Below are 115,343 nucleotides of genomic sequence, written 5' to 3'. Positions count from 1 at the left end.
CAGGGAATTTCGCCCCTTCCCAAGAGGCGATGAAAGAGCTGTATGCGGCTTGTTTGAATGATGCCTATACCTATAAAGATGAAGAAGGCGCCATTAATTCCGGCGAACGATTTTTTTTGAAAACACAGTTTGATAAATAGCATTAGAACGCAGAGATATTAATTCTGCGTTCTTTTTTATGATTAGCTGATAAAAATCAGAATTAAGTCTCAAATAATTAATGATTTAAAGTGTGATTTCACCTGAACTTCTCTTAATATATTATCAAAAAGTTTTATGAAAGCAGATATAAGTATGATATATTTTATAGTGATGATTTAAACTCACAAATGATTTTATTTTAAAGGGGTGGGCGGTATTCCTAATTCTAATCCCAATGCAAATAATAATATATTTCCAAATGGAGGGTATTAGTTTTATGAAGGAGATTAACAAACGCAGAAGCAACAGCTATATCAACTCGATATCATTGGAAGAAGCCACTAAAAATATTTATTTTGAAGATGTTAAATTTATCATGGATGGGAAACCTGAGCAAAAATTTTCTACAATTATAAAAAAATGGTATGTTTACTTAGCAAGTGTGTTTCTCCCAGCGTTAATGATAATTAGTCTTATAGCTAGTGGTTCAAAATATCTTCCACAGACTATCATTGCAATTGTTATAGAGCTAGCGATAATAGGCTACATGACTTATAAATTTTTATCCCCATATTGTAATTTTTTGCGTTATTGGGGATATGAAAAAACTAGATATTCACTTGTTAAAATGGCATATATATCTTTGTTCTCTATAGGATATGGGATGGATGAGGGAAGCTATATAATCAATTTTTTAGTAGTTACGATGTGTATTATCACTTTCTTGGTTCTCTATGAAAAAGTAGAAGAAAATATGATTATAGAAGAGCTCAACAAACGTTTTAACAAGCAATATAAAACATCTAAAACTCTGAATATTATGATGAAAACTTCAGGTTTAGTTGTAGTAGTCATCTTTTTAGCTATGCAATTTTATCGAATAAATAAATGGTGGCTAATTGATTCTGTTCTCCCAGATTCTAAAACTCAAGCGAATTTTTTTGATGATTTGATAGGTATTTTCATAGGAATTCCTATTTTATTACTAATAACACTAATTCCTACTTACTTTTTATTTAATTCAAAAAGCTATGTGGAAGCAAAAGTAATTAATCGATACGCAGAAGATTTTAGAGAGCGTTATGATTATACAAAGAAAGAATGGTATGAAGGTTGATTGAATTATGTGTGGCTGAACTCTAACTTTAATCCAAACAATCAATATACACCTAATCAACATGAAAGGCCACTGATACCATTAATTTCCCTCTTGAAAACTGGGAGAGATATTTAATGAAAGAACTGTTCAAATTAATAGATCAAATCTCCTTTTCAACGGCTTTAAAGAAAACTCTCTTCATAAGGTATATATAACTATCAATAAATCAGAAACTGAGATTTTGTAGAAAACGTTAAAGGTACTCAACGTTGTCTGTATTTCTAGGTTGATAAGCTTAGTATCTAGTATAAATTGGGTTTTATTTCCAATTATGTCGACATTGATTGTATTTTTTATATTGATACGCTATTTTAAAAGCCCTAAATTAAAAAAATCAGCTTATACGATGACGGTTTATCTATTTACTCAGAATGCTCTTGTATTTTACCTTTCCTCTTTAAAAGTGACAGGTGATACAACAGTAAATAAAATAGTAGCATTCGTTTATATTTTAGTTAGTTATTTTCTATCTTTTTATGTTATAAGAACTAAAGTGTTTGAAGTGTTGCAAAAGAAATATGTACCTGAAAATAAGGTTGTATTAAAGAAAAAAGCTATAGAAAATATAACGAGATTAACTCTTATTCTGAGTGTCTTCATTTTTGTGTTAATTGGATTTATGGCATTCTTTAGATTTAATAAAGGATGGCTAAATGATCACAACCCAGATTTTCTATCGGGATTAAATAATTCATTAATTGGAAATGTATTATCAGTGCTTTCTATTTTTATTGGTCTCTCAATTCTTATTCTAGTTACTTTACTCCCAACATTGCTTTTAAATATAGACATTACAGTAGATGGATTGATTTTAACGAAATATTCTGAAGAGCTTCGAGAAGAATATGAATTTACAAGAGAAGAGTGGTATGGTGACTAGCCTATCTTTATCTGTATGAAAAAAATAGTGGGTAAACTATTTCGACAAGTAGTTTACCCACTGTTTGCTTATATTACTTTTTTTGTTGACAGCTAGATGGATAACAATCTCTTCTGTACCGACGATGCCTTACCTCCGACGAAAATTTCGCGAATTTTGTCTTCTTTTTTCGTCAGAGAGGTCTGAATTTCAGAAGGCAGACCCATAGAGTAGCCCTGTTCAAAAATCATATGGCAGCTGCCGTTAGACTGGTCATTCTGCTGATATTTACTGAGATAACAGGCAAGGGCCGCGTTTGATGTACCTGTGGCGCTTTCCTCTGGGATATCAAATAGAGGAGCAAAATTCCGGCAATGAGCAGTTGCTGCGGGTGTGACGGTTTCTGTTGAGAAAAGATGATAGCCTGTTACTTGATATTTCTGGCTGATTGCTGTTATTTTCGGAAAATTTGGCTGAGCATTTGTCACTAGCTGTAAGCTCTTAACTTGAATCAAGATATCTTTAAGTCCTGTTGAAACAATTTGAACAGGCAAGTAATCATGAAAGTCGTTTTCTAATAATCCCAGTGAATCCGCCAGCTCAGCAGCTGAGAGAATAGTCAGGAACTGCGGCGGTGTCTGCTGTAGAAAAATTTCTCCAGCAGATGTTGCATTGACCGTTAGAATACCTGCTTTTGTTTCAATAGAATAGCTGCCCGAAGCAAGCTTCTTTTTTTGAAGTAAAGCGGAAAAGAGGCCTACCGTAGCATGGCCGCAAATAGGGACTTCTTCAACCGGAGTAAAGTAGCGAACCTGAAAATCTGCTTGTACGCTAGGAAAAAGAAACGCTGTTTCTGAAAATCCTAAGATGCTTGCAATTTTTTGCATTTCAGTTTCAGCAAGATTTTTTGCATCAAGAACAACACCGGCGGGATTTCCGCCTGAATTATTTTTAGTGAATGCATTGAGAGAATAGGTATCAATAATCATTGGGTATCCTTTCTTTTTTCATAAACTAAGCTGAGTTGAAAAACTGTTTCTTTTAAACAAGCCCTCTGCTCATGCTCTGCTTACTGAACTACAATCAGTGCAGTTGCTTTAAAAGCAGTATTTATCTGTAATTTGACTACGATAAGTTAAATTGCAGAAGGTATTTTACAAAATTGTAAAAAGCTGCAAAAGCAGTAACTAGGTTCGGTGAATGTTCGGGATTTTCTGGAATATAGCAATTACTATTTTTGGAAGTTTTCAGTAAATTATCAAAAAATATGAAAGTGTGAAAATAGCAAATGTGTAAGGTTTCTGATGTTTTTCAGACTGCTCGCTTTTCTAGCTAAGCACTTTTTTATTAAATAATAAATTTTTCATTTATCTGTTTTTTTCCGAACGATTCTGATAAGATATGATTGTTCAATAAGTATTTTGAAAATGTATCATGTCATATGGAGTGTGTCAACGGGGAGTGGGAAAATGAAATTAACAATTAAGGAAATTGCGGATATGGCTGGGGTTTCAGTGACCACGGTTTCCCAGATACTTAACAATAAGGGCAGCAGGTTTAGTGAAGCAACTAGAAAAAATGTTTTAGAAATAGTGGATAAGTACCAGTACAAGCCTGATTTCTTTGCGTCAAATATTATCACTAGGCATTCGAAAACTGTTGGAATGATTGTTCCGGACGTAACGGATTTTTTCTTTTCGAAAATTGTTGAGGGCGTAGAAACTCATCTGAACGCACTAGGCTATATGATTTTACTTTGCAACTCCAAACACAGCAAGGAAGAAGAAGAGAAATATGTGACAGAGCTGATTCATCGGTCGGTGGATGGAATCATTCTAGCGACACCCAATGTTTTGGATGAAGACCATCTTCTGAAAAAAAGAATGGCTGCATCCTTTCCTGTAGTGCTTGTAGACCGGGGAATTAATAAACGGAATTACGGCCAGCTGCTGATCAATGAGCATGAAGGGGCATACAAAGCGATGACTTCCTTAATTGCTAAGGGGCACAGGCATATAGGTATGCTGAAGGAAACAGAAGGCTATTATCAGTTGACCGAGCGGGTATCTGCTTATCGGAATGCTTTGGAAGACCATGGCATCCTCGTTCAAGAAGAATACATCTGCAGTGGAGAATTGACACTTAAGGGCGGCTACAAGGCTGCTTTAAAGGTGTTGGAAAATAAAGAGATCACTGCTATTTTTTGTGGTAATGACGAGATGGCCATCGGTGCTTACCAGGCAATTTATGAGAATGGGCTGCGGATTCCAGAAGACATTTCAGTTATAGGCTTTGATGGACTGGAAATTTCTCAGTATTTGACGCCAAGCTTAACCACTGTCTATCAGCCCGCATTTGATATCGGCTATTATGCAGCAAAATTTCTAGTTGAGGGTATTCACGGCGACGCACAAAAAATTCCAAATAAAATTTTTGAAACAACTTTTGTCGAAAGGGACAGTGTAATTTCTATTGACAATAAAAGAAAAAAAAGGTAATGTTCGTCTTGTAAGCACTTTCTTTTTTATTTATTAGGTTTAGTAAACTGTTTTACTAACGGTTTCATGACAAAAGTTTTTAGTGTATAATACAACATTGGGAATTCGGAGGAATGCAAGAATGAGAATGGTAGATTTAATCGAGAAAAAAAGAGACGGAAATGTACTGTCGAAAGAAGAAATCCAGTTCATTATTGACGGATATACCAAAGGAGATATTCCAGACTATCAGCTCAGTGCATTTTTGATGACAGTTTTTTATCAGGACATGACAGATGAAGAAATTACAGATATGACTTTGGCGATGGCTCATTCCGGTGAAGTAATCAATCTTTCTGAGATAAAAGGCATCAAGGTAGATAAGCATTCTACCGGCGGAGTAGGCGATACCACAACGCTGATTTTAGCTCCTTTAGTAGCTAGTGTAGGTGTGAGTGTTGCTAAAATGTCCGGCAGAGGCTTAGGACATACCGGCGGAACAATTGATAAGCTGGAAGCAATTCCCGGTTTTAAGGTTGAACTGCCGGATGAAGAGTTTATACGATTAGTCAATGAAAGCCATGTAGCGGTGATTGGTCAGTCGGGCGATTTGGCTCCTGCAGATAAAAAGCTTTATGCATTAAGAGATGTTACCGCAACAGTGAATTCAATTCCGCTGATTGCCAGTTCAATTATGAGCAAGAAAATCGCAGCAGGTGCGGACGCGATTGTACTGGATGTGACAACTGGTGAAGGAGCCTTCATGAAAAACCTGGATGAAGCCCGTAGGTTGGCAGAAACGATGGTGCGGATTGGTAAATTGGCTAACAGGCAGACGATGGCGGTTATTTCAGATATGTCTCAGCCGCTGGGCGAGGCGATTGGCAACAGTTTGGAAATTGTTGAAGCAATCGAGACTCTGAAGGGAAATGGGCCAGAAGATTTAGTGGAAATGTGCTATGTGCTGGGCAGTCAGATGGTTGTTCTAGCAGAAAAAGCCGCAACGTTGGACGAAGCACGGGCGATGCTGAAGGAAGCGCTGGAATCTGAAAAAGCCTTGGAAAAATTCAGAGAAATGATTCGTAATCAAGGGGGCGATGATACAATCATCGATAACCCGGAACGACTATTGACAGCTAAGTATGAAGTTGAATTGCCGGCAAAATCCAGCGGCATTGTTCAACGGATTGTTGCAAATGAGATTGGCGTGGCTGCAATGCTTTTAGGTGCGGGTCGGGCAACTAAGGAAGATGAGCTGGATTATGCAGTAGGAATTAAGCTGCACAAGAAGGTCGGTATGCCTGTGAATGAAGGAGAATCCCTGTTGACAATCTATGCGAATACTGAAGACATAGAAGAAGTAAAGGATCTGATTTATAAAAATATCGAAATTGGACAGTCAGGGGAGGAACCTGTTCTGATTCATGATATAATTACTCTATAAACGTAAAAGGAAGTGTAAAAACGTGGAAATTAATCGAATGATCGATCACACGATATTGAAAGCAAATGCAGCAGAAGAAGACGTATTGAAAATTATTGAAGAAGCAAAAAAATATGAATTCTTTTCTGTCTGTGTAAATCCGTTTTGGGTGAGCTTGGCGCATGAAAAATTAGCGGGTACAGCTGTTTCAACTTGTACAGTTATTGGTTTTCCTCTAGGAGCAAATACTTCTGAAGTAAAAGCTTATGAAACAAAAGATGCAATTGCAAATGGCGCAGACGAAGTAGACATGGTTTTGAATGTCGGTGCGCTGAAATCTAAGCAATATAAAAAAGTTCTGAAGGACATTCAGGCAGTAGTGGAAGCAGCGGCAGGTAAAGTCTTGGTAAAAGTGATTATTGAAACAGCTCTGTTGACAGATGAAGAAAAAGTGAAAGCTTGCCAGCTGGCAAAAGAAGCAGGGGCTGATTTCGTTAAAACCTCTACAGGCTTTTCAACGGGCGGAGCGACAGTCGAAGATGTTCGGTTAATGAGAGAAACAGTCGGTTCTGATATGGGTGTTAAAGCTTCAGGCGGGATCCATAACAAAGCAGAAGCAGAAGCAATGATTGCTGCCGGTGCGACAAGAATCGGTACAAGTGCAGGTGTGTCAATCATGGAAGGTGCAACAGGTACCGGCTACTAGTTTTAAACGGATGCGAATTAAACCATAGAATAGAAGAGTGGGGAAATCATGACTGTAAAACCAGAATGGATTGCAATTGCAGAAAATGCATTAGATAAGGCCTACGTTCCTTATTCTCATTTCCCGGTAGGAGCCTGTCTCGTCACTGAAGACGGTCAGACGTATCAGGGAATTAATATTGAAAATGCTTCGTATGGACTAACAAACTGTGCAGAACGGACAGCTATTTTCAAAGCTGTCTCAGAGGGACAAAGAAAGTTTCAGCATTTAGTTGTTGCCGGGCATACACCTAAACCAATTGCGCCATGTGGTGCTTGCCGGCAGGTTATTGCCGAGTTTTGTGAGCCTTCAATGCCGGTGACGCTAGTTGGCGACAATGGTGTTACCAAAGAAACAACAGTGGCTGAGCTTTTACCGTACGCCTTTACTGATGATGACTTGTAAACCGCAGATGTGAGAAGGGCGGACAAGCACATAAACAATGTTGAAAAGGGCTGGTCAGAAGAAGCTTGCTTCTTCTGAAAATGAATCAATCAGTTTTGCGGTTCAGTACTATCAGCAGCAGATGTAATCCTTAACAGCAATGGCATCCGCTGTTTCTGTATAAGGCATACATTTTCTGCACAGGTTTTCTTATCTACGTTTCATTCAGTCATCCTGGCTGTTGAAAATATAAAACTATTATTTAGGGGGCTTTACAGAAATGAAAAAAGCAAAATTATTTGGTCTAGGCGTAGTGGCAGCTGGATTGACAGTTGCATTAGCTGCATGTGGCGGAGGTAACGGCGGCACAACGGATGACTCAAAAGATGGCGGATCAGCAAGTGGTTCAGGAGATGCTGACCACAGTGCAGTGATCGTAACCGACATCGGCGGTGTGGATGACAAATCATTTAACCAGTCTGCATGGGAAGGATTGCAGGAGTGGGGTAAAGAGAATGACCTGCCAAAAGGTGCTGGCGGTTATGACTACATCCAATCAAATGATGCTTCTGAATACGTAACAAACATCGATACAGCTGTTTCCAACGGTTTCAAAACAGTATTCGGTATCGGCTATCTGTTGGCAGACTCTATTAGTGCTGCTGCAGATCAAAATGCGGATACACAATTCGTTATCATTGATAGTGTAATCGAAGACAAAGACAACGTAGTTTCAGCAACTTTCAAGGATCATGAAGCTTCTTATCTTGCAGGGGTAGCTGCTGCCAATACAACTAAAACTGATAAGGTTGGTTTTATCGGTGGTGAAGAAGGGGTTGTAATTGACCGCTTTGAAGCTGGCTTCCGTCAAGGTGTTGCAGATGCTGCTGAAGAGCTAGGCAAGACAATCACTGTTGATGTGAAATATGCTGCATCATTTGGAGATCCTGCGAAAGGGAAATCTCTTGCAGCTGCAATGTACCAAGGCGGAGCAGACATCATTTTCCACGCTTCAGGCGGTACAGGAGCAGGTGTCTTCCAAGAAGCGAAAGATTTGAATGAATCTGGCGACCAAGACAAAGTATGGGTTATCGGTGTGGATAGAGACCAGGATGAAGATGGTAAATATACAACATCAGATGGCAAAGATGATAACTTTACATTGACTTCTACGCTTAAAGGTGTAGGCGCAGCAGTCAAAGATATCTCTAATCTTGCTTTGGAAGACAAATTCCCTGGCGGCGAACACAAAGTATATGGTTTGAAAGACGGCGGTGTTGATTTGACTGAAGGCTACCTTTCAGATGATGCACAAAAAGCGGTAGATACTGCAAAAGAAAAAATTATTGCAGGAGATATTGAAGTGCCTGAAACACCGGAAGATGTAAAAGACTAATTCGTAAATAGTTAAGTTGTTGAACAGGGAATGAGGAATGGGACATGCGAATGTCCCTCCTATCCCATTCCTAAAAAAGTTCCGGTTTCTAAGAAAGCAGAATAGGAGATAAACTAGTTTACTAATCTGTTTTCTTAAAAGTCAAACGACAGAAATCATCTTTCGGACTTTTAAGATTTGGTCACCCGAATTTTTGAAGAAACAGCAGTGCCTAAGCTTTATGTTCAGTTTCAACATGTAAAACCTTGTTGCTTGTCACAAGTGAAAAAAACGTTAGGATGTGAAAAAAACGTGGCTCAAGAAAAATATGTGATTGAGATGCGCAATATTACCAAACAGTTCGGCACATTCAAAGCCAATGACAACATCAACCTGCAAGTAAAGCCTGGAGAAATTCACGCATTGCTGGGAGAGAATGGTGCGGGAAAATCTACACTGATGAATGTCCTGTCAGGTTTATTGGAACCGACCTCAGGAGAAATCTACATAGACGGTCAAAAGGTAGATATCAATGGACCGACTGCTGCTAACCGCTTAGGGATAGGAATGGTCCATCAGCATTTTATGCTGGTTGATGCTTTTACTGTCACTGAGAATATCATTTTAGGAAACGAACCTGCTAAAGGCGGTGTTCTGGACCGTAAAAAAGCTGTTGAAGAAATTCAAAAAGTATCCAAAAGATACGGATTAGATGTAAATCCTAATGCGTATATTCGAGATGTTTCTGTTGGTATGCAGCAAAGAGTGGAAATTCTAAAAACTCTTTATCGCGGAGCCAATATTCTGATTTTTGATGAACCGACTGCGGTGCTGACGCCTCAGGAAATTGATGAATTAATTGCAATTATGCAGGGGCTGGTCAAAGAAGGAAAATCGATTATTCTGATTACCCATAAGCTGGATGAAATTAAAAAAGTTGCAGATCGTTGTACAGTTATTCGCCGAGGCAAGAGTATCGGTACCGTTGATATTAAAGACGTATCTTCTCAGCAGCTGGCAGATATGATGGTCGGCCGTTCAGTATCATTTAAAACAGAAAAGATACCTGCAAAACCGACCAAGACAGTCCTGTCTGTTAAAGATTTAGTCGTTAAAGAGAGTCGGGGACTTGAAGCGGTTAAAGGCCTGAGTCTGGATGTCAGAGCTGGTGAAGTGGTAGGGATAGCTGGGATTGATGGTAACGGACAGACTGAGTTAATTCAGGCGTTGACAGGCTTAAGGAAAATCGAAAGCGGATCAGTGGAGCTGAACGGAGTATCCATTGTTAATCAGAAGCCTCGCCAAATTACAGAAGCTGGTGTGGGACATGTGCCGGAAGACCGTCATAAGTACGGCTTGATTCTGGAAATGACTTTGGCAGAAAACATAGCACTGCAGACTTACTACAAGGAACCGCTAAGTAAAACCGGAGTGCTGAATTATAATAAAATTAATGAGTATGCCCGCAAGCTGATTGAAGAATACGATGTCCGTACAACCAATGAACTGGTGCCTGCAAAGGCTCTGTCCGGCGGGAATCAGCAAAAGGCAATCATCGCTAGAGAAGTAGACCGAAATCCTGATTTACTCATTGTATCTCAGCCAACACGGGGACTTGATGTGGGGGCGATTGAGTATATTCATAAACGTCTGATTGAACAGCGTAATCAGGAGAAGGCTGTGTTAGTTGTCAGCTTTGAACTCGATGAAATTATGAATGTTTCTGACCGTATCGCAGTAATCCATGCTGGAAAAATTGTAGGGATTGTTGATCCGAAGGAAACATCTGAAAATGAACTAGGGCTTCTGATGGCAGGGTATTCACTGGAAGAAGCACGTGAAGAGCTAAACAGTGTGAAGGCAGGTGATTCTGTTGAATAACAAGACAGAACGAATCAGAAATATTATGGTGCCGATACTGTCGGTAGTGATGGGATTCATTCTTGGTGCAATTATTATGTTGATTTTCGGGTATTCACCTGTTCAAGGATATTCCGCAATGTTTACCACTGTTTTTGGTCAGGGACCTAAAAATATTGGTGAAATTTTTGTAACAGCCGGGCCGCTGATTTTTACAGCCCTGGGCTTTTCTGTAGCGAACTCAGCCGGCTTCTTCAATATCGGGCTTTCTGGTCAGGCGCTTTGCGGCTGGGTAGCAAGTATCTGGGTGGCGCTGGCAATGCCGGATGCGCCTAGAATGGTTGTATTACCATTAGCAGTGATTGCTGGTGCGCTAGCCGGTGCGGCTGCGGCTGCGATTCCCGGTATTTTACGGGCGTATTTTGGAACGAGTGAAGTTATCGTTACGATTATGATGAACTATGTGCTGCTTTATGCAAGCACTCATATTGTCAATAATGTTATGAATCCTGAAGTGATGAGCAACAAAGGGGTAACCAAGATGGTTGGAGCAAATGCGACCCTTAGAAATTCTTTCTTGACTGAGATGAGTAATGGTTCCCGGTTAAATCTTGGTATTTTCTTAGCGCTTATTTTTCTGGTGATTGTCTGGTTTATGATGAAGAAAACTACAATCGGCTATGAAATACGCTCTGTTGGACTAAATCCTTTTGCTTCTGAATATGCAGGGATGAGTAGTAAACGGACAATTATTCTTTCTATGATTATCTCAGGTACACTTGCTGGTTTAGGCGGTGTTGTACAGGGATTAGGAACCTTCCAGAACTTCTTTGTACAAGGTTCGTCACTGAGTATTGGATTTGATGGAATGGCGGTATCCTTACTAGGTGCCGGCAGCTCAGCAGGTATTTTACTGGCAGCTCTGCTGTTTAGTATTCTTAAGCTGGGCGGACAAGGAATGCCGCTTCGTGCAGGCGTTCCAACCGAATTGGTCGATGTTGTTATTGCATCAATCATCTTCTTTGTTGGGATTAGCTACCTTATCCGTTTCCTGATGGCAAAAGCATCTGGAAGTAAAAAAGAAGTTGTGGTTGTTCAAGAGATAGAGTCAGCCGGCAATGATGAAAGCCAGCAAGGAGGGAAAATCTAATGGATGCAGCATTACTATCAACAATTCAGACAATTATTAATCAGACATTATTTTATTCCACTCCACTGATTCTGACTGCTTTGGGCGGTACGTTCTCAGAACGAAGCGGGATTGTAAACGTAGGACTGGAAGGCATTATGGTCATGGGTGCATTCAGTTCAGTTGTCTTCAATTTAACCTTCGCCGATACTTTCGGCAGCATGACGCCTTGGATCGCCTGTCTCGTCGGCGGTGCTGTTGGTCTGGTTTTCTCATTGCTTCATGCAGTAGCTACAGTTAATCTCCGTGCGGATCATATTATAAGCGGTACAGTTATTAATCTGATGGCGCCGGCACTGGGCATATTCCTTGTAAAAGTAATTTATGGAAAAGGGCAGACAGATACGATTGCAAAATCATTTGGCTACTTTGCCTTTCCAATCTTGAAAGATATTCCAATTATTGGTGATTTATTCTTTAAACGGACCTTCTTACCGGCATATTTTGCGGTACTGATTGCGATTCTTGCCTGGTTTGTTATTTTTAAAACCCGGTTTGGTCTCCGTTTGCGTTCGGTAGGGGAAAATCCTCAAGCTGCGGATACGCTGGGTATCAATGTCTACATGATGCGTTACGCTGGTGTAATGCTGTCAGGTTTCCTTGGCGGTATGGGCGGTGCGATTTTCGCACAATCGATTGCTGGACGTTTTGCAGCAACCACAATCGCCGGACAAGGGTTTATCGCGATGGCAGCTATGATCTTCGGTAAATGGAATCCATTGGGTGCGATGGGTGCGGCGTTGTTCTTCGGATTTGCACAAAATCTGAGTATTGCCGGATCAAGTATTCCGATTATTTCCAAGATTCCTGATGTCTATCTGCAGTCAGCACCTTATGTACTGACAATCATTGTATTGGTACTGTTCTTAGGAAAAGCTTCCGGACCGAAAGCCAATGGTCAGAACTATATCAAATCTAAATAATTAATCTATATAAATCCTCTAGCATGAAGCGGCGACTTAAAAAATGCCGTTTTGAAAAGAACAAGTAAGGGAATAGAGTACATCACAGTTTTCTTACAGGATTTAGATAGTTGTATTAAAAGGGCGGGACTATGGGAACATTTCTTTAGTCTTGCCTTTTTTTGCATAAATGAGTACTGTAAAGATAAAAGCAGAAGAGGAATGTTTTATTTGCTTGTATAATAATACTTCTGCTCTAAGCTATGAGAAGCAGGAGTAAAAAGCTGGTCCATTATCTCCCTTGGGCAAGCTAGCTAATGTAACAGCAGTAAAAAAATAGTTTTTACTATTTTAATCAGATATCAGCGGGAACGAACTTGTCTGATGTCTATAAGCACTAAACAAAACTGGAAGAAAGAAGGATGGTTATGTTTAAACGTGTACATTTAGTTGTAATGGATTCTGTAGGAATTGGAGAAGCGCCAGATGCTGATAAATTTGGTGATGTAGGCAGTGATACATTAGGGCATATTGCTAAGGAAGCCGGGTTGACTATCCCTAATCTTGAAAAGCTGGGCTTGGGTACAATTGCTCCTTTGCATAAAGTTGCTGCTGATGCTGATCATTTAGGCTATGCAACAAAATTGGAAGAAGTTTCGGTTGGTAAAGATACTATGACGGGACATTGGGAAATTATGGGCTTGAACATTCAAAAGCCGTTTCGTGTCTTTCCTGAGGGCTTTCCTGATGAATTATTGAAGCAGATTGAAGATTTTTCAGGAAGAAAAATTGTCTGCAATAAACCATATAGTGGTACGGCTGTGATTGATGATTACGGTGAACATCAAATGAAAACAGGGGATTTAATCGTTTACACGTCTGCTGATCCGGTTTTGCAGATTGCAGCACATGAAGACATTATTCCTTTAGAAGAGCTATACCGAATTTGCCAGTACGTCCGAGACATTACAAAAGATGAGCCGTATATGATTGGACGCATTATCGCCCGTCCCTATCTTGGTGAACCAGGCAACTTTACACGTACAAGCAACCGCCATGATTACGCATTGGATCCATTTGGACATACGGTGCTGGATTCGTTGAAGGAAGCCGACAAAGCTGTGATTGCAGTTGGGAAAATTAATGATATTTTCAACGGACAGGGCATCACTGAAGCAGTCCGTACAAAGAGCAACATGGACGGTGTTGATCAGCTGTTGAATGTCATGAAGAAGGATTTCACAGGTTTAAGCTTTACCAATCTGGTTGATTTCGATGCATTATTTGGTCATCGCCGAGATGTTGTTGGCTATGCGCATGCAATAGAAGAGTTCGACCTGCGGCTACCTGAGATTTTAGAAACTATGCAGGAAGATGATTTGTTGATGATTACAGCCGATCACGGCAATGATCCGACTTTTCCTGGGACAGACCATACTAGAGAGTACGTTCCACTGCTTGTTTATAGTAAAAAAATGCAGGGACAAGGTCAGCTTGCTCAAGGACACTATGCAGATATTTCCGCAACGATTGCTGAAAACTTTGGAGTTCCTAAAACAGAAAACGGCGTCAGCTTTTTAAGTGATTTAAAATAGGAGGAAAACAATGACAAAATTGAAAGAACAGCTGCAGGAAACAACTGATTTTTTGAGAGGAAAAGGACTTGAACAGGTAGACTTTGGTTTGATTTTGGGCTCTGGTCTTGGTGAACTGGCAGAGGAAATTGAAAATCCAGTAGCGATTTCCTTTTCTGAAGTACCGCATTTTTCTCTTTCTAAAGTCGTTGGTCATGCGGGTAAGCTAGTGTATGGTACACTAGCTGGGAAAAAAGTGCTGGCTATGCAGGGACGCTTCCATTACTATGAAGGTCATTCAATGCAGACAGTGACGTATCCAGTACGTATGATGGCAGCGTTAGGTATTCATTCGATTGTAGTAACCAATGCTGCAGGTGGAGTGAATGAAGCCTTTGAACCAGGTAATCTGATGCTGATTACTGATCATATCAATTTCACTGGAGACAATCCGTTAATTGGTGAGAATGAAGATGACATGGGACCACGTTTCCCGGATATGAGTCAGGCTTATACGAAAAATTATCAGGAGGCTGCAAAGGCAGCAGCTGCTGAACAAGGGATTGTTTTACAGGAAGGCGTGTATATGGGCTTTTCTGGTCCGACGTATGAAACACCTGCTGAAATACGCATGGCTCGGACGATGGGGGCTGATGCTGTGGGGATGTCCACTGTGGCAGAAGTAATTGTGGCTGCTCATAGCGGCTTGAAGGTTCTGGGAATCTCTTGTATTACTAATCTGGCTGCTGGGATGCAGAGCAGCCTAAACCATGAAGAAGTTGTGGAAACAACAGAGCGGGTGAAGGAGCAATTCAAGCAGCTGGTGAAAACTACATTGAAAAATATGTAGTACGATGAAACGTTTGTTATCTCTAACACTAATGAGAAGAAAATAAAGGAGCGAAGCAAATGAGTGTTCATATTGAAGCGAAACAAGGTGAAATAGCAGATAAAATTCTATTGCCGGGCGATCCGCTAAGGGCAAAATATATTGCAGAAACCTTTTTAGAGAATCCGGTTTGTTACAATCAGGTTCGGGGAATGCTGGGCTATACGGGAACCTATAAAGGAGAACGTGTTTCTGTACAGGGAACAGGTATGGGTATGCCTTCCGCAACGATTTACGCCCATGAATTAATCAATTCCTATGATGTGAAGAAATTGATTAGAGTAGGCACTTGCGGCGCGCTTTCTACAGATGTTCATGTTCGAGATTTAGTGATTGCTCAAGGCGCGGCAACTAGCTCTGCAATGATTGCTAAAAATTTCCAACAGTTTCATTTTCCACCAATCGGCAATTTTGACTTATTGCTTAAAGCCTATCAGCTTGCGACAGAAAAAGGATTTACTACCCATGTAGGAAATGTATTGTCTGAAGATACATTTTACAAGGATGATACAGCTGAAACAATGAAGTTGGCTGAATTAGGTGTACTGGGAGTGGAAATGGAAGCTGCAGCCTTGTATTATTTAGGGGCGAAATTTAACGTGCAGGCATTAGCAATCTGTACTGTAAGTGACCATATTATCACTGGTGAGGAAACAACGGCTGAAGAGAGACAGACAACATTTAATGAAATGATTGAAGTAGGTCTGGAAACAGCTATTAAGAGCTAATTTATAGTAATTAAACAAGTACGAAGCTTATAAGAATGAGGTAGAGCACCCGTTTTTGAATAAGATAAAGTGCGTACTGAAAGAGGCTGAAACAAATATCTATGGCGGTTCCCGCCACCAAACAGAATGAAAATAAAAAAAGAATCGACCTACAGGTCATTTCCTGTCATACTAAAACTGATAGGAGTGGCTTGTAGGTCGATTATTGATTGAGGTTTTTCTCCAAGTTGACCTTGAGGGACAAACTAGATCATTCTACTTAGTTGCACCGATCATTAGGTCATAGAACCTGCGTATAAAAATAAATTGTTTTTATAAGTAGAATAGCCTCTCCTGTACTTTTTTCAAGGAGGAATTCTTATGAAAGATGTACTTTGCTCGTGTTGTGCTGGATTAGACATCCATCAAAAAGTCGGGGGCAGCTTCTTTGTTTTTTAGTATTTAGTTTTCGTATAAAAGTCTCTTAGGTTTGATAAATTGTAAATAAAAACGAATAATACACTTTTTTGCATTGCTTGTCTTGCTTGAAATTTCCGAAAAAGCTGACTTTTGGCCACCGTTTATTCAGAATTAAAGTTTGGGACAAAAACTGATTTTTAGTTTTGTTCCCAGACTTTTTTCCTTTGTTTAGTCTTGTTTTTTTTGAAGAGAGATGTCATTATTAATAATGAGTGGTTTTTTATCATTTTTAGATACTATTGTTTACTTTTGGGAGATAAATTTTATTTTTGCATAAATTACTCATTTCAAATAACTTCTTTTCTCCTATGATGGACGTATCAAATATGTCAGGAGAATGTTGAAATGAAAAACTTATGGGAATTTATTCAAGAAATGAATGCAGTGAATAAAATGGAACGTGATTTACAGTTAGCAACAGAAATTACTAGTCTTGAGCTGGATGAGATACAACAGTTTTATACAGCAGATGTTACAGCTGAAACATACAGCAGTTCTTGGTAAATAATCCAATAGGAGTTGATTTTTTGAATGAGCAAGAGTCGTTAATAAAGTATCTACATACTGATTTTGAGCAATCACGTTTTTTTAAAGTGTATCCGACTAATTTTACTGTCTTTGTTCAGAAACAGCTGAATAGAATCTTTGAAAAAGATCAACACAGTTGGGGAAAAATTTACTTGTTAATACGAATGCTACATAAAAATGAATGTTCAGAAAAGGATATAGCAATTGGTTTTTATATTGAAGTACTGAATTTATGTTTTAGTCTATATGATGATTTGATGGATGGGGATAAGAACAACTCCTTTGATAAACAGTCTTACTACCAATTAACAAGACTGTTGCTGGAGTCTTTGGAACAACTTTCTTTTTTTGTGCCGAAAAAATCCGTAAGTAATCTTATTGAAAGATTGAATACAGCAATTGACGGTGAATGGTTTGATGTAGAGAATCAGCTAACAAATGAACTTTCTGAAAAAGATTACTTTGATGAAATGTTAACTAAAACAATTTCTGTGTATCAGTATATTTTTGAATTGGCAAGCGAGCAGGAGACAGCTTTTGGTGAACAGATAGCTGAGAAATTAGGAACATCCAGACAACTGATTAACGACACACTAGATTGTATCAATCCGAAAAAAAATGATTTGCGAGCAATGAAGCCAACGCTTCCCCTGATTATGGCAAATAAATATAGTCAAGAAAATGATGGTCAGCTGCTTGAGCAGCTAAAGATTTATTCGGTTAATGGAGGAGCGGACACCGCATTGGAAACTCAACTCCATCTTTACATTAAAAAGAGTGGTGCCCTTCAGTACTGCTTAATTGTTGCTTATAAAGCACATCAAGAAGCCTATAGAATGGTGAAGAACCGATTTAAAGATAAAGCCATGGAGACAGAGAGATTGTTTCAATATTTGGACTGGAGGAAAAAAAATGAGGAATAACATGAATCCAGTTCGATTTATTCCGATGGGGATTTTATTCTCTATTATTGTTTATTTTATAGAGCGAAATTATTATCTGACAGGAAAAACAAGCATCGATGATTTTCAGATGTTTAATTTTCAATTTATCATTGGTGTATTTTCGATGTTTTTAGGATGTCTTGTTTTATTAAAGTCTCAGACAACCAAAGTAACAAAGGCTTATTTTTGGCTTACTCTGTTAATGGGGGGGATTTTCCAGACCTTAAGCTCTACAGAGCCATTACTGATTTATCTGGAAAGAATTTTTGTAGCACTTTCGCCTGTTGTAATGTTCCATTTTTTTACCACATTTATCACCATTGATGAGCAGATAATCGTTAAGAGGCTGAGAACGGTTTTGCTGTTATTTTCCGGGTTTAGCCTGCTTATGTTTTTAACCAATTTTTATATTAATGAGATATACGTTATCGGTTTAGTATTGGCAGTTTCATTCAGTATTTACAGTTATTTCAAATTTAAAGGAAAGCAGCGTTATTTGCCGCAGCGATTCTCCAGATTATTGCTGAAGAGCGCAGTGCTTTCTTTTTTTCCGTATATTTTCAGTGTTGTGTTTGAAATGCCGAAATTTTCAAATAATCTTGCTGAATTTCTGATTTTGTTTTGTCCTATTTTTATTCTACCCACAACGATTGCCTATATTTTAATAAAAAATAACACATTGATTATTAGTACGAATTATACGCAGCTTCTAAAAAAGGTTTTGCTAATCGTCGTTTTACTGGCAACTAATAGTGTGGTGTTGTCTTTTCAGAGGGTTTCTCTTGAACAGCAGCTGCTTTTAAATAGTCTATTATTAATGATGTTATTTGTTTATCAATACGTTTCTGAGCTGTTTTCGATTCAAGAAATTGAGAAAATCGATAAAATGAATGAGAATCTTGAAGCAGAAAAACTAAAAATCTTTCATCAGATTACATATGAAGACTACTTTAGTTCACTTGGGGATTTAGTTACAGAATTAGTAAATCGAACCGTTGAAACGGACGGTCTGATGATTATCTGGAAGGATCAAATGGTCCACTTCATTTTGAAGCAGGAGGGATGTTTTAATGATTTCGTATTGAATAAGGAATGGATTAAGACCTTTCAGACGAGTGAAAATATTATTATCTGGCATAAAAATTCGTACCTCTTTTTTGAACTTTTCTATAACAATCAAATACAAGGATGGTTAGTACTAGGAAAGCAAAATCAGCGTTATCGGGCAAATGAAGTATCTTCACTAAAATTATTAAGTGAGACGGTTAGTGAACTGCTTGGGACTAGTGAATTGCTAAATCAAGTAACAAGTAAAGTTCAAAAGCTCCCTCAAATCAAATACGATCAATATATTCAATTTAAAATATTATACAGCAATGAACGAATTCAAAAAGACTTCACGTATTACCTGCATGATGATATCTTACAAAATCTGCTGGCTATAAAGAACATTGTGTCTACGATGGAAGATGGTGTAGTTAAAGACTTCATCATTGAGAATGTGGTAGAACTAAATACATCGATTCGGGAAAAAATGTTCGATATTTATCCATCTATGCTGGCTAATATGTCACTTCAGGAAAGCTTGGGGATTTATTGTGAAAAGCTGAGAAAAGATCAAAGCTTCAAAAATAAGAATATAAAAATAAAATATGTATATGAAGAAAGTATCTATGTGCCGAAAGAATATAAATTTACTGTTTTTAGAGCAGTTAAAGAGCTGATACAAAATGCTGTAAAGCATGCGAATGCGAATGAAATTGTGTTGGAAATCAGTCAATTGGCTGAAACAGTTAAAATTTGTATAACAGATGATGGTGTCGGTTTTAATGTGAAAGAAAAAATAGAAGAAAACTTCTATACAAATCATATTGGGCTGCTGTCAGTAAAGCAGGATATTAATGCCATCAAGGGGGATATACAGATTAGAAGCAAAGAAAAGAGTGGGACAGCGATTGAAATGATGATTCCAATTGGGGAAAGGAGTGGAGAAAATGAAAATTTTAATGATTGATGATCATGGCGGATATGCTAAAAGTCTGCAGTTTTATCTATCATTTAATCCAAAAATAGAAAAATTTTCTTATCATCTTAATGCAGACGGCTTATCAGAGACTCTTAGAAAAGAAAAACCGGACATCCTGCTTTTAGATATTCAGTTAAAAGGAGAGAATGGACTAAAGGTTGGTCAACGGGTACTAGCAGAATTTCCAGATCAGAAGATTATCTTTCATTCAGGTCATGATTTATTAGAATATCATAGCCAGGCGATTAATATGGGAGCAAAGGCTTTTATTGATAAGAATAGCGATCCCGAAAAGCTGTTTGATGTTATGAAGATAGTGATGGCGGGGAAAACTGTTTTTCCTAAATTCTATACAGATGTAGAACCGTTGACGGATCGCGAGAAAGAGATTCTTCAACTGACTGCCGATGGCTTGAAACAAAAAGAGATAGCAGAGACTCTATTTTTAAGTGTGCGAACAGTCGCCAATCATATTCAGTCAATCAATGAAAAATTTCATGTCAACTCCTCTATTTCAGCAGTAGTAAGAGGAATTGAGTTAGGGATTGTCGATAAATTTTAAATACTATGTGACAGTACAATAGACAGAATTAGCTTGAAAATAGCTGGTTCTGTCTTTTTTTGATTAAATTTTATGGTGAAAAGGATTGAAATACTGAGCAGTTATTCAAGGAAGAGAAGCTTAATTAGTAAGAGAGAAGTGATCCAAATCAAGATGGGAGCAAGAAGTAAGCAGATGTATTTCCTAGGATAAAGAAAGGGGACTTGTCTTTTCGTTTAGTTAATCACATAAGGATGAAAATAGTACTCAAGACTTTTTGGCTTGCTAAAACTTACCAAATAGAAACAGGAGAAGGTCTTTTATTGATGAATGTTCATCTAATTTGCTGGTTAGACAAACAAATAAATAAAAAGGGATTCGTTTGTTGAGAGAGCTTGCATTATTTACCTACGAAAGACTGCATAAACTACTCATACGAAAACATGAGAGGCTAACTATAATAAATGTATCAAGTAAACAAAGAATGGTAACGATAAAGATAGGAGAGAAAAACATGAAAATAAAAAATAGTAAACAGATATCATTGATTATCGGCTTGTTTTTAATGGTTATTGGAATTATCACTTATTCAGTAAATGGACAGCTTAAGAAAAGCCATGAGGAATTGTATCAAGCGAAAATAGATTACCCGGAGATTTATGACGTTATTGATTCATTAAGCTTTCATTCTTTTGAAACAGAGGTCAAGGCAGGTGAGCTGCTGGTTTATATTGGACGACCTGATTGTGGGGACTGCACGGATTTTGAACCGTCGTTTCTTTCAATGGTTGAGGAAAGAAACTTGGAACAGAAGATTGTTTATCTTAATGTTTCCAAGCTGAGAAAAGATGAGCAGCAATGGAAAGCGTTTAAAAAGACTTACGGTGTTATGTATACACCAACAATTGCACATTTTAAAGATGGACAATTAGTTAGTAAAGTTGAATGGACACCAGAAAAGGGCAGTGTTCTATCAGAATTTGAAGCATGGCTGGATGAATATGCATACAGCTAATGTTATTAAAATGTAGGAGGTATCATCATGAGTAACTTATTGTTGAAAACAACAGATTTAACTAAAAAATATAAGAATTTTACGGCGCTGGACCAGGTGAATATGTCGATTTATGAAGGAGATATTTATGGATTTATCGGAAAAAATGGAGCTGGCAAGACAACGTTAATTCGAACGATTACAGGGTTGGTTTTTCAAACATCAGGAGAATACAACTATTTAAAAAAAGAGATGACTGTTAGTGCAGTTATTGAAGCTCCGGCGGTCTATCCAGAGCTAAGTGCCTTTGAAAATTTAAAATATGCAGCCATTCAGAAAAATGTTAGAGAAGCGAATTGTGTCAATAAAACATTGGAATTTATTGGGTTAAGTACAACTGGTAACAAGAAAGTGCGGGACTTTTCGTTGGGAATGCGTCAAAGACTGAGCATCGGAATGGCAATTATAAATAATCCGGATTTACTAATATTGGATGAGCCGATTAACGGTTTGGATCCGGCAGGTATTATTGAAATGCGAAAGATGATTCATAGAATAAACAAAGAATTAAACACAACAATCTTAATTTCCAGCCATATTTTATCTGAGCTGGCAATGGTAGCGACTAGATATGGGATTATTCAGGATGGCCGATTGGTAAAAGAATTTTCCAGTGAGGAGCTGGCAGCTGAGCTTACGTGTAAATATATACTGGATGTATCAGATAAAGAAGCGGCTCTGCAGCTGATTGAAGAAAAAAATATAAATGTAGTTGGTGTGGAGAATAATAAAATCATTTTTCATACAGACAATGAGACACTAAATATTTTCTGTGAAAAACTATCCGATCATCAAATTAGTGTTTATCAGCTTCAGCATGTAAAAAAAGAATTAGAAGATGTATTTTTGGAAATTGTAGGAGGAGATTACCATGTATCAATTAATTAAGGCAGACCTGTATCACGCTTCAAAAAGCAAAACAATTTACATTGCCCTGCTTTGCGCACTGATAGTTACCTTATTTTCTACTTTAACAACAACAATCGATGAGCGAATGATGAGTATTCGGAGTCTGATGGTTAATGGAACAGTGCTTTTGCCAATGCTGTTTATTCCAATTTATATGCTGGTATGGCAAAAGGATTTTGTCTGCAGGACAGTCAACTCAGCTCTTATCTCCGGTGTTTCAAGAGAAAAATATTACTTTAGTAAGATGGTGACGACATATCTGCTGGGTACGTTGCTCATTACTATATACAATATATCGGCAGTCATATTTAGTTTTAAATTTCAAGGCAGTATTCAATTTATAGAAATTCTTGGAATCTTGGGACTACAAACTATTCTATATCTTGTTGTTTTATCAATCGGCTTGTTTTTATATAGCTTGGAGAATTCCGCAGCGCTTTCAACAGCGGTCTATGTCTTAATTATCTTGTTAGGCGAGAATGTTGTAAATATTTTTTTAGAGCAACTAGGTGTCGACATGCAGAATTTATCACAGTACTTTCTATTTAAGAATCTAGCAGCTGTTGCTCAGCTGAGTGAGCTAAGCCAGGATCATCTGGTAAAAGTGCTTGTAGGAGCGCTGCTACTTCTAATTGCTGCTATTACCTGTACGATTTCGATACTTCAAAGGAAAGAACTAAAATAAGAAGGAGGCTACTAAAATGAAAAAGAAACTATTATTACTGATAATCTGTACTACTGTTTTGGGCGTATTCATTTTCAATTATGTTAGTGAAGAGAAAACATCTGTAAATAAACAATGGGAACTGACCTCGGAGCAGGTCAAAAATATAACGTTAAAAGGAATTAGTCAGGATATTGACATTTATCTAGAAAAGAGTTCGGTTAATCAGCTGTCTATTGAAGGTCAAATGCCGGTTTCGTTTGCAGAAAAATTGGATAAGCTGAACCCGGATGAACAGGAAATGTGTCTTGATTTTTCTACAGCAATCGGCTTGAGCGTAGCGAAATTAAATGGAGATAGATTGAGAATGACGATACAGGTGACTGATGAGAAAAACTTGGAACAATTATTGATTCAGATGAACAAAGGGAATGTAAAGATGGAGGTACCTGAAATTTTTGCTAAGGCTTACAAGCTAAGCACCAATCAGGGAAAAGTTAATCAGCCTGGTCAGCAGAAGAACACTCAGGGGCTAATTAAAGTCGAACTTGGTTTTGGCGACATAACCGTAAGTGAGATTTAGGAGGGGTGTCTAATGTATGCACACACGATGCAGAATATGTCTAATGACTGCGGCTTAGCAGCGTTGGAAACCATATTCAAACAATTAAAAGTAAAAAATGTGGAGTTAACATTAAGTGAGTCTTTGGATTCAAATGAGCAGGGTTTATCTCTGCTCCAACTTCAGGAAATCATGAAAAGCAATGGTGTCTACAGTGAAGCGTATCAAGTCACAGATTTTCATGAGCTAAGCAGTCAAAAATTTCCTATCGTCTGCATGATTAAACGAGAGGGGTTACCGCATTATGTTGCTGTACATCAGATTAGTCAGCAGCAGATAACTTATTCCGATCCAGCTGAACCACAATTGATTACAAAGGATGTAGCAGCATTTATCGAAACATTTATGGGATATGCTATTTGTATTGAAGATGTAAAAAAGAAGACAAATCAAGTTAAGAAAAACAAGAGTCAGCTATATAAACAGATTATTCGAAAGCTGCCTTTTTCTTCAAAAGTTGAAATAGGTATACTGACTTTTATGAAATACCTCATTCCATTAAGTCTGACGGCATTTATGCAGTACGTGATGATTTATCAGATGGAAAATATAACAATGTCTTACTTTGGTATGATTGCGCTATTCTTTACGACTCTAATGCTTATCTACTATCAAATTAGTCAAAAGGATATTCAAATAAAGACTAAACTGGAAAATCAGTTTCAGCAGAAGGTTCTGATGGACTATTATGAGAAACAAACGAAAAATGTTACTGAAAAAAGAAATATGGACAATATCATGGGACACTTTTGGAATTTATTAATCTCTGTTACAGGTATTTTGAATAAGCTGTATTTAAAATTTGATTTAGCTTTTGTTCTAGTACTGTGTCTGCTTATTTTCAAAGTTGATATTCTATTGGGATGTACAGTTGTGGCCTGGCTGGCAGCCTTCACAGTTCTGGTTAGTAGAAGGGCAAAAAAAATCCAGAATTTTGAAAAAGGGGTAGTTTCAGGCTCGAACGCATTATCTTCAGCAATTGAAGAGCAGCTGCGTTTGTCGCTGGATGTACATTTATTCTCCAAGGAAGAAGAAGCCAGTGAAAAAGTTCAGGCTCGAATGAGTGATTACTTTAATAAGAAACTGATTAGTAACGAGCTGTCTACAGCGATTGATTCAATCTTTGAATTTATCAGTACTTGTATCACCTTGAGTATTTTTGGTCTGTTGATTTATGCTTATACATTTAATAAAAATCAATCAATTACAATGTTGTTTCTCAGTGTTTTTATTATCACACTGGTCCTTTCCAGATTGAGACCGATTGTTCAAACCTGGTTAAGAATCCAAAAAAGTGAACAGGCTGTAACATACATTCAAAGTAGCCTGGATATACGTGACAGTCAAGAGGAAAGTGATCTAACTGATATTGGGAGTAAAACGATAGAGCAACTTAGTCTGGAGAAACTTTCATTCTCTTATAACGAAGATGGCAAATGTTTATCAGGAATGAATATAGATTTTGAAAAAGGAAAAATAACGGGGATTGCTGGTAAAAACGGCTCAGGGAAAAGTACCTTAATGAAAATTATTCTAGGGGTTCTGAGCCCAGATAGCGGAGTAATTCGAATCAATGATAAACGCTTTTCCTCTTTACACGGGACGAATATCAATGAGGCAGTGAACGCCTATTTTCCAGAGATGGGAACCTTCCAAAATACAGTTGGAGGCAATATAAAATTTGGACTTAATAGTACCCAGACTCCGAAGAATCAACGAATTGATTATTTAAAAGAGTGCATGGGATTAGAGCTGCCTGATGATTATGTAATCTATTCCCAAGGCGGAAATCTTTCTCAAGGGCAGCTTCAGAAAATTCTTCTTTTAAGAACTTTATATGAGGAGAAATCAGTTTATATGTTTGATGAGCCTACAACAAATCTAGATCAAAAATCAGTAGATGCATTTATACAGGTTTTAAAAGGATTGGCGAATACGAACGATAAAATCATCATTTTAATTACTCATGACACGTATCTATTGGAACAATGTGATCAGATTATAGAGATTAGTGAGGGGATGAAATGATGAAAAGAGTAAAACTATTGCTGATAACGCTGCTATTGCTAATCTCAGGAGGCTTTTGCCTAGCTCGCTTGACTGTTGCTGATAAGAATCAAGAGTTTGAAGAAATTAGTGTTGAGGAGGTAAAGAACAGAATAGCAGACGAAAAAGAAATGGTCGTTTATTTTGGTAAAAATTCTTGTGAAGCTTGTAGAGTGTTTACACCAATTTTATCGGAAGCAGCGAAAAAAAGCAGTAAGACAATTTTGTTTCTTGATGGTGACAATTTGGAAACAAAAGAGTTTAGCGAAAAATACAATATTTCCGGAACGCCAACGTTAATAATAATAAAAAACGGTAAGGTACTTAGATATGAAGGAGTGATGGATTTGGCGGAAACACTTAGCGTACTAGAAATATAATACTGAATTTGGAAATAGAAAGGAGGAGGGCACATGACAAAATTAACGAAGACAGAGCAACGCAGCGTAAAAGCAGGCTGGGTATGTGTATTATGGGGAGCGGTTTGCTGGGGCTAATCCGCCAATAAAAAACTAGGAAAGGAGAGAATAATCATGACAAAATTAACAAAGACAGAACAACGCAGCGTAAACGCAGGCTGGGTATGTGTATTATGGGGAGCGGTTTGCTGGGGCTAATCCGCCAATAAAAAACTAGGAAAGGAGAGAATAATCATGACAAAATTAACAAAGACAGAACAACGCAGCGTAAAAGCAGGCTGGGTATGTGTATTATGGGGAGCGGTTTGCTGGGGCTAATCCGCCAATAGAAGACTAGGAAAGGAGAGAATAACCATGACAAAATTAACAAAGACAGAACAACGCAGCGTAAAAGCAGGCTGGGTATGTGTATTATGGGGAGCGGTTTGCTGGGGCTAATCCGCCAATAAAAGACTAGGAAAGGAGAGAATAACCATGACAAAATTAACGAAGACAAAGCAACGCAGCGTAAAAGCAGGTTGGGTATGTGTATTATGGGGAGCGGTTTGCTGGGGCTAATCCGCCAATAAAAGACTAGGAAAGGAGAGAATAACCATGACAAAATTAACGAAGACAGAACAACGCAGCGTAAAAGCAGGCTGGGTATGTGTATTATGGGGAGCGGTTTGCTGGGGCTAATCCGCCAATAAAAAACTAGGAAAGGAGAGAATAATCATGACAAAATTAACGAAGACAAAGCAACGCAGCGTAAAAGCAGGTTGGGTATGTGTATTATGGGGAGCGGTTTGCTGGGGCTAATATAAACTAAAAGATACCTTGAAAAGCAATGAGAGGCTGCTTTTCAAGGTATCTTTTTATTTTTTTACTTAATAAGTGAGGCTTTTAAATCTTTGATAATGTTTGTGTTGGCAATTGGTCCATTATAGAGCCAGCTGGAATCGCCGCCGAAGCTGTAAACTTTATCATTTTTCACAGCCTTCAGGTTTTTCCAGACATTCTCTTGGAAGAACGGATCGGATTCATCGCTATTGATTAAGAAGATATTGTCTGCATCCAGTTCGGCCATCTTTTCAAGAGAAACAGCACTCCAATCAGCCGTTGCTGTTTCAGAAATCTCAGCAACCAAATTAGGGATTTTTAGACCTAAATCTCCGTAAAGTACAGCGCCGCTTGAACGAGTTTCGCTAACCATAAAGGCTTGATTATTGGTAATCCAAAGAACGGCGGCTGACTGATCAGCTGCATTGTCTGCAAGCTCAGCTTTTGTTTTATCAGCTAATGTATCATAGTCTGCTAGAATTTCTTTTGCTTGATCTTCCTTGTTTAGAACAGACGCAACATCAGTTAGCTGATCTCGCCAGGTAACACCGTCGCCGTTTTTCACTACATATGTAGGAGCGATTTTGCTGTATTCAGCATATTTTCCACCTTCAACCGTCGCTGATGAGCTAACCAGCAGTAAATCAGGTTCATATTTAAGAACTTCCTCATAAGGCAAATCGTAAGAGATTGTCGGAATCCCTTCTAATTTATCCTGTAGATAGTCTTGAATACTCGCATTATTTACAGTCCATTGAGCGATGGGAGTCTCGTCTAAAGCGACTAAGTAATCTTCCAGATAACTGCCGATGATTTTCTTTGGATTAGCAGGAATAGTCACTTCATTTCCTAAAGCATCTTTCATGACCCGTTCTTCCGCAGTACTGTCTTTAGCAGAGGAGCTGTCTGTTTTATTATTAGAGCCGCAAGCAGCTAGTAAGCTTCCGCCAATTAATAGAGACAGTCCGAACGCCGTATATTTATTAAACAATTTCATTTGATTCTCTCCCTTAAGTATAATTAAATGATAACGATTCTCATTATCATTTATATTGAGAGATTTGTCAATTGTTATTTCTAATTGACAAATAAATTCTCTTTGTTGTGTGCTGAAAGAATAAAGGTCATTGCATTTTATAGAAGAGTTTTCTATAATGAAGTACAGTTCGTTGAGAATCATTCTCATCGAAAAGATAAAAAGAATCGTTGTATATATAACTTCAGTACGAGGAAGGAATTTCATGAATATACTAAAAACGACCGATTTGGCGACAGCCTATGGCAAAGAGGTTATTAGCGAAAAGCTAAACTGTACATTTGAACAGGGAACCATAACCAGTGTCATTGGACCTAACGGCTGCGGCAAGTCAACGCTGCTTAAAACACTGGCGCGCATTATGCCGGAAGCTAAAGGACAGGTTTGGCTGGAAGAGCGTAAGCTAAGCGAGTTCTCATCAAAAGAAGTTGCCCGAAAGCTGGCAATCTTATCTCAAAGTCCGGAAAATAGCGTAGATTTGTCGGTATTTGATTTGGTTTCTTTTGGACGCTATCCGTATCAGTCTGGTTGGAAAAACCTGAATAGTCACGATCAAGAGCTTATTCAGTGGGCGTTGGAGTTGACAGGGCTAACTGAACTGGCTAGAGAGTCAGTGGCGATATTATCTGGAGGACAACGGCAGCGGGTATGGATAGCCATGGCTCTAGTGCAGGATACAGAGATTTTGCTTTTAGATGAGCCAACCACTTATCTTGACCCGGCACATCAGCTGGAAATTTTAAACGTGTTGAAAATGATTAATCAGGAATACAATAAAACGATTGTCATGACCATTCATGATATTAATTTGGCCTCCCGTTTTTCAGATCGAATCATTGCTATGAAGGACGGAAATATAGTAAAAGACGGAACACCCAATGAGGTTGTCACAGAAGCGTTGTTAATGCAGGTATTTGCTATTGAAGCAGAAATTATCTGTCACGGAAAAACAAGGCGGCCTCTGGTTCTATCTTATGAAATGGCGGAAAAGGAGAAGGCTGATGAACTGGAAAGCTAAGCTTCAACAGCGGCAAATCAGCTGCTTTCTGCTCTTTTTTCTTTTGCTGCTGGCAGCAGTTGTTGTCTCTGTTCTGTATGGTGCGGTTCAAGTCCCTTTTAGCACATTGATTGAAGCATTTACTGATTTCGATAAGGAAAATCAGCTGCATCAGGTAGTCTTGTCGATACGCCTTCCTAGAGTGCTTGGAGCAGTTTTGGTAGGAACGAGTCTGGCTATCACTGGGGCTCTTGCTCAAGGGATTACTCAAAACCCGTTGGCAGATTCTGGTTTGTTGGGGATTAACGCTGGTGCTTCATTGGGTCTAGCCTTAGTCTTTGCTTTTTTACCAGCTGCAGGCTACTGGCAGATTTTATTTGTTTCTTTTTTGGGGGCGGGGCTGAGCGTCCTAATCATTTATTTTATATCCAGTCGCTCAAAGCAAGGAGCCACACCTATCCGATTAACCTTAGCAGGTGCCGGAATCAGTGCGTTGTTTATTTCTCTTAGCCAGTTTATTGCACTGCAGTTTAATTTAAGCCAAGATATTACGTTCTGGTCTTTGGGCGGAATCAGCGCTATCTCCTGGCAGCAGCTGAAGCTTGTAGCCCCTATATTTATTGCATCAGTAGCTGCCTCCTTCTTTTTCAGTTCGTCAGTTACTATTCTGCGTTTTGGTGATGACACTGCAATTAGCTTAGGAAAAAATCCTCGGGTGATTCGATTGGCGGTCAGCGCACTCATTCTGCTGTTATCTGGTTTAGCCGTGGCGATTGCTGGATCAGTCAGCTTTGTCGGTTTGATTGTTCCACATATGATGCGCTTTTTTGCTGGTGAAAACTACCGCAAACTACTGCCGTTTTCAGCTGTCGGCGGGGCTTTTCTGGTAGTGTTGGCCGATTTTATCGCCCGTATGATCAATCCGCCGTTTGAAACACCCTTTGGTGCTGTTGTGGCAGTCATTGGGATTCCATTCTTTATCTATTTATTCCGTAAGGGAGGGAATCTAGGGTGAGTAAAGGAAAATTACTCGGCATCTATAGTTTACTTGTTTTATTGTTGTTAGCAATCACCTTGTTCAGTCTGACAAATGGTCAGCTGGCGATTTCTTTCGAGGATTTTTTACAAGTAGTTTTTGGTTCTGGCAGCAAAGTGCAGCGGCTATTAATCATTGATTTTCGGTTGCCTCGGATTATTATCGCTGTACTAGCTGGAGGCGCTCTGGGTTTAAGTGGAACTATTCTTCAAAGTGTCACGCAAAACCCACTGGCTGATTCAGGTATTCTAGGAATTAATGCAGGTGCAGGCTTTGCAGTGCTGTTGTTTATCAGCTTTTTCGAAGCAACGACAGCTACCGTATTTCTATTGCCTTTTGTAGCTTTATTGGGTGCACTAGCGACAGCTGGAAGTATTCTTTTGATTGCCTACGACCGCCGCAAAGGATTAACACCCGTTCGAATGGTTTTAACTGGAGTGGTATTAAGTACAGGAATTGCCGCTTTGACGATTCTGCTGACAACAAAGCTGGATGCTGAAAATTATCGCTTTGTCACAATGTGGCAGGCAGGTACTATCTGGGGCAGTAATTGGTCCTTTGCTGGTGCCCTGCTGCCGTGGCTGGTACTGGTTTTTGTGATTGCATTAAGAAAGCATCGAGTTTATGACATTCTGCAATTAGGTGATGAAACAGCCATTTCAGTTGGAATGGAGGCGGGAAAAGAGCGGCTATTCTCGTTGATTTTAGCTGTTTCCGGAGCTGCAGCAGCTATTTCTGTAACTGGTGGAATCAGCTTTCTAGGCTTAATTGCCCCGCACATTGTCAGAAAGCTAGGAGCCGCCAAGCATAAGGATATTTTACCGCTGTCTTTATTAACTGGAAGTGTTCTTCTGCTGCTTAGTGATACGATTGGACGTACAATTCAGGAAAAAGGTGAAATTCCTGCTGGTGTTATTGTGGCCATCATTGGTGCACCTTATTTTCTCTATCTACTGCTGCGGAGTGATAAGTAAGGATAAGATGGAAGAAGAGAACCTAGCTGCTTTTTGCGGATAATGCGCTTTTGTTCTAGCGATTTTTCAAAACTGGTTCCTATAGTATTGATGACTCTGTCCTAATTGCTTCTAAGAATTTGGTTGCTGGAATAAAAACATCTGGTATGAAGGATTAACTAGATGCAAAAGAGAAAGGGATAGAGGTATTTGTTTCCGAAGGGAGAGCTCTACGCCCGCTGTTTATCTAGATTACATGTGAGTGGGATATGACTAAGTTATGTCTCATTCCCTTTTGCATTTACCATTGATAACTTTTTAGGCAATTATCAAAGAGCGCGGTTACTGGAATCCGCTGCTGGCAGAAGTATATGAAAAGGTATATGATGGTAGGTGAGATAAAATTATAATTGAAGCAGGTGAAAGAATGGAAAATTTTCGTTTTTATGTACCAACGGATGTGCGTTTTGGAAAAGACCGTTTGAAGGATGAATTAGCAGATGTTCTAAACCTCTATGGAAAAACAGTGCTGCTGGCATATGGCGGTGGTAGTATTAAAAAGAATGGGTTATATGATCAGGTTTTATCATTAATGAAAGACAATCAGAATAAGGTTGTTGAATTAAGCGGGATTGAACCAAATCCACGAGTAGAAACCGTTGATAGAGGTATTGCTTTATGTCGAGAACATCAGGTAGATGTGATTTTGGCAGTAGGCGGCGGCTCAACTATTGATTGTACGAAGGTAATTGCAGCGGGCTTCTACGCAGAAGAGCCAGCTTGGGAGCTTGTTTCGAAGCGTAAAGGCTTTAATGGACCTGCGCTTCCGCTTGTAACTGTTTTAACACTTGCGGCAACTGGTAGTGAGATGAATGGCGGCGCTGTGATCACTAATCTTGCTACCAATCAGAAGCTGGGTGTGGGCGGTCCATCAGTACTTCCAAAGGTTTCGTTTTTAGATCCGCAGAATACTTATACGGTTCCTGCTTATCAGACAGCAGCGGGGTCAGCGGATATTTTGAGTCATTTGTTTGAAAACTACTTTAAGAAAACGGTAGGAGCAGATGTTCAGGATTCAGTATCAGAAGGACTGATGCGGACAGTAATCAAAAATTGTCCAACAGCATTGAAGACTCCGGATGACTATGACGCTCGTGCAAATCTGATGTGGGCAAGTAGTCTGGCGCTTAACGGACTCACTGGCAACGGTAAATCCGGTGCTTGGTCTTGTCACCCTATGGAACATGAATTAAGCGCTTTTTATGATATTACTCATGGGATTGGGCTAGCTATTTTGACTCCCCGCTGGATGAAGTATGTGTTGTCAGAAGAGACTGTGAGCAAATTTAGTCAGTTCGCTGAAAATGTCTGGGGGATTAAGGAACAGGACGAATTTGTAGCAGCGAAGAAAGGGATTCAGGCAGTCTACGATTTCTTTAAAGCCTGTGGTATTCCAATGACTTTGCCGGAAGTTGGCATAAATGAGGAAAAACTGTCTCTGATGGCGGAACAAGCTGTGAAGCATAGTACGATTGAAACAGATGCCTACATGCCGCTTTCTAAAGAGGATGTAGTAAAAATCTATCAGGACTGTATGACAGAATCAAGTTATTACTAAAAAGATCGAGAAAAAAGTGGGAACCATAGTTGGCTCCCGCTTTTTTCTACTTCAAAACCTAAAAACCTAATAAAGCGTGGTCCAAGGTAATTCTCTAAGAAATGAGTCGAAGAATCTCAAAGATACGAAGGAGCTGTTTAAGGACGAAGCGGCTTCTTTCCCACAGCGAATCACGCTTGCGGCAACTATTTAAATTCCTTTGACATCCAGCACAGAATATCCACGCTGATCATACCGGTTTCGGCTGCGGGAATATTCAATCGGCTGACCATTTTTCAAATAAACCACCTGTTCTACTTCTAAAACGGGATCGTCAACAGCACAGTCTAAATATTTTTGATCATATTCGCTGCTTTTAGCTGCCTGAATCGTTCGGAAGGCACCGGCAAATTGAATACCTAATTCCTTTTTTAAATAATCATAAATAGAATGTAGGAGAATCTCGTTTGTCAGGCCGGGAGCTAGATGCACCGGCATGTAGGTATACTCCATGACGTAAGGTTTTTTTTCCAGCAATCTTAGGCGGATAATCTTATAAACCGGCTGTTCCGGCTGAATAATCAACCGTTCCTGTACTTCTTCACTGGGGAATTCGACTTCAAATAGAATTACCTGGCTGGATAGCTCCCTGTTCGCTGCTTCCATTTGGACACTGAGTCCTTGATACTCATTTGCAGGCGAGGTATCCTTATCCCAAAATGAGTGATTCAAGATGCGGGTACCAGCTCCACGCTGAGAGTAAACTAAGCCTTCCATCGCTAAAATATTAATTGCTTTTTTTATCGTCATTCGGCTAACATCAAACTCTTTGACCAAATCTGTTTGATTAGGCAAAAGAGAATCGGGAGTGTAGGTTTTATTTTTAATTCGTTTTCTAAGAATATTGGCTATTTCTTCATATTTTGGCATCTATGCTCACCTCATTTTGAGTATAACGAACTCTCAGGTTTTCTACAACGCTAATTTTTCTGCTAAAAGAAAAAACGGACTGGAACACTAGTCAGGCTGACTATGCTCCAGTCCTTAAAAATGAAAGCAGCCTCTTCGAAGTCGAATAGGAATAGACTAAAAATACCAGATGCTGCTTTCGTACGTGCCTGTTTAATTCTTGGAAATTAGTCCTTCACATTTCGTGAGGGTAATGGTCTAAACATCTATATCTACTTGTTTATCCATAATTTTTAAGAATGGGTACCAGATTAGCGCGACGATGATGAAGTCAACCACTTGCAGCAAACCGCCCAGCCATGAGTTGGTAGCCAGAACCCCGCTGGCAATGATTGGCACGGTCCATGGAACAGAAACTCCAGTTGGCGGCGGTACAATACCGGCTGCCATCACTAAATAGTTCAGTGTAGTAACTACGAGAGGAGCCAGCAGCCACGGGATGAAAATAGATGCATTTAGAACAATTGGCAAACCGAAAATAACCGGTTCGTTTACATTGAAGAGGCCAGGTGCTATTGCTAGTCGGCCGACGTCTCTATATTGTTTTTTCTTAAGGAAGAAAGCCATAATCAATACCACTGCCAGTGTCATGCCGGAACCGCCTAAACCAACGGTGAATGTTTCCATAAATGGTTTTGTGATAATATGTGGTAATTCTTTACCAGATTGGTAAGCCTCTAGATTATCCAGCATTAATGTATTCCAGATTGGGTCCATTACTGAGTTGACAATGATTTGTCCATGCAGACCGAAAAACCAAAGGAACTGAACAAAAAAGAGCGCAATTAAGGTTGCCGGAAGACTACTTCCTAAACCAGTTAATGGTTTTTGAATGACTTCATAAATAACATCGTGAAGATTTGTGTTGAAAAAGCCGGTTACTGCTGCATTAATAAAAAGAAAGACAGTTAGTGTACATACAGCTGGGATCAGAGCTGCAAAAGATTTTGATACTGCGGGAGGTACTCCATCAGGCATTTTAATCTGCCAACCCTTTTTAGTAACTCTGCAATAAATTTCCCCTGCAATAAAAGCAGCAAGCATTCCAATGAACATTCCTTTTGCGCCTAAACGATCAAGACTAAGAACCCCGCTAACGGTTTCTCCGCTTTCAGTATCCATAAAAAAGGGTGTCAGAATCAGGAAGCTGGCAAAAGAAACCGCTCCGCCGAAAATGCCTTCTACATCATAGGATTTAGATAAATAATAGCCAATACCAAAAGTAACAAAGACAGACATGATGCTCATTGTAGCGTTTTGCCCGTTTCCGAATAATGAACCCAATGTTCCCTTTAACTCATCGCTGAAAAATGGCAGGTTATTGACAACAACAACAATAGAACCAAACATTGTTAAAGGAAATGACAACATAAATGCATCTCTTAAAACAGTTAGATAACGGTTCTGCCCCAACCAGTTAGCTAAAGGCATGATTTTCTCACCAAGCTTATCCATTAAACCGTTCATGAAAATTCCTCCTAGTTATATAATATGTTTTGCAATCGATTACACAAGTAATATATCATCTTTAAAAATAAATGTCTAGTCATTTATTTTTAAAGTATTGATTTTTTCAGAGTGATAGATTATCATTGAGGTGAGAAAAGGAAAGAGAGGATGGATAGAAATGGCAATATATAAATTTCCCGAAAATTTTTGGTGGGGTTCAGCGGCCAGTGGTCCGCAAACAGAAGGAAGAGTCGCTGAAGACGGCAAGGGTGAAAACATTTGGGATTATTGGTATCAGCAGGAACCAGAAAAGTTTTTCGACCAAGTAGGACCAGAACAAACATCTCGGGTTTACACAAAATATAAAGAAGATATTCAGCTGATGAAAGAAACGGGACACAACAGTTTCAGGACTTCAATCCAATGGAGCCGCTTAATTCCAAATGGAACAGGAGCAGTGAATCCTAAGGCTGTGGATTTCTATAATGACTATATTGATAGCTTAATTGAAGCGGGGATTGAACCCTTTATGAATCTATATCATTTTGACATGCCTTTAAGTCTTCAGGAGCAAGGCGGGTGGCTTAACCGCAAAACAGTGGATGCTTATGTGACCTATGCGAAAACCTGTTTTGAGCTTTTTGGTGATCGGGTGAAGAAATGGTTCACACATAACGAACCGATTGTTCCTGTAGAGGGCGGTTACTTGTATCAGTTCCACTATCCAAATGAGATTAACATGGAGCACGCTGTTCAGGTGGGATATCATGAGGTACTTTCAAGTGCAATGGCAGTTAAAGCCTATCATGAGCTGAATCTCGACGGACAAATCGGTATTATTTTGAACTTAACGCCTAGTTATCCTCGTGATGAAAAGAATCCGGCTGATGTGAAAGCTGCGGCAATGGCAGATGCTTTCTTCAACCGTTCATTTCTTGATCCAGCGGTTAAAGGTGAGTTTCCCTCTGAATTAGTAGAGGTTGTCAAAGAGCTGGATATACTACCTGCTATTGAGCCGGGAGATTTAGAAATAATTAAAGAACACACAATAGACATTCTGGGAATTAACTATTATCAGCCTCGTCGCATCAAAGCGAAGGAATCTGAAATAGATCACAGTCACGGTCCGATGCCGGATGATTATTTTGACAATTATGACATGCCAGGGAAAAAGATGAATCCCTACCGCGGCTGGGAAATTTATGAAAAAGGCATCTATGATATCTTGACTAATGTTCGTGAGAACTATGGGAATATTCCCTGCTATATTTCGGAAAACGGTATGGGGGTAGAAGGTGAAGAACAGTATATAAATGCAGATGGGATGATAGAGGATGATTATCGCATTGATTTTGTTAAAGATCATCTGCGTTACGTACACAAAGCGTTGGAAGAAGGCAGTGGTTGTCTAGGATACCACATGTGGACCTGTATGGATAACTGGTCTTGGATGAACGCCTATAAGAATCGTTATGGTTTCATTGCGGTTGACCTGAACCAGGAAGGCAAGAGAACAATTAAAAAATCTGGCTACTGGTACAAAACAGTTTCAGAAAGCAATGGATTTGAAGATTAACACCAAAACTACTCCAGAGTATGATTTAATCATGTTCTGGGGTAGTTTTTATTGTTCAGGCAGCTGTCGAACAACGGAAAGGTGATTAGGTTTTTATTGTATGTTAATTTCTTCTATTATGATTAATAAATGTTCCGAAGAAAGAATATTATGTTATTATTTTAGTTGTAAGCTTATAAAAAAGGAGTAGGTAAGTTTACGATTAAAAAAGGAGGAAATAGCATGAAAAAGAAAAAATGGTTATTAGGTATGGTTGTGTTGGCTGGTTTAGGAGGTCCTGCCGGATCGGTATTTGCAGATGAAACCCAAGTACCTGTTGAAGGTGTGATTGAAGAGGTACAAACAGAAGCTTCGGCAGATGGATTAATAAATCCATTAAGTGCCTCAACTGTTACAGATTTTTCTGTAGAACAAGTAAGAAAGATTCAGGACTATCAAAAAAAGTATAAAGAGATACGAAGCAAGGAAGCGTTTGATGATAAGTTTGATATCAATCCAATCATTGGTCCGGAGCAATATACGACAGGTACATTTAAAACGTCTACATTGGAAAATGCAACAGACTACATTAATCTGCTAAGAGAGAGCGCGGGACTTACCCCTGTTACCGTTTCGCAAGCAAGAGTAAGTATTGCTCAACATGCTGCAGTAGGGATTGCCTCGCTTAGAGTAATCGATCATAACATTGGAACAAAGTACACAAAGCCTGAGGGAATGACTGATAGCTTTTGGCAGGAGGCTTCCAATGGTGCGCGTTTAAGTAATTTGGCGAGGAGTGTTCGTAGTCCGTTTTATGGGGAAGCAATCCCAACGCTGAATGAATATAGCGATTTATACATGTTTGATTACGGAAATGGAAATCAATCAGTTGGACACAGAAGAATTGTTTTGAATCCATGGTATCAAACAATTGGCTTTGGCTTTGCTGAACTCGATGTTCCTGAAAGAAGAGAGGTCGAATACTCAGCTGCCCTTTATGCCCAAGGCGATGGCTCGTATACTGTGCCGGATGATTCTATTGTTACTTGGCCAACAGAATCAGTTTTTCCAATACAGGATATGAAAAAATATAACTACAATCTTCGCTGGTCAGCGAGTTTTAACTCAAATGGTTATGATTTTGATCGGAATAACTTGAAGGTTACACTGAAAAATAATAAAAGTGGTCAGGAATGGCATTTTTCAGATACACAAAAAGATGGTGAATATACCGTTGTTGCGAACAGCTGGGGATATGACACAGTGGTCTTTGCACCAAATGAAATCAATTATGCTGAAGGTGATGAATTCACTGTTAAAGTAGAAGGATTAAGCGGGAAAAAGGATTCTTATGAATACACAACAAGACTTTATGATTTGAATAAAGAATACAAAGTGCCGTTGGAAGATTTCAAATTCGAAGAATCATTTATAAAAATGCAGCAAGGTGAAGTGAGAAATCTGAATCTAAGTTATTTACCCGAGGATGCAGAATATACAGGGAAAATGATTTGGAGCAGCTCTAATGCTAATTTGGTCAGTGTGTCGCAAGATGGGGTTCTTACTGCCAAAGCAGCTACAGGGAGCAGCGTGACAATCACTGCTAAAACAGAGGACGGAAAGCTAAGTAAAACCATTAAGGCTTCTGTTGCGACTGTCCAACCGGCGGCAACAAGGGAAGATGCGCCAGAAATTAATCCTGGTTTTCCAGCAGCTGATAGTCAGTCTACTCGAATTTTCGTCAATCAAACAGGATGGGTGAAATTCAAAGCGGATGAAGCAGCAATGTATTCGCTAGCTGGTGGTTTGAATGGAAACAACGTCGTTAATCAAAAATCAGAAATCAATTTCTATAATGAATGGGAGAACCGTTCTTTGGGGTATTATTCGGCACATAGAAGAACGTCTAATTCATCATCTGTATCATCAAAAGCACCCGTATACTATGGTGCTGGAGAGTATGTCTATTTGAAGCTTTCTACAAATATGGATGGCGAACCATTTTACTTTGTCTTACAGCGAACTACGAAAGATGCTCAACCTATCTATACCACGCAGCTAACGATTCCATACAAATGTAAACCATTGTTGAATCCTGGTAATTCGGTATCCTTCTCATACAAGGTAGATAGCTATACAACAAAACCAAATGATGTTCAGTACTTCTCAGATGATGAAAAGATTGCTGAAGTTGTTAGTGATGGAGCGAACCGCTTTAAGATTATTGGGAAAGCACCTGGAAAAACTACGATTCGTGTCAAAGAGATGAGTGGCAGTAATCAGGAAGAATTTGTGGAAGTTGAAGTATTTTCTTTAGGTCAAACGCAGGAGACAGCTGTAGAAGTTGCACCGAATTTTGGTATGGGATTTGGCATGGGAACAATTTATGCGAATCAGTCAGGTTGGCTTAAATTTAAAGCACCTGAAACAGCGAAATATAAAGTGCAGGATCTTTGGTCACAAGATACAGCTACCTCTAGTCATAGAATAGAAACGAATTTTTATGATGATGCACAATGGAGAGGGTATTACTTTGCAGATTGCGCGAAAGGCGGAAGCAGTGCTTCAACAGGTGGGAATTTACCATTGACTTATGAAGCAGGGACGTATATCTATGTACATTTAGCGAATCGTAAAGCCGGCGCGCCTTATTATGTAAGTTTTAACTATTCAAAATAGCAGGAAAATAGAATGAGCTTGTTCATTACTTTTTAATGCTATTGGAATTTGAAAAAACCGCCGTTCTGACTTACTCAGAACGGCGGTTTTTCTTAATTTCTTATAGATAATATTTCTTAGCAACAGTTAAATCATCGTTTAATTCATAAACAAGCGGCTGACCTGTTGGGATTTCTAAATCCATGATATCGTCATCAGAGATACCTTCGATATGTTTAGCTAATGCACGTAAAGAGTTACCGTGAGCAGCAACTAAAACAGTTTTGTTATCTAATAAAGCAGGAGCGATTTCATCTTGCCAAAAAGGTAACGCACGTTCCAAAGTTACTTTCAGGTTTTCTCCACCAGGTACATCACGTTGGTCAAGCATTGCATAACGACGATCGTTTGCAGCAGAACCAGGATCAGTAGTTTCTAATAGTGGAGGAAGTGTGTCATAAGAACGACGCCAGATGTGAACCTGTTCATCTCCGTATTTTTCAGCTGTTTCTTTTTTGTTCAATCCTTGTAATTTTCCGTAATGACGTTCGTTTAAGCGCCATGATTTTACTTGGGGTACCCATAATTGATCTGAGTTTTCTAAAATCAGATTACAAGTCTTGATAGCACGTGTTAATACTGAAGTAAATGCTACGTCAAATTCGATTCCGGCTTCTTTAATTTTGCGTCCGCCTTCTTTTGCTTCTTCGATACCTTCAGGTGCTAAATCTACATCAACCCATCCAGTAAACTGGTTTAATGCATTCCATTCACTAAGTCCGTGACGAGAAAAAACTAATTTTGGCATAATAAGTCTCCTTTGTGTATAGTTTCTGAAAATTTCAGTACGTGCTTATTGTACAACGTTTTTTCGTCAATTTCCAATGAAAATTTTTGAAACAAGCAGAAATTAAGAAAAAATTGCTTCTGTCTCACTATTTATTCGGATTTTAGAGAAGGCAGAGTTTGGACATTTAGTTATGTCCCAAACTTATCTTAAAAAAAGGATGGAAAAGCAAGAAAGGGTTGTAATTGACGTAAGGACAACTGATAGAATAAGGGTAGCAAGAAGCTAGGAGGGATGAAGATGAGTATCTCGATACAAAGACTCGCCAAAGAGCTGGGGGTTACCAGCAGAACAATCAGATATTGGGAGGCTGTCGGGCTGACAACTAGTATTAGGAATCCGGAATCTGGTTGGCGGATGTATTCAATGGAAGAAGTACTAAAGATAAAAATCATACACTGTCTGAGAAGCTGGCATTTCTCAATCAAAGAAGTTTCTCAGTTTTTAGCAGCTCCGTCTTATCGACAGTTGGCTAACTTGACAGATAAAAAAATAAAACAGCAGCAGTTAGAGAAAAAAGAACTATCCGAGGAATTAGATAGACTAGAAAATTTGAAACAATATTTACAAGAATTAATGAAAAATACCGAAGCAGAAAATCATTTAGAATGGGGGGAGAAGCTAATGGACAGATTTAAACGGATTCAAGATAAAGCGGAGCTTCAGGCTGGGAATGAGCTAACCTTTGCCTTATTGCCAGCTATGCGTATGGCCTATACGGTGGTGGTGAATAAAGAGCCTGAAAGTGAAGCGTTAGAGAAAATGCTATTATGGCTGGAAGCAGAAGAACTGCTGGGAACGGCTCGGATTTTTGGCGGGGATATGCCGCCGAAAGCTAAAAAGGCTGGGGATCCTTATGGCTATGGTGTCTGTGCATCAATCCCCAAAAATATTCAACTGCCTGGCGACATGAAAGAATTGCTGCTGCCGGGAGGTGTGTATGCTGTTTTTGAAAGTACAGAGAACATTCCTGCGTCATGGGGACAGCTAATGCTGCAGCTTAAGCAAAACAAAGTCTATACCTCAGACCGGTCAAGACTTTGTTTGGAAGAACATATAAAAATAATAGATGAAAAGGGGAATGAAAGCTATCGTCTTCAATTGTTTGAACCAGTAAAGAAAAGAGTAGGCTGTTGAGGAGCTGTTAACGAAGAAAGAGATAAATTATGCCGTGGAAACACAGTGGGCTTTTCATACGCTCCTGTGTTTCCACGGCATTTATGTTTTTTGAACATGAAAATTACCTGTGCATCTGCTAGTTTTTGTCTCTACTCTGATTGGAACAGCAATTATATAGAAATATTCTTCTCCGCCTCAGCAGCTTGCTGAAGTCCGGCATAAAAGATAGAGGTAGACTAGCTAAGTAAACATTGAGCTATTACTTGTTAAGCTGCTCGGTTTCTGCTTCAGAAAGGTTAATATACTTATAACAGGTTCCGATAGAAACCCGGCACTTTGCTGCAATAATTTGAACATTTTCGTGTTTTTCGTAGTACATTTGGCGAATGCGGCGGATTGTTTTAAAATCGATTTTTGGTCGCCCGCCAACCTTGCCTTTTTTGCGGGCATTCGTTAGGCCTACTAATGTCCGTTCTTTGATGAGTTCGCACTCCATCTGAGCTAAGCCGTCCATTAATCTAAAGTAGACGCCGCCTTCAGGTCCACGGGTATCAATGCCTTCTTCAAGGCTGACCAGATGAATTCCGCTCTTTTTGAAAAGCTGAGTCAAATCTGTAAGCTGTCTGGTTGATTTTCCAAGATGATTCAGCCGGCAAATTACAAGGGTATCTCGCTCCTCCAGTGTATCAATCACCGTATCCAGAAGGGAACAGGCTGGGATGTCCCCAGCAGGCTCAAATGTTTCCTGGTAGATTTTGTCACAGCCGTAGTTTGACAAGAGTGAAAGCTGTGTATCCAAATTGCATTCGTTAATGGTTGTTCGTGCATAGCCGATTAAATTCATTATATCTCCCTTCTTCTATGCTTAGCTTTGGATTTTGCGGTATTACTTTTGAGTATTCGGAATAGTCAGCGGACCTTGTTCACGTCCGACAATTACCGTAGAAACAATTTTTAGAAAAAGTCCGTGTTCTACAACACCAACCAACTGATCCAAATAAGCACCCAAAGCTATTGGATCTTCAATCACATCAAGCTGGAGGTCGATGATGTAATGCCCGCCATCTGTTACCAAAACCTTATTATCAGTTGTCTTTCTCAACGCTGGCTGGTAGCCCTTTTCTTCAAAAAGTCGAAGCAGTTGTTGGCTGCCGTAGGGAATTACTTCTACAGGCAGAGGAAATGCCCCCAGTTTATCTACCATTTTTGATTCATCCACAATCCAGATGTTTTTTTTCGAATAAGAGGCAACAATCTTTTCAAAAAGCAACGCCGCTCCTCCGCCTTTAATTCCGTGGAAATCAGCACTGACTTCATCTGCACCGTCGATAGTCAAATCGACGTAAGGAACATCATCGATGCTTTTCAAAGGAATTCCCAGTTCAGCAGCTTGTCTTTCTGTTGCCTTTGAAGTAGTAACACCAATAATCGACAGGTTTTCTTCTCTGATTCGCCGGCCGATTTCGTCCACCATGTATTTTGCAGTAGAGCCAGTACCTAGACCTACAATCATTCCATCTTCGACATATTTTGCAGCTTCTATTCCGACCATTTGTTTAAGGTTCATTTCAGTGCATGCTCCTTTCGGTTTATCAAAAATATTGTACCGTGGATTCCCAAGAAAAGATAGGAAGATCAACAAGAAAAATTCTAAAAATAACAGAAAGATAAAACTGTGTTTTTTACATTTAAATAGTCAGGAAAAGCTTGACATAGTAGATATATCATGATATTCTAGCGAAGGTGCTTTATGTACAGGTCTCTTTCCGGAGACGTGCTGACTGTCTATCAAAGCATATTTGATAAAGGATGCATAGATGCATTATTTTTTATCGCAAAAAAAGAACCACCTGGATGTGTGGAACTAGAAGCGAATTGAGGAAGGAGGAAAACAAGGAATGCCTACAATTAACCAATTAGTACGTAAACCTCGTAAATCAAAGGTGGAAAAATCTAACTCACCTGCATTGAACAAAGGATATAACAGCTTTAAGAAAGCCCAAACAAATGTGAACTCTCCGCAAAAACGTGGGGTGTGTACACGTGTGGGAACTATGACACCTAAAAAACCGAACTCAGCTTTGCGTAAATATGCCCGTGTTCGTTTGTCAAACTTGATTGAAGTTACAGCTTATATTCCAGGAATCGGACACAATCTGCAAGAGCATAGCGTTGTATTGCTGCGCGGCGGACGTGTAAAAGATTTACCAGGGGTACGTTACCATATCGTTCGTGGTGCGCTTGATACTGCCGGTGTTACTGACCGTAAACAAAGCCGCTCTAAATATGGTACTAAAAGACCTAAAGCTGCTAATTAATTTGACATTAACTGACATATACTATAGAAGAAATATTTCGGAAGGAGGAGTTACGGATGCCTCGTAAAGGTCCAGTTGCAAAACGTGATGTTTTACCAGATCCTATTTATAACTCAAAATTAGTAACTCGCTTAATCAACCGTGTAATGGTTGATGGAAAACGCGGGATTGCTGCTAACATTATCTATAATTCATTTGATATCATCAAAGAATCTACAGGTAACGACCCATTGGAAGTGTTTGAGCAAGCAATGAAGAACGTTATGCCTGTTCTTGAAGTTAAAGCACGTCGTGTTGGGGGTTCTAACTACCAAGTACCAGTTGAAGTTCGTCCAGAGCGTCGTACAACACTAGGTTTACGTTGGGTAGTTAACTACGCACGTCTGCGCGGTGAACATACAATGGAACAACGTCTAGCTAAAGAAATCATGGACGCTGCCAACAATACTGGTGCTTCAGTTAAGAAACGTGAAGACACTCATAAAATGGCAGATGCCAACCGTGCGTTTGCACATTACCGTTGGTAAAATCCTCTCTGCGTGCACATTTACTGACGTAGGAATTGACTTGATATATTTATTTAAACAAGAGAGGAGAACAAATCAGAATGGCAAGAGAATTTTCATTGGAAAAAACTCGTAATATTGGTATCATGGCTCACGTTGATGCAGGTAAAACTACAACAACAGAGCGTATCTTGTATTATACTGGTAAAATCCATAAAATCGGTGAAACTCACGAAGGAGCTTCACAGATGGACTGGATGGAACAGGAGCAAGAGCGTGGGATTACGATTACCTCTGCTGCAACAACTGCACAGTGGAACGGCTACCGCGTAAATATCATCGATACACCGGGACACGTTGACTTCACAATTGAAGTACAGCGTTCGTTGCGTGTACTAGATGGAGCAGTAACAGTACTTGACTCACAATCAGGGGTTGAGCCTCAGACTGAAACGGTTTGGCGTCAGGCAACTGATTATAGAGTTCCCCGTATTGTTTTCTGTAACAAAATGGATAAAATCGGTGCAGACTTCCTGTACTCTGTAAACTCATTACATGATCGTTTACAGGCAAATGCTCATCCAATTCAATTACCAATCGGTGCTGAAGATGATTTCACTGGAATTATTGACCTGATCAAAATGAAAGCTGAAATCTACACAAATGATTTAGGAACTGATATTCAAGAAACTGATATCCCGGAAGATTATTTGGAGTTAGCAACTGAATGGCGTGAAAAATTAGTTGAGGCTGTTGCTGAAACTGATGAAGAATTGATGATGAAATATCTTGAAGGTGAAGAAATTACTGAAGAAGAGTTGAAAGCGGGTATCCGTCAAGCAACAATCAACGTTGAATTCTTCCCAGTATTAGCTGGTTCAGCCTTCAAAAACAAAGGTGTTCAATTGATGTTGGATGCGGTACTTGATTACCTGCCTTCACCACTTGACATCGATGCAATCAAAGGGGTTGACGTTAAGACAGACGAAGAAACTACTCGTCCTGCCGATGACGAAGGTCCGTTTGCATCATTAGCATTTAAAGTTATGACTGACCCGTTCGTTGGTCGTTTAACATTCTTCCGTGTATACTCTGGTGTTCTTGAAAGTGGTTCATATGTATTGAACGCTTCTAAAGACAAAAAAGAGCGTATCGGACGTATCCTGCAAATGCACGCGAATACACGTCAAGAAATTGATAAAGTGTACTCAGGTGATATTGCAGCAGCTGTTGGTCTGAAAGATACAACAACTGGGGATACATTATGTGCTTTAGACGCACCAGTTATTCTTGAATCAATCGAGTTCCCAGAACCGGTTATCCAAGTAGCTGTTGAGCCTAAATCAAAAGCTGACCAAGATAAAATGGGTGTGGCTCTGCAAAAACTTGCAGAAGAAGATCCATCATTCCGCGTTGAAACAAACGTTGAAACTGGTGAAACAGTTATCTCTGGTATGGGTGAGCTGCACTTAGACGTATTGGTTGACCGTATGAGACGTGAGTTCAAGGTTGAAGCAAACGTTGGAGCTCCTCAAGTATCTTATCGTGAAACATTCCGTTCTGCGACTAAAGCAGAAGGTAAGTTTGTACGTCAGTCTGGTGGTAAAGGACAATACGGTCACGTATGGGTTGAATTTACACCAAACGAAGAAGGTAAAGGATTTGAATTCGAAAACGCAATTGTCGGTGGTGTGGTTCCTCGTGAATACATCCCAGCTGTTGAAAAAGGATTAGCAGATTCAATGAACAATGGTGTGCTTGCCGGCTATCCATTAGTTGATATCAAAGCTAAGCTTTACGATGGTTCTTACCATGATGTCGATTCAAATGAAACTGCCTTCCGTGTTGCGGCTTCTATGGCACTGCGCGCGGCTGCTAAAAATGCAAATCCGGTTATTTTGGAACCGATGATGAAAGTAACAGTTACTGTACCAGAAGATTACCTAGGTGATATTATGGGACACGTTACAAGCCGTCGGGGACGTGTTGAAGGTATGGAAGCTCACGGTAATTCACAAATCGTGAACGCAATCGTTCCTTTGGCTGAAATGTTCGGCTATGCAACAACTCTTCGTTCTGCAACGCAAGGACGCGGAACATTCATGATGGTATTTGACCACTATGAAGATGTACCTAAATCTGTACAAGAAGAAATCATCAAGAAAAACGGCGGAAAATCTGAATAATAACCAAGGTCGAGTTTGAAATGCTGATTAGCTGTGGTTGTGACCAAGGCTAGGTGTTTTAAGACGCTAGATATTCAGTTTTGTTTAAAGCTGTATTTGGGACTATGCTTTTTTAGAGATTTCAGGTAAAATAATTAAAGATGATCAGGCGGTCGTAGAGCCGCCTATCAGATATACAAAAAATAAATCATTTGATTTTAGGAGGAACATTTTAAAATGGCTAAAGAAAAATTTGACCGTTCTAAACCCCATGTAAACATTGGTACTATTGGACACGTTGACCATGGTAAAACTACATTAACTGCTGCAATTGCTACAGTATTAGCTAAACACGGTGGCGGAGAAGCTGCCAGCTATGCTGAAATCGATAACGCTCCTGAAGAAAAAGAACGTGGAATTACAATCAACACTTCTCACATCGAGTATGAAACAGACGCACGTCACTATGCGCACGTTGACTGCCCAGGACACGCGGACTACGTTAAAAACATGATTACTGGTGCTGCACAAATGGACGGAGCTATCTTAGTAGTATCTGCTGCTGATGGTCCTATGCCTCAAACTCGTGAGCACATCCTGTTGTCTCGTAACGTTGGTGTACCATACATCGTTGTTTTCTTGAACAAAATGGATATGGTTGATGACGAAGAATTACTTGAATTAGTAGAAATGGAAGTTCGCGATCTATTGTCAGAATACGACTTCCCAGGTGATGACACTCCTGTTGTTGCTGGTTCTGCTTTGAAAGCTCTTGAAGGCGACGCTTCATACGAAGAAAAAATTCTTGAGTTGATGGCTGCTGTGGATGAATACATCCCAACACCAACTCGTGATACTGACAAACCATTCATGATGCCAGTTGAGGATGTATTCTCAATTACTGGACGTGGAACTGTTGCAACTGGACGTGTTGAACGTGGACAAGTTCGTGTTGGTGACGAAATCGAAATCGTTGGTATTCAAGAAGAAACTTCTAAAACAACTGTTACAGGTGTTGAAATGTTCCGTAAATTGTTGGATTACGCTGAAGCGGGAGACAACATTGGTGCATTACTACGTGGTGTAGCACGTGAAGAAATCGAACGTGGACAAGTATTAGCTAAACCAGCTACAATCACTCCACATACAAAATTTAAAGCTGAAGTTTACGTTTTATCAAAAGAAGAAGGCGGACGTCACACTCCATTCTTCACTAACTACCGTCCTCAGTTCTACTTCCGTACAACTGACGTAACTGGTGTAGTTGAATTGCCAGAAGGAACTGAAATGGTTATGCCTGGCGATAACGTAACTATGGACGTTGAACTAATCCACCCAATCGCAATCGAAGACGGAACTCGTTTCTCTATTCGTGAAGGCGGACGTACTGTTGGTTCAGGCGTTGTTACTGAAATCACTAAATAATTCGTTTTAATATAAATAAAACTGATTTGGAAAAATCGGTGTACTCGGACGTAACTCCAGAGGGATTTCCCTCTGGAGTTTTTTGGTTAATAAAAAAGTATCAGAATCAATCTGATTCTAATACTTCAGGTAACCTTATGCAGTATTTACAATAAAGTGTTTTGTTCGATGATTTTATTTAGCTTTAGATAGTTTCTGACAGCTATTCCAATCGCCAGCAATGCTAAGGATAAGTAAAAAAATGTAAATAAATGTCCCCAGAAAGAACGAGTGTTTATTAAAAAATTTGTCGTATAAACAAATAGGAAAATTAATGTAGGGAAAATAATCAGCCATTGATAGCTCATAATCTTTTTTGCCATTTCCGCTCTGGAAGCAGCATCGTTGAAAATCATATTTTCTTCCATTGCTTCTGATTTTACCTTTCTGAAATAATACCAGCCGTTGAAAGTGAAAAAATGCTCCCATCCGCAGTCTGCGAATAACAGTAGATAGTCCGCCTCGTCTTGTTCTTTTTTCTGTTTAAAATCTAGTTGATAAATATAGTCTTCTGGTTCACACTTTTCAAAAGTATACTGCCAGCCCAGAGCTTTGAAATTAATCATTTTCCAGCCGGCTTTATGCATGGACTGCAGAAAAAGCTCCTCGTCAAGGTAGTCGGCTAAGCTAAAAAACTTTCTTATATGTTTTCTATTCATATGACTTCTCTCCTATGCTATTTTTATAAAGCCGTTGAATTCTCAATTTTTCAAGCAGCAAAACTTCTGTTCCTGATTCAGTCAATGCATATATTTTCCTGCGGTTCTCTTCTGCGACTACTTGAATTAATCCGTCTTGTTCCATTTTACTTAAGCTGCCGTACATGGTTCCTGCGCTTATGATAATTTCGTTATCAGTTAGTTCTTTGACAAACTGAATAATACTGTAGCCATGTCTTTTTGACTGTAGGGAATAAAGAATATAAAAGCCGGTTTCTGTCATAGGGCTGTATATCCGCCTGATTTTTTCATCCATCTTTAAAAATTCCCTTCTTTTATATATATCGAGCCTCTATATATCGTATCTCTATATTAGGTCAAGAATGAGTGTAAGTCAATCCGGTGAAAGAAACAAAATTTTCTATGGCTATTAGAAAATTACTAGCTAAAAAAAGATTGATATATCATAAAAAAAGAATTACGATTGTTAGTAAGGATAAAAATGTAGGGGGGAAGAAAATGAAAAAAGTTTTGAGAAAAGGGTGGCTGCTGCCGATACTTCTAATCTGTCTAATTGCAACCGGCTGTTCTACTGGTGGTTCAACGAGTAAACGTAAGAATAGTAATTTAGCTACCACGGTTTTTGAAATGAAACAGGATGGAGTGGAGATGGAAATCATCTATACTCATAATGGGGATAAAGTAGTGAAGCAGGAAACGTATTCTACGATTGAATATGAGCCGTTAAACATCTCTTCTAAAGAAGAGGCAGAGGAAATGTTTTCTTTTGTAAAGGATGAATATGATGTTAAAGGGATTACCTATAAAGCGGATTATCAGGAAGATAAAATGGTTGAAAAGGTCGTTGTTGATTATGAAGTAGCCGACCTTAAAGAAGTGATGACGCTTATGGGAACTATTACCGATGGATCAGAAGAAGATAGAGTTGTAAAATATATTAGTATGAAGCAGTCCAAAGAGATGCTGCTGGAACAAGGGTATACAGAGAAGAAATAGAGAATCAACAAACTAATCAAATGAAAAACACTTCCAGAATAAGCGGGAAGTGTTTTTTTGCTCGAAACAGCTAAAAGAAAAAATAGGATAGAAGTTTTTTGAAGAAATACCGATTAATATTATAGTAGTAATCGAACATGATTGCTAAAAACCAGAGGGATATTAAAATCAGCGGGAAGTTTGGCTAAACTACTTATAGAAGTTAAAAGAAGGAGTCGCTGGATTTATAAGGCTGAAATAGTATGAGAGTGATGTGACTGTATTGATCTAGAAGAAGAAATCAAGCGTAAAATTGAATAAATAAGTAGAGAAAAAATATAAAATGAAAATCATGAAAATAAATCTGAAAACCTTGAAAAAAACCTTGCTATCTCGGCTTTTCTGTAATATAATCATAAAGGTGCTGTTTACAGGAGTGTGAAAAGCACTGGTAAATCTGAAAAAGATTTTACCGGCTAGGAAACGAGAGGTTGCGACACGCCCGGACGCTTTGCCATGGACGAGCGTGACGGAGATTTTCGTGGAGCCATGTCTACTTTTCAAAATAGGCGAAGGAGGGAAACAAGATGGCAAAACAAAAAATTCGTATCCGTTTAAAAGCGTATGAACATCGTATTTTAGATCAATCAGCGGATAAAATCGTAGAAACTGCAAAAAGAACTGGAGCTGGCGTATCTGGTCCAATTCCATTACCAACTGAACGCAGTCTTTACACTGTTATTCGTGCGACACATAAATACAAAGATTCACGCGAACAATTCGAAATGCGTACTCACAAACGTCTGATTGACATTGTGAACCCAACACCAAAAACAGTTGATGCTTTAATGAAGCTTGACTTACCATCTGGTGTGAACATTGAGATCAAACTATAATAAAAAAAACAAGATGATGGAGGTGTACTCATGACCAAAGGAATCTTAGGGAAAAAAGTCGGAATGACGCAAATCTTTACAGAATCTGGTGAGCTGATCCCGGTAACAGTTGTAGAAGCTACTCCTAATGTAGTACTACAAGTGAAAACAACTGGAACAGACGGCTACGAAGCAATTCAAGTCGGGTACCAAGACAAACGTGAAGTATTAGCGAACAAACCTGCGAAAGGTCATGTTGCAAAAGCAAACACGGCTCCTAAGCGCTTCATTAAGGAATTCAAAGATGTTGAGCTGGGAGAATATAAAGTTGGAGACGAAATCGCTGTAGATGTTTTCCAAGCAGGAGACATCGTTGATGTTACAGGTACTACGAAAGGTAAAGGATTCCAAGGGGTTATCAAACGCCATGGACAAAGCCGCGGACCAATGTCTCACGGTTCCCGTTACCACCGTCGTCCTGGGTCAATGGGTCCAGTTGCACCAAACCGTGTGTTTAAAAATAAAAAGCTTGCCGGCCGTATGGGTGGCAACCGCGTAACAATTCAAAACCTTGAAATTGTTAGAGTGGACGCAGACAAAAACGTAATTCTGATCAAAGGAAACATTCCTGGATCTAAAAAATCATTAATCACAATCAAATCAGCTGTAAAAGCTAAATAATCGTGTAGGAAAGGAGGAACTAAGGAATGCCGAATGTAGCATTATTTAAACAAGATGGAACTCAAAATGGTGAAATCACTTTAAACGAAGAAATCTTCGGAATCGAACCAAATGAAAGTGTTGTATACGATGCAATCATCATGCAGCGCGCTTCATTAAGACAGGGAACACATGCTGTGAAAAACCGCAGTGCTGTTCGCGGCGGTGGCCGTAAGCCATGGCGTCAAAAAGGAACAGGTCGTGCCCGTCAAGGTTCAATCCGTTCACCACAATGGCGTGGAGGTGGCGTAGTTTTCGGACCAACACCACGTTCTTACAGCTACAAACTTCCTAAAAAAGTTCGTCGTTTAGCAATGAAATCTGTATTGTCAGAAAAAGTTGCTGAAAGTAATCTGGTAGCAGTTGAAGGCTTGAACTTCGACGCACCAAAAACAAAAGAATTCAGACAAGTTCTTGGTAATTTGTCTATCGATACAAAAGTATTGGTGGTTCTTGAACCTGAGAATGACTTTGCAGCATTATCTGCTCGTAACTTGCCAAACGTAACAGTTGTCACTTCAGACAACATCAGCGTATTGGATATTGTTTCAAGCCAAAAAATGCTAGCAACGCAAACTGCTCTTACTCAAATTGAGGAGGTGCTTGCATAATGAACTTACTAGACGTAATCAAACGCCCGGTAATCACTGAGAAATCAATGCTTGCTATGGACGAACAAAAATATACGTTCGAAGTAGACGTTCGCGCGAACAAAACTTTAGTGAAACAAGCTGTTGAAGCTGCGTTTGACGTAAAAGTTAAAAACGTGAATATCATCAACGTGCGTCCTAAATTCAAACGCATGGGCAAATATGCAGGATATACTAAAAAACGTCGCAAAGCTATTGTGACATTGACTGAAGATTCAAAAGGAATTCAAATTTTCGAAGCTGCTGAATAAAAGCAGAACCTGAGATAATGATCGAAGTAAAGTAGGAGGGAAACAAGACGTGGCGATTAAAAAGTACAAACCTACCACAAACGGCCGTCGTAATATGACTAGTTCTGATTTCGCTGAAATCACAACTTCTACACCAGAAAAAACATTACTACAGCCGTTAAAAAATCATGCTGGTCGTAACAACAACGGTCGCATTACTGTTCGTCATCATGGTGGCGGACACAAACGCCAATACCGCGTGATCGACTTCAAGCGTAACAAAGACAACGTTGTTGCAACTGTTCAAACGATCGAGTACGATCCGAACCGTTCAGCTAACATTGCATTAGTACACTATGAAGATGGAGTGAAAGCTTACATCTTAGCACCTAAAGGATTGGAAGTTGGAACAAAAATCGTTTCCGGTCCAGAATCAGACATCAAAGTTGGGAACGCACTGCCGTTGAGTAACATTCCAGTCGGTACTGTTGTTCACAACATCGAAATGAAGCCAGGTAAAGGCGGACAATTAATCCGTTCAGCTGGTACAAGTGCACAAGTACTTGGTAAAGAAGGTAAATACGTATTGATCCGTCTGAACTCAGGCGAAGTTCGTATGATCTTGGCAACTTGCCGTGCAACAGTCGGTTCAGTTGGTAACGAGCAACACGAACTAATCAACATCGGTAAAGCCGGTCGTTCTCGCTGGATGCGCAAGCGTCCAACTGTACGTGGTAGCGTAATGAATCCTAACGATCACCCACACGGTGGTGGTGAAGGTAAAACTCCAATCGGACGTAAAGCTCCAGTATCACCTTGGGGTCAACCAGCATTGGGTTACAAAACTCGTAACAAAAAAGCCAAATCCGACAAACTTATCGTTCGTCGCCGTACTAAATAATCTATATAAATTTTGTGAAAGCTACATTACACGAAACGTGTCTTTTGTTAAAAACAAAAGAGATAATAATAGAGATTGTTTATTTAACAAGATTTATATTTTTGACCATGTGTCGTACATTTTGAGAGGAGGTTCACCATGGGTCGTAGTTTGAAAAAAGGGCCTTTCGCTGATGATCATTTAATGAAGAAAGTCGAAGCTCAACAAGGCGCTGAAAAGAAAAAAGTAATTAAAACTTGGTCTCGCCGCTCTACAATTTTTCCACAATTTGTTGGATTTACAATTGCTGTATATGATGGACGTAAACACGTTCCAGTATACATTCAAGAAGATATGGTAGGACATAAATTAGGTGAATTTGCACCAACTAGAACTTATCGTGGGCATGCTGCCGATGATAAGAAAACTAGACGTTAATTTTGAGGGAGGGAAACATCAACATGGCAGAACAAATCACATCAGCTAAAGCAACTGCGAAAACAGTTCGCACTTCTCCTCGTAAAGCACGTTTAGTAATCGATCTTATCAGAGGAAAAAGCGTTGGAGATGCAATTTCAATTTTGAAATTCACACCAAACAAATCTGCTGGAATCATTGAAAAAGTTTTAATGTCAGCAGTTGCTAACGCAGAAAACAACTTTGACTTAGATGTTGAAAATCTTGTTGTATCTGAAGCTTTTGTTAACGAAGGACCAACTATGAAACGGTTCCGTCCGCGTGCTAAAGGTTCAGCATCACCAATCATGAAACGTACAAGTCATATTACAGTAGTAGTATCAGAAAAATAATCCTTAAAAGGATAAGAGGAGGAGCCTTGCACTGTACCACATCAGTTCTGCTTAACAGATGCTATGTGCTGCAACAATGGCTGCCGGACCTCAAAAAGAGCAGCTTGTTAAAAACAAGCCTCAAATGATAAGAGGAGGGACAACCAGTGGGTCAAAAAGTACATCCAATTGGAATGCGTGTAGGCATCATCCGCGACTGGGATGCAAAATGGTATGCTGAAAAAGAGTATGCTGAATTCTTACACGAAGATTTAAGAATCCGTAAATTCATCGCTAAAAAACTTGCTGATGCCGCTGTGTCTACAATTGAGATCGAGCGCGCTGCAAACCGTGTGAACATTTCAATCCACACAGCTAAACCGGGTATGGTTATCGGTAAAGGCGGATCTGAAGTTGAAAACCTTAGAAAAGAACTAAATAAACTAACTGGTAAAAGAGTTCACATCAACATCGTTGAAATCAAAAAACCAGATTTAGATGCTAAATTGGTCGGCGAAGGAATTGCACGTCAATTAGAAAACCGTGTAGCTTTCCGTCGTGCACAAAAACAAGCGATTCAACGCACAATGCGTTCAGGCGCTCAAGGAATCAAAACACAAGTATCCGGTCGTTTGAATGGTGCAGATATTGCTCGTTCAGAAGGATATTCAGAAGGAACTGTTCCTCTTCATACATTGCGTGCCGATATTGACTACGCATGGGAAGAAGCAGACACAACTTACGGAAAATTAGGAGTAAAAGTGTGGATCTATCGTGGAGAGATTCTTCCAGCGAAAAAAAACACTGAGAAAGGAGGGAAATAAGCATGTTAGTACCTAAACGTGTAAAACACCGTCGTGAGTTTAGAGGTAAAATGCGCGGTGAAGCAAAAGGCGGAAAAGAAGTCGTTTTTGGTGAATGGGGTCTTCAGGCAACTGAATCTCATTGGATCACAAACAGACAAATCGAAGCTGCCCGTATTGCCATGACTCGTTATATGAAACGTGGCGGGAAAGTATGGATCAAAATTTTCCCTCACAAATCATATACTAGTAAAGCTATTGGTGTTCGTATGGGTAAAGGTAAAGGTGCTCCTGAAGGATGGGTATCTCCAGTTAAACGTGGTAAAATCATGTTTGAGATTGCCGGCGTTCCTGAAGAAGTTGCTCGCGAAGCTCTGCGCCTTGCATCCCACAAACTGCCAGTAAAAACTAAGATCGTAAAACGTGAGGAAATGGGTGGTGAATCGAATGAAGGTTAAAGATATCAGAGAATTAACCACTGCCGAAATGCTTGACCAGGAAAAACAATTGAAAGAAGAATTGTTTAACCTTAGATTCCAACTAGCAACAGGACAATTAGAAAACACTGCACGTATTAAAGAAGTACGTCAATCGATTGCACGCATCAAAACAGTATTGCGTGAACAAGCTAACTAATAGTGGAAGGAGGCCAAACGCGTATGTCTGAAGAAAGAAATCAACGTAAGGTTTACCAGGGACGTGTAGTTTCTGACAAAATGGATAAAACAATCACAGTTGTCGTTGAAACAAAGAAAAACCACCCTATCTACGGTAAACGCATGAAATATTCTAAAAAGTACAAAGCACATGATGAAAACAACACTGCAAAAGTTGGAGACATCGTAAGAATCATGGAAACTCGTCCATTATCAGCTACAAAACGTTTCCGTTTACTAGAGGTAGTCGAAGAAGCAGTTGTTATCTAATAAAACGAGATTTTCCTATATAGATTGAGTATAAATCTGAAAGGAGGATACACATCGTGATCCAACAAGAAAGCCGATTAAGAGTTGCTGACAACTCAGGTGCGCGTGAAATTCTAACGATCAAAGTCCTTGGTGGTTCTGGTCGTAAAACTGCTAATATTGGTGACGTAATTGTTGCTACGGTTAAACAAGCAACGCCAGGTGGTGTTGTCAAAAAAGGTGAAGTAGTTAAAGCCGTTATCGTTCGTACAAAATCAGGAGCTCGTCGTCCAGACGGTTCTTACATTAAATTCGACGAAAATGCTGCGGTAATCATCCGTGATGATAAGAGCCCGCGCGGTACACGTATCTTCGGACCTGTTGCACGTGAATTACGTGAGAACAACTTCATGAAGATCGTTTCTCTTGCACCAGAAGTATTATAATCGAGACACTTATCAAAGGAGGTGCGAAACACTAATGTTTGTTAAAAAAGGCGATAAAGTAAAAGTTATCACTGGTAAAGATAAAAACAAGGAAGGCGTTGTTCTAGAAGCGTTTCCTAAAAAAGACAAAGTGATCGTTGATGGCATCAACATCATGAAAAAACACCAGAAACCTAGTCAAGATGCTCCTCAAGGAGGAATCTTGGAACAGCCGGCACCGATTCATGTTTCTAACGTGATGGTGATCGATCCTTCTAACGGTGAAGCTACTAAAGTTGGCTACAAAGAAGTAGACGGTAAAAAAGTACGTGTTTCTAAAAAAACAGGTGAAGTTTTAGATAAATAAACATTGAGGAAGGAGGGGCTTATTGAATGAACCGCCTGAAAGAAAAATATATTAAAGAAGTAACACCATCATTGATGGAAAAATTCAATTATAGTTCAATCATGCAAACACCAAAAGTTGAGAAAATTGTTATCAATATGGGTGTGGGTGATGCAGTATCAAATGCTAAGAACTTAGATAAAGCTGTTGAAGAATTAGCTTTAATCTCTGGTCAAAAGCCAATCATCACTAAAGCAAAAAAATCAATCGCTGGATTCCGTCTTCGTGAAGGAATGCCGATCGGTGCGAAAGTAACACTGCGCGGAGAAAGAATGTACGAATTCCTGGATAAACTGGTTTCAGTTTCTCTACCTCGTGTACGTGACTTCCACGGTATCAGTAAAAAAGCCTTTGACGGACGCGGTAACTACACTTTAGGTATTAAAGAACAATTAATCTTCCCAGAAGTGGATTATGATTTAGTAGATAAAGTACGTGGTATGGATATCGTTATCGTTACAACAGCAAACACAGACGAAGAATCTCGTGAGTTGTTGGGACAACTAGGCATGCCATTCCAAAAATAAAATAAGGAGGCGAACTACGTGGCTAAAAAATCAATGATTGCTAAAAACAAACGCCCTGCTAAACATTCAACACAGGCTTATACACGCTGCGAACGTTGCGGACGTCCACATTCAGTTTATCGTAAATTTCATCTTTGCCGTATTTGCTTCCGCGAACTTGCCTATAAAGGTCAAATTCCCGGCGTGAAGAAAGCTAGCTGGTAAACAAGTAAACTTGCATAAAGGAGGTAACTAGTTCAATGGTCATGACAGATCCAATTGCAGATTTTCTAACTCGCATTCGTAATGCGAACATGGTTAAACATGAGAGCTTAGAAGTACCTGCATCAAAAATCAAACGTGATATCGCAGAAATCCTGAAACGTGAAGGATTCGTTCGCGATGTAGAATATATTGAAGATGACAAGCAAGGCGTGATCCGTGTTTTCCTAAAATACGGTAAAGACGACGAGCGTGTTATCACTAACTTAAAACGTATCTCTAAACCAGGTTTACGTGCTTACGTAAAAGCTGACGAAGTACCAAAAGTACTGAACGGTTTAGGTATTGCGATCATCTCTACTTCAGAAGGTGTTGTTACTGATAAAGAAGCTAGAGCGAAAAACATCGGCGGCGAAGTAATCGCCTACGTATGGTAATTTTAAAGAATACACAAGGAGGTGTCTCTAAGTGAGCCGTATTGGTAATAAAGTAGTTGTTCTTCCTGCTGGCGTTGAAGTGAAGCAAGAAGGAAACAACGTCACTGTAAAAGGACCAAAAGGTGAATTAACTCGTGAGTTTTCAGCTGATATTAAAATGAATATCGAAGGAAACGAGGTAACATTCACTCGTCCAAATGACAGCAAAGAAATGAAAACAATCCACGGAACAACTCGTGCGAACTTCAACAACATGGTTGTTGGTGTAAGTGCCGGGTTTGAAAAAGCGTTGGAACTTATCGGGGTTGGGTACCGTGCGCAGGCACAGGGAAGCAAACTAACTTTAAACGTTGGTTACTCTCATCCCGTAGAAATGACAGCACCGGAAGGTGTAACATTTGACGTACCTTCAAATACACAAATCGTTGTAAAAGGTATCAATAAAGAAGTTGTAGGCGAATTAGCAGCGAACATCCGCGGCGTTCGTCCTCCAGAGCCTTACAAAGGCAAAGGTATCCGCTATGTTGGCGAATACGTACGCCGTAAAGAAGGTAAAACAGGTAAATAATAATAAAAGATGTGTAGGAAAATCGCTAAAGCTGATTTTCCACCTATCCTTTATTACTGTTCCTGAATGAGAACTGCTGATTCAGCAGTTTATCAAATCAAAGAGGTGACAATTGTGATTACAAAACCAGATAAAAACAAAACACGTCAGAAGAGACATCGTCGTGTGCGTAACAAAATCTCTGGTACTGCTGAGTGCCCACGCTTGAACGTTTTTCGCTCTAACAAAAACATCTACGCTCAAATTATTGATGACGTAGCGGGTGTAACGCTAGCAAGTGCCTCTGCCTTAGAGAAAGAAATTTCAGGTGAAACAAAAGTTGAGCAAGCTGCTGCAGTAGGTAAACTAGTTGCAGAACGTGCTGCTGAAAAAGGTATTAAAGTAGTAGTCTTTGACCGTGGTGGATACCTTTACCATGGCCGCGTGCAAGCTTTAGCAGAAGCTGCTCGTGAAAATGGACTAGAATTTTAGGAGAAGGAGGAACACCATTAATGGTTTACATCGATCCAAAACATTTGGAATTAGAAGACCGCGTTGTTGCAATCAACCGTGTAACAAAAGTTGTTAAAGGTGGACGTCGTCTACGTTTCGCAGCTTTAGTGGTTGTAGGTGATAAAAACGGTCATGTTGGCTTCGGTACTGGGAAAGCCCAAGAAGTACCAGAAGCAATTCGTAAAGCGATTGAAGATGCGAAGAAAAACTTAATTGAAGTTCCTATGGTTGGTTCTACCATCCCTCATGAAGTTATCGGAGTGTTCGGCGGCGGACGTATCCTGATGAAACCTGCAGTAGAAGGTTCTGGGGTTGCAGCGGGCGGACCAGTTCGTGCCGTATTGGAATTGGCTGGAGTAGCCGATATCACATCTAAATCACTAGGTTCAAACACACCAATCAACGTTGTTCGTGCAACAGTTGACGGGTTGACACAATTAAAACGCGTCGAAGAAGTGGCAGCACTTCGCGGCAAATCTGTAGAAGAAATCGTAGGATAAGGAGGACAAACATAATGGCTGAATTAAAAATTACTTTAAAACGCAGTGTTATCGGACGTCCTCAAAATCAACGTGATACAGTAAAAGCGTTGGGATTGAAAAAAATGAACAGTACAGTTGTTAAACCAGCTAATGAAGCTATCAAAGGCATGGTTAACACTATCTCTCATTTAGTGGACGTAGAAGAAGTTTAATTTTACTCAATTAATTAGATTGTTTAAGGAGGTGCCAAACCACAATGAAACTTCATGAATTAAAACCTGCTGAAGGTTCCCGTAAAGTACGTAACCGTGTTGGACGTGGTACTTCATCTGGTAATGGTAAAACATCAGGTCGTGGACAAAAAGGGCAAAAAGCTCGTTCAGGCGGTGGTGTACGTTTAGGATTTGAAGGGGGTCAAACTCCATTATTCCGTCGTTTACCAAAACGCGGTTTTACAAATATCAACCGTAAAGAATATGCAGTAATCAATTTAGATGTATTGAATCGATTCGAAGATGGAGCTGAAGTAACACCTGTTGTCTTGAAAGAAGCAGGGATCGTTAAGAGCGAAAAAGCTGGAATTAAAGTTCTTGCTAATGGTGAATTAACGAAGAAATTGACTGTTAAAGCAGCAAAATTCTCTAAAGCAGCACAAGAAGCGATTGAAGCTGCTGGTGGGTCTATCGAGGTGATCTAATGTTCAAACTATTGAAAGATGCTTTTAAAGTCAAAGACATTAGATCAAAAATATTCTTTACCATATTCATACTGGCTGTATTTCGTTTAGGTGCACATATTACAGTGCCTGGCGTAAATGCAAAAGGTTTACAAGAATTAAGCAGCTTACCATTTCTAAATATGCTGAATATCGTCAGTGGTAGTGCTATGCAGAACTTCTCCATCTTTGCGATGGGGGTTTCTCCATATATTACGGCGTCGATTATTGTTCAGCTGCTGCAAATGGACATCATACCAAAATTTGTTGAATGGTCGAAACAAGGGGAAGTCGGTCGTAAAAAGCTAAACCAGGTGACTCGTTATTTGACGATTGTCCTTGGAATTGCGCAATCAATCGGTCTAACCTATGGATTTAATACGCTAAGCCAGGTTGGTATAGTGAAAAATCCAACACCAGCAACATTTGTAATGATTGCAGTTATCTTAACTGCAGGCACGCTGTTTGTTACATGGATGGGGGAACAAATTACAGAAAAGGGTATTGGAAATGGTGTTTCAATGATTATCTTTGCCGGGATTATCTCAGGTGTACCTGGGTCCATCAAAGAGATTATTGAAGACTACTTCATCAATATTGACTCTTCTGAGCTTGTAAGTTCTATCATTTTTGTTGTCATTCTGGTTATTGCGATTTTAATCATTGTCACAGTTGTTACGTTTGTACAACAGGCAGAGAGAAAAATCCCAATTCAGTATACAAAACGTGTATCAGGAGCGCCAACCAGCAGCTATCTGCCATTAAAAGTAAATGCCGCCGGTGTTATTCCGGTAATCTTTGCCAGTTCCTTGATTTCGACGCCTAATGCAATTCTGCAGGGCTTCGCTTCAAATTATGCTGGTGAAACATGGTATGAAATTATGACAGAAATTTTCGACTACAACACGATTCCAGGTGCAACTATCTATACTGTGCTGATCGTCGCTTTTACATTCTTCTATGCGTTTGTTCAGGTAAATCCGGAGAAACTTGCGGAAAACCTGCAAAAACAGGGAAGCTATATTCCAAGTGTACGGCCAGGTAAAGGGACAGAAGATTATGTATCCGGACTCTTGATGAGATTAAGTGTTGTCGGCTCTATCTTTTTGGGTGTCATTGCATTGTTGCCTATCATTGCACAAATGCTTTGGAACCTGCCGCAATCAATCGGCTTAGGTGGAACCAGCTTACTGATTATCATCGGTGTTGCATTGGAAACAGCAAAACAATTAGAAGGTTTAATGTTGAAACGTCAATATGTTGGCTTTATCAATAAGTAGGAATCGTGTGTTGAGGATCTTCCTCAGCACCATTCTCACATATGGCTAGTTTTGTATTCAGCCTTTAAAATTAGGAGGAAAGCGAATGAACCTCATTTTAATGGGACTTCCCGGAGCAGGAAAAGGCACGCAGGCAGAAAGAATTATTGATGAATACGGGATTCCCCATATTTCAACAGGTGATATGTTTCGGGCTGCGATGAAAAATGAAACTGCTCTTGGACTTGAAGCAAAATCTTATATCGACAAAGGCGAGCTGGTTCCTGATGAAGTAACAAATGGAATCGTCAAAGAGCGCTTGGCAGAACCAGATACAGCAAAAGGATTTTTGCTGGACGGCTTTCCAAGAACGCTGGATCAGGCGGAAGCTCTGGACCAAATGCTTAAAGAGTTAAATAAAAAAATCGATGCCGTTATCGACATTCATGTAGAAGAAGATGTGTTGATTGAACGCTTGGCGGGACGCTTTATGTGTAAAAACTGCGGAGCAACTTATCACAAAATTTTCAATCCTCCAACAGTGGAAGGAACATGCGATCGCTGCGGCGGACATGAGTTCTATCAAAGAGAAGATGATAAGCCTGAAACGGTAAAAAATCGTTTGACAGTAAACATCAAAAGCAGTGCGCCGATTTTGGCCTACTATAAAGAAAAGAACTTGTTGCACACAATCGATGGAAATCGAGAAATCAACGATGTGTTCTCTGACGTGAAGACGATTATTGACGCATAGTTGCAAGCTGCACACAGTCCTTGATTTTGTTGAGCTTAGACTCTCTTGCTATATAGAATGTTTTATGGTAAAATGTATCAGTCCGACTTCTATGAAAATTTTCTTGGAAGTTTAATTGAAAATTCTAGGTGGGAGCTGCAGTTTCCACCGTTTTATCGTGTGAAAATGCGAAACAAGTACAAGGAGGTACTGTGCGTGGCAAAAGATGATATGATTGAAATCGAAGGTACAGTCGTCGAAACTTTGCCGAATGCAATGTTTAAAGTTGAATTAGAGAACGGGCATGAAGTATTGGCTCACGTTTCTGGTAAGATTCGTATGCATTACATCCGAATTTTACCCGGGGATAAAGTAACTGTCGAGTTATCGCCATATGATTTAACTCGCGGTCGTATAACCTATCGCTTTAAATAATTGTACTCCGTAAAATCTCAGGAGGTATTATCATGAAAGTAAGACCATCAGTAAAACCAATGTGTGAGCATTGTAAAGTAATTCGTCGTAAAGGGCGTGTTATGGTCATTTGCCCAGCAAATCCAAAACATAAACAGCGTCAAGGATAATAGGAGGTGTAACGAATAATGGCTCGTATTGCAGGAGTAGACATTCCTCGTGACAAACGCGTAGTAATTTCTCTTACTTATATTTTTGGTATTGGAAACACTACAGCGAAAAAAGTATTAGCTAATGCAGGCGTATCAGAAGAAATTCGCGTTCGTGACTTAACAAACGAACAAACAGATGCGATTCGTGCAGAAATTGATAAGTTAAAAGTTGAAGGGGATCTTCGTCGTGAAGTGAACTTGAACATCAAGCGTTTGATGGAAATCGGTTCTTACCGTGGAATCCGTCATCGTCGTGGATTACCAACTCGTGGACAAAACACGAAAAATAATGCACGTACTCGTAAAGGCCCAGCTCGTACTGTAGCAGGCAAGAAAAAATAATTCCTAAGTGAAGGAGGTTAGAACTTCATGGCAGCAAAGAAAGTTAGTCGTAAACGCCGTGTGAAAAAGAATGTAGAAGCAGGTATCGCGCATATCCATTCTACTTTCAATAATACAATTGTGATGATTACCGATACTCACGGAAATGCATTGGCATGGTCATCAGCAGGAGCTTTAGGCTTCAAAGGAAGCAAAAAATCAACTCCTTTTGCCGCTCAAATGGCTGCAGAATCTGCAACTAAAGTAGCACAAGAACATGGACTGAAAACTGTCGAAGTAACAGTTAAAGGACCTGGTTCTGGACGTGAAGCAGCAATCCGTTCATTACAAGCAACAGGTTTAGAAGTGACTGCAATTCGTGACGTTACACCAGTTCCTCATAATGGATGCCGCCCTCCAAAACGCCGTCGTGTTTAATGAGTGCTGCTCATTTTGAGTTTGAACCAAAAACGTCATTGAACAAGACACTTTTCGTTTTGAAAGGGGTATAGATAAGAATGATTGAATTTGAAAAACCAAGAATCGAAAAAATTGATGAAGATAGAGATTATGGCAAGTTCGTTGTAGAACCTCTGGAACGGGGTTATGGGACTACTTTAGGAAATTCTCTACGTCGTATTTTGTTGTCTTCATTACCAGGAGCTGCAATCACTAATATTCAAATCGATGGTGTATTACATGAATTCTCTACTATTAAAGGTGTAAGAGAAGACGTGACACAAATCATTCTGAATATCAAAGGATTAGCGTTAAAGCTTTATTCTGAAGAAGAAAAAACCCTTGAGATCGATATTACAGGACCTGCTGTAGTTACTGCCGGTGATATCATCGTTGACAGCGATGTTGAGATTCTAAATAAAGATTTAGTTATCTGTAGTGTTGCTGAAGGAGCTGCTTTTCATGCTCGCTTAACAGTAAAACCTGGTCGTGGCTATGTTCAAGCAGACGAAAATAAAAAAGAAGATATGCCGATTGGTGTTCTTCCAGTCGATTCTATCTACACACCAGTACGTCGTGTTAACTACCAAGTAGAAAGTGCACGTGTTGGTCGTCGTGATAATTTCGATAAGCTTACAATGGAAATATGGACAGATGGTTCAATCATTCCTCAGGAAGCTCTTAGTCTAGCCGCTAAGATCATGACTGAACATTTAGACATCTTTGTTAATCTAACCGATGAAGCTAAAAATGCTGAAATCATGGTTGAAAAAGAAGAAACACAGAAAGAAAAAATGCTGGAAATGACCATTGAAGAATTAGACTTGTCTGTTCGTTCATATAACTGTTTGAAACGTGCAGGAATTAATACTGTACAAGAGCTGACAAACAAATCTGAACCTGAAATGATTAAAGTACGTAATTTGGGTCGTAAATCTCTTGAAGAGGTTAAACTTAAATTGCATGATCTGGGTTTAGGCTTACGTAAAGACGATTAATACGTTTTACTAAGGATACTGGTTTGACTTTTTCCCAGAATTTAGTCGAGCTGTGTGCGTAGCTTGCAGGCTATCAACCGGATAGCAGCTGAAGCTGTATGTAGAATGTAGTTAAAAAGTAACGAAGGAGGGAAACCAACGTGGGTTATCGTAAATTAGGACGCACATCAAGCCAACGTAAAGCGATGTTGCGTGACTTAACAACTGACTTAATTATTAACGAACGTATCGTTACGACTGAAGCTCGTGCGAAAGAAGTTCGTTCTACAACAGAAAAAATGATTACTTTAGGTAAACGTGGAGATCTTCATGCACGTCGTCAAGCTGCTGCTTACGTACGTAATGAAGTTGCCAGCGTTCGTGAAGAAAATGAGGCTATTGTAGTTGAATCAGCTTTACAAAAACTATTCAATGACTTAGGACCTCGTTACGCTGAACGTCAAGGCGGATACACTCGTATCCTGAAAACAGAACCTAGACGCGGAGATGCTGCGCCAATGGTAATCTTGGAATTTGTTTAATAATCAAACTATACCGTCACTTTATAGATGATTCTTTTAGAGTGTTATGATGTTGGAGGCGACTCCGAGTCTAGCTCGCGCTCTATCCGCTGGGAATTCCCGGCGGATAGGCACTCATCATATAAGGTGTTTTTTTTTACCATAAAACAGATACATACATAGTTAATTTTTATTTATAAAACATAGCTGTCAAGACACTTGGCTGTTCCCATTAACTGGTAACTTTTGTTATAATAGTACCTAGGGTCTGCCTGAAAACTCTAGTGGTGAGTAGTTCGTGATTCTTATGGAACTTATCTTCATAAAGCTATCGCTATGGACCACATATGCTATGCTTTTCTAGACCTTCACTAAAATTTCTGGAAATCTAGTTTCCTCTATGGTTTTCAGACAGGCTCTAGTGTTAGAAAAATAGAATTAGTTGATTTTTCCAATGATACTAAAGAATCGGGAGCGTTTGTAATGGAATCAATCATTGAGCTTAAAAATATAAATTTCAACTACCAACCAGAAGATGCAGATCCTGCATTGAAAGATGTATCCTTTTCAATTAAAAAAGGAGAGTGGGTAGCAATTATCGGGCATAATGGTTCTGGAAAATCAACATTAGCTAAAACCATTAATGGGTTATTACTGCCGGCATCTGGTCAAATTTCAGTAGGCGGTAAAGAACTAAATGAAGAAAATGTCTGGGATATCCGCCGCATGGTTGGAATGGTTTTTCAAAACCCTGACAATCAGTTCGTTGGTTCTACTGTCGAGGATGATGTGGCCTTTGGCTTGGAAAATCAAGGAGTACCTCGCAATGAAATGGTGATTAGAGTAACGGATGCGTTAAAAAAAGTACGGATGGATCATTTGGCAACTAGAGAGCCTGCAAGATTATCTGGCGGACAAAAACAGCGTGTGGCGATTGCTGGAGTTGTAGCATTACGGCCGGATATTATCATTTTAGATGAGGCTACGAGCATGTTGGATCCCGAAGGTCGCGAAGAAGTAATTTCAACCATTCAGGAAATCAAAGCAGAAAGTAATCTAACTGTGATTTCTATTACTCACGATATAGATGAAGCAGCAAATGCAAACCGTATCCTAGTAATGCGTCAGGGACAGTTGGTTGATGAGGGAACACCTGAAAAAATATTTTCGGCTGGGACTGAACTGATTGAAATGGGGCTTGATTTACCTTTCCCGGAAAAGCTGAAAATTGCATTGAAGGAACGGGGTATTGATGTTCCACAAGAATATTTGACCGAAGAAAGGATGGTGGAATGGCTATGGACATCCGTTTTGAACAAGTAGATTTTACCTATCAGCCAAATACGCCATTTGAGCAGAGAGCATTATTTGATATCGACATGATGATTGAAGATGGTTCTTATTCTGCAATCGTTGGTCATACTGGAAGCGGCAAATCTACTTTGCTGCAGCATTTGAATGCATTGGTGAAACCGACGAAGGGAACCGTTCATATTGGTGACCGAGTGATTACGGCGGAAACAGATAATAAGAATTTGAAACCGATTCGTAAAAAGGTCGGGATTGTTTTTCAATTTCCAGAAGCACAGCTGTTTGAAGAAACAGTGGCAAAGGATATTGCGTTTGGACCAAGAAACTTCGGTGCAACAGAAGAAGAGGCCCGTAAGCTGGCGGAAAAGATGTTGAAGCTAGTAGGGTTAGACGAAAGCTATCTGGACCGCTCACCCTTTGAGCTTTCCGGCGGCCAAATGCGCCGTGTAGCAATTGCCGGAGTTTTAGCAATGGAGCCTGAGGTTCTAGTGCTGGATGAACCGACTGCAGGCTTAGATCCCAGAGGACGTAAAGATATGATGGAGATGTTCTGGCAGCTTCATCATGAAAAAGGAATGACAATTGTTTTAGTGACTCATTTGATGGATGATGCAGCGAACTATGCAGATCATATTTTTGTTCTTGAAAAAGGGAAAGTCGTGAAAACCGGTAAACCGTCAGAAGTGTTTCAGGATATTGAATGGCTGAAAGAGAAACAGTTAGGGGTTCCAACTGCTGCAGAGTTTGCTGAACAATTAGCAATTCGCGGGTTTTCAATCACTCAGCTGCCGCTTACAGCTGATGAATTGGCTGATCAGATTTTAAAAATGAAGGCTGGTGAATCAGTATGATGAATAAACTGATTTTTGGACGATATATTCCAGGAGATTCATTTATTCATAAAATGGATCCTCGGGCAAAGCTTCTCGCCAGCTTCTATTTTATTGCCATTATCTTTATGGCAAATAATTGGCAGACCTACAGCCTTTTAGCGGTATTCACACTGACAGCAGTCGTTGTTTCCAAAATCAATATTGGCTTCTTTATTAGAGGGATTCGTCCGCTTCTTTGGCTGATTCTGTTTACAGTCGCACTGCAGATGCTCTTTACGCAAGGAGGAACTGTTTACTTTCAATGGGGAATCTTTTCAGTAACTGAATTTGGTGTGGTTAATGGGTTATTCATTTTCTGCCGTTTTATTCTAATTATTTTTATGTCTACTTTACTGACTTTAACAACCCCGCCTTTAGCTTTATCAGATGCCATAGAGTATTTATTACGTCCGTTTAAAGTAGTTAAGCTACCTGTACATGAAATTTCTTTGATGCTCTCTATTGCATTACGTTTTGTTCCCACATTGATGGATGAAACAGAGAAGATTATGAATGCACAGCGTGCGAGGGGTGTGGATTTTGGAGAGGGAAATCTGATTCAAAAAATGAAGGCAGTCATTCCTTTACTAATTCCGCTCTTTGTCAGCAGCTTTAACCGTGCAGAAGATTTAGCAACCGCAATGGAAGCTCGAGGCTACCAAGGCGGAGAAGGAAGAACAAAATATCGAATTCTTCACTGGCAGAAAGGTGATACAATAGTCATGCTCATTTTCGTACTGCTGACTGTTGCACTTATTTTTATCAGAAGCTAACTTATAGAAAAGGTGAACAAAATGCCTCGTTACAAAGCTGTAATTGCATACGATGGAACAAATTATAATGGGTTTCAGAATCAGCCGAATGGCCGGACTGTTCAAGCTGAACTGGAGAAAACCTTAAAGAAAATGAATAATGGAAAATCAATTACGATTTTTGGTTCAGGTAGAACTGATGCAGGTGTGCATGCGAAGGGACAGGTCATTCATTTTGACTATCCTGAAGATCGGCCGCTGGAACGAATGCGTTACGGCTTAGATACTCAGACGCCTGAAGATATTAGTGTGCGCAGTGTAGAAAAGGTCGCTGATGATTTCCATGCAAGATACCATGTAATAGAAAAGACTTATGAGTTTCGAGTGGATATTGGAAAACCGCGGAGTCCTTTTCGCAGATTCTATGCAAGCTATTATCCTTATCCGTTAAATCTGGAGAAAATCCAACAGGCGTTGCCGGAGCTGATTGGCACGCATGATTTTACTTCATTTTGTGCTTCTGGTAGTAGTGTGGATGATAAGGTACGTACAATCTATGAAGCAAAGATGACGACTAACCCAGCGGGAGATGAGCTGCTGTTTACTTTTCGAGGGGATGGTTTTCTCTATAAAATGATTCGTATTTTAGTGGGAACACTACTGAAAATAGGTAACGGACGTATGGCTGAAACATCGATAGCCGAAATACTGGCAGCTAAAGACCGCAATGCAGCTGGTCCAACAGCTCATCCGGAGGGGCTTTATCTAGTTGAAGTAAAGTATGAATAGTTTTTGTTTGAGAGTGGTTGTGACAAGAATATTCAGGTACGAGAAATAAAGCGAACTAGGCAAAAATAGCTTGCTGAGATGCGCACCCTCAGATTAGAACTTTTTCTAATTCAGGGGAGGCACATCGATAAGCTATTTTTGTCTAGTTCGCTTTATTTGCTTTTACAGCTCTCTTTTCTAATCCTAGTATAGGATTGTTGAAATACGCTTTATTCAGCTTTAGGGGGTGGAGACATGTTTTTGTCCACCCCCTTTTTGTTTTTTTCTGGAATCTAATTAAGTGTCATACATAAACTAATAGAAAATTGTTCTTCTCTATTTTAATAGTCGAATGCGGCATTTTTTTCTTTATATAACCGGTGAAGCCGGACGTATAGGTGTGCCAACTCTTCATCTCCGTAAGATAAATCCATGCAGTGAAGAGGAAGCGTTGGATATGTTTCCAGCGGCAGTAAAGATGAACTGATGACCAAATCATACTTGTGAGTCAGTTTATCTATGTAAGGTGTAACCTCTACAAAATCAAGCTGATTGAGAAACTGATAGAGGTTTCTAATCAGCAGAAAATTATGCTCAAAGGCGATGCCGACTTTAATAACTTTGGAGCATTGAAACTGATTGCAGTAAGGAAGCATGAGATTCTTAAGGGACTTTGTTAACGGCTTCTGGATTTTCGATAAATAAGGATAAGCTGAATCATTCAATTTATTTTCAAGAAAGCGCAGGATTACCTGTTCTAATTGCTTTTCGACTTTCGGCATACGGTTTTCCGAATCAACAACTAAACTCTGTAGATTTGGAAATGGATGTCTGAGAACATAATAAACAAAGAAAATATTAAGAAGATTTCCTTTCAATAAGGGATCTTTTTTTATTTCAGGCTGATTATAGAAAAACTCTTTCTGGCTGTAATTTAAAAACGCATCGACAAAGTGTATCACCTCATTATCTTGTTTTGAAAAATCAAATAAGGTTTGATAAAGTGAAGGATCATCTTGCATCGTGTAGAACGGGGCATAGTGGGCCAGGAAAAAAATGAAACTACTTTCCCCCTTCGCTATAGCCGGTGGTAAAGCTTTGACAGGCCCGAGACTTTTGTTTAAGCGCTTAAAATCATAGTAAGGGTTGTCCTTCATTAAAAAATCATAGTTGGAATCATAAGACACAAAAAATTTTTTTTGAGCTCTGGAAAGAAAAATTGCTGCAAAAAAAGATAACTCACGCAGTCCTAGATAGGTGCGAGTTAATGGGAAATATTCTGAAAAATCATGAACCAGCTTTTCTGCTTCCTCACGCGATACACGCGTAAACGGCCAAAAAAGTCCGCGTGTACCCAGCCAAAGAGTATTGAACAGTGCTACTCGGACGACTCGTTCATCTCCAGTTAAATTTGCTTCACGAAAGCTAAAGCGTAGATTAAATTGTTTGACATGTTTTTTTAGGGGAATCATTTTTCGTGAAACCGTAGACTGACTAACATAGTGGCGTTCACAAAAGTCTTCAATCGTAGGTTGATCATGATTTAAAAAGTATAAAATGAATAAAAAGGGGATAGATTTTTTTAATGTTAAATACCGATATTCATCGATACTGATAGTTAGATGCTCCGCATTGATTTTACCAGCTTTTTTTAAGATAGAAGACTGTTTATTATTATAGGCCATAATCTCTTGATTGATTTCAGTCAAAATAATCAGTGTCTGCTGATAGCTAAGATCAAATAGCTTTGCTACTTGGGAAACAGGTATTATTGTTTGATTCAAACTTGAAATTTTTTTATAAATTTGAAATTTGATTAAGGTACTATTGTCCATCATTAATTCATCAAATAGCATAGTAAACGCATCCCTCCTATGCTCATTCTAATAGATAGCTTGCCGAATGCCAATAATAAGATAAAAAAATAATAAAATTTTCATTTTTATTTACGAATTAATTGGAAAATATATATAAAATAAACCAACTTTTAAAAAGCTGGCTTATTTATAGTTTATTTATTTAAGTGGTTTTCATTTTTTGAACTGACCGCGCTCCATAAAATTCCTAATAGAAAGCCTGTTACAGCGGGAACAATCCAGCCCATGCCAATTGTAAAGAAAGGCAAATATGCTTCAGATAGTTGAATAATTGTAGTAATGATGGAATTCTCTTTAATAAAAGCCGGGGCACTGTTTAGTGCATCTAAAAAAGCAGCAAATAGGGTGAAATAGGTTGTCATACGATAAACCTCTGTACGATGCTTAAATAGCGGACTTAGAATCACCAGCAGCATTAGCGTGATTGCCAGAGGATACAGGAACATCAATACTGGAATTGAAAATTGAATGATATTGGTCAGCCCAACATTAGCAAATAAACAAGGCAGGATGCTGGCAACAGCTATATACATAGGATATTTTCCTTTAGGAAACAGCTCAGAAAAGGTTTCCGCAAAAGCCGTAATCAGACCAATAGCTGTTTTTAAGCAGGCAACAATAATAATTAAGGTCAACAGCAGCGAGCCCCAGCTGCCTAAATAATGATTGGCAATTTGAGCAAGGGCAATCCCGCCATTTTCACTAAGTTTAAAGGTACCGATACTCATTGCACCCATGTAGGCCAACAAGGTATAGATAATACCCATTAATAAAATACTAACAGCACCGGATTTTACAGTGTCCTTTGCAACAGCGTTCGGTTCTGTAACGCCCATTCCGCGAATTGTTGTCACGATGATGATGCCAAAAGCCAAAGACGCAAGAGCATCCAATGTGTTATAACCTTCAGTAAAGCCTTTAAAGAAAGCGTATTGACTGTAAGCTTCCCCAATCGGTGCAGAAGATACAACCCCCAATGGCTTTAAAAAGGCTAGTAGAAGCAGCACACCTAACAAAACTAGAAAAATTGGATTTAAAAATTTTCCAACATAATCAAGAATCATAGATGGCTTTCTAGATAAAAACCAGGCTGTAAAAAAGAATAAAATAGAAAATAAAGCTAGAAAAAGAGGTTGCTGTTTCAGCTCAACGAAAGGAGCAAGTCCAATTTCAAAAGAGGTTGTTGCCAATCTAGGCAAAGCAAAAAATGGACCAATCGTTAAATATAATAATGAAGTAAAAATAATGGCATACGATCGATTCACGCGATTGGCCAAATCGAACAAGCCGTTGCTTTTAGAGATTCCGATAGCAATCACACCTAAAAAGGGAAGACCAATACCAGTAAGTAGGAAACCAAGATTTGCCGAAAAGACAGCTGCTCCAGCCTCTTGCCCTAAATGAACTGGAAAAATTAAATTGCCTGCTCCGAAGAACAAACCGAACAGCATGGACCCTACAAAGAGGTAATCCCGCCAGGAAAGTTTTTTATTCAATATCTGCACTCCTTTTCTATTTTACACGTTGAAAGCTTTTTAATGGTAATAAATCAGATTTTTTTAAGTATCGGTTATTTTATATTGTGTATAAAAAGCAACACCTTCATTAAAATAGCAGAGTTAAGAAGTGCAGGCAAGCAGAAAAGACAAAATTAAATCATTTTTTCATTAACTTTATTCGTTTTGCACAAACAGGGGTGAGATAATTGGAAACGCGCAGTCACCCTTTTACCTCAGAATAGTGCGCTAATTAGTTGTGTATCTTCGGGCTTTAGCAGAGTCTAAATTATTTTTCTGTTTTTTGTAGAAAATAAGCAAAGAGATAATCATCGCAATAGGCATCGTTGATATAGAATTCATCACGCAAGTGTCCCTCTTCAACAAAGCCGTTGCGCTTGTAGAAGTTAATGGCCCGGTTGTTGGTTCCCATTACCCGTAAGGAAAGTTTGTGAATTCCGTAGGAAGGAGCAGTCATTTTTAAATAATCCAGCAGCTTTCGTCCAGCTCCGGATGACTGATAATCGGGATGGACACCAATGCCAATCATCCACTGGTGTTTATGTGAAGGCAGATGAGTTGGCTGATGAACGTTGACAAATCCAATTAGCTGTTCCTCCTGAACAGCAACAAAAATCAGCTCGTCCTTTTGTTTAGCTGCATATTCCTCTACATCATTGTAATGATGTAGGATAGGTGAGTTTTCATTTGTCCAAATTTGATTTTCAATTAGCATCAATTCAGAGTAATCATCATCCTGCGCCTTTCGTATCTGTATTGTTTTTGCCATTGTCAGTCCTCCTTTATAAATCAGAATGAAATCTTTTTATCAATTTTTCCTGATGGGTACTTAAAATATCTGTTAAGCGGATATCGTATTTGTCGGCCAGGATAAAGATATTATCTAGAACATCTCCCAGTTCCTCTGTTAATTGCTGTTTAAGGGCTTCAGGTTCTTTTTCTATCTCATCGGGACGGTCGCGTCCAATTTCCAGCGCTCGAACAGCTTGTGCCACTTCGCCCGTTTCTTCTGATAAAAAACTGACCCGAATGAACGGATTCAGCTCGTACCAGCCGCGTTCTTTGTAAAAACTGCTTATCCATTTTTGATACTCTTGTATATCCAAATGACCACCTCCGTTTTTTCTCCAACCTATCATATCATATTTGATTTAAGACCGCAGAGTGAAAATGATTAGGACAGAAATCTGGAGAACTGCTATAATCTAAGACAGTAGAAGGAAAAGGGAGAGACAGTAGATGACAACATTTTATTTCGTGAGACATGGAAAAACTGAGTTAAACATAGCTGATAGTTTTCAGGGAAGCGGGGCAGACTCGCCGTTGCTTCAAGAAGGTATTGAACAAGCAGGCAAGCTAGGAAAACACTTGGCGGGAATTGCTTTTGACCAAGTAGTTGTCAGTACGCAGAAACGGGCCATGGATACGGCAAACTATATACTGACTGAGAACCATCATCTGAACGGTATGACGTTGCAATATCATGATGGATTAAGAGAGATAGGCTTTGGTGAAAAAGAGGCAATGAAGGTTGACTTTATGAATCAGCAAACTAAATATCTGCGGGAACGTCCGGATTTATATGACCCATCAGGTTTTGGAGGGGAGACTTATGATGAATTGGTCGCCCGCGGCTCAGCTGTAATCAGTGAACTAGAGGAGCGACATCCGGAAGGCAAGGTTCTGGTTGTTGCTCATGGCGTATTGCTGATTGTTCTGATTAATTATCTAAGTGGTCAGGAAAAAAGAAACTGGCGCAAAAATGGCCCTTTGGAGAACACTAGCTTAACCATCCTTCATAAAGAGGGAAAACACTATACAGTAGATACCTTTAATGATATTTCTTATCAATAAAGTGAAAGGAAGTACCTTATTGATAATGTTAATGATTGACAAGCTAGGATTAGTAAGAAGGGCGGCTGGCAAATGAAAAGAGCAGCAGTATATTGCGGTGCAAGTGAAGGAAATAGTCTAGTATATAAACAACAAGCCATTGAATTAGGCAACTGGCTGGTGGATAAGGGCTATGGATTAGTTTATGGCGGAGGCAATGTGGGATTAATGAAACGTATCGCTGATACAGTTTTAGCGAAGGGTGGCGAAGTAATCGGCGTAATGCCCAACTTCCTGATCGAACGGGAAATTGCTCATCCTGCTTTATCAGAGTTAATCACTGTCAGCAACATGCATGAACGGAAAAAGAAGATGATGGATTTGGCAGACTGCTACATTGCATTGCCGGGTGGTCCAGGAACTCTGGAAGAAATTTCTGAGGTTATATCATGGGCACGTGTTGGAGAACATGGAAATCCATGTATCTTATGGAATAGTCAGGGCTATTATGATTTGCTGGGTAGCTTTTTTAATCATATGGTGACCGAAGGCTTCCTCTCTCCAGCAGACCGGGAAAATATTTTAATTACAGAATCATTCTCTGAGATGAAAGCTTTTATTGATACTTATAAAGGTATAGCTGTAAGAGAGTATAAAAAAACTGAGCATTAGACTTTATTAGGAAAGGCGGGCATCAAGTGATTATTTTGATTGGCGGAGCCAGCTGCAGCGGAAAAACAGTACTGGCGCAAAAATTACTAGAGATTTACCACATTCCTTATTTATCCATTGATCATTTAAAAATGGGCTTAATTGGCGGCTACCCAGAATGTGGGTTTACACCGTTCAGCTCAGATGAAATAATCAATGAAAAGCTTTGGCCAGTATTAAAAAAAATCATTGAAGTAGCGATTGAAAATGAACAGCATTTGATTATTGAAGGCTGCTATTTACCTCAGGACAAGGTACATGAGCTGGCAGCTGCTCATCGCGAAATCGTGCCTGTCTATCTAGGGTTCTCAGAAGGGTACATTAGGAACCATTTTGAAGATGGAATACTTGCTTATCGGTCGACAATTGAACGGCGAAAATTTGCTGAAGACCGCCCCGTTCAGGAAATCATCGCTGAGCATGCAGAGACTAAACGAAAGTGTAAACAATACCAGCTCCTGTATCTTGAAACAGACGAGAAATATCAGGATATGCTGGATAGAGCAGTCGAACAAACAGCGGCAGCTATAAATAAAATGCAAGAGACTACTCTCCCGTGAGCAGCCTCTTGCATTTTGTTTATATTCATTCTTTTGATAGAATACGCTGCAGGAATTCTTTTGTCCGCACTTCTTTCGGATGGACAAAAATATCTTCTGCGCTTCCTTCCTCTGCGATAACGCCTTTATCCATGAAAATGACGCGGTCTGATACTTCTCGCGCAAACTCCATTTCATGCGTAACGATCATCATTGTCAGCCCAGTATGGGCCAAATTCTTCATCGTTTTTAGCACTTCTCCTACCATTTCAGGGTCAAGCGCAGAGGTTGGTTCATCAAATAAAAGAACATCAGGATTCATGGATAGTGCCCGGGCAATGGCTACCCGCTGTTTCTGACCTCCGGAAAGCTGAGCTGGTTTAGCTGTTACAAAGCGTGCCATGCCAACCTTTTCCAGGTTTTCCATAGCGATTGCTTCAGCTTCGCTTTTGTTGCGTTTTAAAACAGTAAGCTGACCAGTTGTACAGTTATCTAAAACGTTTAAGTTGTTAAACAAATTAAACTGTTGGAAAACCATCCCTAGATGGGTTCTGTATTTTGGCAAATCATAGCCAGGAGCTAAAACATTTTCTCCTTTATAAATAATTTTACCGTCTGTTGGTTTTTCCAGTAAATTAATGCAGCGGAGCATTGTTGATTTTCCAGAGCCGGAGGACCCGATAATCGTCACAACTTCGCCTTTTTCTACAGTTAGGTTGATATCTTTTAAGACTTCATTTTCACCAAAGTTCTTCTTTAAATGTTCAACTTCAATAATTGCATTCATCATAGGGCCTCCTTATTTATCTTCGCCTATTGCTACAGATTGTTCTGCTTCTTCAACAGGAATGTATGCTGAAGGTCCGTCGATGCGGTTTTCCAACCAGCGTAAAATCCGTGTTACTGTAAAAGTTAAAACAAAGTAAATCACACAGACGATGGAGAAGGTTTGGAAGAACTGATAGTTTGTTCCAGCCGCAGAATTAGCCTGGAAGAACAGATCAGAAACAGAAATAACACTCAGAACAGAAGTATCTTTAATGTTGATTACAAATTCGTTCCCCGTTGCCGGCATAATATTCCTAATAACCTGTGGTAAAACAATCTTTGTCATCGTTTGTCCATGAGTCATACCAATGGCCTGCGCTGCTTCAAACTGCCCTTTATCAACGGAGAAAATCCCGCCGCGGACAATTTCAGACATATAAGCACCTGTATTAATTGAGACAATAAACAAAGCGGCAACAGTACGATTTAAATCAATACCGAAAGCCAAAGCAATCCCATAGTAGATAACCATTGCCTGAACCATCATCGGCGTACTTCTGAAAATTTCAATATATGCGGATAAGAGCCAGTTAAAGATTTTCTGGAATGCACGTTTGCCCTTCTTCTCAGCTGTAGGGATTGTCCGGATAACGCCTATCAAAAGACCGATTAGCGTACCAACAATTGTACCGATAGAAGCCAACAGCAATGTTGTTCCAGTACCGCGCAGGAAAAGCGTACCATATTGACTAATAATATTTTTAAAATCACTAATCAGACCAGGCTTAGTTTGTTCTTCATCCGTTGAGCCTTCAGCAGCCGGCTGGTCTACGATGGCATCATCCATAATCTTTGTTCGTTCCTCAGGAGAAATATCTGCTAAAATAGCATTGATTTTTTCACGATTAGGATCTCCTTTACGAAGTCCGATAGCGATTGTAGTATCAGCAGGGTCAGTATTAAACCCATTTCCTTCTGAAAATTCCACCATCTTGATATCCGGATTCACACTTTCAGCAGTAACGCCTTCCGGCCGTTCACTAACATAGCCGTCAATGACACCAGAAGCTAAGGCTGTCCGCATAGCACCAAAGTCCGCTTGTGCCTGCTGCTTCTGGACATCAGGAATTTGATCAATGACAGTATAATGGAAGGTATTCAGCTGAGCAGTAACCTTAGCACCACTGAAATCAGCTAGACTTTTTGCATTTGCATACTTGCTGTCTTTACGAGTAACGATAACAAGATTAGATTCATAGTAAGGATCAGAAAAATCGATTTCCTTTTTACGTTCTGGTGTTGGCGACATGCCGGCGATTACAGCATCAATTTTTCCAGATTGTAGTGCTGGAGCCAGACCGTCCCATTTTGTTTTGACAATCACTAGTCGTTTGTTCAGTCCTTCAGCTACTTTCTTAGCAATCTGGACATCATAGCCTCCTGCGTAGGAGTGGTCGCTAGGAATTGCTACAGCACCGTTGGCATCTGTTGTCTGCGTCCAATTGAAAGGAGCGTAGCCGGCTTCCATTCCGACTCTGAACTCACCATTTGCTGTACTGCTTTCTGCTTTGACAGTCAGCGGCGTGAAGAACAGACCTAATAAAAGTGTAAACAGAAAACCAAAGGAAATACTTTTTTTATTCATAATACTAATTCTTCCTTTCTTTACTATAAATACAAAAAAACAACCATACGCATGTTGGTTGTTGATAACAGTCGTCTCCTCAACAGAACATAGCGCAACTTGGCATTACTGCCAAGACAGTCCACCAGCTGTTCGCATAGTGTCCCAACATACAACAGAGAAGGCTGCTGTACATTTCGGCGGTTGTTCCTAGGCTTGCTTCAACGTGTCCTTTCACACTCCACAAGATTAATAAAAACCGCGACCTCTACCTCGATTTGAGGTACTATTCAGTTGTCATTCAAGTAGTAACTAGTCTACGATATCTAATAAAAAATGTCAATAGTTCAGAATGTTTGTGAAGAACTGGCTGACAGCTGCGGCTATTATTTACATGACTGCTTACTAAAAATAGTAGATTAAAGAGTAAATGCTAAAGTGCCGTTCTTTTTCAAGTTAGTCACTTTGAAATGACTAAATTATTACACCATAAAAAAGAAAGCGCTACCAAGAAAGTTGACAAGAATTAGAAGAAACACTATTATGGAAAGAGGCGCTGTTGAATAAAGGTAAAAAATACTGATTTATAGCTGCAAACTTCTTTTTATTAGGTTATTGCTATCAGCGGCCAAAGAATCTTTAAAAAAATAAGGAATGTGGAAAAATATGATTAAAAGAAAACCCGTCTATCGGATACTGTCTGTCTTTGCTGGAACGGCATTGACTGCACTATCCATCTCAGTATTATTGAAAGCGGGCTATGGTGTAGATGTACTAAGTGTTTTTTTAACGGGGATTCAAAAATACATACCTTGGGAGTTTGGTTATCTGAGTATGTCATTTAACGTCCTGATGATTGTGATTGCTTTTTTTATGCAACGTGAGTTAATCGGCGCAGGGACAATTATAAATGGGGTTTGTTTAGGACTGATGGTCAACTTCTTTTCTGGTCTCTTAGCTGATTGGGAGATGGGCATACCGCTCCTCTGGGGATTAGTAGCAGCTATTTGCTACGCTGTGGGCATCGGCTTGTATGTATCTGCTCAGATGGGCGCCGCCGCAATAGAATGTTTGTCATTTATGATTGAAAGCCGAACCAAAGGAAGTTTGAAGCTAATTAGAATTGCAATTGATGCTGTGCTTGTAGTAAGTGGCTTATTGCTGGGAAGCACAAGTTTCCACATTGCAACCTTTGTCTGTCTGCTGACTACAGGTCCGATTGTAGAATGGATGCTGAAGCGGTCGATGCGGACAAATGAACGTCCATAAAGTGAATGGATAATGAAGCTGTTTCAAAAACCAGTATTTTATTTGGTTTTTGAAGCAGTTTTTATCTTTATTTTGAAATGATCAGCAGAATCAGGTACCCTTGAATAGAAGTAGTTGGAAGGAGCAGCGATGATGACGAAAGATATTTTGTTAGCAAAGAGTGTCGTTTATCGGACGGAGAAAGAAGCAATTATAAAAGGGGTTGATTTAGCAGTTGAGACAGGTGATTTTTTAACACTGACAGGACCTTCTGGGGGCGGGAAAAGTACCTTTTTGAAGTTGCTTGCTTCACTGTTATCGCCATCAGACGGAAAGATTTATTATAAGGGTACGGATTTGTCTGAGCTCGATCCAGTTGCTTACCGACGAGAGGTTTCTTATGCATTCCAGCAGCCGGTATTATTTGGAGAGACAGTTTATGACAATCTTGTATTTCCATTTGAGGTAAGAGAAGTGCCCGTTAATCAGAAAAGAATTAGAGAAAAGCTGGCTCAGGTTTATTTAGATGAAGCATTTCTGGAGAAAAAAATAAGTGAGCTATCTGGAGGAGAAAGACAGCGCATTGCGTTGCTGCGCAACATTTTATTTATACCTGAAGTGCTGCTTTTGGATGAAGTTACTGTGGGGCTGGATGAGGAAAGTAAAAAGATTGTCAATCAGCTGATTCAGCAGGTCCATCATCAGGGGGCAACGATTATCCGGGTAACTCATGATAGTGAAGAGCTGGCGCAATCAGCCAAAATTATACAGATAACAGGAGGGAAGCTGGATGAATGATTTAGCGGTTACTGGACAGTCTTTAGGCTGGTCTTTGCTGCTTGTGGGGATTGCTTTGGGGATTAGTCTGAATCAGAAGCTGGGACTGGGCAAAGACATTATCTATAGTGTTTGCCGTGCGGTTGTTCAGCTGATTGTTGTAGGCTATGTATTGAAATATATTTTTCAAACAGATATCCTCATTTTGACACTGGTGATGGTACTGGTAATTATTTTTAATGCTGCTTGGAACACAAAGCAGCGTAATCCTTCGCTGCAGCATGCGTTCCTGTATTCCTTTGCAGCTATTTTTCTAAGCACCTCGATTACGCTTGGGACATTGATTTTTGCAGGAGCAATAAAAATTATTCCTTCACAGCTTGTACCGATTTCAGGAATGATTGCCAGCAATTCGATGATAGCAATTGGTCTTTGCTACAAGCATATGCATACATTGTTTTATAATCAGCGGCAGCAGGTCTTGGAAAAGCTTTCTCTGGGAGCCGATGTTTCTTTAGCTTCAAAAAACATTCTAAGAGAAAGCATCAAGGTGGCGATGCAGCCTACGGTGGACTCTGCAAAAACAGTGGGGCTAGTCAGTCTGCCGGGAATGATGTCAGGGCTGATTTTTGCCGGAGTTGATCCCGTTCATGCGATTAAGTATCAGATAATGGTTACATTTATGCTTCTTTCCACGACGAGTATTGGAGCAATTATTGCTGGCTATCTATCCTACAAGGAGTATTATAATAATCGTAAGCAGCTGCGGATATAGTTCTAGCTGGTTAAAATCGAACGGAGGCGAAATAGGATGACTGACTTGAAAAGTAAAATCATTGAAGAGAGTAAACGTCTTGGGATTGATAAGATTGGCTTTGCGTCAGCAGCTCCTTTTGATCATTTAGAAGCTTCTTTACAGGAGCAAAAGGAACGAGGCTATACATCAGGATTTGAACATCCGATTATTGAAGAACGGATTTACCCGGAACGAACATTTGAGCATCCACAGACAATTATAGCGATTGCGCTAGCCTATCCGACTAAGGCCAAGGGAAAGGTTCCGCGAGATGAAAAACGAGGACAATTTGCTAGAGCTTCGTGGGGAATGGATTATCACGATATTTTACGTGAGCGTTTAAATGGGTTGATTGATTTTATTCGTGAGCAGGCGGAAACGATAGAGGAAAAAGAAAGCTGGCGTTTTAAGCCTCAGGTGGACACTGGGGAGCTGATTGATGTTGCGGCGGCACAGCGTGCAGGGTTGGGCTTTATTGGCAGGAATGGTCTGCTGATTACAGAAGAGTTTGGTTCTTTTGTTTATTTGGGCGAGATTGTAACGAATATTTCTTTTGAAGTGGATCAGCCTGTTCCTTTTGGCTGTGGCGAATGTACGCGCTGTGTGACTGCTTGTCCAACGCAGGCTTTATTGGGTGATGGACGAATGAATGCACCGCGCTGTCTGTCTTATCAGACTCAAACCAAAGGTATGATGCCGGAAGAATATCGAAAGAAGATGCATAATGTGATTTACGGCTGTGACATTTGCCAATTAGTCTGTCCTTATAATAGAGGAAAAGATTTTCATTTTCATGAAGAAATGGAACCGGAGATAGATAGTGTTTATCCAAAACTGGAACCGATGCTTAGCATGACCAATAAGGAATTCAAAGAACAATTTGGCCATCTCGCTGGATCATGGCGCGGGAAAAAGCCGCTGCAGCGGAATGCACTGATTGCTCTAGCTAATTTGGGCGGTAGAGAAGCACTACCACAAATTTTAGAATGTACACAAGATATTCGACCAGTGATTCGAGGTACTGCGGCCTGGACGATTGGTAAATTAGGCAATCGTGAACCGGAAAAATGGTTGAAAATATTGACTGAGCTTCTGCAAGTTGAAACAGAAGAAGAGGTATTACATGAAATACAAGGGGCGATTCGTCAATTAACAAAAGAATAGTTACTTGGAAGATATCTAACTGGAGTGAAACTTGGAGTATTGAGTGTTTGTCTCGACTTCCTATTTTTTTATTACCATTATGGGTTAATGTATATTTCTCAAATAGAATATTTACAGAATCTGCATGAAAGTATCTTTGTTTGAGGCTGAACCGTCAGAAGGATAATGATTTCTGACGGTGTTTTTTTAGTTGTTTAGAGAATAGATGAAGAAATATATGAATATTTTGTATGAAATAATCAAAGAAATTATCTGAAAATGTCATAAAAGCAGTGTAGTCATTGATTTTTCACATTACAGTTTTGATATAAAAAGCTCTTTTTTTGAAAAAAAGACCGAAATAAAAGGAGAAAACGATGAGAATAAAATAAACAAATACAAATTTTCTTCCTTTTTTATAAAAAAAGACGGTTTTTTATAAATATAAATTAAATAATAAATCCTTTTATATCAAGTTCTTTATCGATTTTTTTTACAGAGTGTTACGAAAAATCAATACTCGTAATGAATTGTCACTATACTTTTACCTATGAAATACGCTGGGATGATAAAGTATGAAAAGTCTCATACGAGAGATGAAAACTTTTTATGAAGGAGAATAGATAATGAAATCTATTAAAACAATTCTACTAGGAACAATTGCGGTAGCAACATTTGGAATTTTTGCAGGAACTACAGACGTGCATGCAGACACTATATATACTGTTCAAACAGGAGACAGCCTTTCAAAAATTTCACAGCAAGTGTTTGGCGACAGCTCTTTAATCCAAAAAATTGCTGAAGACAATAACATTGAAAATATCAATATGATTTATACTGGTCAACAACTGATTATTAAAACTGATGATGGAGAAAAGATTGAAGCAGCTCCAGCAGTTCAAGCTGAAACCGTTCAGGCAGCTCCAGTAACTGAAGCAGCACCTGCGGCAGCAGAATCTAGCTATACTGGTACATCTTCATCTGCCAAAGAATGGATTGCACAAAAAGAATCAAGCGGTTCTTACTCAGCAACAAACGGCAGATATATCGGTAGATATCAATTAGATGCTTCATACCTAAATGGGGATTATTCAGAAGCGAATCAAGAACGCGTAGCAGATCAATACGTAACACAACGCTATGGTTCATGGGAAGCGGCACAAGCTTTCTGGTTAGCTAACGGCTGGTACTAATCAATTAAATAATAAATGATTGCTATCAAATAGATTAGATAGGCGAGAGTGTGACATGACTCATTGAGTTATGTCACACTCTCGTCTTTTTTAGGAGTAAAGAAATTACTAGCTATTTATGGTTATAAAGGCAATCATAACAACGGATATTGAAAAAGGAATTTAGCCAATATCTCGCTTCACGGGTTTGTTCAGTTTTTTTGAAGTCGATTAATCGAAAATAAATACGCAGAAAATGAGAAATTTGATAGAAGTTGCGGGATATGATTCTAAATAGTAGTTTTCGATAAGAAAAGTTTATACAATAGAGAAATAGGAGGCGGTGGAGATGGATACACTGATTTATCATTTGAAAAAGCATGCACTGCTTAGAGGGATTATCTATGTTCTTCTAGGAATAGCTGTGGTTGTTAACCCATCTGGCGTATTTAACATCACGGTTTATGTAATTTCGGGTTACCTGGCATTTATGGGCCTGCTGGATTTGATAGAAGGAATTAGAGTTAGGCAGAAAGAAGGTATTTACGACAGCAGCTTTGTTCTGGGAATTCTCCTGCTGGTATTGGCGGGCATTGTTTTAGTGTTTTCAAAAGCTATTGTTAGTATTTTACCAATATTCCTAGGTCTGCTGGTTGTAACAGTGGGGAGTGCTCGTTTAATTCAGTCCTTCAATCTGAGAAAATATACAACTGTTAACTGGGGTCTGCTGTCTTTTTATGGGATTGTGCTGATAATTGGCGGAGGTCTGCTGATATTCAATCCGTTCCGAAGTGTTTTATTTCTTTTTCAATTGTTTGGCGGAATTCTTATTTTTATGGGAATTTCAGAATGCTTAACTTTTTTTCAGTTACGTAAGATTGAGCACTAAACGAAAGCGGTCTTTCCGATGTGTATTTTTACTTAAGTGAAAGCGGTGGTTGGTCTAAGAATTGAGTATTGAACTTTTCAAAATTCAGTTTTAGTTTCGTATGCCGATTATTCCGCTAAAATCTTTCATACAAGTGGAACTGACCTGTTGGATTTTGCTATAAAAAATGAATATGAACTATCTTTTATTCGAGATTTAGAGATTGGTGCAGCGTCATTTTGACGATTGCTCCAATCTTTTTTATGATTAATTGAGAAAATGATGATACAGAAAAACAGCTGTATCATATTTTTTATTCTGTTATATAAAAATGAGTTTAATTAAAATACGTTTGTTTTATTCAAGCATATATAGTGTGATAATAGTTGTTTTTGTGTTATTATCAAATTGTTATTTTAAATAAATGTATAAATACAGATTGGAAGGGTGTGGTTCTGATGTACTATATTCATTTAGATTCGAAAGATATAAGAGAAAATCTTGCAGCAGAACAATATATTTTAAATAGATTGTCTTTCGATGAACCTTTAGTACTCTTTTATATACAAAGCCCTTGTGTGATTATTGGACGAAATCAGAATGCCTTCGCTGAGATAAACCGAACCTACGCTAGAGAGAAAAATATCACAGTTACACGTAGACAGTCTGGGGGCGGTGCAGTTTATGATGATTTAGGCAATGTCAGCTTTAGCTTTATCATGAATGCGGCCGGCAATAATTTTGGTGATTTTAAGCATTTTACACAACCGATAATAGACGCCCTTCACAGGATGGGCGCAGCTACAGCAGCAATGAATGGCAGAAATGATCTGTTCATTGATGATAAAAAGTTTTCAGGTAACGCTATGTATAAAAAAGGGACTAAGATGTACATGCATGGTACGTTGATGTTTGATGTGAATCTGCAGGAAATGGAGACAGTTCTTCAGGTGTCGGAGAAAAAACTAGAGTCAAAAGGAACAAAATCAGTTAGAAGTCATGTGACAAATATTAAGCCTTATCTAAATAAAAAATACCAGAAAATCACAACAGAAGCTTTTCGTGATCAACTGACTCTACAGCTATTTTCTGCAGCAGAGTTGGGAGACATTCAGGATAGAAAATATGAGCTGACAGCTTTTGATTATCAGGAAATCAATAAGCTAGTTGAGAAAGTTTATGGAAATGATCAATGGATTTATGGAGAAGCACCAGAGTTTTCTCTACAAAAAGAAAAAAAGTTTCCAAGTGGTCTGCTTGATATTCGGTTGTCTATCGATAAAGGAAAAATTAAATCCATACGAATTTATGGTGATTATTTTAGTCAGAAAGACAGTAGAGATGTAGAGGCTCTATTAACAGGAGCCGACTACGATGACAAGTCCATTGAAAGGGTGCTGGCGAATATTTCTATGGAGGAATACTTCTCTGGTATATCGAAGGAAACCTTTATTCGACTGCTGCTGGACTGATAAAAGGAGAGACTGGATGATTGTTTTTGATAACGTAAGCAAAATATATGAACACCGCGGAGGGAAAACACTGGCGCTGCAGGAGATAAATCTGCAGATTGAAAGCGGTGAAATTTTTGGCATAATCGGTGAGAGTGGTTCTGGTAAATCCACCCTGTTAAAGCTCTTGAGTACACTGGAGGTACCAGATAGTGGACGATTGGAAGTTGATGGTGAGGATCTTGAGAAGTTGACAGCATCAGCCCGAAAAAATAGGCTGCGTAAGACAGGGGTTGTCTTTCAGCACTTCAACTTGCTTTACAACCGAACAGTTCGGGAAAACGTCGAGTTACCGCTTAAATTAGCTGGGAAGGACAATTCCCAAGCGGTTGAAGAGATTCTGCGTTTTGTAAAAATTGATTCTAAAGCAGAGGTTTATCCAAAACAATTAAGCGGTGGGGAAAAGCAGCGGACAGCTATTGCCAGAGCTTTAGTGACAGCGCCTAACTTGCTCTTGTGTGACGAACCTACATCAGCATTAGATGGACAACACGCCTATGAAGTTAGAACTTTATTGAGAAAGATTAATCATGAGCTGGGAACAACTATTATAGTGGTTAGCCATGAGCTGGAGTTAATTCAGCAATTGTGTAATCGAGCAGCTATTGTTGAGAAAGGCCGGTTGCTTGAAACGGTAACTCTTGCCAAAAAAGCGGATAATCCAGTGTATGCCTCCTACTATGAACGAATCAAGGAGGTATTAAGTTGACAGAGTATTTCAATCAGCTGAGCTACTATGGACCAGAACTGGCTAAAGCATTGGCAGAAACTGGAGAGATGCTGCTTTACTCCATTTTATCTGCACTCTTAATTGGCTTGCCTATGGGAACATTTCTGTTTATGTCTCGAAAAAAACAAGCATCGTCCACTCGTTTACTTTCCGTCGTATTAAACCGTCTAATCGATATTATCCGCTCATTTCCATTCCTGTTACTGGTTATTGCGTTAATTCCGATAACTAGAGGAGTGTTGGGAACAGCGTTTGGAACGAGGGCGGCAGCTTTTCCGCTGTCTTTTGTTTCCGCCGCTCTTTATGCGCGCTTGGTTGAGCAAGTTTTGCTAGATGTTCCAAAAGAAGTCTCTGAGTTGGCTCAGGTGTTAGGCGCCGGGAAAAGGCAGTTGGTTATGCAGTTTCTATATGTGGAAGCTAGGTCTGGACTTGTGCTGACGCTGACTTCAGTCATTGTCAGTATGGTTTCCTATTCTACTGTGATGGGTGTTGTCGGTGGCGGTGGTATTGGCGATTTCGCATTAAGGTACGGTTATCAGCGATATGAATACGGATTGATGTATACAGCTATTATTTTAATGATTCTTTTTGTTGCTTCGATTCAGATAATTGGGAATCGAGTTGCTGAAAAAATAGATAAAAGACATTAGGAGGAGTATAAAGTGAAAAAGTCTATACAATTATTTTTACTGTTAAGCACAGTAGTTTTTCTGACGGCTGCTTGCGGACAGAAGAAAACGACAGCTAGCGATAATGAAGCTGCTGTAGATAAAACTATTCGAGTAGCCTCTCATATGCCGCCAATGACAGATGTGGTTGAGATAGCTGGCGATGTACTCAAAAAAGAGGGCTATGAGCTTGAACTGGTTCAAGTGAATGACAATATTCAGTACAATGAGCTTTTAAAGGAAAAGGAAATTGATGCAAACTTTGCCCAACATGAACCCTTTATGGAAAAATTCAATAGCGAGAAGCAGGCAAATCTTGTGGCGGTTCAAAAAATCTATAATGCTAAAGTGGGATTTTACTCAAAAGAATATCAATCTACTGAAGATATCCCGAATGGAGCAAAAGTGGCTTTGCCTAGCGATATATCTAATGAGGGGCGGGCATTAGCAATTCTTGCTGATCAAGGGCTGATAACATTGAAAGAGGGCGTTGGCTTTGAAGGGACTATTAAGGATGTAGAGACTAATCCTAAAAATCTTGAATGGCTGTCTGTGGATTTGTTGAATCTGGCTGAAGCTTATAATGAAAAAGATGTTGCTCTTGTTTATAATTATCCGACATATATTGCGAAGGTTGGCTTAACGCCGGCGGATGCACTGTTTTTGGAGCAAACAATTGATGAGCGTTTTGCAATTAGTCTAGTTGCTCGTGAAGATAATCAGACTTCAGAAAAAATCAGCGCACTAAAAAAAGCAATGACGAGTGATGAAGTACGTAATTTTCTGGAGCAGAAGCATGGCGAAACGCTGACGCCAGCCTTCTAAACATAGCTGAAATAGAACTGAGATGGTTTTGTAAACTGTCTCAGTATTTTTTTATAACTTGAGAAAGAAAACATGTACAAAAAGAAGCTATATGCTATACTATTCAAAAAATAAAAATGAAGCAAGAGTGAGTAAGTACGGCTTTTTATGCCAGTGAAATTTTGTTAAGTAATCCATCATTATTTTTACCGGGTTGGCAGTAGCTTTTTTTGAATATTTCTTTTGCTTTATACAGTAATTCGTGTGATTTTACTTTTTTCAACATAAGTTAATGACAGTAAGATTAGAGAAAGCGTTTTCTTCGTGGGTTTGTCTTGTAAATTTTAGCAATTTGATAAATTTTTGAGAAGAAAATGCTTTTCTTTTCTGGTATAATGATAACGAGTGTCCTGGGGGATATTGTTTATTATTGATTGCATACAGAAAAAACGTTTATGTTCTGAAAGGAAGAATGGGTTAATGAAAAGGAAAAAAAGTCTAAAAAGAATATGTCTTGCTAGTGCTGGACTTTTGACTGCCTCTACAGCTTCCGCTTTCACAGAGAGTACGATTATTTCTGCACAAAATAAAACACAGGATTCAGTTTTAGAGAGTACCAATCAGACTGAAACTGAAGAAGTTTTACTAAGTACAGAAGTAACAACTGAATATGAAAATTTTGAAGAAAGTTCAACAGTTGAATCAGAAACTGAGACAACTGAGTCTTCTGACAGTCAGGAAAGCACTTCGTCAGAAGAAACGACTGAAACAAATACAAGCGAAAGCAGTACAGAGGAAAGCAGTACCGAAGACAGCAGCACAACGGACAGCAGTTCGACGGAAGAGTCTTCCACAACAGAAGACAGCAGTACAACCGACAGCAGTTCGTCCAGTTCTACTACAGATAGTTCTACCTCCACTTCTTCATCAGGTGGAAGTACTGGAACAACGACCAGCTCCAGTAAACCGAACAAACCAAGTAAGCCTGGAACTTCAACAAGTAAACCGAATAAGCCGAGTGTTTCAACAGGCGGAAGCCGTCCGGGTTCTTCGATTAGTGGAAATACAACTTCTTCAACAGTAGTTGGACCTACACAACCGACATACCAGTATAATCAAACTTCAGGAACCAGCAATACAAATTACGGCATTTCGACAGCAGTATATTATATTCCTAGAAATTTAACTACGCAGGCATTCATTAATGAGATTGGTGAAGATGCTAGAGAGATTGCCGGAAAAAATAATTTGTATGCTTCAGTCATGATTGCACAAGCAATTCTTGAAAGCGGCTCAGGCAATAGCGCATTAGCTTCTGCGCCAAACTATAACCTGTTTGGCATCAAGGGAAGTTATGAAGGCTCCAGTGTCAATTTCCTAACACAGGAAGACACAGGCGGCGGTCAGATGATTAGTATTCGAGCTGGGTTTAGAAAATATCCGTCTTATAAAGAGTCGCTGACAGACTACATGAAATTATTAAGTAATGGAGTAAGCGGTAATAAGAATTTCTATAGCGGTACATGGAAAAACAAAACAGATGGATATCAAGATGCAACGAAATATCTGACAGGTCGTTATGCCACAGATACGAGCTATGCATCCAAACTAAATAGTCTAATCAAAGCTTATGAGCTGGATCAATATGACGAGCTGAATGCTGAGAAAGAAACATTGAGCAGTATAAGTAAAAAAGTCACAGATAAAGTGAAAAAAGATATTGATTTGACAAAAGATGAAGAGAAAAAAGAGCAATTGGATATTCTCTATCATGTTGTTAAAAAAGGTGAGTCGCTGAAATCAATTAGTGAATTATACAATATCCCTGTTTCAGCTATTCTAGAAAGAAATCAATTTGAACGCCGGATGATTTTTGTAGGTCAAAAACTGATTATCCCAACTACAGACGTAGAGAAGGAAACAACTGTTGTTCAAAAAGAAGAAATTGTTGACCGTTCTATTCGTAGTGTTCAGCGAGTAATCCGCTCTATTCAAGGAGAGGAAAAGAACAGCAACAAGTCTTACAACCTGACTGCCTCTAAGAAGAAGAGCACCAGTGTTTACGAAGTACAATCAGGAGATACCTTAGCAAAAATCTCCAAAAAAACAGGCATTTCTATTCTTTCACTAAAAGAATGGAATAATCTGGATCAGTACTTCCTAACAGAAGGACAGGAACTTGTTTTGACTCCGCCGTATACGACATCAATTTAAATTGAATGCTAGCTAAAAAAACAGGCGGGACAGAAGCTGCTTCTGTCCCGCTGTCTGTTCGATTTGAATAGCTTATGTGGCTGGGATGTTCATTATCCCAGCCATTTTCAAACCATTGGTTTGAAAATGGCTGTCACATTTACTGTAAGGATACAGTAGTAGTTATTGTAAAGCAGGTGGAAAAGATGAAGAAAAAAACAGTCCTTGTAGTTATCATAGCGGTCAGCGTACTGCTAATTTTTCTGTTTGCCAGTACAGTCAATGAGAAACCAAAGACGAAGGCACTTGAAAGCAGCGAAGAAGTACTTCAAAAAGCGGACTTGGACTTTTGGATTATTACAGATCCTCATTACATTTCTAAGGAGCTGTATGATCAGGGAGAAGCCTTTCAGTTTATACAGTCTACTGCAGCGGGCAAGGACTTGATTTATCAGACAGAAAGCCTGCAGGCTCTTATCGCAGAAGCTCTTGCTGAAAAACCGGACGGATTGATTGTTACAGGGGATGTTACATTAAATGGAGAGAAAATCAGCGCAGAAGCTTTTGCTAAACTTCTTTCTCCGCTGAGAGATGCGGGTATACAAACCTTTATTATTCCAGGGAATCATGATATTTATGATGGCTGGGCTAGGAAATATACGAAAGATAAGCAGGAAAAAACGGCGCAGATTTCACCGGATGATTTCAGAACAATCTTTGCTGAAACTGGCTATAAAGGAGCAGCAGCTTATGACGAAAAGTCATTAAGCTATATGGTTCAGATAAATGATTCCTATAATTTTGTGTTTTTAGATACAAATATTTATACGATTGAGCCTTCAAACCGCAATCCGGTGACTGCCGGAAAACTGTCTCAGGAAACAAAAGCATGGCTGGATGAGCAGTTGAAGCAAGGAGAGAGTTCTGCTAAAACAACATTGGTGTTTATGCACCATAACTTGTTTTCTCATAATGAAAGAGTGAATAAGGGGTATGTCTTAAACAATGCGCCTGAAATCAAAGAGCTATTGAAAAAGTATAAAGTTCCAGCTGTATTTTCCGGTCATATTCATGCTCAGGATATTTTAACAGATAAAGAGACAGGAATTACAGAAATAGTCACTGGTTCTTTTTCACTATCACCTCATCCTGTAGGTGTTCTGTCGCTAAAAAATAAGAAGATGTGCTATTATAGAAAAGAAACCGATGTAGACCGTTGGGCGCAGGATACAAAACAGGAAGATGAAAATTTATTGAAGCATCATGAGTATCTGGAAAATTTATTTATAAAAGATGGCGAGGCAATGGCGTATCGTTCATTGTTGGGTGCTGGTTTTAAAGATGAAAAGAAGCTGGATGAAGCGGCGGCTTTTGTCGGCAAACTCAATCTATCCTTTTTTACTGGTGAAGATTCAATCACTGATGAGGCTGCGGATAAGTTGAGAAATTCTGATGCATACCAGACAATAAATGAGCAGGCTCCTGAACTGCGAGAGTACATTGATACAATCATTCAAGACAAAAATGACGATGACCTTCATTTCGAAAAAAGCTGGAACTAATAAAAGCTGTTTATTTTCTTATATTAAAGGAATATGTCGTAAAAAAGTGGATAAATGTTTGATAAAAATATTATATGTAGATAAAGACAGTAGCTGTCTTATCTCTATAATTTATATAAAACCATAAAAAATGATGAGAAGATAAGATTGAAGTAACAAGGAGGATAGGATAAAATAGATTTATATTAATCTTTAACATAAACTAGGAAGGCTGTGAATACATGTTCTCTTTTTTAAAAAAAGGAAAAAATAAATCAAGAAAAAAACACGATGATGATGAATACTATGATGACGACGAGTACGATGAGTACGACGACGATGATTATGATGATGACGATTACGACGATGATGATGATTATGATGACGACGATTACGACGACGATGACGATGACGATTACGATGATGACGATGATTATGATGACGATGACGATGACGATGATGATTATGACGACGACGATGACGATGATGATTATGACGACGACGATGACGATGATGATTATGACGACGACGATGACGATGATGATTATGACGACGATGATGATTATGATGAAGCACCAAAACGCTTCCCGTTCAAGAAAAAGGAAAAAGCTGCGCCAGCTCCTAAAAAGAGAAAACGTCCAGCTCCTGTCGTTGCCGATGATGGAGAGTTAGAAGAGCTTCAGGAAGAAAATGAACAGCTTCAGAATGAACTTCGTGATTTGAAAGCTGAACTGCGTAAAAGTCAACGTGCATTAAGTAAGGCCGAAGCAGAGACAGCAGAGCTTCGTGAAGAAAACAGCTCTTTGGAGAATGAACTGGCAACAGTTCAAGCAGTACCAAAAGATTATGAGCTGCGTATTGCTGAGCTTCAACAGCTGCAGCGGGATTATGATACATTATCAAGAGAAAATACCCGTCAGTCTGATGAGCTTGATTTGAATCGTAAGAAGGCTGATCGTTTCTCTCAAAAAGTACGTCAATATGAACAAGAATTACTTGCTAAGCAAGAAGAGATTGATAAGCTTTCAGAGGATCGCATTGTTATTATGTCTAGCGATCCGGCAACAACAGATACGTCTACTTATGAAGAGCTTTCAAGACTGCGTCAGGAGCTTGATACAACCAAGCGCCGTTTAGCACAGCAAGAGTTTTCAAATGATACACAGCTTTCCAAAGAAGATATCGGTGAAGTACTGCTTGAGGCGAAGCGTCAGGCAAAAGAAATTATTAATCAAGCGAATCATCGTGCGCAATTGATTAATGAGGAAGTTCAACGAAAAGCCGTTATTCTGAAACGTCTGGAAAAAGCTGAACGAGAGTATACAAACTACTACAACCGTATTAAGAATGTGAAGGAAGAGTCTGAGATGGCCTTCAATGAAATCATTAACTTAGTTAAAGAAGATCAACTGGATATATAGGAAAAGGAGGGATGATTCAGTGGATGAGGCATTTGATGTATTTTTTCACCAGAGAGCAATTCCTGATTACCTAGGAAAAACAATCTTCGAAGAAAAATCTGCGGACAAGCTACTCGTTTCGTGTGAAGCTATTTATGCCGAAGCAACTGGTGATAGTTTAACTTTATTAGAAAAAGAAGAACTAACTGAACAGCTGCGGGATTCACAGAAGAATCGTAACTATCTTGAAATCCAGTTTTTTCAGGTAGAACTTGATGAAGAAGCTTTACTGGAAGAGCTACAGGAATTGTTTCCTCAGTTTATTTGGACGAAAATGTCTGAAGAAATTGAGGATGAATTCAGCACATATGCGTGTGAATTTATTCCGTTAGCCATCCAAGGTGAAAACCAGGCAGTATACTTCAGTCTGAAAACTAGTCTTGAGCAAATGACAGGCAGTGCCAGACAATCAATCAGTGAGATGGTCGAAAAGCATTTACATGAAATTTTGAGTGAAGAAGCGGTGGAAGATAATCAGCCTGAAGAACTCTCATTTCCAGTAAGTGTCACTATTGAGCCCTCAAAAGAGGAAAGTAAAACAAAGCAAACAAAAGCTGAACCTTCGGAAGAGCTTTTTCCAGAAGTCAAAAATGTAAATGAAACCAGCATGGTACGTTCAGAAGAGAATGAGCTGGTTTACTTAAAAGAAAGTTTGAAACGAGAAAAAGCGTCAAAGGAACGTGTGCGGGTAGCAAAAGAAAAATTGGAACACGAGCTGCTCGCTATAGAAAATAGTTTGCTAGTCAGTGGCTTGAAGCGATTTAAGAAGCACAGAAAAATTACAGTCGATGAAGAAGACTGGTATAAATCTGTGAAAATTGATTTGATTCACTATGATGATTTGTATAAAAAAGCTAAGTTTATTGAACAGTCCTGGAAATTGAATAAAGAGTTAGTAACAATCACTGAAAAGATGACCGTTACTAAAGGAGAGCTGACTTACGAGCGTGAACGTGTTGAACGAATCAAGAATAGCGTATCGGAGATGGACCTCCAATCAATGATGGAACAGTGCCATTTAATTAATAATCGGGTACGGATTAATCGGGGATTCTGGTTTATTAAACCTTCGGTTAAGCTTTATCAAATTGATTATGAACAGCTGGAAAAAATCAGTGGATTCTTTGATGTCATTCAGACAGAAAACAGGTTGTTGGAACAAATTATACTTAAGTCGGAAAGTTAAATAACAAAAAAACTTGAAGCGAAATTCTCTTTTAGAGAAATTGCTTTAAGTTTTTTTTGTGTTATTAGAAATACGTTTTATTTTCATTGTTTTTAATCATTCCTATATGACGATGCAAAGTTTATATAAAGCGTTTTATTTTATTTTATGATTATTTTTGCAGTTATTTAATTTTGGTTTTAGATAGTGAAATAACGATTGCAGCAAATTGATTTCCATGAAATACGTCTCAAGTACCATGACAAATAACGTGTGTTACGTCACAATAGGTTATGTGATGAAAAATAGAAAAACAACGGAGGAGTCAAATGGCTGTAATTGAAGCAAAAAGCTTGAAGAAAAGTTATGGGAAAAATGAAACTAGATTTGATGCGTTAAAGGGTGTCAATGTACAGATTGAACAGGGAGAATCAGTGGCAATTATTGGGAAAAGCGGCTCAGGGAAATCAACATTAATGCACATCCTAGCATTGCTTGACAAACCTAGTTCTGGAGATATTTTATTGAATGGAAACAGCGTGAGAGATATCAAGAAGAAGGAATTAAACCAGACAAGAAACGAACGATTCGGTTTTGTCTTTCAACAGTTTTTCATGAATCCTAAAGATACTGTCTTGAATAATGTGATGCTCCCTTTGAAAATTGCCGGTATTTCTGGAAAAAAGCGTAAGAAGATGGCAATGGCAGCGTTAGAAGCTGTTGAGTTGGAGGATAAGGTCAATAATAAAGCGAACAATCTTTCTGGCGGGCAAAAACAGCGGGTATGTATTGCCAGAGCCTTGGTAAACAATCCTCAGATTATCTTTGCAGATGAGCCGACTGGAAATCTTGATTCCAATACAGGTGAAAAAATTGAAAAACTATTATTTGACTTAAATAAAAAAGAGGGAATAACCTTGATTATCGTAACACATGATGATGAGCTGGCTGCACGATGCGACCGGCAAATACGAATCAAAGACGGGGAAATCATAGAAGGGGACGAATAAATGAAAATCAGCGATATCTTAAAATCCGCAGGAGCAAACCTGCTTAGAAATAAAGGAAGAACAATTTTAACAATCGTAGCAATCTTTATTGGTGCCTTTACGATTTCATTAACAACTGGGGTTAATACCGGAGTTAATGATTATATTGACAAACAGGTAAACAATGTTGGAGGAGAAAACCAGCTCTTTGTTCAACCAAAACTAGATATGGGGATGGCTGGGGGAAGTAGTGAAGGTCCGGAAGAGTACAATCCTGATCAGGCTGGGGCAGAAGCAGAGTATATGTCCGATAAGGATGTCGATAAAATCAAAGCTATTAAAGGCATCAACAAAGCGGAGCCTTTTAACTTTCTTTCAACAGACTACATTCAAGGTAATGATGACAAAAAGTTTGTTTTCTCAGCGGCAACACCAAGCGAGATTAAAATGGATTTAGAGGTTGGAAAACAGGTAGCTTCTGAAGGAGAGGCCTATGAAATAAATCTAGCCCCAGAATACGTTGAGAGCTTGGGTTATAAATCAGCAAAAGAAGCATTGAACAAAACAGTAAAAATTGCAGTAAGCTCTCAAGCGACAAAAGAACAGGAAATTGTAGAAGCAAAAATAGTAGGTGTTCGTAACACAAGCCTTATTCAGGGAGGGCAGTCAATCGTTAGTAAAGCGTTAGGGGATAAAATCATAGCAATCAATGAAAACGGTCTGCCTGATACAATGAAGAATCAATATATGATGATTTCAGCAGTTATGGATAAAGGCCTGTCTAAAACCAAAGTGGAAAAAATCCAAAAGAAATTAGAAGATGCCGGCTATACAGGAACTACTGTTGAAGATGAAATTGGCATGATTCGCAATATCATCAATGCAATCACCGGTGTTCTGACCATGTTTGGTGCTATCGCATTACTGGCAGCGAGCTTTGGCATCATCAATACTCTTTATATGTCCGTTCAGGAACGGACAAGAGAAATTGGGTTGATGAAAGCGATGGGATTGAGTAGTGGAAAAGTCTTTATGGTCTTTAGCGTCGAAGCCGCATTAATCGGATTCTTTGGTTCTGTCCTAGGTATTCTAGGAGCGATGGGTGTTAGCACCATAATCAACAGCTATGCGGCAGAATCATTCCTTGATGCGTTAACCGGATTTACCTTGCTGCAGTTTTCACCAATTTCCAGCTTGTGGATCATCCTAATCATTATGTTGATTGCGTTTCTTGCAGGTACTTTGCCGGCAAGAAGAGCTGCGAAGCTTGATCCAATCGAGTCTTTACGCTATGAATAAGCGGAATAAAGTATAGAATAAGCTGTCAATCTGGTACCTAAATTTAGGTACCGGATTTTTTTACTTTAAAAAAGTAAGCAAAACTCTTTACTTACTTTTCGTAAGCGTATATACTGTAAGAGTAGTAGAAATTATTTACTTGTGAAATCGAAAGGATGAAAAAAATATGTCAAATTTTGTTCAAGAATTAAAAAAACGTCGTTCTATCTATGCTTTAGGTACTAACCTAACAAAATCAAATGAAGAAATTACAGCTTTAGTGAAAGAAGTAGTAAAAGAAAGCCCAAGTGCTTTCAATTCTCAAACGCAACGTGTCGTTTTTCTGTTTGGTGATGCTCATAAAAAATTATGGTCATTGACAGAAGATGCATTGAAGCCGTTAACTCCTGCTGAAGCTTTTCCTAATACACAAGCGAAATTACAAGGCTTTGCCGGTGCTGCTGGAACAATCTTATTCTTTGAAGATCAGGATGTTGTAAAAAGTCTGCAGGAACAATTTGAATTATATGCAGATAATTTCCCAGTATGGTCTGAACAAGCAAGTGGTTTAACACAGGCAAATGTTTGGACTGCTTTAGCCCAAGAGAACATTGGTGCAAATCTGCAGCATTACAATCCTGTTATTGATGAAGCTGTTGCTAAAGAATGGTCTATTCCTGCAAATTGGAAATTAAGAGCGCAATTAGTCATTGGTTCAATCGAAGCACCAGCAGGTGAAAAAGAATATATGGATGATGCAGCGCGCTTCCGTGAGTTTAACTAAAATCAAAGAATCAGGGATAGATATTCTTCTAGTCGCTATCTATCCTAATCGTCTGCATTTCATAGTAATATGAAGAAGCTAAACCTGCCTTATGTACAGTTATATTGTATGTGGGGCAGGTTTATTTTTTGTAGTCTTAACCAAAAAAATAAAGCGTATAATTTGAAGCAGTTTTAATTTTGTATTAGGGTGAAATAAGAGAAAGAAAACAAGGAGGAGCTAGAATGAGTGATTTAAATAACCCATTGACAAAATTTTATTCAGGAAAATTTGAGAAGCAAAGACAGGAAGCACCTGCTTTACAAAGAAAAATGACCCCTGTGCCTGATTGTGGTGAGGAAAGTTATACAGGCTCAGACAAACTGAGCGGAAGGAAAGTCTTGATTACCGGCGGTGATTCTGGAATTGGCAGAGCAGCAGCAATTGCTTATGCTAGAGAAGGGGCTGACGTGGCAATAAACTATCTTCCATTTGAGGAAGAGGATGCGCTGGAAGTAAAACAATGGATTGAAAAAGCCGGCAGGAAAGCAGTGCTGGTACCTGGCGATTTAAAAGAGGAAGCTTTTGCCAGAAAACTTGTACACGCTGCAGCAGAGGAACTAGGCGGACTTGATATACTTGTGTTAAATGCTGGTATGCAGCAAGCCGTTAAAGACATAAAAGATTTAACGACTAAACAGATTACGGATACTTTTACGACGAATATTATATCTATGTATTGGACAGTACAGGAGGCAATGGCTTATCTGCCAGCTGGAGGCAGTATTATTACAACTACTTCTATTCAAAGTGAAGAACCCAGCGCTCATTTGCTGGATTATGCAGCAACTAAAGGAGCGATTACAGCGTTTAGTAAGGGTTTGGCAGCTCAATTAGCGCCGAAAGGCATTCGTGTAAATACCGTAGCGCCAGGTCCAATCTGGACAGCTTTGCAGATATGTGGGGGTCAGCCGCAGGAAGCTATTCCGGAATTTGGACAAAAAGAATTGCTGGAACGAGCAGGACAGCCTGCCGAGCTAGCTGCTGTTTATGTTTTTCTTGCTTCAGATCAGGCAAGCTATGTTACTGGTCAGGTCTATGCGGTCACAGGTGGCAGCTTTTTTGCCTGAATTTATAGAGGAGAGTGACTGCTATGCCATGGGATAAAAATGATTATCCGGCTTCTTTTAAAAATTTTGATCCGCTACTCAGAAAAAAAGTTATCGATATAGGGAATGCATTATTGGATGAAGGCTATCCAGAAAATCAGGCAATTCCAATCGCTATTTCACAAGGAAAAAAATGGTTGGATGAAGCTTCTGACTCCGAGAAAAAGAGCTTCAAAAAAGAAAACTACCCTAGGAAGTCTGATCAACATGGGGGAGAAAAAATTAATCAGGATTTGCTTAATAATGATGTACTGGTTTATTTTCAAGAGGAGTACTGGTATGTGAAGACAAAAGGGGCGGAAAAGGCTTCAGATTCCTTTGAGAGAAAGCAACAGGCTTTAAAACGGGCACAGGAAATTGCTGACAACAAGAATTCAAAGGTGATTCAGTATAATAAAGATGAACAGCCAGAATAAAAAAAGTTAAAGGATTAAGTAAATTAAGAAGGGAGAGGGCAGCTTAGACAGCTATTTTGTCTAAAGCTGTTTTCTCCTTTTGCCTTGTCAAAACAGGGAGGGATTTATGATACAATAAATGACGGCGATGATTGAATAGGGAGGGGAACAAGGTGAAGGCGTATCAGTGGTATAGTGAGCAGTGGGGAAAACCGACAAAGGATGATCGAATGCTTTATCTTTTGCTAACAGTCGGTGTATTTCAGGCAGGGCTAAGCTGGAAGGCTGCCGCCGGAAAAAAAGATGCGTTTTTTCGGAATTTCTGTGATATGGACTTTCGACAAGTAGCAGCACTGTTTCCAGATGATATTGAAAAGATTCTTAAGGCGCCTGATATGATTCGAAATCCACGAAAAATCAATGCAACCATTCAAAATGCTCGAGCAATTGTCCAGCTGCTTTCCGAAGGAGAGTATAACAGCTTTGCAGACTACTTGTGGGATTTTGTTGGTGGGGTACCAGTGGTAAAGACCTATGAGAATTCTGATGAAGTGACCAATACGCTGCCGGAAGCAACGGTGATTGCAAAAGACTTGAAAAAAAGAGGGTTTTCTTTTGTGGGTCCGGTTGTAACCTGTATGTTTCTAAAAGCAGCGGGGGTGATTCAGGATCAAGTAGTTAATTCATAAATGAACTTCATTAATAATTGAAATGAAAAAAGAAGTTGGGACAGATGCACTTACTCGTTGCAGTTAAATGCTGGTATGTGCTCCAGCTCCCACTGTTTATCTGGATTCCATGTGAGCGGGATGTGACTCAATGAGTTATGTCCCGCTCACATTATTTCTTCCGATTTAGACATATCAAAAGTCTGAGAATCTATTTACATCCGGCTCTGTTTATTACTGTCAATCCAGTGTGTAAAACTCAGTTCCGGGAAAGACCTCTAGATATTCTGGAGATAGATGGTTAATTAGTTGATAAAGATACGTTTGGGCAATAAACTGACGCTCAAGTATTTTGTTCAGCCAGCGGAGGGCATGTTCTGCTAAAGCAATCATTTCTGAAGGGGTCTCCGCATTAAAGGTTGCCAAAATTTCCCGTACCTCATCCAGCGACCAAGTAGAGGCACGAATCAGCCGAATGAGCAGCAGTCTCTTCAACGCTTGTTCATCAAATTTTCGATAGTTACTTTCTTCATCCCGGTGAACAGTAACAAGCCCCTCAGTGCTCCAGTGGCGAATAGTGGTTTCTGTTAATGACAGGCGCTCTGCTGCTTCTCCAATAGTAATCCAGCCCTTTTTCGGCATTTGTGTGAGAACTTCAATTTCTTCGTCATGTAAAAGTGCCCGGGTTTTCTCCGTAATGTCTTTCTGCTGGTGAAGCTTCAGTTGTTCCTGATTAAGCTGCCAGAACAGCTGTGTGTAATTCCCTGTCCGGATGTTATCCATCATTTTTTTGCTGCTGGTATATCCGTAAGCCAGAGTGCAGGTACGAACAGCTTTTATATAGTAGAAACTAGTTTCTGTATAGATACGGTAGCCGCTTTTTGAACGGACGGGTGCAGGAAACAGTTCATGCTTTTCGTAATGACGCAGCAGACTAGTACTGATATTTAGCTGGCGGGCAATATCAATTGGGCGATAGTTCACAATTATTCCTCCGGATGCTAAGCTTTTTTTATCATTATACTACAGACAAGGTGTTTATTTTATAAAAGTTTAGAACTTGCTTTAAAGTGATATTATAGGGTTACTGCGATAAAAGGAGGAATTGATATGACAGAATATTTGCGGATTGTCGGAGCGAATGAGAATAACTTGAAAAATGTGGATGTGGAAATTCCCAAAAGAAAAATTATTGTTTTTACAGGGGTGTCCGGTTCTGGTAAGTCATCAATCGTATTTGAAACAATTGCCAGTGAATCTCAGAGGCAGCTGAATGAAACCTTTAGCGCGTTTGTCCGGACGTTTTTACCGAAGTACAAAGCACCGGATGTTGAATCTATTGAAAATCTGTCAACTTCAGTAGTGATTGATCAAAAAAGGCTGGGAGGAAATTCGCGCTCGACGTTAGGCACAATTACAGACATTAATTCCTTGTTGAGAGTTCTTTACTCTAGAGTGGGTCAGCCAAGTATCGGGACAGCCAATTACTTTTCCTTCAACGATAAAGAAGGAATGTGCGAGCAGTGTCAGGGAATCGGGAAAATTGTTGAGGTAGCTGAAGAGAAGCTGGTAGATGAAAAGCTTTCTTTAGCTGAAGGGGGAATTATTTTTCCGCCTATAAAAAATACAGAATGGTATATGAAAAGCTATCTTGATTCAGGTCTGTTTGATCTTGACAAAAAAATCAAAGACTATTCCCCAGAAGAACGAGAGCTCCTAATGCATGGCAAAGATTTAAAAGTAAAAATCGATGGAGTGAACTCAAGCTATGAAGGGTTAGTAACTAGATTTAATCGGCTGTATCTAATGAAAGAAGGGGAGATAACGCCAAGGGCTCAAAAAATTATTACTGAGCACAGTCATGAAGCGGTGTGTCCTGTTTGTGAAGGGAAGCGACTGTCGCAAAGAGCATTGAGCGTAAAGGTAGCCAATCACTCAATTGCTGAGCTTACGGCGATGCAGCTAAAGGATTTAAAAAATTGTCTGGAAGCAATTCCCCTGCCAGAAGCTCAGCCCATTTTAACGGGGTTGAAGGAGAAGGTTGGTAACTTAGTCGATATTGGGTTAGGGTATCTCAGCTTGGATAGAGAGACAACCACCTTGTCTGGTGGAGAATCCCAGCGGGTAAAAATGGTGAAGCACTTGAACAACAGCTTGGTAGATTTGCTGTATATTTTTGATGAGCCTAGTATTGGGCTGCATCCACGAGATGTTCACCGGTTGAACGAGCTATTAATTAAGTTGAGAGATAAAGGCAACACAGTGATTGTCATTGAGCATGATCCAGATGTAATCAAAATTGCGGACCATGTGATTGAAGTCGGTCCTCATGCCGGGAAGCATGGCGGTGAAATCATGTTTACGGGTACTTATGATCAGCTATTAGCGTCTGATACATTGACAGGAAGGTTCTTAAAGAAGCAGATTCCAATTAAACAGCAGCCAAGAAAAGCAAATGAGTTTTACAAGGGAAAAAGTACCTCGAAGCACAACCTGAAAGCTGCTGCACTGACTATTCCTAAACAGACGCTGACTTTGATTACCGGGGTGGCTGGTTCGGGAAAAAGTACCTTGGTAAGAGAATCGTTTCTAAAGGCATATCCAGAAACGATTATTATTGATCAGGCAGCAGCTCAGACCAACTCCCGTTCGAATCCTGCAACCTATATCGGCATCATGGACGGCATCAGAAAATTATTTGGCAAAGTGAATAATGTTTCACCTTCGTTGTTTAGCTACAATTCCAAAGGAGCTTGTGAAAACTGTAAAGGACAAGGATACATTGAAACAAATTTAGCCTTTATGGATGCTGTGAAAATGGAATGTACTGTCTGTGAAGGTCGACGCTTCAAGCAGGAAGTTCTGGATTACATGTATCAGGGCAAAACTATTAATGAAGTGCTGGGTTTAACTGTTGAAGAGGGCTTGGAATTCTTTCAGGAAGCTGCAATCCTCAAAAAACTGAAGGCAATGGCTCAAGTTGGGTTAGCCTACTTGACTATTGGACAGCCGATGAGTACCCTTTCGGGTGGCGAATGTCAACGGATGAAGCTGGCCAGCGAGTTTTATAAGAAAGGTAGTATCTATGTGCTGGATGAACCTTCTACTGGTCTTCACTTGTCAGACATTGATCATATTATGGAAATTATGAATCATTTGGTTGACCAGGGAAATACCGTTGTTGTCATTGAGCATCATGTGGATATCATTCGCCAGGCAGACTGGATTGTAGATATTGGACCAGATGGCGGCGATCAGGGCGGAAAAATTATCTTTGAAGGATATCCCGCAGCTATCAAAGAAGCTGATTCATTGACCGGACAGTATATTTAAATAGTAAACTTTAGAGAAAATCTGACAAAAATGTATAATCTTAAACAATCGGATGACTGCCGCAGCAGTTCTTCGATTGTTTTTTTCTTAGTAAAAATGCCGTAGGATACAGTTTATCAAGAGAAACCGCAGGATTGGACAAAAAAAGTAAGATTATTTCAATTATAATTATTGATTAGACAAATAAGCGAAGGGAAGTGAAAAAATGACTAGGGTGAAACAAGAAGAAGAGCAAAACTGGGGGAGAATAAGGGCATTGCTGCTTGCTCGCGAGACAGAGCTGACAAAAGAGCTAATGAATTTCGCAAGTGAATCCAAACAGTTTCAAGAATATCTGGTAAGCTATAAAGGAGAAATTGATCCGCATGAAATGTTCACTAATTCCCGGCTTCAGGAGCAGCAGCAGCTCGCAGAGTCTATCAGCTTTCAACAGCTTGAAAAAATTCGCCGGCAAAAACAAAATCCTTATTTTACCCGTGTTGACTTTTTATTTGCAGGAGAAAGGATGGCAGAAGAAATTTATATTGGCCGGTCTTCTTTTTCAACGAAGGAACATGAACTGATTATTTATGACTGGCGGGCACCGATTGCGGGTATTTTTTATGATTTTGATATTGGACCTGCCAGCTATCTAGCTCCTAATGGGAAGGTTCATGGAGAAATAACTAAAAAGCGTCAGGTAAAATTTTTAGATGGAAAGATTGATTATGTCCTTGAGTCCGGCAAGACTGTTTTTGACGATGTGCTGCAAAAAGAACTCAGCAATCAAAGCGGCGGTCAAATGTCAGCTATTATTAGTACAATTCAGACGGAACAAAATGCTGTTATCCGGAATACTCATGTTAAAAATCTAATTATTCAAGGAGTAGCAGGCTCAGGAAAAACATCGATTGCCCTGCATCGGATTGCTTTCCTGCTTTATCATTACAGAGAAGAGCTTTCTTCAGAAGAAATTCTAATAATTTCCCCTAATAAGGTATTCGGCAGCTTTATCGCTCAGGTTCTGCCAGAACTGGGAGAGGAGCCAATCCGTGAATGGACAATTGATGCGTTTGCCGTTCAATTTTCTTTAACCCGTCCGGCTTATTCTCGTATAGAAGAAGTAGAGCTATCACTGGATGCAGACATTACTGACAAAAAAAACAGCTATCTTGGTTCCGTTCAGGCTGGTGATGATCTACAGCAGTTTTTAGAAGAACTGGATCAAACAGCTTTTGTCCCTCAGCCGTTAATCATTGGGGAGTATGTCTTTGATGAACACTTTCTTAACACGCGCTTTCAGGCCTACAAAAGGCAAAGTGTTACAGAACGCTTGCGGCAGATTGCTGCAGAAATTATTGAAGAGCTAAAATTGAAGCCCTTTCGTCCAAGTAAAATGCCGACAGTAACGCAGATTAAAACCAAACTGCTGACCATGTATAGGTTTCGCAGCTTTCAACAAATTTATCGGGCATTTTTGGAGCGGGCTAAGCTCCTCGAAAGCCGCAGCTATAGCTATTCAGAGCTGTTTCCATTAATCTATAGCCGAATGTATTTTGAAGGGATTGAGCTTGCGGCGGAAATTCGATATCTAATCATTGATGAGATGCAGGATTATACTCCCATACAATATATGGTCTTTAATAAGCTGTTCAAATGCCCCAAGCTGCTTGTCGGTGATTATACTCAACAGCTGAATGAGCACAATGAGATGTCTATTGCGCAGCTAACACAGATTTTTCCAGATACACCAGTGGTTCATTTGACGAAAAGCTATCGTTCAACTTATGAGATTATGCGCTTTGCTAAACAGATTATTGATGATCAGATAATTGAACCGGTTCTGCGACACGGCGAACAGCCGAAAATAATCCATGTAGCCACTATTGAAGAAGAACTAAATCAGATTTGCTTGTTAATTGAGCAGTTAGGCGAGAAGTCCGGCATCGCTTTGATTACTAAAACGAACAAACAAGCAGAATTCTGGTATACTAAACTGGTAGAAAAAGGACTAACCTTAAGCTGGCTGAAGGGTTCTGAGGAAAAGCTGACAGATAAGCAGCTGATTATTTGTTCTGTAGGCACTTCTAAAGGATTAGAATTTGATGCAGTGATTGCGGTTGAAGCCTCGGCGGCTAATTACCCCGGAGCAATTGGGAAACAGCAGCTTTTTGTCATTGCCACTCGTGCCATGCACAGGCTCTATTTTATCCAAAGGGGGGAGTAATATGAACAAGCGTCAGTTAACTGCCGCGGCTGTCGACTATATTGAGATGAGGCTGGAAAAACCGCTGTCTGTCGAAGAAATTGCCCGTGAGCTGCATTATTCGTCGCACTATCTCCTTCACGAATTTCACGAAATTAGTCAACTGTCTTTATATGATTACATCAAACGCCGCCGCCTTCATTTAGCTGGACAGCAGCTTCTTGCTACAGATAAAACGATTATTGATGTAGCTCTGGACAACGGGTATCAGAATCAGCAGTCCTTTACCAAGGCTTTTACAACACTTTATAAAACCACACCCAAGAAATTTCGGGCAGCTCAAAAAGAATTTGGAATTGCTGAATCGCTGCTGCTCTTTGATCAGCTGACCAAGGATTACCAAGGAGCAGTTAAGACAAAACAAGCAGTAATTGGCGAGCTTGAGGATATCTGTCAGCTAATGCGTGCGGTAAAAGGAACGTTCCCCTATTGGGAAGAACGAACATTTGTTTCAGTGATAACTCAGCGGATTGGCCAAGGGGAAGTAATCATAAGTAAAGTGGGGAAGACCTGTTTGGGGCTGCTAATCATTGATAAAGAGAAAAATTTAATTGAGGGCTTAACCTCTCTGCCGGTGACTTGGTCATTAGAACTGGAAAAGCAGCTGATTGATTATACTAGAGCGTTATTCAACAAAAAACGGACAACGCTGTTTACAACCACTTTTCGGGCGCAGGATAAGCTGGATATTGGTTGTCGGGAGCGGCTGCTGCATTTAAGCTTTAAGCCAGCAGGAGAGCTTGTCGAATTTAATTATCCTACAGAACGCTTTGTACTTGAGGTTTAGCACAGAGAATGCAGCGAGAAGCAGGGAGCTTTTCTGGAAGGTGCGAGTTAATTTTTAAGTCAAACAAGGTGTTAAATGATAAAGAATACTAAAACCCTGTTTTTGCGGAAGATACGTGCAAAAGCAGGGTTTTAGTATAGTAGGGAAGAGCTTGAGCCATAATCTCAAACTCTTATTTTTCTAAAAGCCAACAACGCTGGAACAGAAACAACCTTTTGGGAAATGAGCGTAACGTCTCTGCCCCAGCATTTTTCTTAAAGAAGCTCCCGGATTCATTTTATCGAAAATCTACAGAATAGTGATGGTATTCTTATAGTTTTTCTCCATTTGTTTGAATAACCTCTTGGTACCAGCTGAAGGATTTCTTTTTAAAGCGTTCCATTGTGCCGTTACCATCGTTATCTTTATCAACATAGATAAAGCCGTAGCGTTTTTTCATTTCGCCGGTTCCTGCTGATACTAAATCAATAAAGCCCCAAGGGGTATAGCCGATTAAATCTATCCCGTCGTACTCTACAGACTCTTTCATTGCTTCTATATGAGCCTTTAAATAGTCAATCCGGTATTGATCATCAACTGTTTTATCAGGTGTCAATTCATCAATTGCTCCAAAGCCGTTTTCAACAATAAACAAGGGGAGCTCGTAGCGCTCATTGAACCAGTTCATTGCATAGCGAAGTCCAGTCGGGTCAATCTGCCAGCCCCAGTCAGACGCTTGTACGTAAGGGTTTGTCACCAAATCTTTTGATTCATCATAGTCATAGGCAGGTCCTTTGTCATGATCTTTCACAGCAAATGACATATAGTAGCTGAAACCAATATAGTCTACACAGCCGTTGGCTAGAGTATCCAAGTCCTTCGGCGTAATATCCAGTCGATAACCCTGGCGGTCAAGATAACGCTCAATGTAGCTAGGATAGCGTCCTCTAACGTGGACATCGGTAAACCAATAGCGTTTTTGCATGGCAATCACAGACGCCATCATGTCCTGGGGTGCACAGGAATAAGGATAAATCGGCACCATAGCAATCATACAGCCAATTTGGAAATCAGGATTAATGGCATGACCAATCCGGGTAGCTTCTGCACTGGCAACTAGCTCATAGTGAGCTGCCTGATACATAATTTCTTCCCGATTTTCACCTTCGGCATATTTGATGCCGGAATTAGTAAACGGAGCAAAATCTTCTTCAAAGTTTGTTTGGTTATTAATTTCATTAAAGGTCATCCAGTAGGTTACTTTTTCTTTGTAGCGTTCAAAACAAACTTCAGCAAATTTAACAAAAAAATCGATTGTTTTACGGTTTCGCCAGCCGCCGTACTCTGTAACTAAATGGTAAGGCATTTCAAAATGAGAAAGGGTGATTACTGGTTCAATACCATACTTCAGACATTCATCGAATAAGTCGTCGTAAAACTGAAGACCTTCTTCATTCGGCTGATTTTCATCGCCCTTTGGAAAAATTCGGCTCCATGCGATGGATGTTCGAAAGCATTTAAGACCAAGCTCAGCAAAGAGCTTTACGTCCTCTTTGTAATGATGATAAAAATCAATTGCTTCATGATTTGGATAATTTTCTCCCGGAATAACACCATCTGTAATTTTTCGCGGAACACCATGCGCTCCAGCAGTCATTACGTCAGCAACGCTAATGCCTTTGCCGCCTTGATCCCAGCCGCCTTCTAGCTGATGAGCAGCAACTGCCCCGCCCCAAAGAAAATCTTTTTTTAAAATTGACATATGCATCTACCTCTTTATTCATAGTGTGTGTTGAGGTTGTAACAGAAGTATTCTGGCTCGATAAATAATAAGAATCAGACGAAAATTATCAAGAAACACTACAAGGGAACCGAGTAAATATTGATTGCTACCTGCATGGAGCTTCTCTTATTTTCAGTGTCGCTCGATTTATTTCCGCGGAGTCAGCCTCTGAAACACCGTTTATTCAGTCTTAGGGCATGGGATTATTTTATCGTCCCCGGTCCCAGATTGCTTCGAGTAAAAAACGGGACAGAAGCGGAGTGTTTTGCTAAAGCACGGCTTCTGTCCCTGTAGTATTATTGTGCTTCGATTTTTTCCAGTACGTCTTCTTCAATCGGTTGATTTGTTTCCTGTGCGTAGTTGATAGCATCCATCTTACGTGCAAATGGCAGGTAGATGAAGAAACCAAGAACTAGGACAAAGGCTTGTAGTAAGGCTGTTTTCCAGCCGCCGACTAATAGTCCGGAGAGTACTGCCGGAGTGGTCCATGGTACCTGGACGGCGGTAAAGAGCGGAATTAAGCCAGTGTAAAGTGCAAAGTACGTAATAACTGAAGAGACAACTGGCGTCAGAATAAACGGCACCATCATGATTGGGTTCATTACAATTGGTGTTGCAAAGGTAATTGGCTCGTTAATTCCGAAAATCGCTGGAGCTAATGACAAGCGTCCTAATTGTTTGAACTGTGCAGATTTTGCGAAAAATACCATGAACACAACCAAACCAATGGTCATACCGGCACCTGTTACTGTTTGGAACTGATCCATGAATTGTTTTGTAACGATGTGACCGCCGTTTTCAATTGTTAAAGCTTTACCAGCATTTAAAATTTCTGTATTTTCTAAAGAGTTAGCCTGTAAAATTGGCTCCATGATACCGCCGACAATTGTTGAACCGTGAACCCCGAAGAACCAGAAGAACGGAACCAGGAACCCGATAATCAATGCGCCGCCTAGAGTATCTGTTACTCCTTGTAATGGAGACTGCAGAATGTCGTAGATAAAGTCGAAGAATGTTGTATTGAATACTTTATCGAAGAAAATGTAAATGAACATTGCGCCAGTAATTAATACAGCTGCAGGAATCAGTGCTGTAAATGAGTTTGCTACGTTTTCAGGAACTGCTTCTGGAAGCTTGATACGGATATCATGACGCAGGAACCAGCTGTATACCCAGCCGACCACTAATCCAACTAGAATGGAAGTAATCATTCCTTGACCGCCAGTCCAAGTCTTGTCAATGATATTACCAATTGTTACGCCGCTTTCAGCGTCTGTTACTTCACCAGCCATGAATAGGATGAAGATAACCAGACCAATCATACCAGCTGGTAATCCTTCAAAGCCTTCTGCTTTAACATAAGAATAAGCAATACCAATAACAGCGAAGACAGCCATGATAGCAAATGAAGCACCGAAGGCCTGATTAAAGTAAACAGCCAAGCCGCTTTCAGTTACCCAGTCAGCAAGTGGTGTGTAGGGAATATTCGCTAAAAGCAGGAATATGGAGCCGACAATTGTAAATGGCATGGTATAAAGCATCCCGTTTCTTAGAGCGGTAATTGGTTTTGTGTTAACAAATTTTAGTACGGGTGGTAAAAGCTTTTCATTAATAAATTCATTCATTTTTAACTCATCTCCTCTTAACATAAATAAGTAAAATATACGTATAAGTTCATGTAGTGTATCCGTGGAAGAAGTAGCTTGCCTCCTTTTGAAAGTTTGAATACGTTTACAGCTTTAATATAAAAGATTTCCACATAAAAAGAAATAGTTTGGGGCTTTTGAGAAACATGTTCCAACGGAAAAAACAAAGCAGTTTAAGCGCCTTGTACTACCGGCATTCTTAAACTGCAAATTAATGTTTATGGAACAGAATCACTAGTGTCCTTTTATTTAATGGGTCTTGGTAAGAATTACTATTTTGAGGCTTCCCGGGAAAGCTGTTTTCCAACCTGATGCGCCAAAAGCTCAATCAAAGCAATCACGGGAATCTGAGTGGTCAGATTAATATAAGGATCTGCATATACAGATTTTTCTTCAGGCATATAATAGGAAATATTATAGTCGGCTAGCCGAGCAATCGTTGAGTTTTCATCATTGGTAATGCTCAGAACCGTAGCATTAGAGCGTTTAAAATCTGAGACCATTTTGACAATCTCAGTAGTTTCTCCGGAAACAGACAAAGCGATTACTAGGGTACTTTCAAAGCCGCGGGGAGGGATTGGTGTAAAGGGATCACTGACACTATAAGTGTTGATACCAATGTTAGCGAAATAACGACTGCCGTAGCCTCCAAGAACACCACTGGTTCCGAGACCGACGAAAGCGACATGACGGGCAGCTAAAATCAAATCGACAGCAGGCTGAAAGGTTTCCAGATAGGTCTGTTTGTTAATCTTTTTCAAAAAAGAATCGACATGGACGGCTGAATCATAGTAGTCTTCAAAGCTGTTGGGTTGGTCTTCTTCTTTTTTTAATGCAAATTTTAATTCAGAGAAGCCTTCAAAGCCCATTTTTGTACAAAATCTTAGAATAGTTGATGTAGATACATGGCAGTTTGCCGACAACTCACGAATCGTCAGTTTTGGAATCTGATCTATATGCTCAAGGATATACTGATAAACAATTAGTTCCAGATTATTTAACGACTGTATTCTTTCTAAATCAAACAAAATGAGCCACCTCTTCTTACCGTGTTTTCTATAGTTTACAACACAAGTAATCATCCGTATAGAATTATCTTTGGAAAAAATAAGGATACGGTGAAGAAGATCAGAATTTAAAAGCATAAATACAGCTATTAGTCGGTGGCTGTTTTTCATAAAAAAGCTTGTTTTTCTTAGTAATACTTGCTAGAATAAGCTACAACTTCAGCTGCCGGACTATCTTTAGCTTGTAGCTGACTGGAAATTGAATAAGCATTCATAAACAAAATCGCCGGGTTTTGTATAAACTATGAGTAGAGAAGTCATCTGATAGGCCGCAGGAGGATGACTAATCTGCTCTTTTTTTGGAGGAAATAAAATGGAATCGACGTTGAAGAAAGAACTGACTGGATATGTGAGTCGAAATGTTTTGAGTATGCTGGGGCTTTCTCTCTATATTTTAGCGGATACGTATTTTATTGCCAACGGTGTGGGTCCTTTTGGTCTGACAGCATTGAATCTGGCATTGCCGTTGTTTAATCTGATTAATGGATTGGGGCTGTTGCTGGGGATGGGAGGGGCGACACTTTTCTCCCTGCATAAAACAACACATCCTGAACGGGGCAAACAGTATTTTTCTCAGCTGGGGTTAATAGGCATCGGCGTCGGGTTATTATTTACATTAGCAGGGCTGCTATTTGTGGAACCTTTAGGTGCGATACTGGGAGGGAGCGCCGAAACGCTGCCTTATCTTATTCTTTATTTACGAGTGATTTTAATCGCTGCACCGTTCTTCTTATTAAATAATTTTGTCCTAAGCTTTGTAAGAAACGATAATAATCCCCACCTGACCATGGTAGCCATGCTTGCTTCCAGTTTATTTAATATTCTTTTTGATTATCTGCTTGTTTTCCCCTTAGGCATGGGCATGACAGGCGCTGCACTGGCTACAGCAGTATCTCCTATTCTCAGTTTGGCAATTCTTTCTTTCCATAGAAAGAAAGCCAGTCGGCTGCTAGGTATCGAATACGCTGTGCCTAAGCTGAAGGTTGTGTGGGAAAGTCTCAAATTAGGAGTTCCATCATTTCTGACAGAAATGAGTAATGGTGTAAGTATTCTTGTATTTAATATCGTACTGCTTTCTTTAGCTGGGGATATCGCAGTAGCAGCCTTTGGTATTCTGGCCAATATTTTTTTAATAGGTCTTTCGATGTTTACCGGAACTGCTCAGGGGATTCAGCCGATTGTCAGTCGGGAGTTTGGTAGAAAGAATAATGCATCTGTCAGGTTGGCGCTGCGATTCGGATTAATTGTCAGCTTCATTTTAGGATGTTTGATGTATCTGCTTGTCTGGCTGTTTAAGCTGCCGATTATTAATTTATTTAATAGTACGAATAATCAGGAGTTAATTAGCTATGCAGTTCAGGGAATTCCAGTCTATCTATTCAGCTTCCTGTTTTCCGGGTTAAATGTTGTATTCAGTATCTTTTATGCATCGATTGCTCAAGCGAAGCAGTCGTTCATTTTAGTTCTTCTTAGAGGGTACCTATTACTGATTCCGGCTGTGTTTATTCTGGGAAAACTTTTCGGAGTGGAAGGAGTTTGGAGTAGTCTGCCTTTGACCGAAATACTGACATTGGGAATAGCGCTTTTGTTTATGCATAGGATTCGCAAACAAATTGATTGATTTTACTTGTGACTTCAAAGAAAATGAGCTATAAGTAAATAATTGGTTAATAAGTGCCGATAAATGGGGGGAAAGTGATTATGAACAGAAAGGTCATTTTATATATTGCGATGAGCTTAGATGGTTATATAGCAGAAGAAGACGGTTCAGTCGACTTTTTAACAGATGATATTGAAATGAGCGAAAAGGACGACAGCTATGAAAAGCTGATGGAACAAATTGATACAGTAATTCTTGGTCGGAAGACTTATGATCAAGTAGTCAATGAGCTTTCTCCCGAAAAGTATCCTTATGAAGAAAAGCATTCTTATGTTTTAACTCATAATGTAGAGGAAGGTCGTGAAAACCTAACCTTTACTGACGAAAAACCTACAGCGCTTATTCAGCGGCTTCTTGTCGAGGATGGAAAAGATATCTGGATTGTAGGCGGCGGTCAGGTGGTAGCTCCTTTAGTAGCGTCTAATTTAATTGATGAATACATCATCACGACAATTCCAATAGTCTTAGGAAAAGGGATACCTTTATTTCAACAGATTGATCAGTCAGTTAAACTGAAAAATGTACAGTCCTACAGTAAAAACGGCCTGGTCACCTCTGTATTTTTAAAAATATGAAAAGTGCTAACTACTAAAAACGTTCAATCTCCTATTTTTTAGAGAGAAAGAACGTTTTTTTATTTTAAGAGAAAAGCTTTGACAGTAGTAAAAAAATCAGTTAGAATAAAAAAGAATAAAACGACTACAAATGTAATCGATAATTAGAGGAGGGCGAAAAATGACGGATTCTAAGATTACTGATGCAGAATGGGAAGTTATGCGTGTTGTGTGGGCACAACAGGAAACGACCAGCAACGAAGTATATACGATACTTAATGAAAAAATGCAATGGAAGAAAAATACAGTAAAAACATTATTAAGCCGTTTATCCGAGAAGGGTCTGTTGGCGACAAAGCCTTTGGGAAATAAATTCATTTACTATGCACTAGTTGAGGAAAGAAGAAGTCTGGCTGATCTCTCTGATGAGCTTCTCGCAAAAATTTGCAGTAAAAAAGTAGGAGAAGTTGCCGGTCTGCTCCTGCAAAAGAGTACCTTAAGCTTTTCAGATATTGAGCAGCTGGAAAAATTACTTGTACAAAAAAAGAAAGAAGCAGTGACATCTGTTCCTTGTAATTGTATTCCAGGACAATGTCAGTGTCATCTGATTAAGGAAAAGGAGTGACGTGTGTGTCGACTAAAACATTTGATATAGAAGGAATGAGCTGTGCGTCTTGTGCACAGACCGTTGAAAAAGCAGCGGGAAAGCTGACAGGAGTTACCAAAGCTTCCGTTAATCTGGCAACAGAAAAACTAACAATGGATTACGATGAGGAAAAATTGAGTGATCAGGCGATTGCACAAGCCGTAGCAGACGCAGGCTTTCGGGCGATCAGTCCTGCAGTACAAAAAATCTATACAATAGAAGGCATGACTTGTGCGTCTTGTGCACAGACGGTGGAAAAAGCGGTTAAACGTCTGAATGGTGTGGAGCAGGCTACAGTAAATCTGGCAACAGAAAAACTGTCCGTTAGCTATAATCCGGAAATTCAGAATAGCAGTGAGATTGCTGCAGCGGTAAAGGACGCTGGGTATGAGGCTGTTGAGGAAATCTCAGAAAAGGATCAGGTGGAGCGAGACCAAGAAAAAAAGCAGCAGCATATTCATAATATGTGGCAGCGTTTCTGGCTTTCTGGAGTGTTCACCGTGCCGTTATTATATATTGCAATGGGACATATGCTAGGATTACCGCTGCCTGCTTTCATTGATCCAATGGCAGCGGGCACTACATTTGCAGTTTTACAGCTGATTTTGACTGTGCCGGTACTATACTTAGGCAGGAGCTTCTTTGTTGTCGGCTTCCGCTCTTTATTTAAAGGACACCCCAATATGGATTCGTTAGTTGCCTTAGGTACAAGTGCGGCATTTTTATATAGCTTGTACGGAACGGTAATGGTATTTAACGGTCATACACATTTCGCTATGGAGCTGTATTATGAATCAGCAGCGGTTATTTTAACCTTAATTACTCTAGGCAAGTACTTTGAAGCAGTTTCCAAAGGGAAAACCTCTGAAGCAATCAAAAAGCTAATGGGTCTTGCTCCTAAAACTGCTCGTGTAATTAGAGCTGAAGAGGAGCTTGAACTGCCGATTGATCAAGTGCAGCAAGGAGATATTATTGTTGTTCGTCCAGGGGAAAAAATTCCAGTTGATGGTGTGGTTTTGGAAGGTACGACAGCGATTGATGAATCGATGCTGACTGGAGAAAGCATCCCCGTTGAGAAAAAAGCTGGAGATGCTGTTATCGGAGCAAGTATCAATAAAAATGGAACGATTCAGTTCAAGGCAACAAAAGTCGGTAAGGATACAGCCTTAGCTCAAATTGTTAAATTGGTAGAGGATGCACAGGGTTCTAAAGCGCCAATTGCCAAGATGGCAGATAAGATTTCCGGTATTTTTGTTCCTATAGTAATTGGCTTGGCAATATTGTCTGGTTTAGCTTGGTATTTCATTGGTCAGGAATCATGGGTTTTCTCATTGACAATCACTATTTCTGTGCTAGTCATTGCTTGTCCCTGTGCACTGGGCTTGGCAACACCAACAGCAATTATGGTGGGGACTGGAAAAGGGGCAGAAAACGGTGTACTGATTAAAAGCGGAGATGCACTGGAAACAACGCATAAAATTCAGACAATTGTGTTTGATAAAACGGGAACCATCACTGAAGGAAAACCAGTTGTGACAGATATCCTTGTGAAGAATAATCTGTCAGAACAGGAGCTGCTTCAGTACGCCGCTTCAGCTGAAAAAGGATCTGAGCACCCGCTGGGCGAAGCCATCGTTAATGCAGCTCAAGAACAGGAGCTGCCGCTTTATTCAATGCAAAATTTTGCAGCAATTCCTGGGCATGGTATTCAGGGAGAAATTGAAGGCAATCAGCTTTTATTAGGGAATAAAAAGCTGATGATGGAGCAGGGAATTGATTTAGGTGATTTTCTGGAATCCTCTGATCAGCTGGCTGAAGCGGGTAAGACGCCAATGTTTATCGCTCAAAATCAGCAGCTTGCCGGAATCATTGCTGTAGCTGATACAATCAAGGAAAGTAGTAAAGCAGCCATCGAAAAGCTCCATCAGATGGGGATTGAAGTTGCCATGATTACTGGCGATAACCGGCGTACTGCTGAAGCCATAGCGAAGCAAGTAGGCATCGATAGGGTGCTTAGCGAGGTTCTGCCGGAGGATAAGGCGGCAGAGGTAAAAAAACTTCAGGCTGGAAGCCGCAAAATTGCCATGGTTGGCGACGGCATCAACGACGCACCAGCTTTGGCACAGGCGGATATCGGGATTGCTATTGGATCTGGGACAGATGTCGCTATAGAATCAGCCGATATTGTGCTGATGCGCAGTGACTTGATGGATGTACCAACCGCAGTGGAACTAAGCAAATCAACGATTAAAAATATCAAGGAAAACCTATTTTGGGCATTTGCGTATAATACGTTGGGAATTCCTGTGGCAATGGGTGTGTTGTATCTATTTGGCGGTCCGCTGCTGAATCCGATGATTGCCGGAGCTGCAATGAGCTTTAGTTCAGTTTCAGTTTTGTTGAATGCACTACGCTTGAAACGGTTTAAACCAACAGCCGTTCGAAAATAAATGAATCAATTATTGAAGGAGAGAGACGAATGAATCAAACAGTAAAAATCGAAGGAATGAAATGTGCCGGATGCGTAGGAATTGTAAAGGAAAAATTTGAAGCCTTATCGGGAGTGAGAGAAGCAGAGGTCAACCTTGCTGAAAAGAAAGCTGTACTCTCTGTAGAGCAGGAACTGTCTCAGACTGAGCTTGAGCAGGCACTTGCAGAGACGAAATTTACCATTATAAAATAAAAAAATAGAAACGACAGACCTGATGTTTGGGTCTGTCGCTTTTTATTAGTTCATTCTCTAATAATCAACGATTAAAGAAAATTAGAAACAAAACAAATCCGGTAGCCAGCATAAAGAGAAGTGTTCCTGCCGACAGCAGAAACTTGTCTAGTTTTTCTTCTGAAAACAACTTTTTTAGTAGGGCATAAATCAATAAACCTAGCAGACCGCCGAAAACATTAGTGATTAAGTCGGTGATGTCGGAAGTTCCTAAATCAAAAATATATTGGCAAATCTCCAGACTTAAGCTAAACAAGATAATTAAGCGGACCTTTCCCCACAAGGAAATATTTTTACCTGCAATACCCAGTAAACCGCCGAAAGGAATGAAAATTACCGCGTTGTAGATAATTTCTTTAAGGTCTAGCTTACCATTAATAACAACCGAGTCTCCAAAGGGAATCAAATTGATATTTCTTAAATGACCATCATTCAAAGCAGCAAGATCATCAAAACTAACAGAAAACTTTAAAAGGATAATCCAAATAACGATTAGCAAGTAGGCAACAAGCAGAAGCGTTCCCCAGACCGTCTTTTTCTTCATAACATTTCATCTCCAATCATCTGTCTTCCTTACTCTATAATACGTTACTATTGCGCGGGATTTCATCCGCCTACAGGCTGATATTCTTTGGCGGCAATTGGATGAATAAGTAATCACTTAGTTCAAATGTGAAATAGGCGCTAGCTGTTCATGTCTATGTAGCTATCAAATAGACCTACTTCCACGATTGCTTGAGCCAAAGCAGCGCTTGGAAGTTTAGATAGTTGTCGAGAATTCTCTTCTCTAAAAAAGACTTGAAACAAAGAGGTCGAGACAAAAGGGCACTGACCCCCAAAAGTGAGAGGGCAAAAGAGAGGCGATTAAACGGTCTGTTTTCGATAGGCTATCGGTGATAGATAACCCAACTTCCGTTGAATTCTATGGGTATTATAATTCTTAATGTAATT

General features: G+C 39.6%; 121 protein-coding genes and 1 riboswitch (1 of these 122 running past the window's edge). Of the genes, 100 read left to right on the top strand and 21 right to left on the bottom strand.

The features are described 5' to 3' along the window. The 3 genes from ACYSNQ_RS09115 to ACYSNQ_RS09105 form a co-directional block, all read left to right on the top strand. Positions 1 to 140 carry the 3' portion of a hypothetical protein gene (locus ACYSNQ_RS09115; protein WP_426082664.1) on the top strand. Its footprint begins 676 nt before the window's first position, so 140 of the gene's 816 nt are visible here — the last part of the coding sequence; its start codon lies beyond the left edge, outside the window; its stop codon occupies positions 138 to 140. Between the two features lie 278 nt (positions 141 to 418). Continuing rightward, on the top strand, positions 419 to 1,258 hold the full coding sequence (locus ACYSNQ_RS09110; RefSeq protein WP_426082662.1) for a hypothetical protein: 840 nt from the start codon (positions 419 to 421) through the stop codon (positions 1,256 to 1,258). Between the two features lie 313 nt (positions 1,259 to 1,571). Beyond that, positions 1,572 to 2,180, top strand: a complete 609-nt coding sequence (locus tag ACYSNQ_RS09105) for a hypothetical protein (RefSeq protein ID WP_426082661.1) — start codon at positions 1,572 to 1,574, stop codon at positions 2,178 to 2,180. Between the two features lie 92 nt (positions 2,181 to 2,272). Here the strand turns inward: ACYSNQ_RS09105 and ACYSNQ_RS09100 are convergent, their stop codons facing one another. After that, entirely contained in the window at positions 2,273 to 3,148 is an 876-nt protein-coding gene (locus ACYSNQ_RS09100) for a PhzF family phenazine biosynthesis protein (protein WP_426082660.1), read from the bottom strand. Positions 3,149 to 3,628: 480 nt separating this feature from the next. On the opposite strand from ACYSNQ_RS09100, the gene ACYSNQ_RS09095 reads away from it, so the two are divergent. The 21 genes from ACYSNQ_RS09095 (at position 3,629) to ACYSNQ_RS08995 (ending at position 25,878) form a co-directional block, all read left to right on the top strand. Then, on the top strand, positions 3,629 to 4,657 hold the full coding sequence (locus tag ACYSNQ_RS09095) for a LacI family DNA-binding transcriptional regulator (protein ID WP_426082659.1): 1,029 nt from the start codon (positions 3,629 to 3,631) through the stop codon (positions 4,655 to 4,657). Positions 4,658 to 4,778: 121 nt separating this feature from the next. Beyond that, complete coding sequence (locus ACYSNQ_RS09090) at positions 4,779 to 6,080, top strand: pyrimidine-nucleoside phosphorylase (RefSeq protein ID WP_426082658.1); 1,302 nt, start codon at positions 4,779 to 4,781, stop codon at positions 6,078 to 6,080. Positions 6,081 to 6,102: 22 nt separating this feature from the next. After that, complete coding sequence (gene deoC / locus ACYSNQ_RS09085) at positions 6,103 to 6,765, top strand: deoxyribose-phosphate aldolase (protein WP_426082656.1); 663 nt, start codon at positions 6,103 to 6,105, stop codon at positions 6,763 to 6,765. A 48-nt stretch (positions 6,766 to 6,813) separates the two neighbouring features. Beyond that, positions 6,814 to 7,209, top strand: coding sequence for a cytidine deaminase (locus tag ACYSNQ_RS09080; protein ID WP_426082654.1), 396 nt, complete (start codon positions 6,814 to 6,816; stop codon positions 7,207 to 7,209). Between the two features lie 259 nt (positions 7,210 to 7,468). After that, positions 7,469 to 8,584 carry a BMP family lipoprotein gene (locus tag ACYSNQ_RS09075; protein ID WP_426082652.1) on the top strand — a complete coding sequence of 372 codons (1,116 nt, stop codon included), beginning with the start codon at positions 7,469 to 7,471 and terminating at the stop codon, positions 8,582 to 8,584. Between the two features lie 291 nt (positions 8,585 to 8,875). Next, the gene (locus tag ACYSNQ_RS09070; protein WP_426082650.1) at positions 8,876 to 10,444 is read left to right on the top strand and encodes an ABC transporter ATP-binding protein; all 1,569 of its coding nucleotides are present in this window, start codon (positions 8,876 to 8,878) and stop codon (positions 10,442 to 10,444) included. Next, entirely contained in the window at positions 10,437 to 11,573 is a 1,137-nt protein-coding gene (locus tag ACYSNQ_RS09065) for an ABC transporter permease (protein ID WP_426082648.1), read from the top strand. The genes ACYSNQ_RS09070 and ACYSNQ_RS09065 overlap by 8 nt, the downstream gene beginning before the upstream one ends. Next, entirely contained in the window at positions 11,573 to 12,535 is a 963-nt protein-coding gene (locus tag ACYSNQ_RS09060; protein ID WP_426082647.1) for an ABC transporter permease, read from the top strand. Before ACYSNQ_RS09065 ends, ACYSNQ_RS09060 begins: the two co-directional genes overlap by 1 nt. Positions 12,536 to 12,942: 407 nt before the next feature. Then, positions 12,943 to 14,109 (top strand): phosphopentomutase, encoded by a 1,167-nt coding sequence (deoB, locus tag ACYSNQ_RS09055; protein ID WP_426082646.1) that lies wholly within the window; start codon positions 12,943 to 12,945, stop codon positions 14,107 to 14,109. A gap of 10 nt (positions 14,110 to 14,119) precedes the next feature. Then, positions 14,120 to 14,938, top strand: coding sequence for a purine-nucleoside phosphorylase (locus ACYSNQ_RS09050; RefSeq protein ID WP_426082645.1), 819 nt, complete (start codon positions 14,120 to 14,122; stop codon positions 14,936 to 14,938). Between the two features lie 59 nt (positions 14,939 to 14,997). After that, positions 14,998 to 15,705, top strand: coding sequence for a purine-nucleoside phosphorylase (gene deoD, locus ACYSNQ_RS09045; RefSeq protein WP_426082644.1), 708 nt, complete (start codon positions 14,998 to 15,000; stop codon positions 15,703 to 15,705). Between the two features lie 804 nt (positions 15,706 to 16,509). Continuing rightward, on the top strand, positions 16,510 to 16,668 hold the full coding sequence (locus ACYSNQ_RS09040; protein ID WP_426082643.1) for a hypothetical protein: 159 nt from the start codon (positions 16,510 to 16,512) through the stop codon (positions 16,666 to 16,668). Positions 16,669 to 16,691: 23 nt separating this feature from the next. After that, a complete protein-coding gene (locus ACYSNQ_RS09035) occupies positions 16,692 to 17,615 on the top strand; it encodes a polyprenyl synthetase family protein (protein ID WP_426082641.1) in 924 nt (307 codons plus the stop codon). Beyond that, positions 17,605 to 19,650, top strand: a complete 2,046-nt coding sequence (locus tag ACYSNQ_RS09030) for a sensor histidine kinase (RefSeq protein WP_426082639.1) — start codon at positions 17,605 to 17,607, stop codon at positions 19,648 to 19,650. The genes ACYSNQ_RS09035 and ACYSNQ_RS09030 overlap by 11 nt, the downstream gene beginning before the upstream one ends. Next, on the top strand, positions 19,631 to 20,224 hold the full coding sequence (locus ACYSNQ_RS09025) for a response regulator transcription factor (protein WP_426082637.1): 594 nt from the start codon (positions 19,631 to 19,633) through the stop codon (positions 20,222 to 20,224). Before ACYSNQ_RS09030 ends, ACYSNQ_RS09025 begins: the two co-directional genes overlap by 20 nt. Before the next feature lie 493 nt (positions 20,225 to 20,717). Next, complete coding sequence (locus ACYSNQ_RS09020) at positions 20,718 to 21,218, top strand: thioredoxin family protein (RefSeq protein WP_426082635.1); 501 nt, start codon at positions 20,718 to 20,720, stop codon at positions 21,216 to 21,218. A 27-nt stretch (positions 21,219 to 21,245) separates the two neighbouring features. Then, the gene (locus ACYSNQ_RS09015; protein ID WP_426082633.1) at positions 21,246 to 22,145 is read left to right on the top strand and encodes an ATP-binding cassette domain-containing protein; all 900 of its coding nucleotides are present in this window, start codon (positions 21,246 to 21,248) and stop codon (positions 22,143 to 22,145) included. Then, positions 22,129 to 22,851, top strand: a complete 723-nt coding sequence (locus ACYSNQ_RS09010; protein WP_426082632.1) for a hypothetical protein — start codon at positions 22,129 to 22,131, stop codon at positions 22,849 to 22,851. Before ACYSNQ_RS09015 ends, ACYSNQ_RS09010 begins: the two co-directional genes overlap by 17 nt. Before the next feature lie 16 nt (positions 22,852 to 22,867). Next, complete coding sequence (locus ACYSNQ_RS09005) at positions 22,868 to 23,413, top strand: hypothetical protein (protein ID WP_426082630.1); 546 nt, start codon at positions 22,868 to 22,870, stop codon at positions 23,411 to 23,413. A gap of 12 nt (positions 23,414 to 23,425) precedes the next feature. Next, complete coding sequence (locus ACYSNQ_RS09000; RefSeq protein WP_426082628.1) at positions 23,426 to 25,480, top strand: ATP-binding cassette domain-containing protein; 2,055 nt, start codon at positions 23,426 to 23,428, stop codon at positions 25,478 to 25,480. Beyond that, positions 25,477 to 25,878 carry a thioredoxin family protein gene (locus tag ACYSNQ_RS08995; RefSeq protein ID WP_426082626.1) on the top strand — a complete coding sequence of 134 codons (402 nt, stop codon included), beginning with the start codon at positions 25,477 to 25,479 and terminating at the stop codon, positions 25,876 to 25,878. The genes ACYSNQ_RS09000 and ACYSNQ_RS08995 overlap by 4 nt, the downstream gene beginning before the upstream one ends. Before the next feature lie 901 nt (positions 25,879 to 26,779). On the opposite strand, the gene ACYSNQ_RS08990 is transcribed toward ACYSNQ_RS08995, so the two are convergent. Further along, a complete protein-coding gene (locus tag ACYSNQ_RS08990) occupies positions 26,780 to 27,733 on the bottom strand; it encodes an ABC transporter substrate-binding protein (RefSeq protein ID WP_426082624.1) in 954 nt (317 codons plus the stop codon). Positions 27,734 to 27,977: 244 nt separating this feature from the next. Here ACYSNQ_RS08990 and ACYSNQ_RS08985 point away from each other — a divergent pair, with 244 nt between their 5' ends. The 4 genes from ACYSNQ_RS08985 (at position 27,978) to ACYSNQ_RS08970 (ending at position 32,376) form a co-directional block, all read left to right on the top strand. After that, complete coding sequence (locus ACYSNQ_RS08985; protein WP_426082622.1) at positions 27,978 to 28,790, top strand: ABC transporter ATP-binding protein; 813 nt, start codon at positions 27,978 to 27,980, stop codon at positions 28,788 to 28,790. Then, positions 28,774 to 29,784, top strand: coding sequence for a FecCD family ABC transporter permease (locus ACYSNQ_RS08980; protein ID WP_426082621.1), 1,011 nt, complete (start codon positions 28,774 to 28,776; stop codon positions 29,782 to 29,784). The genes ACYSNQ_RS08985 and ACYSNQ_RS08980 overlap by 17 nt, the downstream gene beginning before the upstream one ends. Beyond that, entirely contained in the window at positions 29,781 to 30,779 is a 999-nt protein-coding gene (locus ACYSNQ_RS08975) for a FecCD family ABC transporter permease (protein ID WP_426082620.1), read from the top strand. Before ACYSNQ_RS08980 ends, ACYSNQ_RS08975 begins: the two co-directional genes overlap by 4 nt. 406 nt (positions 30,780 to 31,185) lie before the next feature. Further along, positions 31,186 to 32,376: an iron-containing alcohol dehydrogenase gene (locus ACYSNQ_RS08970; protein WP_426082619.1), complete on the top strand. Its 1,191-nt coding sequence runs from the start codon at positions 31,186 to 31,188 to the stop codon at positions 32,374 to 32,376. A gap of 189 nt (positions 32,377 to 32,565) precedes the next feature. Here ACYSNQ_RS08970 and ACYSNQ_RS08965 read toward each other — a convergent pair whose 3' ends face one another. Both ACYSNQ_RS08965 and celB read right to left on the bottom strand, forming a co-directional pair. Further along, positions 32,566 to 33,285, bottom strand: a complete 720-nt coding sequence (locus ACYSNQ_RS08965) for a GntR family transcriptional regulator (protein ID WP_426082618.1) — start codon at positions 33,283 to 33,285, stop codon at positions 32,566 to 32,568. A 237-nt stretch (positions 33,286 to 33,522) separates the two neighbouring features. Then, positions 33,523 to 34,791 (bottom strand): PTS cellobiose transporter subunit IIC, encoded by a 1,269-nt coding sequence (celB, locus tag ACYSNQ_RS08960; protein WP_426082617.1) that lies wholly within the window; start codon positions 34,789 to 34,791, stop codon positions 33,523 to 33,525. A 160-nt stretch (positions 34,792 to 34,951) separates the two neighbouring features. Here celB and ACYSNQ_RS08955 point away from each other — a divergent pair, with 160 nt between their 5' ends. Together ACYSNQ_RS08955 and ACYSNQ_RS08950 are read left to right on the top strand one after the other, a co-directional pair. Further along, on the top strand, positions 34,952 to 36,349 hold the full coding sequence (locus ACYSNQ_RS08955; RefSeq protein ID WP_426082616.1) for a glycoside hydrolase family 1 protein: 1,398 nt from the start codon (positions 34,952 to 34,954) through the stop codon (positions 36,347 to 36,349). Between the two features lie 222 nt (positions 36,350 to 36,571). Next, on the top strand, positions 36,572 to 39,007 hold the full coding sequence (locus ACYSNQ_RS08950) for a hypothetical protein (protein ID WP_426082614.1): 2,436 nt from the start codon (positions 36,572 to 36,574) through the stop codon (positions 39,005 to 39,007). A gap of 100 nt (positions 39,008 to 39,107) precedes the next feature. Here ACYSNQ_RS08950 and ACYSNQ_RS08945 read toward each other — a convergent pair whose 3' ends face one another. Continuing rightward, the gene (locus ACYSNQ_RS08945; protein WP_426082612.1) at positions 39,108 to 39,794 is read right to left on the bottom strand and encodes a 2,3-diphosphoglycerate-dependent phosphoglycerate mutase; all 687 of its coding nucleotides are present in this window, start codon (positions 39,792 to 39,794) and stop codon (positions 39,108 to 39,110) included. Positions 39,795 to 40,073: 279 nt separating this feature from the next. Here ACYSNQ_RS08945 and ACYSNQ_RS08940 point away from each other — a divergent pair, with 279 nt between their 5' ends. Beyond that, the gene (locus ACYSNQ_RS08940) at positions 40,074 to 40,970 is read left to right on the top strand and encodes a MerR family transcriptional regulator (protein ID WP_426082610.1); all 897 of its coding nucleotides are present in this window, start codon (positions 40,074 to 40,076) and stop codon (positions 40,968 to 40,970) included. 241 nt (positions 40,971 to 41,211) lie between these two features. Here the strand turns inward: ACYSNQ_RS08940 and ACYSNQ_RS08935 are convergent, their stop codons facing one another. Both ACYSNQ_RS08935 and rpiA read right to left on the bottom strand, forming a co-directional pair. After that, the gene (locus tag ACYSNQ_RS08935; protein WP_426082608.1) at positions 41,212 to 41,796 is read right to left on the bottom strand and encodes a recombinase family protein; all 585 of its coding nucleotides are present in this window, start codon (positions 41,794 to 41,796) and stop codon (positions 41,212 to 41,214) included. 42 nt (positions 41,797 to 41,838) lie between these two features. Next, the gene (gene rpiA, locus ACYSNQ_RS08930; RefSeq protein ID WP_426082606.1) at positions 41,839 to 42,519 is read right to left on the bottom strand and encodes a ribose-5-phosphate isomerase RpiA; all 681 of its coding nucleotides are present in this window, start codon (positions 42,517 to 42,519) and stop codon (positions 41,839 to 41,841) included. A 331-nt stretch (positions 42,520 to 42,850) separates the two neighbouring features. Between rpiA and rpsL the strand changes: the two genes are divergently transcribed. The 4 genes from rpsL to tuf all read left to right on the top strand — a co-directional run bounded on the left by rpsL (position 42,851) and on the right by tuf (position 47,366). Continuing rightward, complete coding sequence (gene rpsL / locus ACYSNQ_RS08925) at positions 42,851 to 43,270, top strand: 30S ribosomal protein S12 (RefSeq protein ID WP_426082604.1); 420 nt, start codon at positions 42,851 to 42,853, stop codon at positions 43,268 to 43,270. Positions 43,271 to 43,326: 56 nt separating this feature from the next. Continuing rightward, entirely contained in the window at positions 43,327 to 43,797 is a 471-nt protein-coding gene (rpsG, locus tag ACYSNQ_RS08920) for a 30S ribosomal protein S7 (protein WP_069662405.1), read from the top strand. Positions 43,798 to 43,877: 80 nt separating this feature from the next. Then, positions 43,878 to 45,962, top strand: coding sequence for an elongation factor G (gene fusA / locus ACYSNQ_RS08915; protein WP_426082602.1), 2,085 nt, complete (start codon positions 43,878 to 43,880; stop codon positions 45,960 to 45,962). Positions 45,963 to 46,178: 216 nt separating this feature from the next. Further along, positions 46,179 to 47,366, top strand: a complete 1,188-nt coding sequence (tuf, locus tag ACYSNQ_RS08910; protein WP_426082600.1) for an elongation factor Tu — start codon at positions 46,179 to 46,181, stop codon at positions 47,364 to 47,366. A gap of 146 nt (positions 47,367 to 47,512) precedes the next feature. Here tuf and ACYSNQ_RS08905 read toward each other — a convergent pair whose 3' ends face one another. Then, positions 47,513 to 48,064, bottom strand: a complete 552-nt coding sequence (locus tag ACYSNQ_RS08905) for a DUF2812 domain-containing protein (RefSeq protein WP_426082598.1) — start codon at positions 48,062 to 48,064, stop codon at positions 47,513 to 47,515. After that, on the bottom strand, positions 48,057 to 48,380 hold the full coding sequence (locus ACYSNQ_RS08900; RefSeq protein WP_426082596.1) for a PadR family transcriptional regulator: 324 nt from the start codon (positions 48,378 to 48,380) through the stop codon (positions 48,057 to 48,059). Before ACYSNQ_RS08900 ends, ACYSNQ_RS08905 begins: the two co-directional genes overlap by 8 nt. A 203-nt stretch (positions 48,381 to 48,583) precedes the next feature. Here ACYSNQ_RS08900 and ACYSNQ_RS08895 point away from each other — a divergent pair, with 203 nt between their 5' ends. From ACYSNQ_RS08895 to truA, 34 genes are all read left to right on the top strand, one after another. Then, on the top strand, positions 48,584 to 49,081 hold the full coding sequence (locus ACYSNQ_RS08895; RefSeq protein WP_426082594.1) for a DUF1307 domain-containing protein: 498 nt from the start codon (positions 48,584 to 48,586) through the stop codon (positions 49,079 to 49,081). 566 nt (positions 49,082 to 49,647) lie between these two features. Continuing rightward, entirely contained in the window at positions 49,648 to 49,956 is a 309-nt protein-coding gene (rpsJ, locus tag ACYSNQ_RS08890) for a 30S ribosomal protein S10 (protein ID WP_010734471.1), read from the top strand. 30 nt (positions 49,957 to 49,986) lie between these two features. Beyond that, complete coding sequence (gene rplC, locus ACYSNQ_RS08885; RefSeq protein ID WP_426082592.1) at positions 49,987 to 50,616, top strand: 50S ribosomal protein L3; 630 nt, start codon at positions 49,987 to 49,989, stop codon at positions 50,614 to 50,616. Positions 50,617 to 50,642: 26 nt separating this feature from the next. Continuing rightward, a complete protein-coding gene (gene rplD / locus ACYSNQ_RS08880) occupies positions 50,643 to 51,266 on the top strand; it encodes a 50S ribosomal protein L4 (protein ID WP_426082591.1) in 624 nt (207 codons plus the stop codon). Further along, positions 51,266 to 51,556, top strand: coding sequence for a 50S ribosomal protein L23 (rplW, locus tag ACYSNQ_RS08875; protein ID WP_426082590.1), 291 nt, complete (start codon positions 51,266 to 51,268; stop codon positions 51,554 to 51,556). Before rplD ends, rplW begins: the two co-directional genes overlap by 1 nt. A gap of 49 nt (positions 51,557 to 51,605) precedes the next feature. Further along, a complete protein-coding gene (gene rplB / locus ACYSNQ_RS08870) occupies positions 51,606 to 52,436 on the top strand; it encodes a 50S ribosomal protein L2 (RefSeq protein WP_426082589.1) in 831 nt (276 codons plus the stop codon). 138 nt (positions 52,437 to 52,574) lie between these two features. Further along, a complete protein-coding gene (gene rpsS, locus ACYSNQ_RS08865; protein ID WP_271493795.1) occupies positions 52,575 to 52,853 on the top strand; it encodes a 30S ribosomal protein S19 in 279 nt (92 codons plus the stop codon). Between the two features lie 23 nt (positions 52,854 to 52,876). Beyond that, complete coding sequence (rplV, locus tag ACYSNQ_RS08860; protein ID WP_426082588.1) at positions 52,877 to 53,224, top strand: 50S ribosomal protein L22; 348 nt, start codon at positions 52,877 to 52,879, stop codon at positions 53,222 to 53,224. 146 nt (positions 53,225 to 53,370) lie between these two features. Continuing rightward, positions 53,371 to 54,027 carry a 30S ribosomal protein S3 gene (rpsC, locus tag ACYSNQ_RS08855; protein WP_426082586.1) on the top strand — a complete coding sequence of 219 codons (657 nt, stop codon included), beginning with the start codon at positions 53,371 to 53,373 and terminating at the stop codon, positions 54,025 to 54,027. A gap of 2 nt (positions 54,028 to 54,029) precedes the next feature. Next, a complete protein-coding gene (rplP, locus tag ACYSNQ_RS08850; RefSeq protein WP_289868718.1) occupies positions 54,030 to 54,464 on the top strand; it encodes a 50S ribosomal protein L16 in 435 nt (144 codons plus the stop codon). Next, complete coding sequence (gene rpmC / locus ACYSNQ_RS08845; protein ID WP_209557371.1) at positions 54,454 to 54,642, top strand: 50S ribosomal protein L29; 189 nt, start codon at positions 54,454 to 54,456, stop codon at positions 54,640 to 54,642. Before rplP ends, rpmC begins: the two co-directional genes overlap by 11 nt. Positions 54,643 to 54,665: 23 nt before the next feature. Further along, positions 54,666 to 54,932: a 30S ribosomal protein S17 gene (gene rpsQ, locus ACYSNQ_RS08840; RefSeq protein ID WP_426082584.1), complete on the top strand. Its 267-nt coding sequence runs from the start codon at positions 54,666 to 54,668 to the stop codon at positions 54,930 to 54,932. Between the two features lie 56 nt (positions 54,933 to 54,988). Then, positions 54,989 to 55,357 carry a 50S ribosomal protein L14 gene (gene rplN, locus ACYSNQ_RS08835; protein WP_086349668.1) on the top strand — a complete coding sequence of 123 codons (369 nt, stop codon included), beginning with the start codon at positions 54,989 to 54,991 and terminating at the stop codon, positions 55,355 to 55,357. Positions 55,358 to 55,391: 34 nt separating this feature from the next. Then, positions 55,392 to 55,703 (top strand): 50S ribosomal protein L24, encoded by a 312-nt coding sequence (gene rplX, locus ACYSNQ_RS08830; protein WP_426082582.1) that lies wholly within the window; start codon positions 55,392 to 55,394, stop codon positions 55,701 to 55,703. Positions 55,704 to 55,729: 26 nt separating this feature from the next. Continuing rightward, positions 55,730 to 56,269, top strand: coding sequence for a 50S ribosomal protein L5 (rplE, locus tag ACYSNQ_RS08825; protein WP_202058253.1), 540 nt, complete (start codon positions 55,730 to 55,732; stop codon positions 56,267 to 56,269). An 18-nt stretch (positions 56,270 to 56,287) separates the two neighbouring features. After that, positions 56,288 to 56,473 carry a type Z 30S ribosomal protein S14 gene (locus tag ACYSNQ_RS08820; protein WP_002356214.1) on the top strand — a complete coding sequence of 62 codons (186 nt, stop codon included), beginning with the start codon at positions 56,288 to 56,290 and terminating at the stop codon, positions 56,471 to 56,473. Between the two features lie 35 nt (positions 56,474 to 56,508). Further along, positions 56,509 to 56,907 (top strand): 30S ribosomal protein S8, encoded by a 399-nt coding sequence (rpsH, locus tag ACYSNQ_RS08815; protein ID WP_426082579.1) that lies wholly within the window; start codon positions 56,509 to 56,511, stop codon positions 56,905 to 56,907. A 31-nt stretch (positions 56,908 to 56,938) separates the two neighbouring features. Next, positions 56,939 to 57,475 carry a 50S ribosomal protein L6 gene (rplF, locus tag ACYSNQ_RS08810; protein ID WP_426082578.1) on the top strand — a complete coding sequence of 179 codons (537 nt, stop codon included), beginning with the start codon at positions 56,939 to 56,941 and terminating at the stop codon, positions 57,473 to 57,475. A gap of 114 nt (positions 57,476 to 57,589) precedes the next feature. Then, on the top strand, positions 57,590 to 57,946 hold the full coding sequence (rplR, locus tag ACYSNQ_RS08805) for a 50S ribosomal protein L18 (RefSeq protein ID WP_426082576.1): 357 nt from the start codon (positions 57,590 to 57,592) through the stop codon (positions 57,944 to 57,946). A 20-nt stretch (positions 57,947 to 57,966) separates the two neighbouring features. Further along, positions 57,967 to 58,467, top strand: coding sequence for a 30S ribosomal protein S5 (rpsE, locus tag ACYSNQ_RS08800; protein ID WP_426082574.1), 501 nt, complete (start codon positions 57,967 to 57,969; stop codon positions 58,465 to 58,467). 14 nt (positions 58,468 to 58,481) lie between these two features. Further along, positions 58,482 to 58,661, top strand: a complete 180-nt coding sequence (rpmD, locus tag ACYSNQ_RS08795) for a 50S ribosomal protein L30 (RefSeq protein ID WP_426082572.1) — start codon at positions 58,482 to 58,484, stop codon at positions 58,659 to 58,661. A 44-nt stretch (positions 58,662 to 58,705) separates the two neighbouring features. Then, positions 58,706 to 59,146, top strand: coding sequence for a 50S ribosomal protein L15 (rplO, locus tag ACYSNQ_RS08790; RefSeq protein WP_426082570.1), 441 nt, complete (start codon positions 58,706 to 58,708; stop codon positions 59,144 to 59,146). Then, entirely contained in the window at positions 59,146 to 60,444 is a 1,299-nt protein-coding gene (gene secY / locus ACYSNQ_RS08785; RefSeq protein WP_426082568.1) for a preprotein translocase subunit SecY, read from the top strand. The genes rplO and secY overlap by 1 nt, the downstream gene beginning before the upstream one ends. An 85-nt stretch (positions 60,445 to 60,529) precedes the next feature. Then, on the top strand, positions 60,530 to 61,177 hold the full coding sequence (locus tag ACYSNQ_RS08780) for an adenylate kinase (protein ID WP_426082567.1): 648 nt from the start codon (positions 60,530 to 60,532) through the stop codon (positions 61,175 to 61,177). 195 nt (positions 61,178 to 61,372) lie between these two features. Then, entirely contained in the window at positions 61,373 to 61,591 is a 219-nt protein-coding gene (infA, locus tag ACYSNQ_RS08775; protein ID WP_013773088.1) for a translation initiation factor IF-1, read from the top strand. Between the two features lie 32 nt (positions 61,592 to 61,623). Further along, complete coding sequence (rpmJ, locus tag ACYSNQ_RS08770) at positions 61,624 to 61,740, top strand: 50S ribosomal protein L36 (RefSeq protein ID WP_002288710.1); 117 nt, start codon at positions 61,624 to 61,626, stop codon at positions 61,738 to 61,740. 18 nt (positions 61,741 to 61,758) lie between these two features. Continuing rightward, complete coding sequence (gene rpsM / locus ACYSNQ_RS08765; protein WP_426082564.1) at positions 61,759 to 62,124, top strand: 30S ribosomal protein S13; 366 nt, start codon at positions 61,759 to 61,761, stop codon at positions 62,122 to 62,124. A gap of 27 nt (positions 62,125 to 62,151) precedes the next feature. Beyond that, positions 62,152 to 62,541, top strand: a complete 390-nt coding sequence (gene rpsK, locus ACYSNQ_RS08760) for a 30S ribosomal protein S11 (protein WP_426082562.1) — start codon at positions 62,152 to 62,154, stop codon at positions 62,539 to 62,541. 80 nt (positions 62,542 to 62,621) lie between these two features. Next, complete coding sequence (locus tag ACYSNQ_RS08755; protein WP_426082561.1) at positions 62,622 to 63,560, top strand: DNA-directed RNA polymerase subunit alpha; 939 nt, start codon at positions 62,622 to 62,624, stop codon at positions 63,558 to 63,560. Positions 63,561 to 63,700: 140 nt separating this feature from the next. Then, positions 63,701 to 64,081, top strand: a complete 381-nt coding sequence (rplQ, locus tag ACYSNQ_RS08750; protein ID WP_229441613.1) for a 50S ribosomal protein L17 — start codon at positions 63,701 to 63,703, stop codon at positions 64,079 to 64,081. Between the two features lie 462 nt (positions 64,082 to 64,543). Beyond that, on the top strand, positions 64,544 to 65,383 hold the full coding sequence (locus ACYSNQ_RS08745; protein ID WP_426082560.1) for an energy-coupling factor ABC transporter ATP-binding protein: 840 nt from the start codon (positions 64,544 to 64,546) through the stop codon (positions 65,381 to 65,383). Continuing rightward, entirely contained in the window at positions 65,359 to 66,222 is an 864-nt protein-coding gene (locus tag ACYSNQ_RS08740; RefSeq protein WP_426082559.1) for an energy-coupling factor ABC transporter ATP-binding protein, read from the top strand. Before ACYSNQ_RS08745 ends, ACYSNQ_RS08740 begins: the two co-directional genes overlap by 25 nt. Continuing rightward, entirely contained in the window at positions 66,219 to 67,016 is a 798-nt protein-coding gene (locus ACYSNQ_RS08735; protein ID WP_426082558.1) for an energy-coupling factor transporter transmembrane component T family protein, read from the top strand. Before ACYSNQ_RS08740 ends, ACYSNQ_RS08735 begins: the two co-directional genes overlap by 4 nt. Positions 67,017 to 67,037: 21 nt before the next feature. Next, complete coding sequence (gene truA, locus ACYSNQ_RS08730) at positions 67,038 to 67,784, top strand: tRNA pseudouridine(38-40) synthase TruA (RefSeq protein WP_426082556.1); 747 nt, start codon at positions 67,038 to 67,040, stop codon at positions 67,782 to 67,784. Positions 67,785 to 68,104: 320 nt separating this feature from the next. Here the strand turns inward: truA and ACYSNQ_RS08725 are convergent, their stop codons facing one another. From ACYSNQ_RS08725 to ACYSNQ_RS08710, 4 genes are all read right to left on the bottom strand, one after another. Next, positions 68,105 to 69,619 carry a helix-turn-helix domain-containing protein gene (locus tag ACYSNQ_RS08725; protein ID WP_426082555.1) on the bottom strand — a complete coding sequence of 505 codons (1,515 nt, stop codon included), beginning with the start codon at positions 69,617 to 69,619 and terminating at the stop codon, positions 68,105 to 68,107. Between the two features lie 155 nt (positions 69,620 to 69,774). Then, entirely contained in the window at positions 69,775 to 71,136 is a 1,362-nt protein-coding gene (brnQ, locus tag ACYSNQ_RS08720) for a branched-chain amino acid transport system II carrier protein (RefSeq protein ID WP_426082553.1), read from the bottom strand. Positions 71,137 to 71,425: 289 nt separating this feature from the next. After that, the gene (locus tag ACYSNQ_RS08715) at positions 71,426 to 71,926 is read right to left on the bottom strand and encodes a GNAT family N-acetyltransferase (RefSeq protein WP_426082552.1); all 501 of its coding nucleotides are present in this window, start codon (positions 71,924 to 71,926) and stop codon (positions 71,426 to 71,428) included. A 13-nt stretch (positions 71,927 to 71,939) separates the two neighbouring features. Beyond that, a complete protein-coding gene (locus ACYSNQ_RS08710) occupies positions 71,940 to 72,263 on the bottom strand; it encodes a MazG nucleotide pyrophosphohydrolase domain-containing protein (protein ID WP_426082551.1) in 324 nt (107 codons plus the stop codon). Between the two features lie 133 nt (positions 72,264 to 72,396). On the opposite strand from ACYSNQ_RS08710, the gene ACYSNQ_RS08705 reads away from it, so the two are divergent. From ACYSNQ_RS08705 to ACYSNQ_RS08695, 3 genes are all read left to right on the top strand, one after another. Beyond that, on the top strand, positions 72,397 to 73,011 hold the full coding sequence (locus tag ACYSNQ_RS08705; RefSeq protein ID WP_426082549.1) for a histidine phosphatase family protein: 615 nt from the start codon (positions 72,397 to 72,399) through the stop codon (positions 73,009 to 73,011). A gap of 72 nt (positions 73,012 to 73,083) precedes the next feature. Beyond that, positions 73,084 to 73,662 carry an LOG family protein gene (locus ACYSNQ_RS08700; protein WP_426082548.1) on the top strand — a complete coding sequence of 193 codons (579 nt, stop codon included), beginning with the start codon at positions 73,084 to 73,086 and terminating at the stop codon, positions 73,660 to 73,662. Between the two features lie 26 nt (positions 73,663 to 73,688). Then, the gene (locus ACYSNQ_RS08695; protein WP_426082547.1) at positions 73,689 to 74,261 is read left to right on the top strand and encodes an adenylate kinase; all 573 of its coding nucleotides are present in this window, start codon (positions 73,689 to 73,691) and stop codon (positions 74,259 to 74,261) included. A 25-nt stretch (positions 74,262 to 74,286) separates the two neighbouring features. Here the strand turns inward: ACYSNQ_RS08695 and ACYSNQ_RS08690 are convergent, their stop codons facing one another. Together ACYSNQ_RS08690 and ACYSNQ_RS08685 are read right to left on the bottom strand one after the other, a co-directional pair. Continuing rightward, on the bottom strand, positions 74,287 to 75,027 hold the full coding sequence (locus ACYSNQ_RS08690; RefSeq protein ID WP_426082545.1) for an amino acid ABC transporter ATP-binding protein: 741 nt from the start codon (positions 75,025 to 75,027) through the stop codon (positions 74,287 to 74,289). A gap of 12 nt (positions 75,028 to 75,039) precedes the next feature. Beyond that, positions 75,040 to 76,653 (bottom strand): ABC transporter permease subunit, encoded by a 1,614-nt coding sequence (locus ACYSNQ_RS08685; RefSeq protein ID WP_426082544.1) that lies wholly within the window; start codon positions 76,651 to 76,653, stop codon positions 75,040 to 75,042. Positions 76,654 to 76,735: 82 nt separating this feature from the next. Continuing rightward, positions 76,736 to 76,911, bottom strand: a riboswitch (Lysine riboswitch). 387 nt (positions 76,912 to 77,298) lie between these two features. Here ACYSNQ_RS08685 and ACYSNQ_RS08680 point away from each other — a divergent pair. From ACYSNQ_RS08680 to ACYSNQ_RS08585, 20 genes are all read left to right on the top strand, one after another. Further along, positions 77,299 to 77,901, top strand: a complete 603-nt coding sequence (locus tag ACYSNQ_RS08680) for a YczE/YyaS/YitT family protein (RefSeq protein ID WP_426082543.1) — start codon at positions 77,299 to 77,301, stop codon at positions 77,899 to 77,901. Between the two features lie 132 nt (positions 77,902 to 78,033). Continuing rightward, the gene (locus ACYSNQ_RS08675) at positions 78,034 to 78,678 is read left to right on the top strand and encodes an ABC transporter ATP-binding protein (protein ID WP_426082542.1); all 645 of its coding nucleotides are present in this window, start codon (positions 78,034 to 78,036) and stop codon (positions 78,676 to 78,678) included. Next, a complete protein-coding gene (locus ACYSNQ_RS08670) occupies positions 78,671 to 79,432 on the top strand; it encodes an ABC transporter permease (RefSeq protein ID WP_426082541.1) in 762 nt (253 codons plus the stop codon). Before ACYSNQ_RS08675 ends, ACYSNQ_RS08670 begins: the two co-directional genes overlap by 8 nt. 36 nt (positions 79,433 to 79,468) lie before the next feature. Continuing rightward, entirely contained in the window at positions 79,469 to 80,617 is a 1,149-nt protein-coding gene (queG, locus tag ACYSNQ_RS08665; RefSeq protein ID WP_426082540.1) for a tRNA epoxyqueuosine(34) reductase QueG, read from the top strand. A gap of 605 nt (positions 80,618 to 81,222) precedes the next feature. Next, positions 81,223 to 81,789 (top strand): aggregation-promoting factor, encoded by a 567-nt coding sequence (gene apf, locus ACYSNQ_RS08660; protein WP_426082539.1) that lies wholly within the window; start codon positions 81,223 to 81,225, stop codon positions 81,787 to 81,789. Between the two features lie 328 nt (positions 81,790 to 82,117). Then, positions 82,118 to 82,657: an HdeD family acid-resistance protein gene (locus tag ACYSNQ_RS08655; RefSeq protein WP_426082538.1), complete on the top strand. Its 540-nt coding sequence runs from the start codon at positions 82,118 to 82,120 to the stop codon at positions 82,655 to 82,657. 437 nt (positions 82,658 to 83,094) lie between these two features. Further along, positions 83,095 to 84,108 carry a lipoate--protein ligase gene (locus ACYSNQ_RS08650; protein ID WP_426082537.1) on the top strand — a complete coding sequence of 338 codons (1,014 nt, stop codon included), beginning with the start codon at positions 83,095 to 83,097 and terminating at the stop codon, positions 84,106 to 84,108. Between the two features lie 16 nt (positions 84,109 to 84,124). Beyond that, positions 84,125 to 84,856 (top strand): ATP-binding cassette domain-containing protein, encoded by a 732-nt coding sequence (locus ACYSNQ_RS08645; protein ID WP_426082536.1) that lies wholly within the window; start codon positions 84,125 to 84,127, stop codon positions 84,854 to 84,856. Then, positions 84,853 to 85,527: a methionine ABC transporter permease gene (locus ACYSNQ_RS08640; protein WP_426082535.1), complete on the top strand. Its 675-nt coding sequence runs from the start codon at positions 84,853 to 84,855 to the stop codon at positions 85,525 to 85,527. The genes ACYSNQ_RS08645 and ACYSNQ_RS08640 overlap by 4 nt, the downstream gene beginning before the upstream one ends. A gap of 12 nt (positions 85,528 to 85,539) precedes the next feature. After that, positions 85,540 to 86,370: a MetQ/NlpA family ABC transporter substrate-binding protein gene (locus ACYSNQ_RS08635; protein ID WP_426082533.1), complete on the top strand. Its 831-nt coding sequence runs from the start codon at positions 85,540 to 85,542 to the stop codon at positions 86,368 to 86,370. A gap of 459 nt (positions 86,371 to 86,829) precedes the next feature. Next, complete coding sequence (locus ACYSNQ_RS08630; RefSeq protein WP_426082532.1) at positions 86,830 to 88,563, top strand: glucosaminidase domain-containing protein; 1,734 nt, start codon at positions 86,830 to 86,832, stop codon at positions 88,561 to 88,563. A gap of 185 nt (positions 88,564 to 88,748) precedes the next feature. Next, complete coding sequence (locus tag ACYSNQ_RS08625) at positions 88,749 to 90,104, top strand: metallophosphoesterase (RefSeq protein WP_426082531.1); 1,356 nt, start codon at positions 88,749 to 88,751, stop codon at positions 90,102 to 90,104. A gap of 221 nt (positions 90,105 to 90,325) precedes the next feature. Then, entirely contained in the window at positions 90,326 to 91,504 is a 1,179-nt protein-coding gene (locus ACYSNQ_RS08620) for a hypothetical protein (RefSeq protein ID WP_426082530.1), read from the top strand. A gap of 19 nt (positions 91,505 to 91,523) precedes the next feature. Further along, on the top strand, positions 91,524 to 92,729 hold the full coding sequence (locus ACYSNQ_RS08615) for a hypothetical protein (RefSeq protein WP_426082529.1): 1,206 nt from the start codon (positions 91,524 to 91,526) through the stop codon (positions 92,727 to 92,729). A gap of 308 nt (positions 92,730 to 93,037) precedes the next feature. Further along, on the top strand, positions 93,038 to 93,718 hold the full coding sequence (locus ACYSNQ_RS08610; RefSeq protein ID WP_426082528.1) for an ABC transporter ATP-binding protein: 681 nt from the start codon (positions 93,038 to 93,040) through the stop codon (positions 93,716 to 93,718). After that, a complete protein-coding gene (locus ACYSNQ_RS08605) occupies positions 93,719 to 94,996 on the top strand; it encodes an ABC transporter permease (RefSeq protein WP_426082526.1) in 1,278 nt (425 codons plus the stop codon). It abuts the gene before it with no gap. Positions 94,997 to 95,162: 166 nt separating this feature from the next. Further along, entirely contained in the window at positions 95,163 to 95,759 is a 597-nt protein-coding gene (locus ACYSNQ_RS08600) for a nitroreductase family protein (protein WP_426082524.1), read from the top strand. A gap of 224 nt (positions 95,760 to 95,983) precedes the next feature. Beyond that, positions 95,984 to 96,868, top strand: coding sequence for an SDR family oxidoreductase (locus ACYSNQ_RS08595; RefSeq protein WP_426082522.1), 885 nt, complete (start codon positions 95,984 to 95,986; stop codon positions 96,866 to 96,868). A 23-nt stretch (positions 96,869 to 96,891) separates the two neighbouring features. After that, positions 96,892 to 97,323, top strand: a complete 432-nt coding sequence (locus ACYSNQ_RS08590) for a DUF2188 domain-containing protein (protein ID WP_426082520.1) — start codon at positions 96,892 to 96,894, stop codon at positions 97,321 to 97,323. A gap of 152 nt (positions 97,324 to 97,475) precedes the next feature. Then, positions 97,476 to 97,991, top strand: coding sequence for a DNA-3-methyladenine glycosylase I (locus tag ACYSNQ_RS08585; RefSeq protein ID WP_426082518.1), 516 nt, complete (start codon positions 97,476 to 97,478; stop codon positions 97,989 to 97,991). A 219-nt stretch (positions 97,992 to 98,210) separates the two neighbouring features. Here the strand turns inward: ACYSNQ_RS08585 and ACYSNQ_RS08580 are convergent, their stop codons facing one another. Beyond that, positions 98,211 to 98,954 (bottom strand): MerR family transcriptional regulator, encoded by a 744-nt coding sequence (locus tag ACYSNQ_RS08580; protein WP_426082517.1) that lies wholly within the window; start codon positions 98,952 to 98,954, stop codon positions 98,211 to 98,213. Between the two features lie 126 nt (positions 98,955 to 99,080). On the opposite strand from ACYSNQ_RS08580, the gene ACYSNQ_RS08575 reads away from it, so the two are divergent. The 3 genes from ACYSNQ_RS08575 to ACYSNQ_RS08565 all read left to right on the top strand — a co-directional run bounded on the left by ACYSNQ_RS08575 (position 99,081) and on the right by ACYSNQ_RS08565 (position 104,335). Next, complete coding sequence (locus tag ACYSNQ_RS08575; protein WP_426082516.1) at positions 99,081 to 101,303, top strand: ATP-binding cassette domain-containing protein; 2,223 nt, start codon at positions 99,081 to 99,083, stop codon at positions 101,301 to 101,303. 205 nt (positions 101,304 to 101,508) lie between these two features. Next, on the top strand, positions 101,509 to 103,509 hold the full coding sequence (locus tag ACYSNQ_RS08570; RefSeq protein ID WP_426082514.1) for a HelD family protein: 2,001 nt from the start codon (positions 101,509 to 101,511) through the stop codon (positions 103,507 to 103,509). Position 103,510: 1 nt separating this feature from the next. After that, positions 103,511 to 104,335, top strand: a complete 825-nt coding sequence (locus ACYSNQ_RS08565; RefSeq protein ID WP_426082513.1) for a helix-turn-helix transcriptional regulator — start codon at positions 103,511 to 103,513, stop codon at positions 104,333 to 104,335. 310 nt (positions 104,336 to 104,645) lie between these two features. On the opposite strand, the gene ACYSNQ_RS08560 is transcribed toward ACYSNQ_RS08565, so the two are convergent. The 3 genes from ACYSNQ_RS08560 to ACYSNQ_RS08550 form a co-directional block, all read right to left on the bottom strand. Continuing rightward, positions 104,646 to 106,076: a 6-phospho-beta-glucosidase gene (locus tag ACYSNQ_RS08560; RefSeq protein ID WP_426082512.1), complete on the bottom strand. Its 1,431-nt coding sequence runs from the start codon at positions 106,074 to 106,076 to the stop codon at positions 104,646 to 104,648. A gap of 317 nt (positions 106,077 to 106,393) precedes the next feature. Beyond that, positions 106,394 to 107,722 carry a PTS sugar transporter subunit IIC gene (locus tag ACYSNQ_RS08555; protein WP_426082511.1) on the bottom strand — a complete coding sequence of 443 codons (1,329 nt, stop codon included), beginning with the start codon at positions 107,720 to 107,722 and terminating at the stop codon, positions 106,394 to 106,396. A 293-nt stretch (positions 107,723 to 108,015) separates the two neighbouring features. Next, positions 108,016 to 108,771 (bottom strand): MurR/RpiR family transcriptional regulator, encoded by a 756-nt coding sequence (locus tag ACYSNQ_RS08550; protein WP_426082510.1) that lies wholly within the window; start codon positions 108,769 to 108,771, stop codon positions 108,016 to 108,018. A 352-nt stretch (positions 108,772 to 109,123) separates the two neighbouring features. Here ACYSNQ_RS08550 and ACYSNQ_RS08545 point away from each other — a divergent pair, with 352 nt between their 5' ends. The 5 genes from ACYSNQ_RS08545 (at position 109,124) to ACYSNQ_RS08525 (ending at position 114,353) form a co-directional block, all read left to right on the top strand. After that, positions 109,124 to 110,431 (top strand): MATE family efflux transporter, encoded by a 1,308-nt coding sequence (locus ACYSNQ_RS08545; RefSeq protein ID WP_426082509.1) that lies wholly within the window; start codon positions 109,124 to 109,126, stop codon positions 110,429 to 110,431. Between the two features lie 80 nt (positions 110,432 to 110,511). Continuing rightward, on the top strand, positions 110,512 to 111,045 hold the full coding sequence (locus ACYSNQ_RS08540) for a dihydrofolate reductase family protein (protein WP_426082508.1): 534 nt from the start codon (positions 110,512 to 110,514) through the stop codon (positions 111,043 to 111,045). A 160-nt stretch (positions 111,046 to 111,205) separates the two neighbouring features. Next, entirely contained in the window at positions 111,206 to 111,649 is a 444-nt protein-coding gene (locus tag ACYSNQ_RS08535) for a CopY/TcrY family copper transport repressor (protein WP_426082506.1), read from the top strand. Positions 111,650 to 111,654: 5 nt separating this feature from the next. Then, positions 111,655 to 114,120: a heavy metal translocating P-type ATPase gene (locus tag ACYSNQ_RS08530; protein WP_426082505.1), complete on the top strand. Its 2,466-nt coding sequence runs from the start codon at positions 111,655 to 111,657 to the stop codon at positions 114,118 to 114,120. Positions 114,121 to 114,149: 29 nt separating this feature from the next. Continuing rightward, on the top strand, positions 114,150 to 114,353 hold the full coding sequence (locus ACYSNQ_RS08525) for a heavy-metal-associated domain-containing protein (protein WP_426082503.1): 204 nt from the start codon (positions 114,150 to 114,152) through the stop codon (positions 114,351 to 114,353). 64 nt (positions 114,354 to 114,417) lie between these two features. On the opposite strand, the gene ACYSNQ_RS08520 is transcribed toward ACYSNQ_RS08525, so the two are convergent. Together ACYSNQ_RS08520 and ACYSNQ_RS08515 are read right to left on the bottom strand one after the other, a co-directional pair. After that, positions 114,418 to 114,936: a VanZ family protein gene (locus ACYSNQ_RS08520; protein WP_426082501.1), complete on the bottom strand. Its 519-nt coding sequence runs from the start codon at positions 114,934 to 114,936 to the stop codon at positions 114,418 to 114,420. Positions 114,937 to 115,256: 320 nt separating this feature from the next. Beyond that, on the bottom strand, positions 115,257 to 115,337 hold the full coding sequence (locus ACYSNQ_RS08515) for an IS3 family transposase (protein ID WP_426081163.1): 81 nt from the start codon (positions 115,335 to 115,337) through the stop codon (positions 115,257 to 115,259). Between the last annotated feature and the right edge of the window lie 6 nt (positions 115,338 to 115,343).

The organism is Enterococcus sp. LJL51, from assembly GCF_054871795.1.
Note: the sequence above shows the minus strand (reverse complement) of the source record. Positions and strands in the feature narration are given on the sequence as shown.

What these genes read in the sequence shown, in the direction of transcription:
- ACYSNQ_RS09110 (WP_426082662.1), top strand. Translation starts at nt 419, where the DNA reads ATGAAGGAGATTAACAAACGCAGAAGCAACAGCTATATCAACTCGATA.
- ACYSNQ_RS09105 (WP_426082661.1), top strand. Translation starts at nt 1,572, where the DNA reads ATGTCGACATTGATTGTATTTTTTATATTGATACGCTATTTTAAAAGC.
- ACYSNQ_RS09100 (WP_426082660.1), bottom strand. Translation starts at nt 3,148, where the DNA reads ATGATTATTGATACCTATTCTCTCAATGCATTCACTAAAAATAATTCA.
- ACYSNQ_RS09095 (WP_426082659.1), top strand. Translation starts at nt 3,629, where the DNA reads ATGAAATTAACAATTAAGGAAATTGCGGATATGGCTGGGGTTTCAGTG.
- ACYSNQ_RS09090 (WP_426082658.1), top strand. Translation starts at nt 4,779, where the DNA reads ATGAGAATGGTAGATTTAATCGAGAAAAAAAGAGACGGAAATGTACTG.
- ACYSNQ_RS09080 (WP_426082654.1), top strand. Translation starts at nt 6,814, where the DNA reads ATGACTGTAAAACCAGAATGGATTGCAATTGCAGAAAATGCATTAGAT.
- ACYSNQ_RS09075 (WP_426082652.1), top strand. Translation starts at nt 7,469, where the DNA reads ATGAAAAAAGCAAAATTATTTGGTCTAGGCGTAGTGGCAGCTGGATTG.
- ACYSNQ_RS09060 (WP_426082647.1), top strand. Translation starts at nt 11,573, where the DNA reads ATGGATGCAGCATTACTATCAACAATTCAGACAATTATTAATCAGACA.
- deoB (WP_426082646.1), top strand. Translation starts at nt 12,943, where the DNA reads ATGTTTAAACGTGTACATTTAGTTGTAATGGATTCTGTAGGAATTGGA.
- ACYSNQ_RS09050 (WP_426082645.1), top strand. Translation starts at nt 14,120, where the DNA reads ATGACAAAATTGAAAGAACAGCTGCAGGAAACAACTGATTTTTTGAGA.
- deoD (WP_426082644.1), top strand. Translation starts at nt 14,998, where the DNA reads ATGAGTGTTCATATTGAAGCGAAACAAGGTGAAATAGCAGATAAAATT.
- ACYSNQ_RS09040 (WP_426082643.1), top strand. Translation starts at nt 16,510, where the DNA reads ATGAAAAACTTATGGGAATTTATTCAAGAAATGAATGCAGTGAATAAA.
- ACYSNQ_RS09030 (WP_426082639.1), top strand. Translation starts at nt 17,605, where the DNA reads ATGAGGAATAACATGAATCCAGTTCGATTTATTCCGATGGGGATTTTA.
- ACYSNQ_RS09025 (WP_426082637.1), top strand. Translation starts at nt 19,631, where the DNA reads ATGAAAATTTTAATGATTGATGATCATGGCGGATATGCTAAAAGTCTG.
- ACYSNQ_RS09020 (WP_426082635.1), top strand. Translation starts at nt 20,718, where the DNA reads ATGAAAATAAAAAATAGTAAACAGATATCATTGATTATCGGCTTGTTT.
- ACYSNQ_RS09015 (WP_426082633.1), top strand. Translation starts at nt 21,246, where the DNA reads ATGAGTAACTTATTGTTGAAAACAACAGATTTAACTAAAAAATATAAG.
- ACYSNQ_RS09010 (WP_426082632.1), top strand. Translation starts at nt 22,129, where the DNA reads ATGTATCAATTAATTAAGGCAGACCTGTATCACGCTTCAAAAAGCAAA.
- ACYSNQ_RS09005 (WP_426082630.1), top strand. Translation starts at nt 22,868, where the DNA reads ATGAAAAAGAAACTATTATTACTGATAATCTGTACTACTGTTTTGGGC.
- ACYSNQ_RS09000 (WP_426082628.1), top strand. Translation starts at nt 23,426, where the DNA reads ATGTATGCACACACGATGCAGAATATGTCTAATGACTGCGGCTTAGCA.
- ACYSNQ_RS08995 (WP_426082626.1), top strand. Translation starts at nt 25,477, where the DNA reads ATGATGAAAAGAGTAAAACTATTGCTGATAACGCTGCTATTGCTAATC.
- ACYSNQ_RS08990 (WP_426082624.1), bottom strand. Translation starts at nt 27,733, where the DNA reads ATGAAATTGTTTAATAAATATACGGCGTTCGGACTGTCTCTATTAATT.
- ACYSNQ_RS08985 (WP_426082622.1), top strand. Translation starts at nt 27,978, where the DNA reads ATGAATATACTAAAAACGACCGATTTGGCGACAGCCTATGGCAAAGAG.
- ACYSNQ_RS08980 (WP_426082621.1), top strand. Translation starts at nt 28,774, where the DNA reads ATGAACTGGAAAGCTAAGCTTCAACAGCGGCAAATCAGCTGCTTTCTG.
- ACYSNQ_RS08970 (WP_426082619.1), top strand. Translation starts at nt 31,186, where the DNA reads ATGGAAAATTTTCGTTTTTATGTACCAACGGATGTGCGTTTTGGAAAA.
- ACYSNQ_RS08965 (WP_426082618.1), bottom strand. Translation starts at nt 33,285, where the DNA reads ATGCCAAAATATGAAGAAATAGCCAATATTCTTAGAAAACGAATTAAA.
- celB (WP_426082617.1), bottom strand. Translation starts at nt 34,791, where the DNA reads ATGAACGGTTTAATGGATAAGCTTGGTGAGAAAATCATGCCTTTAGCT.
- ACYSNQ_RS08955 (WP_426082616.1), top strand. Translation starts at nt 34,952, where the DNA reads ATGGCAATATATAAATTTCCCGAAAATTTTTGGTGGGGTTCAGCGGCC.
- ACYSNQ_RS08950 (WP_426082614.1), top strand. Translation starts at nt 36,572, where the DNA reads ATGAAAAAGAAAAAATGGTTATTAGGTATGGTTGTGTTGGCTGGTTTA.
- ACYSNQ_RS08945 (WP_426082612.1), bottom strand. Translation starts at nt 39,794, where the DNA reads ATGCCAAAATTAGTTTTTTCTCGTCACGGACTTAGTGAATGGAATGCA.
- ACYSNQ_RS08940 (WP_426082610.1), top strand. Translation starts at nt 40,074, where the DNA reads ATGAGTATCTCGATACAAAGACTCGCCAAAGAGCTGGGGGTTACCAGC.
- ACYSNQ_RS08935 (WP_426082608.1), bottom strand. Translation starts at nt 41,796, where the DNA reads ATGAATTTAATCGGCTATGCACGAACAACCATTAACGAATGCAATTTG.
- rpiA (WP_426082606.1), bottom strand. Translation starts at nt 42,519, where the DNA reads ATGAACCTTAAACAAATGGTCGGAATAGAAGCTGCAAAATATGTCGAA.
- rpsL (WP_426082604.1), top strand. Translation starts at nt 42,851, where the DNA reads ATGCCTACAATTAACCAATTAGTACGTAAACCTCGTAAATCAAAGGTG.
- rpsG (WP_069662405.1), top strand. Translation starts at nt 43,327, where the DNA reads ATGCCTCGTAAAGGTCCAGTTGCAAAACGTGATGTTTTACCAGATCCT.
- fusA (WP_426082602.1), top strand. Translation starts at nt 43,878, where the DNA reads ATGGCAAGAGAATTTTCATTGGAAAAAACTCGTAATATTGGTATCATG.
- tuf (WP_426082600.1), top strand. Translation starts at nt 46,179, where the DNA reads ATGGCTAAAGAAAAATTTGACCGTTCTAAACCCCATGTAAACATTGGT.
- ACYSNQ_RS08905 (WP_426082598.1), bottom strand. Translation starts at nt 48,064, where the DNA reads ATGAATAGAAAACATATAAGAAAGTTTTTTAGCTTAGCCGACTACCTT.
- ACYSNQ_RS08900 (WP_426082596.1), bottom strand. Translation starts at nt 48,380, where the DNA reads ATGGATGAAAAAATCAGGCGGATATACAGCCCTATGACAGAAACCGGC.
- ACYSNQ_RS08895 (WP_426082594.1), top strand. Translation starts at nt 48,584, where the DNA reads ATGAAAAAAGTTTTGAGAAAAGGGTGGCTGCTGCCGATACTTCTAATC.
- rpsJ (WP_010734471.1), top strand. Translation starts at nt 49,648, where the DNA reads ATGGCAAAACAAAAAATTCGTATCCGTTTAAAAGCGTATGAACATCGT.
- rplC (WP_426082592.1), top strand. Translation starts at nt 49,987, where the DNA reads ATGACCAAAGGAATCTTAGGGAAAAAAGTCGGAATGACGCAAATCTTT.
- rplD (WP_426082591.1), top strand. Translation starts at nt 50,643, where the DNA reads ATGCCGAATGTAGCATTATTTAAACAAGATGGAACTCAAAATGGTGAA.
- rplW (WP_426082590.1), top strand. Translation starts at nt 51,266, where the DNA reads ATGAACTTACTAGACGTAATCAAACGCCCGGTAATCACTGAGAAATCA.
- rpsS (WP_271493795.1), top strand. Translation starts at nt 52,575, where the DNA reads ATGGGTCGTAGTTTGAAAAAAGGGCCTTTCGCTGATGATCATTTAATG.
- rplV (WP_426082588.1), top strand. Translation starts at nt 52,877, where the DNA reads ATGGCAGAACAAATCACATCAGCTAAAGCAACTGCGAAAACAGTTCGC.
- rplP (WP_289868718.1), top strand. Translation starts at nt 54,030, where the DNA reads ATGTTAGTACCTAAACGTGTAAAACACCGTCGTGAGTTTAGAGGTAAA.
- rpmC (WP_209557371.1), top strand. Translation starts at nt 54,454, where the DNA reads ATGAAGGTTAAAGATATCAGAGAATTAACCACTGCCGAAATGCTTGAC.
- rpsQ (WP_426082584.1), top strand. Translation starts at nt 54,666, where the DNA reads ATGTCTGAAGAAAGAAATCAACGTAAGGTTTACCAGGGACGTGTAGTT.
- rplX (WP_426082582.1), top strand. Translation starts at nt 55,392, where the DNA reads ATGTTTGTTAAAAAAGGCGATAAAGTAAAAGTTATCACTGGTAAAGAT.
- rplE (WP_202058253.1), top strand. Translation starts at nt 55,730, where the DNA reads ATGAACCGCCTGAAAGAAAAATATATTAAAGAAGTAACACCATCATTG.
- rpsH (WP_426082579.1), top strand. Translation starts at nt 56,509, where the DNA reads ATGGTCATGACAGATCCAATTGCAGATTTTCTAACTCGCATTCGTAAT.
- rpsE (WP_426082574.1), top strand. Translation starts at nt 57,967, where the DNA reads ATGGTTTACATCGATCCAAAACATTTGGAATTAGAAGACCGCGTTGTT.
- rpmD (WP_426082572.1), top strand. Translation starts at nt 58,482, where the DNA reads ATGGCTGAATTAAAAATTACTTTAAAACGCAGTGTTATCGGACGTCCT.
- rplO (WP_426082570.1), top strand. Translation starts at nt 58,706, where the DNA reads ATGAAACTTCATGAATTAAAACCTGCTGAAGGTTCCCGTAAAGTACGT.
- secY (WP_426082568.1), top strand. Translation starts at nt 59,146, where the DNA reads ATGTTCAAACTATTGAAAGATGCTTTTAAAGTCAAAGACATTAGATCA.
- ACYSNQ_RS08780 (WP_426082567.1), top strand. Translation starts at nt 60,530, where the DNA reads ATGAACCTCATTTTAATGGGACTTCCCGGAGCAGGAAAAGGCACGCAG.
- rpmJ (WP_002288710.1), top strand. Translation starts at nt 61,624, where the DNA reads ATGAAAGTAAGACCATCAGTAAAACCAATGTGTGAGCATTGTAAAGTA.
- rpsM (WP_426082564.1), top strand. Translation starts at nt 61,759, where the DNA reads ATGGCTCGTATTGCAGGAGTAGACATTCCTCGTGACAAACGCGTAGTA.
- rpsK (WP_426082562.1), top strand. Translation starts at nt 62,152, where the DNA reads ATGGCAGCAAAGAAAGTTAGTCGTAAACGCCGTGTGAAAAAGAATGTA.
- ACYSNQ_RS08755 (WP_426082561.1), top strand. Translation starts at nt 62,622, where the DNA reads ATGATTGAATTTGAAAAACCAAGAATCGAAAAAATTGATGAAGATAGA.
- ACYSNQ_RS08745 (WP_426082560.1), top strand. Translation starts at nt 64,544, where the DNA reads ATGGAATCAATCATTGAGCTTAAAAATATAAATTTCAACTACCAACCA.
- ACYSNQ_RS08740 (WP_426082559.1), top strand. Translation starts at nt 65,359, where the DNA reads ATGGACATCCGTTTTGAACAAGTAGATTTTACCTATCAGCCAAATACG.
- ACYSNQ_RS08735 (WP_426082558.1), top strand. Translation starts at nt 66,219, where the DNA reads ATGATGAATAAACTGATTTTTGGACGATATATTCCAGGAGATTCATTT.
- truA (WP_426082556.1), top strand. Translation starts at nt 67,038, where the DNA reads ATGCCTCGTTACAAAGCTGTAATTGCATACGATGGAACAAATTATAAT.
- ACYSNQ_RS08725 (WP_426082555.1), bottom strand. Translation starts at nt 69,619, where the DNA reads ATGCTATTTGATGAATTAATGATGGACAATAGTACCTTAATCAAATTT.
- ACYSNQ_RS08715 (WP_426082552.1), bottom strand. Translation starts at nt 71,926, where the DNA reads ATGGCAAAAACAATACAGATACGAAAGGCGCAGGATGATGATTACTCT.
- ACYSNQ_RS08705 (WP_426082549.1), top strand. Translation starts at nt 72,397, where the DNA reads ATGACAACATTTTATTTCGTGAGACATGGAAAAACTGAGTTAAACATA.
- ACYSNQ_RS08700 (WP_426082548.1), top strand. Translation starts at nt 73,084, where the DNA reads ATGAAAAGAGCAGCAGTATATTGCGGTGCAAGTGAAGGAAATAGTCTA.
- ACYSNQ_RS08690 (WP_426082545.1), bottom strand. Translation starts at nt 75,027, where the DNA reads ATGAATGCAATTATTGAAGTTGAACATTTAAAGAAGAACTTTGGTGAA.
- ACYSNQ_RS08685 (WP_426082544.1), bottom strand. Translation starts at nt 76,653, where the DNA reads ATGAATAAAAAAAGTATTTCCTTTGGTTTTCTGTTTACACTTTTATTA.
- ACYSNQ_RS08680 (WP_426082543.1), top strand. Translation starts at nt 77,299, where the DNA reads ATGATTAAAAGAAAACCCGTCTATCGGATACTGTCTGTCTTTGCTGGA.
- ACYSNQ_RS08675 (WP_426082542.1), top strand. Translation starts at nt 78,034, where the DNA reads ATGACGAAAGATATTTTGTTAGCAAAGAGTGTCGTTTATCGGACGGAG.
- ACYSNQ_RS08670 (WP_426082541.1), top strand. Translation starts at nt 78,671, where the DNA reads ATGAATGATTTAGCGGTTACTGGACAGTCTTTAGGCTGGTCTTTGCTG.
- queG (WP_426082540.1), top strand. Translation starts at nt 79,469, where the DNA reads ATGACTGACTTGAAAAGTAAAATCATTGAAGAGAGTAAACGTCTTGGG.
- apf (WP_426082539.1), top strand. Translation starts at nt 81,223, where the DNA reads ATGAAATCTATTAAAACAATTCTACTAGGAACAATTGCGGTAGCAACA.
- ACYSNQ_RS08655 (WP_426082538.1), top strand. Translation starts at nt 82,118, where the DNA reads ATGGATACACTGATTTATCATTTGAAAAAGCATGCACTGCTTAGAGGG.
- ACYSNQ_RS08650 (WP_426082537.1), top strand. Translation starts at nt 83,095, where the DNA reads ATGTACTATATTCATTTAGATTCGAAAGATATAAGAGAAAATCTTGCA.
- ACYSNQ_RS08645 (WP_426082536.1), top strand. Translation starts at nt 84,125, where the DNA reads ATGATTGTTTTTGATAACGTAAGCAAAATATATGAACACCGCGGAGGG.
- ACYSNQ_RS08630 (WP_426082532.1), top strand. Translation starts at nt 86,830, where the DNA reads ATGAAAAGGAAAAAAAGTCTAAAAAGAATATGTCTTGCTAGTGCTGGA.
- ACYSNQ_RS08625 (WP_426082531.1), top strand. Translation starts at nt 88,749, where the DNA reads ATGAAGAAAAAAACAGTCCTTGTAGTTATCATAGCGGTCAGCGTACTG.
- ACYSNQ_RS08620 (WP_426082530.1), top strand. Translation starts at nt 90,326, where the DNA reads ATGTTCTCTTTTTTAAAAAAAGGAAAAAATAAATCAAGAAAAAAACAC.
- ACYSNQ_RS08610 (WP_426082528.1), top strand. Translation starts at nt 93,038, where the DNA reads ATGGCTGTAATTGAAGCAAAAAGCTTGAAGAAAAGTTATGGGAAAAAT.
- ACYSNQ_RS08605 (WP_426082526.1), top strand. Translation starts at nt 93,719, where the DNA reads ATGAAAATCAGCGATATCTTAAAATCCGCAGGAGCAAACCTGCTTAGA.
- ACYSNQ_RS08600 (WP_426082524.1), top strand. Translation starts at nt 95,163, where the DNA reads ATGTCAAATTTTGTTCAAGAATTAAAAAAACGTCGTTCTATCTATGCT.
- ACYSNQ_RS08595 (WP_426082522.1), top strand. Translation starts at nt 95,984, where the DNA reads ATGAGTGATTTAAATAACCCATTGACAAAATTTTATTCAGGAAAATTT.
- ACYSNQ_RS08590 (WP_426082520.1), top strand. Translation starts at nt 96,892, where the DNA reads ATGCCATGGGATAAAAATGATTATCCGGCTTCTTTTAAAAATTTTGAT.
- ACYSNQ_RS08575 (WP_426082516.1), top strand. Translation starts at nt 99,081, where the DNA reads ATGACAGAATATTTGCGGATTGTCGGAGCGAATGAGAATAACTTGAAA.
- ACYSNQ_RS08570 (WP_426082514.1), top strand. Translation starts at nt 101,509, where the DNA reads ATGACTAGGGTGAAACAAGAAGAAGAGCAAAACTGGGGGAGAATAAGG.
- ACYSNQ_RS08565 (WP_426082513.1), top strand. Translation starts at nt 103,511, where the DNA reads ATGAACAAGCGTCAGTTAACTGCCGCGGCTGTCGACTATATTGAGATG.
- ACYSNQ_RS08560 (WP_426082512.1), bottom strand. Translation starts at nt 106,076, where the DNA reads ATGTCAATTTTAAAAAAAGATTTTCTTTGGGGCGGGGCAGTTGCTGCT.
- ACYSNQ_RS08555 (WP_426082511.1), bottom strand. Translation starts at nt 107,722, where the DNA reads ATGAATGAATTTATTAATGAAAAGCTTTTACCACCCGTACTAAAATTT.
- ACYSNQ_RS08545 (WP_426082509.1), top strand. Translation starts at nt 109,124, where the DNA reads ATGGAATCGACGTTGAAGAAAGAACTGACTGGATATGTGAGTCGAAAT.
- ACYSNQ_RS08540 (WP_426082508.1), top strand. Translation starts at nt 110,512, where the DNA reads ATGAACAGAAAGGTCATTTTATATATTGCGATGAGCTTAGATGGTTAT.
- ACYSNQ_RS08535 (WP_426082506.1), top strand. Translation starts at nt 111,206, where the DNA reads ATGACGGATTCTAAGATTACTGATGCAGAATGGGAAGTTATGCGTGTT.
- ACYSNQ_RS08525 (WP_426082503.1), top strand. Translation starts at nt 114,150, where the DNA reads ATGAATCAAACAGTAAAAATCGAAGGAATGAAATGTGCCGGATGCGTA.
- ACYSNQ_RS08520 (WP_426082501.1), bottom strand. Translation starts at nt 114,936, where the DNA reads ATGAAGAAAAAGACGGTCTGGGGAACGCTTCTGCTTGTTGCCTACTTG.